The 115,343-nt window shown below is 33.1% G+C and carries 103 protein-coding genes and 3 tRNA genes (2 of these 106 cut by a window edge); 69 read left to right on the top strand and 37 right to left on the bottom strand.

Going from position 1 to position 115,343, the window contains the following annotated elements; genetic code table 11:
• Positions 1–282, top strand: the final stretch of a protein-coding gene (locus FDM27_RS12480; protein WP_140486882.1) for a DUF4349 domain-containing protein. The gene continues 609 nt to the left of window position 1, outside the view; 282 of the gene's 891 nt are visible here — the last part of the coding sequence; its start codon lies off the left edge, out of view; it ends in the stop codon at positions 280–282.
• A gap of 140 nt (positions 283–422) precedes the next feature.
• Here FDM27_RS12480 and FDM27_RS12475 read toward each other — a convergent pair whose 3' ends face one another.
• A complete protein-coding gene (locus FDM27_RS12475; protein WP_071183368.1) occupies positions 423–704 on the bottom strand; it encodes a hypothetical protein in 282 nt (93 codons plus the stop codon).
• 357 nt (positions 705–1,061) lie between these two features.
• Between FDM27_RS12475 and FDM27_RS12470 the strand changes: the two genes are divergently transcribed.
• The 5 genes from FDM27_RS12470 (at position 1,062) to FDM27_RS12450 (ending at position 6,242) form a co-directional block, all read left to right on the top strand.
• Positions 1,062–2,630 carry a S41 family peptidase gene (locus FDM27_RS12470; RefSeq protein ID WP_140486880.1) on the top strand — a complete coding sequence of 523 codons (1,569 nt, stop codon included), beginning with the start codon at positions 1,062–1,064 and terminating at the stop codon, positions 2,628–2,630.
• Positions 2,631–2,810: 180 nt separating this feature from the next.
• Entirely contained in the window at positions 2,811–3,233 is a 423-nt protein-coding gene (locus tag FDM27_RS12465) for a DoxX family protein (protein WP_071183370.1), read from the top strand.
• A gap of 490 nt (positions 3,234–3,723) precedes the next feature.
• Positions 3,724–5,001, top strand: coding sequence for an alginate export family protein (locus FDM27_RS12460; protein WP_140486878.1), 1,278 nt, complete (start codon positions 3,724–3,726; stop codon positions 4,999–5,001).
• A gap of 188 nt (positions 5,002–5,189) precedes the next feature.
• A complete protein-coding gene (locus FDM27_RS12455; RefSeq protein WP_140486876.1) occupies positions 5,190–5,540 on the top strand; it encodes a hypothetical protein in 351 nt (116 codons plus the stop codon).
• Positions 5,541–5,663: 123 nt separating this feature from the next.
• A complete protein-coding gene (locus FDM27_RS12450) occupies positions 5,664–6,242 on the top strand; it encodes a PhnA domain-containing protein (RefSeq protein WP_071183373.1) in 579 nt (192 codons plus the stop codon).
• 143 nt (positions 6,243–6,385) lie between these two features.
• Here the strand turns inward: FDM27_RS12450 and FDM27_RS12445 are convergent, their stop codons facing one another.
• Together FDM27_RS12445 and FDM27_RS12440 are read right to left on the bottom strand one after the other, a co-directional pair.
• Positions 6,386–7,735: a DEAD/DEAH box helicase gene (locus FDM27_RS12445; protein ID WP_140486874.1), complete on the bottom strand. Its 1,350-nt coding sequence runs from the start codon at positions 7,733–7,735 to the stop codon at positions 6,386–6,388.
• 136 nt (positions 7,736–7,871) lie between these two features.
• Positions 7,872–8,477 carry an NUDIX hydrolase gene (locus FDM27_RS12440; protein WP_071183376.1) on the bottom strand — a complete coding sequence of 202 codons (606 nt, stop codon included), beginning with the start codon at positions 8,475–8,477 and terminating at the stop codon, positions 7,872–7,874.
• 7 nt (positions 8,478–8,484) lie between these two features.
• Here FDM27_RS12440 and pyrE point away from each other — a divergent pair, with 7 nt between their 5' ends.
• The 18 genes from pyrE to FDM27_RS12350 all read left to right on the top strand — a co-directional run bounded on the left by pyrE (position 8,485) and on the right by FDM27_RS12350 (position 26,902).
• Positions 8,485–9,138 carry an orotate phosphoribosyltransferase gene (gene pyrE, locus FDM27_RS12435; RefSeq protein ID WP_140486872.1) on the top strand — a complete coding sequence of 218 codons (654 nt, stop codon included), beginning with the start codon at positions 8,485–8,487 and terminating at the stop codon, positions 9,136–9,138.
• Between the two features lie 10 nt (positions 9,139–9,148).
• Positions 9,149–9,541: an SRPBCC family protein gene (locus tag FDM27_RS12430; protein ID WP_140486870.1), complete on the top strand. Its 393-nt coding sequence runs from the start codon at positions 9,149–9,151 to the stop codon at positions 9,539–9,541.
• Between the two features lie 270 nt (positions 9,542–9,811).
• The gene (locus tag FDM27_RS12425) at positions 9,812–10,066 is read left to right on the top strand and encodes a heavy-metal-associated domain-containing protein (RefSeq protein WP_071183379.1); all 255 of its coding nucleotides are present in this window, start codon (positions 9,812–9,814) and stop codon (positions 10,064–10,066) included.
• 122 nt (positions 10,067–10,188) lie between these two features.
• Entirely contained in the window at positions 10,189–10,521 is a 333-nt protein-coding gene (locus tag FDM27_RS12420; protein ID WP_140486868.1) for an ArsR/SmtB family transcription factor, read from the top strand.
• Between the two features lie 18 nt (positions 10,522–10,539).
• Entirely contained in the window at positions 10,540–11,013 is a 474-nt protein-coding gene (locus FDM27_RS12415; protein WP_140486866.1) for a DUF6428 family protein, read from the top strand.
• Between the two features lie 118 nt (positions 11,014–11,131).
• The gene (locus tag FDM27_RS12410) at positions 11,132–11,764 is read left to right on the top strand and encodes a low molecular weight phosphatase family protein (RefSeq protein ID WP_140486864.1); all 633 of its coding nucleotides are present in this window, start codon (positions 11,132–11,134) and stop codon (positions 11,762–11,764) included.
• 2 nt (positions 11,765–11,766) lie between these two features.
• On the top strand, positions 11,767–12,837 hold the full coding sequence (gene arsB, locus FDM27_RS12405; RefSeq protein ID WP_140486862.1) for an ACR3 family arsenite efflux transporter: 1,071 nt from the start codon (positions 11,767–11,769) through the stop codon (positions 12,835–12,837).
• Between the two features lie 333 nt (positions 12,838–13,170).
• Complete coding sequence (gene nirB, locus FDM27_RS12400) at positions 13,171–15,678, top strand: nitrite reductase large subunit NirB (protein WP_140486860.1); 2,508 nt, start codon at positions 13,171–13,173, stop codon at positions 15,676–15,678.
• A gap of 96 nt (positions 15,679–15,774) precedes the next feature.
• A complete protein-coding gene (gene nirD, locus FDM27_RS12395) occupies positions 15,775–16,152 on the top strand; it encodes a nitrite reductase small subunit NirD (protein ID WP_140486858.1) in 378 nt (125 codons plus the stop codon).
• 33 nt (positions 16,153–16,185) lie between these two features.
• Entirely contained in the window at positions 16,186–16,773 is a 588-nt protein-coding gene (locus FDM27_RS12390; RefSeq protein WP_140486855.1) for a DUF4202 domain-containing protein, read from the top strand.
• An 11-nt stretch (positions 16,774–16,784) separates the two neighbouring features.
• Positions 16,785–18,596: an ATP-binding protein gene (locus FDM27_RS12385; protein ID WP_071183387.1), complete on the top strand. Its 1,812-nt coding sequence runs from the start codon at positions 16,785–16,787 to the stop codon at positions 18,594–18,596.
• An 86-nt stretch (positions 18,597–18,682) separates the two neighbouring features.
• Positions 18,683–19,345 (top strand): response regulator transcription factor, encoded by a 663-nt coding sequence (locus FDM27_RS12380; protein WP_071183388.1) that lies wholly within the window; start codon positions 18,683–18,685, stop codon positions 19,343–19,345.
• A 385-nt stretch (positions 19,346–19,730) separates the two neighbouring features.
• Positions 19,731–21,215 carry an MFS transporter gene (locus tag FDM27_RS12375; protein ID WP_071183389.1) on the top strand — a complete coding sequence of 495 codons (1,485 nt, stop codon included), beginning with the start codon at positions 19,731–19,733 and terminating at the stop codon, positions 21,213–21,215.
• A gap of 705 nt (positions 21,216–21,920) precedes the next feature.
• Entirely contained in the window at positions 21,921–22,973 is a 1,053-nt protein-coding gene (locus FDM27_RS12370) for a tyrosine-type recombinase/integrase (RefSeq protein ID WP_071183390.1), read from the top strand.
• Between the two features lie 194 nt (positions 22,974–23,167).
• Positions 23,168–23,869 carry an SIMPL domain-containing protein gene (locus tag FDM27_RS12365; RefSeq protein WP_140486853.1) on the top strand — a complete coding sequence of 234 codons (702 nt, stop codon included), beginning with the start codon at positions 23,168–23,170 and terminating at the stop codon, positions 23,867–23,869.
• A gap of 178 nt (positions 23,870–24,047) precedes the next feature.
• Complete coding sequence (locus FDM27_RS12360; protein ID WP_140486851.1) at positions 24,048–24,893, top strand: DUF4339 domain-containing protein; 846 nt, start codon at positions 24,048–24,050, stop codon at positions 24,891–24,893.
• Between the two features lie 151 nt (positions 24,894–25,044).
• A complete protein-coding gene (locus FDM27_RS12355) occupies positions 25,045–26,217 on the top strand; it encodes a phospholipase D-like domain-containing protein (RefSeq protein ID WP_255510529.1) in 1,173 nt (390 codons plus the stop codon).
• A gap of 148 nt (positions 26,218–26,365) precedes the next feature.
• Complete coding sequence (locus tag FDM27_RS12350; protein WP_140486847.1) at positions 26,366–26,902, top strand: hypothetical protein; 537 nt, start codon at positions 26,366–26,368, stop codon at positions 26,900–26,902.
• Between the two features lie 227 nt (positions 26,903–27,129).
• On the opposite strand, the gene FDM27_RS12345 is transcribed toward FDM27_RS12350, so the two are convergent.
• On the bottom strand, positions 27,130–28,665 hold the full coding sequence (locus FDM27_RS12345) for an IS1182 family transposase (protein ID WP_255510528.1): 1,536 nt from the start codon (positions 28,663–28,665) through the stop codon (positions 27,130–27,132).
• A 148-nt stretch (positions 28,666–28,813) separates the two neighbouring features.
• Between FDM27_RS12345 and FDM27_RS12340 the strand changes: the two genes are divergently transcribed.
• The 7 genes from FDM27_RS12340 to FDM27_RS16210 all read left to right on the top strand — a co-directional run bounded on the left by FDM27_RS12340 (position 28,814) and on the right by FDM27_RS16210 (position 36,695).
• Positions 28,814–30,463, top strand: coding sequence for an McrB family protein (locus FDM27_RS12340; RefSeq protein ID WP_140486845.1), 1,650 nt, complete (start codon positions 28,814–28,816; stop codon positions 30,461–30,463).
• Between the two features lie 104 nt (positions 30,464–30,567).
• The gene (locus tag FDM27_RS12335; RefSeq protein ID WP_219846415.1) at positions 30,568–31,836 is read left to right on the top strand and encodes an McrC family protein; all 1,269 of its coding nucleotides are present in this window, start codon (positions 30,568–30,570) and stop codon (positions 31,834–31,836) included.
• 189 nt (positions 31,837–32,025) lie between these two features.
• A complete protein-coding gene (locus FDM27_RS12330; RefSeq protein ID WP_255510527.1) occupies positions 32,026–32,886 on the top strand; it encodes a helix-turn-helix domain-containing protein in 861 nt (286 codons plus the stop codon).
• Between the two features lie 100 nt (positions 32,887–32,986).
• Positions 32,987–33,280, top strand: a complete 294-nt coding sequence (locus FDM27_RS12325; protein WP_073312232.1) for a putative quinol monooxygenase — start codon at positions 32,987–32,989, stop codon at positions 33,278–33,280.
• Between the two features lie 277 nt (positions 33,281–33,557).
• Positions 33,558–34,151 carry a hypothetical protein gene (locus FDM27_RS12320; RefSeq protein ID WP_140486841.1) on the top strand — a complete coding sequence of 198 codons (594 nt, stop codon included), beginning with the start codon at positions 33,558–33,560 and terminating at the stop codon, positions 34,149–34,151.
• A gap of 179 nt (positions 34,152–34,330) precedes the next feature.
• On the top strand, positions 34,331–35,119 hold the full coding sequence (locus FDM27_RS12315; protein ID WP_140486839.1) for a hypothetical protein: 789 nt from the start codon (positions 34,331–34,333) through the stop codon (positions 35,117–35,119).
• Between the two features lie 214 nt (positions 35,120–35,333).
• Positions 35,334–36,695, top strand: coding sequence for a transposase (locus tag FDM27_RS16210; RefSeq protein ID WP_255510526.1), 1,362 nt, complete (start codon positions 35,334–35,336; stop codon positions 36,693–36,695).
• A gap of 450 nt (positions 36,696–37,145) precedes the next feature.
• Here the strand turns inward: FDM27_RS16210 and mazG are convergent, their stop codons facing one another.
• From mazG to def, 3 genes are all read right to left on the bottom strand, one after another.
• The gene (mazG, locus tag FDM27_RS12305; protein WP_071183397.1) at positions 37,146–37,919 is read right to left on the bottom strand and encodes a nucleoside triphosphate pyrophosphohydrolase; all 774 of its coding nucleotides are present in this window, start codon (positions 37,917–37,919) and stop codon (positions 37,146–37,148) included.
• An 84-nt stretch (positions 37,920–38,003) separates the two neighbouring features.
• Positions 38,004–38,474 (bottom strand): DUF5606 domain-containing protein, encoded by a 471-nt coding sequence (locus FDM27_RS12300; RefSeq protein WP_140486837.1) that lies wholly within the window; start codon positions 38,472–38,474, stop codon positions 38,004–38,006.
• A gap of 92 nt (positions 38,475–38,566) precedes the next feature.
• Entirely contained in the window at positions 38,567–39,154 is a 588-nt protein-coding gene (gene def, locus FDM27_RS12295; RefSeq protein WP_071183399.1) for a peptide deformylase, read from the bottom strand.
• Between the two features lie 195 nt (positions 39,155–39,349).
• Here def and FDM27_RS12290 point away from each other — a divergent pair, with 195 nt between their 5' ends.
• Positions 39,350–41,581: an FUSC family protein gene (locus FDM27_RS12290; RefSeq protein WP_071183400.1), complete on the top strand. Its 2,232-nt coding sequence runs from the start codon at positions 39,350–39,352 to the stop codon at positions 41,579–41,581.
• Positions 41,582–41,619: 38 nt separating this feature from the next.
• Here the strand turns inward: FDM27_RS12290 and FDM27_RS12285 are convergent, their stop codons facing one another.
• Positions 41,620–43,113, bottom strand: coding sequence for a malate:quinone oxidoreductase (locus FDM27_RS12285; RefSeq protein ID WP_071183401.1), 1,494 nt, complete (start codon positions 43,111–43,113; stop codon positions 41,620–41,622).
• 113 nt (positions 43,114–43,226) lie between these two features.
• Positions 43,227–43,643, bottom strand: coding sequence for a Holliday junction resolvase RuvX (gene ruvX / locus FDM27_RS12280; RefSeq protein ID WP_071183402.1), 417 nt, complete (start codon positions 43,641–43,643; stop codon positions 43,227–43,229).
• 150 nt (positions 43,644–43,793) lie between these two features.
• Between ruvX and FDM27_RS12275 the strand changes: the two genes are divergently transcribed.
• From FDM27_RS12275 to FDM27_RS12255, 5 genes are all read left to right on the top strand, one after another.
• Positions 43,794–45,704 (top strand): acyltransferase family protein, encoded by a 1,911-nt coding sequence (locus tag FDM27_RS12275; RefSeq protein ID WP_140486835.1) that lies wholly within the window; start codon positions 43,794–43,796, stop codon positions 45,702–45,704.
• 22 nt (positions 45,705–45,726) lie between these two features.
• Positions 45,727–46,542, top strand: a complete 816-nt coding sequence (locus FDM27_RS12270; RefSeq protein ID WP_140486833.1) for a 2,3,4,5-tetrahydropyridine-2,6-dicarboxylate N-succinyltransferase — start codon at positions 45,727–45,729, stop codon at positions 46,540–46,542.
• Positions 46,543–46,828: 286 nt separating this feature from the next.
• Positions 46,829–47,794, top strand: coding sequence for a Stealth CR1 domain-containing protein (locus FDM27_RS12265; protein WP_140486831.1), 966 nt, complete (start codon positions 46,829–46,831; stop codon positions 47,792–47,794).
• Positions 47,795–47,904: 110 nt separating this feature from the next.
• Positions 47,905–48,585 (top strand): NTP transferase domain-containing protein, encoded by a 681-nt coding sequence (locus tag FDM27_RS12260; protein ID WP_140486829.1) that lies wholly within the window; start codon positions 47,905–47,907, stop codon positions 48,583–48,585.
• Between the two features lie 3 nt (positions 48,586–48,588).
• Complete coding sequence (locus FDM27_RS12255; RefSeq protein ID WP_140486827.1) at positions 48,589–49,623, top strand: CDP-glycerol glycerophosphotransferase family protein; 1,035 nt, start codon at positions 48,589–48,591, stop codon at positions 49,621–49,623.
• A 17-nt stretch (positions 49,624–49,640) separates the two neighbouring features.
• On the opposite strand, the gene FDM27_RS12250 is transcribed toward FDM27_RS12255, so the two are convergent.
• Together FDM27_RS12250 and FDM27_RS12245 are read right to left on the bottom strand one after the other, a co-directional pair.
• Positions 49,641–50,408 carry a lipopolysaccharide kinase InaA family protein gene (locus tag FDM27_RS12250; RefSeq protein ID WP_140486825.1) on the bottom strand — a complete coding sequence of 256 codons (768 nt, stop codon included), beginning with the start codon at positions 50,406–50,408 and terminating at the stop codon, positions 49,641–49,643.
• 103 nt (positions 50,409–50,511) lie between these two features.
• Positions 50,512–51,411, bottom strand: a complete 900-nt coding sequence (locus FDM27_RS12245; RefSeq protein WP_317133612.1) for a lysophospholipid acyltransferase family protein — start codon at positions 51,409–51,411, stop codon at positions 50,512–50,514.
• A gap of 88 nt (positions 51,412–51,499) precedes the next feature.
• Here FDM27_RS12245 and FDM27_RS12240 point away from each other — a divergent pair, with 88 nt between their 5' ends.
• The 5 genes from FDM27_RS12240 to FDM27_RS12220 are packed head-to-tail and all read left to right on the top strand — an operon-like array spanning position 51,500 to position 55,827.
• Positions 51,500–52,069 carry an L-threonylcarbamoyladenylate synthase gene (locus tag FDM27_RS12240; protein WP_071183412.1) on the top strand — a complete coding sequence of 190 codons (570 nt, stop codon included), beginning with the start codon at positions 51,500–51,502 and terminating at the stop codon, positions 52,067–52,069.
• 39 nt (positions 52,070–52,108) lie between these two features.
• The gene (locus tag FDM27_RS12235) at positions 52,109–52,492 is read left to right on the top strand and encodes a GxxExxY protein (protein ID WP_071183413.1); all 384 of its coding nucleotides are present in this window, start codon (positions 52,109–52,111) and stop codon (positions 52,490–52,492) included.
• Positions 52,493–52,521: 29 nt separating this feature from the next.
• Positions 52,522–53,943 carry a CCA tRNA nucleotidyltransferase gene (locus FDM27_RS12230; protein ID WP_071183414.1) on the top strand — a complete coding sequence of 474 codons (1,422 nt, stop codon included), beginning with the start codon at positions 52,522–52,524 and terminating at the stop codon, positions 53,941–53,943.
• A gap of 21 nt (positions 53,944–53,964) precedes the next feature.
• Positions 53,965–54,987, top strand: a complete 1,023-nt coding sequence (locus FDM27_RS12225; RefSeq protein WP_140486820.1) for a COX15/CtaA family protein — start codon at positions 53,965–53,967, stop codon at positions 54,985–54,987.
• Positions 54,988–55,047: 60 nt separating this feature from the next.
• Complete coding sequence (locus FDM27_RS12220) at positions 55,048–55,827, top strand: CDP-alcohol phosphatidyltransferase family protein (protein WP_140486818.1); 780 nt, start codon at positions 55,048–55,050, stop codon at positions 55,825–55,827.
• A 44-nt stretch (positions 55,828–55,871) separates the two neighbouring features.
• Here the strand turns inward: FDM27_RS12220 and FDM27_RS12215 are convergent, their stop codons facing one another.
• Positions 55,872–56,477, bottom strand: a complete 606-nt coding sequence (locus FDM27_RS12215) for a thioredoxin family protein (protein ID WP_140486816.1) — start codon at positions 56,475–56,477, stop codon at positions 55,872–55,874.
• Positions 56,478–56,488: 11 nt separating this feature from the next.
• Positions 56,489–56,965 (bottom strand): TlpA family protein disulfide reductase, encoded by a 477-nt coding sequence (locus FDM27_RS12210; RefSeq protein WP_140486813.1) that lies wholly within the window; start codon positions 56,963–56,965, stop codon positions 56,489–56,491.
• A 1,274-nt stretch (positions 56,966–58,239) separates the two neighbouring features.
• Between FDM27_RS12210 and FDM27_RS12205 the strand changes: the two genes are divergently transcribed.
• The 8 genes from FDM27_RS12205 (at position 58,240) to FDM27_RS12170 (ending at position 65,898) form a co-directional block, all read left to right on the top strand.
• Positions 58,240–58,800 carry a sugar O-acetyltransferase gene (locus FDM27_RS12205; RefSeq protein ID WP_071186046.1) on the top strand — a complete coding sequence of 187 codons (561 nt, stop codon included), beginning with the start codon at positions 58,240–58,242 and terminating at the stop codon, positions 58,798–58,800.
• A gap of 17 nt (positions 58,801–58,817) precedes the next feature.
• Positions 58,818–59,207, top strand: coding sequence for a VOC family protein (locus tag FDM27_RS12200; RefSeq protein ID WP_140486811.1), 390 nt, complete (start codon positions 58,818–58,820; stop codon positions 59,205–59,207).
• Between the two features lie 113 nt (positions 59,208–59,320).
• On the top strand, positions 59,321–60,595 hold the full coding sequence (locus FDM27_RS12195; protein ID WP_071183420.1) for a chloride channel protein: 1,275 nt from the start codon (positions 59,321–59,323) through the stop codon (positions 60,593–60,595).
• A 12-nt stretch (positions 60,596–60,607) separates the two neighbouring features.
• Positions 60,608–61,210, top strand: a complete 603-nt coding sequence (locus FDM27_RS12190; RefSeq protein WP_071183421.1) for an HPP family protein — start codon at positions 60,608–60,610, stop codon at positions 61,208–61,210.
• A gap of 104 nt (positions 61,211–61,314) precedes the next feature.
• Positions 61,315–61,854 carry an IS1096 element passenger TnpR family protein gene (locus tag FDM27_RS12185; RefSeq protein WP_071183422.1) on the top strand — a complete coding sequence of 180 codons (540 nt, stop codon included), beginning with the start codon at positions 61,315–61,317 and terminating at the stop codon, positions 61,852–61,854.
• A 95-nt stretch (positions 61,855–61,949) separates the two neighbouring features.
• Positions 61,950–63,008, top strand: a complete 1,059-nt coding sequence (locus tag FDM27_RS12180) for a nucleoid-associated protein (RefSeq protein ID WP_071183423.1) — start codon at positions 61,950–61,952, stop codon at positions 63,006–63,008.
• A gap of 199 nt (positions 63,009–63,207) precedes the next feature.
• On the top strand, positions 63,208–63,453 hold the full coding sequence (locus FDM27_RS12175) for a hypothetical protein (RefSeq protein ID WP_083382024.1): 246 nt from the start codon (positions 63,208–63,210) through the stop codon (positions 63,451–63,453).
• 78 nt (positions 63,454–63,531) lie between these two features.
• Positions 63,532–65,898: a GAF domain-containing protein gene (locus tag FDM27_RS12170; protein ID WP_140486809.1), complete on the top strand. Its 2,367-nt coding sequence runs from the start codon at positions 63,532–63,534 to the stop codon at positions 65,896–65,898.
• Here FDM27_RS12170 and FDM27_RS12165 read toward each other — a convergent pair.
• Positions 65,895–67,085 (bottom strand): Pycsar system effector family protein, encoded by a 1,191-nt coding sequence (locus FDM27_RS12165; protein WP_140486806.1) that lies wholly within the window; start codon positions 67,083–67,085, stop codon positions 65,895–65,897. The two genes, FDM27_RS12170 and FDM27_RS12165, sit on opposite strands and share 4 nt — an antisense overlap.
• A 25-nt stretch (positions 67,086–67,110) precedes the next feature.
• On the opposite strand from FDM27_RS12165, the gene FDM27_RS12160 reads away from it, so the two are divergent.
• Entirely contained in the window at positions 67,111–70,839 is a 3,729-nt protein-coding gene (locus FDM27_RS12160; protein ID WP_140486803.1) for a metallophosphoesterase, read from the top strand.
• Positions 70,840–70,980: 141 nt separating this feature from the next.
• Here FDM27_RS12160 and FDM27_RS12155 read toward each other — a convergent pair whose 3' ends face one another.
• Both FDM27_RS12155 and FDM27_RS12150 read right to left on the bottom strand, forming a co-directional pair.
• A complete protein-coding gene (locus FDM27_RS12155; protein ID WP_140486801.1) occupies positions 70,981–71,850 on the bottom strand; it encodes a hypothetical protein in 870 nt (289 codons plus the stop codon).
• 13 nt (positions 71,851–71,863) lie between these two features.
• Positions 71,864–72,928: a hypothetical protein gene (locus tag FDM27_RS12150; RefSeq protein WP_071183428.1), complete on the bottom strand. Its 1,065-nt coding sequence runs from the start codon at positions 72,926–72,928 to the stop codon at positions 71,864–71,866.
• A gap of 347 nt (positions 72,929–73,275) precedes the next feature.
• Here FDM27_RS12150 and FDM27_RS12145 point away from each other — a divergent pair, with 347 nt between their 5' ends.
• The 5 genes from FDM27_RS12145 to FDM27_RS12125 all read left to right on the top strand — a co-directional run bounded on the left by FDM27_RS12145 (position 73,276) and on the right by FDM27_RS12125 (position 81,976).
• On the top strand, positions 73,276–74,424 hold the full coding sequence (locus FDM27_RS12145; RefSeq protein ID WP_140486799.1) for a PAS domain-containing protein: 1,149 nt from the start codon (positions 73,276–73,278) through the stop codon (positions 74,422–74,424).
• Positions 74,391–74,768 carry an ATP-binding protein gene (locus FDM27_RS12140; RefSeq protein ID WP_140486797.1) on the top strand — a complete coding sequence of 126 codons (378 nt, stop codon included), beginning with the start codon at positions 74,391–74,393 and terminating at the stop codon, positions 74,766–74,768. Before FDM27_RS12145 ends, FDM27_RS12140 begins: the two co-directional genes overlap by 34 nt.
• Positions 74,758–75,162: a response regulator gene (locus tag FDM27_RS12135; protein ID WP_071183430.1), complete on the top strand. Its 405-nt coding sequence runs from the start codon at positions 74,758–74,760 to the stop codon at positions 75,160–75,162. The genes FDM27_RS12140 and FDM27_RS12135 overlap by 11 nt, the downstream gene beginning before the upstream one ends.
• Before the next feature lie 65 nt (positions 75,163–75,227).
• Positions 75,228–77,561: a T9SS type B sorting domain-containing protein gene (locus FDM27_RS12130; RefSeq protein ID WP_140486795.1), complete on the top strand. Its 2,334-nt coding sequence runs from the start codon at positions 75,228–75,230 to the stop codon at positions 77,559–77,561.
• A 23-nt stretch (positions 77,562–77,584) separates the two neighbouring features.
• Complete coding sequence (locus FDM27_RS12125; RefSeq protein WP_140486793.1) at positions 77,585–81,976, top strand: T9SS type B sorting domain-containing protein; 4,392 nt, start codon at positions 77,585–77,587, stop codon at positions 81,974–81,976.
• A 108-nt stretch (positions 81,977–82,084) separates the two neighbouring features.
• Here FDM27_RS12125 and typA read toward each other — a convergent pair whose 3' ends face one another.
• Positions 82,085–83,881, bottom strand: a complete 1,797-nt coding sequence (gene typA, locus FDM27_RS12120; protein ID WP_071183433.1) for a translational GTPase TypA — start codon at positions 83,879–83,881, stop codon at positions 82,085–82,087.
• Positions 83,882–84,047: 166 nt separating this feature from the next.
• On the opposite strand from typA, the gene FDM27_RS12115 reads away from it, so the two are divergent.
• Together FDM27_RS12115 and FDM27_RS12110 are read left to right on the top strand one after the other, a co-directional pair.
• Complete coding sequence (locus FDM27_RS12115; protein ID WP_140486790.1) at positions 84,048–85,760, top strand: PAS domain-containing sensor histidine kinase; 1,713 nt, start codon at positions 84,048–84,050, stop codon at positions 85,758–85,760.
• Positions 85,761–85,763: 3 nt separating this feature from the next.
• Positions 85,764–86,168: a response regulator gene (locus tag FDM27_RS12110; protein ID WP_071183435.1), complete on the top strand. Its 405-nt coding sequence runs from the start codon at positions 85,764–85,766 to the stop codon at positions 86,166–86,168.
• Positions 86,169–86,265: 97 nt separating this feature from the next.
• Here the strand turns inward: FDM27_RS12110 and rpsT are convergent, their stop codons facing one another.
• The 5 genes from rpsT to proS form a co-directional block, all read right to left on the bottom strand.
• On the bottom strand, positions 86,266–86,517 hold the full coding sequence (rpsT, locus tag FDM27_RS12105; protein ID WP_071183436.1) for a 30S ribosomal protein S20: 252 nt from the start codon (positions 86,515–86,517) through the stop codon (positions 86,266–86,268).
• 166 nt (positions 86,518–86,683) lie between these two features.
• Positions 86,684–86,755: transfer RNA gene (locus FDM27_RS12100), tRNA-Glu, on the bottom strand.
• Positions 86,756–86,801: 46 nt separating this feature from the next.
• Positions 86,802–86,873 (bottom strand) — tRNA-Glu (locus FDM27_RS12095).
• Between the two features lie 50 nt (positions 86,874–86,923).
• Positions 86,924–86,995 (bottom strand) — tRNA-Glu (locus FDM27_RS12090).
• A 97-nt stretch (positions 86,996–87,092) separates the two neighbouring features.
• Positions 87,093–88,571 carry a proline--tRNA ligase gene (gene proS, locus FDM27_RS12085; protein WP_071183437.1) on the bottom strand — a complete coding sequence of 493 codons (1,479 nt, stop codon included), beginning with the start codon at positions 88,569–88,571 and terminating at the stop codon, positions 87,093–87,095.
• Between the two features lie 101 nt (positions 88,572–88,672).
• On the opposite strand from proS, the gene FDM27_RS12080 reads away from it, so the two are divergent.
• The 5 genes from FDM27_RS12080 to FDM27_RS12060 all read left to right on the top strand — a co-directional run bounded on the left by FDM27_RS12080 (position 88,673) and on the right by FDM27_RS12060 (position 94,158).
• Positions 88,673–89,614, top strand: a complete 942-nt coding sequence (locus tag FDM27_RS12080; RefSeq protein WP_140486788.1) for a hypothetical protein — start codon at positions 88,673–88,675, stop codon at positions 89,612–89,614.
• A 33-nt stretch (positions 89,615–89,647) separates the two neighbouring features.
• Positions 89,648–91,171, top strand: a complete 1,524-nt coding sequence (locus tag FDM27_RS12075) for an OmpP1/FadL family transporter (RefSeq protein ID WP_140486786.1) — start codon at positions 89,648–89,650, stop codon at positions 91,169–91,171.
• A 220-nt stretch (positions 91,172–91,391) separates the two neighbouring features.
• Entirely contained in the window at positions 91,392–92,705 is a 1,314-nt protein-coding gene (gene rimO, locus FDM27_RS12070) for a 30S ribosomal protein S12 methylthiotransferase RimO (RefSeq protein ID WP_140486783.1), read from the top strand.
• A 32-nt stretch (positions 92,706–92,737) separates the two neighbouring features.
• Positions 92,738–93,223 (top strand): hypothetical protein, encoded by a 486-nt coding sequence (locus FDM27_RS12065; protein WP_071183441.1) that lies wholly within the window; start codon positions 92,738–92,740, stop codon positions 93,221–93,223.
• A 32-nt stretch (positions 93,224–93,255) separates the two neighbouring features.
• Positions 93,256–94,158, top strand: a complete 903-nt coding sequence (locus FDM27_RS12060; RefSeq protein WP_071183442.1) for an N-acetylmuramoyl-L-alanine amidase — start codon at positions 93,256–93,258, stop codon at positions 94,156–94,158.
• Positions 94,159–94,572: 414 nt separating this feature from the next.
• Here FDM27_RS12060 and FDM27_RS12055 read toward each other — a convergent pair whose 3' ends face one another.
• The 3 genes from FDM27_RS12055 to FDM27_RS12045 all read right to left on the bottom strand — a co-directional run bounded on the left by FDM27_RS12055 (position 94,573) and on the right by FDM27_RS12045 (position 98,689).
• Entirely contained in the window at positions 94,573–95,586 is a 1,014-nt protein-coding gene (locus tag FDM27_RS12055; protein ID WP_140486781.1) for a porin, read from the bottom strand.
• 479 nt (positions 95,587–96,065) lie between these two features.
• Positions 96,066–98,267: a B12-binding domain-containing radical SAM protein gene (locus FDM27_RS12050; RefSeq protein WP_140486779.1), complete on the bottom strand. Its 2,202-nt coding sequence runs from the start codon at positions 98,265–98,267 to the stop codon at positions 96,066–96,068.
• Positions 98,268–98,434: 167 nt separating this feature from the next.
• Entirely contained in the window at positions 98,435–98,689 is a 255-nt protein-coding gene (locus FDM27_RS12045; protein ID WP_140486777.1) for a helix-turn-helix domain-containing protein, read from the bottom strand.
• Between the two features lie 106 nt (positions 98,690–98,795).
• Between FDM27_RS12045 and FDM27_RS12040 the strand changes: the two genes are divergently transcribed.
• Positions 98,796–100,832, top strand: coding sequence for a class I SAM-dependent DNA methyltransferase (locus FDM27_RS12040; protein WP_140486775.1), 2,037 nt, complete (start codon positions 98,796–98,798; stop codon positions 100,830–100,832).
• Positions 100,833–100,960: 128 nt separating this feature from the next.
• Entirely contained in the window at positions 100,961–101,989 is a 1,029-nt protein-coding gene (locus FDM27_RS12035; RefSeq protein WP_140486773.1) for a restriction endonuclease, read from the top strand.
• A gap of 125 nt (positions 101,990–102,114) precedes the next feature.
• On the opposite strand, the gene FDM27_RS12030 is transcribed toward FDM27_RS12035, so the two are convergent.
• Positions 102,115–103,422, bottom strand: coding sequence for an MFS transporter (locus FDM27_RS12030; RefSeq protein WP_255510524.1), 1,308 nt, complete (start codon positions 103,420–103,422; stop codon positions 102,115–102,117).
• A 78-nt stretch (positions 103,423–103,500) separates the two neighbouring features.
• Here FDM27_RS12030 and bshC point away from each other — a divergent pair, with 78 nt between their 5' ends.
• Positions 103,501–105,090: a bacillithiol biosynthesis cysteine-adding enzyme BshC gene (gene bshC, locus FDM27_RS12025; protein ID WP_140486771.1), complete on the top strand. Its 1,590-nt coding sequence runs from the start codon at positions 103,501–103,503 to the stop codon at positions 105,088–105,090.
• A gap of 97 nt (positions 105,091–105,187) precedes the next feature.
• The gene (locus tag FDM27_RS12020) at positions 105,188–105,607 is read left to right on the top strand and encodes a nucleoside-diphosphate kinase (protein WP_140486769.1); all 420 of its coding nucleotides are present in this window, start codon (positions 105,188–105,190) and stop codon (positions 105,605–105,607) included.
• Between the two features lie 147 nt (positions 105,608–105,754).
• On the opposite strand, the gene FDM27_RS12015 is transcribed toward FDM27_RS12020, so the two are convergent.
• On the bottom strand, positions 105,755–106,051 hold the full coding sequence (locus tag FDM27_RS12015) for a DUF721 domain-containing protein (protein WP_140486767.1): 297 nt from the start codon (positions 106,049–106,051) through the stop codon (positions 105,755–105,757).
• On the bottom strand, positions 106,032–106,472 hold the full coding sequence (locus FDM27_RS12010) for a hypothetical protein (RefSeq protein ID WP_140486765.1): 441 nt from the start codon (positions 106,470–106,472) through the stop codon (positions 106,032–106,034). Before FDM27_RS12010 ends, FDM27_RS12015 begins: the two co-directional genes overlap by 20 nt.
• Positions 106,473–106,649: 177 nt before the next feature.
• Between FDM27_RS12010 and FDM27_RS12005 the strand changes: the two genes are divergently transcribed.
• Positions 106,650–107,720: a serine hydrolase domain-containing protein gene (locus FDM27_RS12005; protein ID WP_140486763.1), complete on the top strand. Its 1,071-nt coding sequence runs from the start codon at positions 106,650–106,652 to the stop codon at positions 107,718–107,720.
• Positions 107,721–107,898: 178 nt separating this feature from the next.
• On the opposite strand, the gene ftsY is transcribed toward FDM27_RS12005, so the two are convergent.
• The 9 genes from ftsY to FDM27_RS11960 all read right to left on the bottom strand — a co-directional run bounded on the left by ftsY (position 107,899) and on the right by FDM27_RS11960 (position 114,351).
• Entirely contained in the window at positions 107,899–108,879 is a 981-nt protein-coding gene (gene ftsY / locus FDM27_RS12000; RefSeq protein WP_071183452.1) for a signal recognition particle-docking protein FtsY, read from the bottom strand.
• Between the two features lie 127 nt (positions 108,880–109,006).
• On the bottom strand, positions 109,007–109,159 hold the full coding sequence (locus FDM27_RS11995; protein WP_081824680.1) for a DUF4295 domain-containing protein: 153 nt from the start codon (positions 109,157–109,159) through the stop codon (positions 109,007–109,009).
• Positions 109,160–109,231: 72 nt separating this feature from the next.
• Positions 109,232–109,414, bottom strand: a complete 183-nt coding sequence (gene rpmG / locus FDM27_RS11990; RefSeq protein WP_035660223.1) for a 50S ribosomal protein L33 — start codon at positions 109,412–109,414, stop codon at positions 109,232–109,234.
• Between the two features lie 30 nt (positions 109,415–109,444).
• On the bottom strand, positions 109,445–109,681 hold the full coding sequence (gene rpmB, locus FDM27_RS11985; protein ID WP_007805815.1) for a 50S ribosomal protein L28: 237 nt from the start codon (positions 109,679–109,681) through the stop codon (positions 109,445–109,447).
• A 75-nt stretch (positions 109,682–109,756) separates the two neighbouring features.
• On the bottom strand, positions 109,757–111,010 hold the full coding sequence (locus FDM27_RS11980; RefSeq protein ID WP_140486761.1) for a competence/damage-inducible protein A: 1,254 nt from the start codon (positions 111,008–111,010) through the stop codon (positions 109,757–109,759).
• A gap of 103 nt (positions 111,011–111,113) precedes the next feature.
• The gene (locus FDM27_RS11975) at positions 111,114–111,458 is read right to left on the bottom strand and encodes an Hpt domain-containing protein (protein WP_128194055.1); all 345 of its coding nucleotides are present in this window, start codon (positions 111,456–111,458) and stop codon (positions 111,114–111,116) included.
• A complete protein-coding gene (locus FDM27_RS11970) occupies positions 111,458–112,069 on the bottom strand; it encodes a fumarylacetoacetate hydrolase family protein (RefSeq protein WP_140486758.1) in 612 nt (203 codons plus the stop codon). Before FDM27_RS11970 ends, FDM27_RS11975 begins: the two co-directional genes overlap by 1 nt.
• 84 nt (positions 112,070–112,153) lie before the next feature.
• The gene (locus FDM27_RS11965) at positions 112,154–112,924 is read right to left on the bottom strand and encodes a 3'-5' exonuclease (protein WP_071183455.1); all 771 of its coding nucleotides are present in this window, start codon (positions 112,922–112,924) and stop codon (positions 112,154–112,156) included.
• 116 nt (positions 112,925–113,040) lie between these two features.
• A complete protein-coding gene (locus FDM27_RS11960; RefSeq protein ID WP_140486755.1) occupies positions 113,041–114,351 on the bottom strand; it encodes a dihydrolipoamide acetyltransferase family protein in 1,311 nt (436 codons plus the stop codon).
• Positions 114,352–114,750: 399 nt separating this feature from the next.
• Here FDM27_RS11960 and FDM27_RS11955 point away from each other — a divergent pair, with 399 nt between their 5' ends.
• Positions 114,751–115,343, top strand: partial view of a T9SS C-terminal target domain-containing protein gene (locus FDM27_RS11955; protein WP_140486753.1) — the 5' portion only. 403 nt of this gene lie beyond the right edge of the window; only the first 593 of its 996 coding nucleotides appear in the window; the start codon lies at positions 114,751–114,753; its stop codon lies beyond the right edge, outside the window.

The following is a 115,343-nucleotide window of genomic DNA, read 5'->3' as shown; positions in this document are numbered from 1 at the left end:
GATGCTGCTAAACTGGAAAACCTTTCGATACAGGATCAAATTAATTTCAGCACCTTGTCCATTCAAATATACCAACGTGAATCAGTAAAACAGGAAATGGTTGCCAATACCAAAGATTACAACTATTACAAACCTAATATTGGAATTCGCCTACTCGATTCACTAAAAACGGGATGGAATGTTTTGCTTGATATTATTGTATTTCTGTTTCAAATTTGGTGGTTGTTATTGATAGGTTTTGGAGGATACTTTACTTATAAAAAATACTTTATGAAAGAGTAATGTAAAAACGGTGATTGCAAGACAAAAAAATTGAATTACAAAATAACCAATCAAACAAGCATAAAAAACGGCGCAAACTCTATAGAGACCTGCGCCGTTTTTTATCCCAAAATACCAAAGGAATCATCAATTCTAAACAACTAAAACAACTTGTATATCCTGTGAATAGGAATCATTACTCCTTGTTTTAAAATAACATTTTTGTCCGTAACCGCCCAAACAGTAGTATCTACTATCTTTTTGGATTCGTTGTCCTCAAAAAAGATTTTAATTTTTGAATGTTCTAAATTGCCCAGAGACAAAGCCCGATTAATATCGCTTATTCTTGTTTTTATTTCATTATCATCGTCAAGAACATCGGTTGTTGGAAACTTAAGAGAAGCTATATCTTCTTTCTCAATGATTGCAAATTCTTCTGTCATAATCTTAAAATTTAATTAATTACTAAGCCTAATTATTGAGTAAAACAAAATGCTTTAAAACTATTTGCTACAACAATAATCATTACTTAAAAATAAAACCTAATCTTTACTTTAAATGCCAATTTTTTATTAATTTTTTCACTATCCAATAAAAAATAATGTAACAACTTATTTCTCTTGCCTTTAGAGTAAAAGGAACATTTATTACAACAAATCCTAAATCTTGAAAATTTAGAATTAACTTTCTTTCATTAACTAAAAAACCTACTTTTGAAACTTTCTAATATTAATTCAAAGTAGCTGATTACCAATTATCAATTGAGTTCTCTTTGTTTCAACTATTGATTTTTCTAAACAATGAAGAAAATATTCGCACTCCTTTTTATTATATTTTTCTTTGTGCAATGCAGCAGCATAAAAAAGAACAATACTCATTTGCAACAACAAATCGGAGTAAACCAACTTAAAAAAGACGTTGATTTTGCTCAAAAAAAAATTCAAAAACTCCATCCTAAACTGGATTATTACATCAGTAAAGAACGTTTGAATCATCATTTTGACAGTTTGAAATCTACTATTGATAAAGCAATGACTCCACTTGAGTTTTATAAAAAAATCAGTCCTGTAGTTGCTTACATAAAACAAGGTCATAGTTATGTATTAGCTCCCGAAAAAGCATTTTCGAAAAAAGAAACCAAAGCAATTCAAAAAAAAGGAATTGGTCCCTTTTCACAATTTGATTTTTCTTTTTACAATAATAAATTATATGTTATTAAAAACAAATCGTACAACAAATCAATAACAGCGGGAACTGAAGTCTTTTCGGTCAACGGCATAAAACCAAAAGAACTTATTGAGGAATACAATCAGTTTTACAGTTCGGATGGTTTTAATACAACTTATAAAAAACAAATTGCCACCAAACGATTTATTTCGGCTTTTACCACCGAATACGGAATAAAAGACAGTCTGAAATACGTTTTTAAATTAAATGATAGTATTCAATCCTTCACCATTAAAAGATTTAAACTCGATAGTATTGAAAAAAAAGTTCGAAAACTAACTCAAAAAATTGCTATTAAAACTCCTGCAATCAGCAGAGAGAAAAAACAGGCTTTGAGAAGAAAAAAACGAATTAACGGATACGATAAACTAAGCAATACTTTTATTAGAACACTTGATTTTTTTCAAAAAGACAGTAGCGTAGCTATTCTAAAAATTAAAGGCTTCAAAAAAGGGAATTTCAGAAAATTTTACAAAGAAAGTTTTAGCGAAATACAAAAACAAAATACGCAAACCCTAGTTATCGATTTAAGAAACAACGGTGGCGGTCGATTAAGCGAAATCATTAATCTTTATAGCTACCTCTCAGACTCTACTTTTGTATTCTTAAAAAAATCAGAAGTCGTTTCCAGAGCCAGTATGTTTGAAGGTGCTTATTTCAACAAAGGTTCTTTTCCTGTAAAAGCTGTAAAAGCCATTTTCTCTCCATTTGTTTACGGTTATTTGCTGTTTTCTGTTCATAAAGACAAAGACGGCAAGAATTATATTTCCTCCGAAACCCAACCTCAAAAAATCGATAGAAAAGCCTTTAAAGGAAAAATTTATGTATTGATAAACGGAGCTAGTTTTTCGGCTTCGAGTATTTTATCTTCCAATTTAAAAGGCAGTGAAAGAGCCACATTTGTAGGTGAAGAAACGGGTGGCGATTATAACGGTACAGTAGCCGGATTTATGCCAATTGTAACATTACCGCATTCAAAACTAAAAGTTAGAATTGGAATAATGAACATAGCTCCCTATTATCAAACTGAAATCTTTGGACATGGTATTTACCCTGATGTACCTATAATTCCTTCATTAGAAGACCAAATTCAGGGAAAAGATCCTGAACTGAACTGGATTTTAAACCAAAAACAACAATAATTTTTTTTCAATAACCAAAATGGAATTTGAATTGTCTGTAGTTTAGACTAGTATAATTGATTTTTGAAATTATCATTACTACTTATTTTTGTAATTGCAATTGATTTTTAACGCAAGCAAACATCGCTATTTCTTTAAAAATCATTAACTTAGTAGAACCAATTTTAAACATACAGCAATATGAACAACGTAAAAGAATTAAATAAATGGGCCAATGCGCACACTTATTTCAGCTTAGATTTAGTACGAATTGCACTTGGAGTGTTTTTATTCGTAAAAGGAGTCCATTTTATCACTAATATTCAATATTTAGTCGATTTGATTTCTCCTATTGACAAAATTGGAGGGGGAATGTTTATGGTTCACTACATTACTCCTGCCCACATGATTGGAGGAATAATGATTGCTTTTGGGTTACTGACCCGTTGGGCTATCATAGCACAATTACCTATTTTAATAGGTGCTGTTTTAGTAAATTTTATGGGGCAAATGCAATCTGAGAGTTTATTTCTTGCCTTAGGTACTTTGATGGTTTGTTTGTTTTTCTTAGTGTATGGAAGCGGGAAAAACTCAGCCGATTATTATTTTAAAATGTATCAATAAAATTCAATTATAAAACTGATTTGCACAATACAGCAAATCTTTATACTACTTAAAGCCCGATTTTATCGGGCTTTTTTTTGTTGTTCTATAAGCCGTTGGGTGAAATTATTAAAAACGTTAGTTTGAATGTTTTTGCTTAATCATGAAGCTTCGGAAGAAATAAAAAATACCTGATGCCACAGGCAGCTATCGAGAACAGTTTTTAATGATAACTTTTATATACCTTAATTCATCCCTTTTCTACGTATAATTTAAACATTTTTAACAATGTAAAATTTTACTTAGTACGTATGCGTGTTTTTAAAAACATAAAAAACAATACATTAATTCAATTTTATGTTTTTACACCTGTTTTTTATTGTTTTAAAACATAAACAAAGTCGGTTTAAAAAGCTGGTTTTTACTGCGCAAGACGTTAAGCGTAAGTAGAATTACGTAAGTATGTTTGCAATGTAAAACAATTTAATATAAAACTTTAAAATCAACGATTATGAAATTACTTAAAACACTTTCTTTATCAATAATTGGATTAGTAGGTACCGGGGCAATGGCTCAGGAGTTCAGTTCTGATATTCAAATCAGACCCCGATATGAATACACAAACGGTTTTGGAACATTATTAACCCCTACTACTGAACATACTTCATTTGTTGGAAATCGTGCAAGATTAAACTTAAATTACAAAGATGAAAAATTAGCTGTAAAATTGGCTTTACAAAATGTACGTACCTGGGGTGCTGTAAACCATCTTACAGGAGGTGTTTCAAATGCAACGAACAGTTTTGTGCTGTTTGAAGGATGGGCACAATACAGTTTTACTGATAAATGGAGTACTAAAGTAGGTCGTCAAGTAATATCTTATGATAACCAAAGAATCTTTGGAGGATTAGATTGGGCAAATCAGGGACGTAGCTTTGATGCAGCTTTATTCAAATATAAAGGAGCTAAAAGCCAATTGGATTTAGGATTTGCATTAAATGCAAAAGACGAAACTAAAACGACTCTAAGCTTCCCAACTTCAGTTTCATTTAAAAATGACTTAGATTTTAAAGATTTTCAATATGCCTGGTACCACACTTCTATCAAAAAATTAGGAGTAAGCTTTTTAGCCTTGAATATAGGAAGAGAATACATGAAAACGCTAACAGAAGCAGAAACAAATTACTACCAAACATTTGGTACTTATGCTAATTATGCTGGTAAAAAATTAAGTCTTGACTTTAGTTTCTACGGACAAACCGGAAAAATTGAAACAAACAAAGTTTCGGCTTGGCAAACAGCAGCTAATTTAGGATATGCTTTTTCGCCTAAATTCAAAGCTACTTTAGGATATGAGTTCTTATCAGGAAAAGACCTAGGTACCTCTCCTACAATGGTTAAATCATTCAATCCTGTTTTTGGTACAAACCACGCTTTTAATGGTTTTATGGATTATTTCTACGTAGGAAACCACGCTAACTCAGTAGGTTTACAAGATCTTACTTTAAAATTAGACTTCCCTATCAAAAAAGTGAACTTGTCTGTTGCTCCTCATTTATTTTATACTGCAAATGAATTAACTGCAACTGATGATAAATACCTGGGAACTGAGGTTGATGTAACAGCAGTTTACAAAGCAAGTAAAGACATTACACTTATTGCAGGATATTCTCAAATGTTTGGTTCTGATTCTATGGTAGCCTTAAAAGGTGGCTTGAACGACACCACTAACAACTGGGCTTATTTAATGGTGAACATCAACCCACAAATATTCTCCAGCAAAAAATAATTAAAGTAATTAGCTTTATAAAATTTCAAATAAAATAGAGTATTACAATTTCTATAAAAACAAGCCCCACAATCATAATCCTATTATTATTACAACAAAAATCGAAGCCTGAAAACTTCGATTTTTTTTATGCTCTTTACTCAGAAAATAGTATTCTTGCAGGAATTCTACAAAAAAGTAAAACAACAATGAACATCGAAGATCTGGCAGGTAACTTTCAAATTATAGGAAGCAATCAGGATGCCGAAGAAAACAATTACAAAGGAACACTTTCTTTAAGTTTAGACATTAACAAAAGAATCATAGCCAAATGGCTCATTAATAATAGTCAACTCCAAACAGGAACCGGTTTTTTTAGAGATAATATTCTTGTAATCAATTTCAATTACGAAGGAGAGGATTCCAATATTTATAAAGGCGTTGCAGTCTATCGTTGTTTATCCAAAGATCTTTTAGATGGCTTTTGGTCTGAAAAACATGGCAATCCACTGTATTTAGGCAAAGAACGTTGTTTTAGAATTAACGAAATTACAAACTAAGTTAAAAGTCAGAAGTTGAAACTAAGGACTAGGGACTAATTACTAAGAACTAAGGACTCGTTACTGAAAACAAAACTTGCAGAAAGCACTCAATAAGTGTACTTTCGCCAAAAAAAATAAACAATGAGCATAGATAGAGAATTAAATAAACGCAGCGGAGGAAAATGTGAACTTTGCGGAGCTACCGAAAACCTAAAAGTGTACGAAGTACTTCCTACAAAAAAAGGCGGAATTGACGAAGCCGTTCAGGCATGCGCTACTTGTGTCGACCAAATTGAAAATCCTGGTAACGAAGATTTAAACCACTGGAGATGCTTAAACGACAGCATGTGGAGTGAACACACTCCTGTACAAGTTGTAGCCTGGAGAATGTTGAGTCGTTTGCGTGCTGCGGGTTGGCCACAGGAATTACTGGACATGATGTATCTTGACGAAGATGTTTTAGAATGGGCAAAAGCAACCGGAGAAGGAGAAGACGACGAAAATAAAATCATCCACAGAGACAGTAACGGTGTAATTTTAGAACACGGAGATTCAGTAGTTTTGATAAAAGACTTAAAAGTAAAAGGTTCTAGTATGGTAGCAAAACAAGGAACTGCGGTAAGAAACATCCGTTTAGACCATGAAAATGCCGAATACATTGAAGGAAAAGTGGATGGTCAACAAATTGTAATTATCACTCAGTACGTGAAGAAAATCTAGAAAGCAGTCGGCAGAATACAGAACGCAATTTGTAAAAAAAGTAGATTTCAGATTAAGAATATTAAAATTCTAATTTGAAATCTGCTTTCTTGTTTTGCGGTCTGCCAACTGCATTCTGAAATCTGCCTTCTGCAGACTGAATACTACTCTTCTACTTTCTTAATTACATTTCGGGCAACCTGAATTTTATATTTCTTGCCTTTCATTTTTTCGTCCTTAATATGATGAAGCAATTCTTTTACTTTAGAGTATTTTACAGCTGCAAACGAAATAAAATCTTTTACTTCAATCAAACCTAAATCGCCTTTTTCTAATTTTCCTTTTTGGGAAAAGAAACCTACGATATCAATTTTGTTCAGCTTATTTTTTTTCCCACCACTAATATAAATGGTTTGAAATTGTGGAGGTTTAGGCAAAGATTTTCCGTTTTCTACCGAAAAAACTTCGGTATTTTCATAATCCACATAATCCATTTTTTTCTCGGATTCATGTGCAATAATATAAGCCGTTCCAGTAGCAGTCATACGCGCTGTACGTCCGTTTCTGTGGGTAAATTCATCTTCTTTTAATGGCAAATGATAATGAATTACGTGATTCATTTCGGGAATATCCAGTCCGCGGGCAGCTAAATCAGTAGTAACCAAATAACTGACACTACCATTTCTAAACTGAATCAAAGCGCGTTCACGTTCTTCCTGATCCATTCCTCCATGATAATAGGTAGAATAAATTCCTTTTTCGTTCAAAGTATCACTAATTCGTTCAGCAGCATCACGGTGATTACAAAAAATAATCGCCGATTCAGATTTTAATGAACAAATCAACTGGAACAGGGAATTCAGCTTATCTTTTTCCTTAGAAACAACCAATTTCGTAGAAAGATTTGATTCTTCTTCAGTTTCTGGAATAAAATCTAAAACCGCCGGATTTACCACTCTGGTAAATTTTGGAATCTCAATATCAGAAGTTGCCGAAACTAAAACGCGTTTATTTACCTTAGCTAATTTGCCAATAATAAAAGACATTTGTTCATGAAAACCCAATTGCAAAGACTTATCAAATTCATCTAAAATTAAGGTTTGAATTTTATCCAAACGAAAAGTTCCTCGCTCGATATGATCGGCAATTCTACCAGGAGTCCCTATTAAAACTGCTGGAGGATTACTTAAATTCTTGATTTCTGTATCGATTGAATGTCCGCCGTAACACACATTTACCTTATAGTCAGTACCCATTTTTTTCCAAACCTGTTCAATCTGCAAGCCTAATTCGCGCGATGGAACTAAAATTAAACATTGTACCGAAAGGATTTCAGGTTGCAACATTTCTAAAACTGGCAGTAAAAAAGCCAATGTTTTTCCGGAACCTGTGGGTGAAAGCAACAAAACATTGTTTTCATTCAGGATGATTTCCTGAGCTGCTTCCTGCATTTCATTTAGGCTGTCGATACCTAAATTTAATAGTATATTGTTGGAATGGTGTTTCTTATTCATGCCGCAAAGGTACTTAAAAAAAAGAAGTGGGAAGTCAGAAGTTAGAAGTGGGAAGTGAAACACTATATAAAAAAACAGATTTTAGATTAAAAGTTTACGTTCTTAATCTAAAATCTGTTTTTCTAACTCATTACTTCTAACTTCGAATAATATTTTCTTCTTCAAATAATAATTTGATGTTCTCGTAGGAGTTTTTTAGTACTTCCGGAATATCATTTGGATGAATCCAGGCTACTTTTTCAATTCCTTCTTCCAATTGTCCTTGTGGCGTTCCTTCAAAGTCAGAATACATTTCGAACCAATGCGTAATTTTCAACTTATAAACCCCATTACGCTTAAAAACATGGTAGGTTTTTTGCAACTTATTGGTGATTTTCAATTGCCCCACACCTGTTTCCTCTTCTACTTCACGCATGGCAGTTTGCTCGATTTCCTCTTTTTTTTCGACACCGCCTTTTGGCAAATCCCACTTTCCATTTCGAAAAATAAATAAAACCTCACCTTTTTTATTATAAACTAATCCACCACCTGCTTTATTTACTGGAATTTTAGCTTTTAGAGTTTTCATAATCTCCTTTTCATCGGGATGATAGAGATACGCTTTTTGAATTTTATTTTGAAAAATTTTGATAATAATTTGCTCAATATCAATACTTTCCAACAAAAAAAGCTTAAAATCTGTTTCTTTTGAGATTTTATTTGTCAAAAAAAGTGGTTTGTCGTTCACAAAAACTTTATACATTTGTACTATGATTTTTAATAAAGATACAGCCGAAAAAACAGCCGAATTGCTTTTACAAATAAATGCAATTAAATTGAATCCTGAAAATTCTTTTACATGGGCTTCAGGATGGAAATCACCTATATATTGTGATAACCGTCTAATACTTTCATTTCCAGCCATAAGAAATTATGTGAGAGATGAATTTGCAAAACACATTGAAAAACAATTTGGAAAACCAGACGTTATTGCCGGAGTAGCTACCGGAGCTATCGGAATCGGTATGCTGGTTGCCGAAAGCATGGGACTACCTTTTGTTTATGTACGTCCGGAACCTAAAAAACACGGTCGCCAAAACCAAGTGGAAGGTTTCCTTCAAAAAGGACAAAATGTAGTTGTAGTAGAAGATTTAATCAGTACAGGAAACAGTAGTTTACTTGCTGTTGAAGCCTTACGTGCTGCTGGTGCTAACATTAAAGGAATGGCTGCCATTTTTACTTATGGATTTGATATTGCCGAAGAAAATTTCAAAAACGCAAAACTGGATTTATATACTTTAAGTAATTACCAAAACCTACTGAATTTAGCTGTAGCCAAAAAATATATTACTGAAAAAGAAGAAAGTACTTTAAGAGAATGGAGCGTTACTCCTTCAACTTGGGGACAAGTAGAAAGCAAATAAAAGCAATATTATGAACTTAGAAAGTCCAAAAGTTAAGGTTGAAAAATCGGCAGAGGAATTATTTGGTTTACTGACCGATATGAAAAATTTCGAAAAATTAATGCCTGAAAACATTGCTAAGTTTGAAGTTATTGGAGATGATTCTTTTCTTTTTGGTCTAAAAGGAATGCCTGAAATCCAGCTAAAAGTAACCGAAAAAACAGCTCCAAACAAAATTGTTTTTGGTGCAGCAAATGATAAAGTTCCTTTTACATTGATTACCAATATTGATTCGGTTTCAGCAACTTCAAGCACTGTAAAACTTGATTTTGAAGGTAGTTTCAATCCTATGATGGCAATGATGGTAAAAGGTCCAATTGGGAAATTTATAGAAACCCTTGCCAACAATATCCCAAAGTTATAAACCATTTTTTAGAACAAATACTTAAACCCTTTTAGTTTTTCAAACTAAGAAAGAGGGTTTACTTTTTTATAAAATACTTCTCAAAACAAATCAAATGAAATCACACTATTGATACTTAAACTTAACCATCAGTAACAAATAAATCTTCCATTGTGTTGATACTGTGATTGAATTATAGCTATTAGTATTGCTATTGTAGAGATAAATGCTTAAATTTAATGTACAAAACCATTAAACACTAACAGCAATATTCATTTAAACACATCTATCATGAGCCTATTGACAGACAATATTATCCCGGGAGAACACGGTAAAGTTTTTGGCACAAATGCTAATGACGAAACTGAACTTATTGAAATAAAAAATAGTCTCTTAAAAGTCGATGGCATTACCAAAGTCAGTATCAACAACTCTATTTTCCCAAAAGAATTTACCGTATTTACAAACAAAGTAATTCGTGTTGAAGATATTGAAACAATGGTAAAATCTATTGGCTTTCACGCAATTCCAAAAGAACTAATCTAGGCTTTAAAACCTCACAAAAACTCCTCTTAGAAATTAATTTTTCTAAGAGGAGTTTTTTTTTAACGTTATTTTATCCAAAAAACAAAAACAATATCGTAATATTGCAATATAAATATATAACAATGGGAACAACTAAAACAGAACATTTTACCATTCAACAAAACGAACTTGCAATGCTAGCAAAAGCCATCGGTCATCCGGCACGAATTGCTATTATAGAATATCTTATAAAAGTTGACAGTTGCATTTGTGGCGATATTGTAAATGAGTTACCACTCTCACAGCCTACCATTTCGCAACACCTCAAGGAACTTAAAAATGCCGGACTCATAAAAGGTAATTTTGAAGGTAACACCATTTGCTATTGCCTTGACGAAAACGGATTCGAAAAAATAAAACTCTTTTTTAATCATGTCAACACCTATTTAGAAAACAAAAAAAATCAATGTTGCTAATTTTAAAATTACAAAATCATGAAACTATCAGAAATCAAAAATCAATTAAACACAGCACAAACCGTTGCGTTTATACTACCAAACGGAACTTATGTTCCTGAACATTTTCATGTAACTGAAGTAGGTCTTATCACAAAAAACTTTATTGACTGCGGAGGTACTGTGCGAAATGAAACGGTAATCAATTTTCAATTATGGAACGCCAACGATTTTGAACATCGCTTAAAACCTAAAAAATTATTGGATATCATTACGCTATCCGAAAAAGTATTAGGCATTGGGGATTTCGAAATAGAAGTAGAATACCAAACCGAAGAAACCATCGGTAAATACGATTTAGGTTTTAATGGAAAAGATTTTATGCTTTTGCATAAACAAACCGCTTGCCTGGCACAAGATCAATGCGGAATACCTCCTGAAAAACAAAAAATAAAATTATCTCAAATCAATACCGAATCAAGCTGTTGTACTCCCGGAGGAAGCTGTTGTTAATAACAAAAATCACCTTAGATGTAACGGATTTCTTCAAAATTTGATAAAATCCGTTACATCTATTATAAAAAAGCGACACTTCTACCAAATACTCATAAAAATTTAAAAAACATAAAAAATGACATCAATTCAAATTAACTTATTTCCGGAAATCGAAAAAACAATTAACCATTTTAATTTACAAAATATATCCGAAGAGCGCAAAACCACTCTACAACCCTTAATTGATTTTATTCAAAACAAAGTAAACAACCAACAGGAAATAAGACTCAACCTGATTTGTACCCATAATTCCCGAAGAAGTCATTTATCACAAGTATGGTCTCAAACCGCAGCCGCATATTATGACATCAAAAATGTATTTTGCTATTCAGGAGGAACAGAAGCAACAGCCTTATTCCCAATGGCAGCTCAAACATTAGCAAAACAAGGATTTCAAATCAAAACCATTGCCGAAGGCAACAATCCTGTTTACGCCATAAAATATAACGAAAACGCACATCCAATCATTGGATTCTCCAAAACCTTTGATAACGAATTCAACCCTCAGTCTGAATTTGCAGCCATATTAACCTGCTCAAGTGCCGACCAAGGCTGCCCATTTATTGCAGGAGCCGAAAAACGCATACCAATTACTTTTGAAGACCCTAAAGCTTTTGACAACACTCCACAACAAGCCGAAAAATACGAAGAAAGAAGTAACCAAATTGGAACCGAAATGTTTTATGTTTTTTCACAAATAAAAAAATAACTATGTCAGCAAATAATTGCACACCGGCTGTAGCCCGAAAAAAATTAAGTTTTCTGGACAGTTATTTAACACTTTGGATATTCTTAGCAATGGCTTTAGGAGTTGCTATTGGAAATTTCATCCCGTCCAGCATGAACTTTATTAATTCATTTTCAAGCGGAACTACTAATATTCCACTAGCTATTGGGTTAATTTTAATGATGTATCCGCCATTAGCCAAAGTAAAGTATGAACAAATGGGCGAAGTATTCAAAAACGTCAAAGTTTTAAGTGCTTCACTAATTTTAAACTGGATCATTGGTCCCATCTTAATGTTTTTTCTGGCACTTATTTTTCTAAACGGCTATCCCGAATACATGATTGGGGTTATCTTAATCGGTCTGGCAAGATGTATCGCCATGGTTGTTGTTTGGAACGATCTTGCTAATGGAAACAGAGAATATGCTGCCGGACTTATTGCCTTAAACAGTATTTTTCAGGTATTGCTTTATAGTGTGTATACCTATATTTTTATTACCATACTTCCTCCCTATTTTGGTTACAACGGATTTGAAGTAAACATTAGCATCGGCCAAATAGCCGAAAGTGTAGGTATTTATCTCGGAATTCCCTTTGCTCTGGGAATAATGAGCAGATATACTTTAATTTACCTAAAAGGAGAAGAATGGTTTCAAAACAAATACATTCCTGTTATTTCGCCAATTACACTAATTGCATTACTTTTTACTATCATACTTATGTTTAGTTTAAAAGGAGAAATGATTGTTCAAATCCCGATGGACGTGATACGCATTGCAATTCCTTTGGTCATCTATTTTACAATAATGTTCATAGTGAGTTTCTTTACCGGGAAATATTTTGGCGCCGACTATTCTAAAAGTACCGCAATTGCTTTTACAGCTACAGGAAACAACTTCGAACTGGCCATTGCTGTTGCTATTGGCGTTTTTGGCATCAACAGCGGTCAGGCTTTTGCAGGTGTAATTGGTCCATTGGTAGAAGTTCCCGCTTTAATAGCATTAGTCAATGTTGCTTTTGGGTTCCAAAAGAAATATTTTACATCAGTTAAGTAATCCTACTTAAAAACAGTTTCACACATATACTAAAAACAACAAACTAAGTATCAAAACGCATGTTTTTTTGATACTTAGTTTGTTGTTTTAGTTACAAAAATCCATTTTTATAACACTTTTTTAGACAACACCCCTAAAAAACATACCCCTAAAAACAAAAACCGACAAAGAATTGATTCGGAATTAAAAAAAACAAACCTCTTTTTTTACATTTTTAAAATTTTAGCCCTCCACTATTCATAATATCACAATTAACAACCAAAAACGATAATTAAGTATTTAGAATTAAGTATTAATACGTATATTTGCTTCGTAATACTTAATAATGATATTATGATTAAAATAATTGTAGTCGGAAACGGCATGGTGGGGTACAAGTTTTGTGAAAAATTCATTTCAAAATCTGGACAAGAAAAATATCAAATTACCGTATTTGGTGAAGAACCAAGACGTGCTTATGACCGTGTTCACTTAAGTGAATACTTTGCAGGTAAAACAGCTGAAGATTTATCATTATCAACTTCAAACTGGTATGAAGACAATAACATTATATTAAATACTTCTGAATTAATTACAGACATTAACCGAGAAGAGAAAACAATACATACACATTTAGACAAAACACATAGTTATGATTACTTAGTTTTAGCTACAGGTTCAGCTGCTTTTGTTCCGCCTATCGAAGGTGTTGACAAAGAAGGTGTTTTTGTTTACAGAACCATCGAAGATCTTGATGCAATTATGGCTTACGCCAAAAAAATCAAACAAAATGGAGCCACTGAAGCCGCGGTACTAGGAGGGGGATTGTTAGGTCTGGAAGCTGCTAAGGCAGTTCGTGACCTAGGATTAAACGCCCATGTTGTAGAATTTGCTCCTCGATTAATGCCAAGACAACTAGACAAAGGTGCCAGCGACATGCTTCAATCTAAAATTGAAGAATTAGGAATAGGCATTCATTTAAACAAATCGACTCAATTTATCGCAGGAGAAGACGCAATAACAGGAATGATGTTTGAAGGCGATGATTTATTAAAAGTAGACATGTTAGTTATATCGGCAGGTATTAAACCCCGTGACGAACTAGGTAGAGTTTGCGGACTTGAAGTAGGTGTTAGAGGCGGTATTGTTGTTGATAACAAAATGCAAACTTCAGACCCAAATATCTTCGCCATTGGAGAAGTTGCCTTATACAACCACATGATTTACGGTCTTGTAGCTCCAGGATATGAAATGGCCGATGTTGCTGCTGAACAAATCTTAAATGGCAACAAAACCATGAGAGAAGTAATCGACATGTCAACTCAATTAAAATTAATTGGTGTTGAAGTGGCAAGTTTCGGAGATCCTTTCATCGAGAATAACGAAGTTACAGCTATTGTTTACGAAAATAAATTCAGTGGCATCTACAAAAGAGTAAATGTTACTAAAGACGGAAAATCACTATTAGGAGGAATTCTTGTAGGAGATGCCAGCGATTACAACGGATTATTCCAAATTTACAGCAACGGAATGGCATTACCCCCTAACCCTGAAGACTTAATTTTAGGAGCAAGAGGAGGAGAAGCTTCTTCTTTTGGTAGCGCAGCTGATTTACCTGATACCGCTGTAATTTGTTCTTGCGAAAATGTAACTAAAGGAGCTATTTGCTGTTCAATAACTGATGGAACATGTGAAACATTCGGTGATGTAGTAAAAGCAACTAAAGCCACTTCAGGTTGTGGTGGTTGTAAACCAATGGTTTCTGATTTAGTAAAAGCTGCCCAAAAATCAATTGGTAAAGAAATCAAAGAAAGCATTTGTGAGCACTTTAATCACACCAGACAAGAGTTGTTTGACTTGGTTAAAATCAACAAATACACTAATTTTTACGAAGTTATTGATCACCATGGAAATGGAGACGGTTGTGAGGTTTGCAAACCTTTAGTAGCATCTATTTTCTCAAGTATTTATAACGATACAGCTAACAAACACGTAACTACTCAGGATACTAACGACCGTTATCTTGCTAACATTCAACGTAACGGAACCTATTCTGTTGTACCAAGAATTGCAGGTGGTGAAATCACTCCGGAAAAACTAATTGTAATTGGTGAAGTAGCTAAACAATTTGATTTATATACTAAAATAACAGGAGCACAACGCGTCGATTTATTTGGTGCCACCTTAAATGATTTACCTGAAATCTGGCGAATCCTTATCGAAAATGGTTTTGAAAGCGGACATGCTTACGGAAAATCATTACGTGCTGTAAAAAGCTGTGTAGGTAATGCCTGGTGTCGTTACGGAATGGATGACAGTACCACCTTTGCTATCGAACTTGAAAACCGTTACAGAGGTATTCGTTCTCCGCACAAATTAAAAGGAGGAGTTTCGGCTTGTATTAGAGAATGTGCCGAAGCAAGAGGAAAAGATTTTGGTGTAATTGCTGTTGAAGGAGGCTGGAACCTTTACATCTGTGGTAACGGAGGAGCCAATCCTAAACACGCTGTACTTTTAGCTGAACAAATAGACAAAGAAACAGTATTTAAATACATGGATCGTTTCCTTATGTACTACATCCGTACAGCTGGTCCGCTAATTAGAACTTCTACCTGGTTAGAAAAATTAGAAGGTGGTTTAGATTATTTAAAAGAAGTAATTATCCATGACCGCATTGGAATTTGCGAAACTCTGGAAGCTGAAATGGAACAACTTGTTGGAACATTTGAATGCGAATGGAAACAAGTACTGGAAAAACCAAGATTAATGAAACGTTTTAGTCACTTTGTTAACTCTGACGAAAAAGATGATAACATTGAATATGTATCTTTAAGAGACCAAAAAATGCCTAAAGCCTGGTAATGACACTTTAAAAACAAAACAAACACACTTTAAAATTACTTCAACTCTCAACAACAAACAGAGTTGAAGTAATAAAAAAGTCAAAACATACAAATTATGGAAAATATTTTAGACAAATACAGAACAGTTTCTTTAAATGAAGTAACTAACTGGTTTAAAGCCGGAAACATCAAAGACTTTCCCAGCAACAGAGGTGGATGTATCAAATATAAAGACAAACAAATAGCTGTTTTTAATTTCGAAAGAAGAAACGAATGGTATGCTTGTCAAAATGCCTGTCCACACAAAATGGAAATGGTACTATCAAGAGGAATGACTGGATCAGCCGACAATATTCCTAAAATTGCCTGCCCAATGCACAAAAAAACCTTTTCGCTTATAGACGGTTCGAACTTAAATGGTGATGATTTTTCTATTGCAACTTATCCTGTAAAAGTAGTAGATAACGAAGTATTCGTTGGGTTTATAGATTAAAGTACATATCTTTGAGCTATAAAACACACTCAAATGACAACTACACCATTCCAACAAGCAAGTCAATGGATCGATGCCGAAAACGCTCAGGATCCAAATATTGAAATACACGAATCCATAAGTTTCCCAAAAGAACTATTATACTCTAATAGAATGTATGAGAAACTTATGGATTTTTTTCCTAATGCTTCCGAAGAAGTACAAATTGCTGCTAAAGCACAGCATATCTGTCGCTGGAAAATCGCCCGTGAATCTTACCCAATGGATCGTGTGGGTTATTTAAAATGGCGAGAAGACCTGAAAAAATTTCACGCTAAACTTACTGCCGAAATCTTAGAAAAAGCAGGATACAACCCTGAATTTATTGCCAGAGTTTCTTTTTTAATCGAAAAAAAACTACTTAAAAAAGACCAGGAAACCCAATTACTGGAAGATGTAATCTGTTTGGTATTTTTAGAACATTATTTAGAACCTTTCGTCGAAAAACACGATACCGAAAAACTTAAAAACATCATTCTGAAAACTTGGAATAAAATGTCTGACAAAGGACATCAGGCGGCTTTAAAAATCAATTACAGCCCTGCTAATCTCCAACTAATTAAAGACGCTATCGGATTGTAATTTAACTTACTATGGCAAGAGAAACCAAGGCGTTATCTGAAAAACTCAACTTCAAAAAATTAAAGCGACTGTACATTTTCGCCTTAATTACTATTGCTATTACGGTTCTTTTAAGCCAGCTACTTATTCAGCACAACATCAAAAGTCAGCTTAATGATTCGCGATTGATTAATATTTCCGGAAAACAACGAATGCTGAGTCAAAAATTAGCCAAAGAAATATTGATTTTAAATTCTTCTTCGAACAAATTAAATTTTAATCAGGAGATTGCTGCGGTAAAAAAAACATTGGCACTTTGGAAATTCACACATCATGCTTTAGAAAAAGGAAATGACAGCCTGAAATTCCCTAAAGAAAAAAGTCCCGAAATGATTGCGCTGTATAAAGACATGCAGCCTAATGTTGCAATCATAATTAAATCAACTAAAAAGTATCTTGAGAACAGTCAAATTCTTTTAAAATCTCCTAAGGATCAGCAAGAAGTACAAACCATACTTGACAATATTGCCATCTTTCTTTCGAAGATGAACCGCATTGTAGAGCAGTACGAACACGAGGCCTTAGAAAAAGTTACCCGACAACAAAATATAGAATACCTTATTTTAAGCTTTACACTACTGGTTTTATTTTTAGAATTTCTCTTTATTTTTAAACCTACCAATAAAAAAATCGAGCTTCTAATTTCTAAACTCCTAACTTCTGAGAAAAGAGCGATAAAACTGGCACGTGACACCGAAATTATTAGTGCTATCAAAGAAAATTCAGTGAAAGAATTAAAATCACTGAATTATGCCATGGAAAACACCTTGTTGTATTGCCGAATAAGTCCTCATGGAAAAATTATCCACATGGGAGATAAATTTGCTAAATTATTGCAATACAACCCCTCTTTTGATGCCGATAAAAGTTTCTCTAAAGCCTTAACAGCAGTAGAAAAAGAACAACTGGACATCGACCGGATTATTGCCGACAAACAACGAAGCGGCTGGCAAGGAGAATTAAAAACCACGAATCGAAACGGCGAACCACTCTGGCTGGATATGTCCATGATTCCTGTTCGAATTAAAAAAGAAGAATTAGAATTACTTGTCATTTGTTTTAATATCAGTATTCGAAAAAAAGCCGAAATCGAAATCGAACGATTGAATCGGGAAAATACGCTTGAAAAAATCAATCAGCATAAAATTATTTCGAGTCGAATAGTTGAAAATCAGGAAAACGAACAAAACCGAATTGCCAGGGAGATCCACGATGGTATCGGTCAAATGCTTACCGGTTTGAAATTTAGTCTGGAAAGTATCAATTTAGAAGACAAAGAAAAATCGGCTCAAAAAATCGAATACCTCAAAAAATTATCATTAGATATTATCAAAGGGGTTCGCACGGCAACTTTTAACCTGATGCCGCCGGAATTGAGCGATCATGGAATTGTTTCTTCGATTGCCAAACTGACTCTGGAACTCACAAAACTAACCGGGAAAAACATTCAGTTTTACAACAAAACCGAATTTGATCAACGTTTGGATTCCTTAATCGAAATCAATATTTACCGACTGACTCAGGAAGCCATCAACAATGCCATAAAATATGCTGAGTCTTCGCATATTATTGTCCAACTTTCGCACAGTAATAAAATACTAAGTATTACCGTGGATGATAACGGTAAGGGTTTTGATGTATCATCTGTGGAAAAAAAGAGAAACAGCGAATCCGGAATGGGATTATTATTTATGAAAGAAAGAGTCCGATATATTAACGGAAGAGCTTTTATCAATTCGATTCCGGGAGAAGGAACCCGAATTACTTTTAATATTCCGATATAATTTTGAAAAAAAATACGTAAAAAATACGTAAATTGCGCAGAATTAGATTAAATACGTAAATTTTAGACTCTAAAAATAAGTAAGTTATGAACCAAACAATTCGAGTTGTTTTAGCAGATGATCATTTTTTTGTAAGAGATGGTATCAAATCGCTTTTAGAAAGTGAAAAAAACATAGTTGTTGTGGGAGAAGCAACCGACGGTCTGGAAGCATTAGAAGTTGTAACTACAACCAACCCTGACTTATTAATTGTAGATATTAGAATGCCTCATCATACCGGTATTGAAGTGGTTGAAAAACTGCGTAATCAAAATAATCCGGTAAAAATCATTGTGCTTTCTATGCACGAATCAGAAGAATATGTTTTAAAATCAATCAAAGCCGGTGCCGATGGTTATTTACTAAAAGGTTCTAGCAAAGAAGAATTTTTAAAAGCATTACACTCTGTAGCTAATGGTGGTAAATATTTCACCGGTGATATTTCATCAATACTTATCAATCAATTAACCAGTAACACTACTACAACCTTAGAACCAAAACCGGCTCTTACCGAAGATTTAACTATCACCAAAAGAGAAAAAGAAATTCTTACTCTTTTATTATCCGGAAAAGGAAATAAAGAAATTGCCGAAGCACTTGAAATTAGTAAACGTACTGCCGAAGTGCATCGTTTTAATCTAATGAAGAAACTAAAAGTAAAAAACCTTATGGAGCTTTCTAACAAGGCTACCGAATATTCGTTAATATAACGACAATCTATTATAAAGAAGTATTTATCCTTTTAATAAACTGCATCGGGGCAGAGCCCACGAGGTATTAGAAAAACAACCGCAGATTCGCAGATTTTCATATTATAATCTGCGAATCTGCGGTAAAAAACGAAGCAGAACTTCGAGGAATTAAACCTAAAGAGATTCAAAATCCTATTTTATGGTACTTACTGTAAAATAGGATTTTTTTATACACAAATACTAAGTCGAAAGCTGAATTCATCTCTAATACTTCAGCCGCATACCAATAGAACAAAATACTTATAAAAAATACGTACAAATACTTAATTATTTTCAAAAACCTGCGTTTTCGCAACTTTTAAACCGATTTAACCACGTAAATTTGTTGAAAAATATAAGTATTATGGAAAGCACAAACTCATTATCAAAATCGCACCGAATGTTATTTCTCAATACATTAGCCTTTACAGTATGCTTTGCCTGCTGGACATTAAATGGTGTATTAGTTACTTATTTAGTGGATAAAGGAATCTACAACTGGAGCGTGGTACAAGTAGGATGGTTATTAGGAATTCCTATTTTAACCGGATCTGTAATGCGTTTACCTATTGGAATATTAACTGATAAATATGGTGGTAAATACGTATTTGCCTCTTTATTATTACTATGTTCAATCCCTTTATTTCTTCTTCCATTTGCTGATAGTTTTGCAATGTTTGCTTTCTTAAGCTTTCTATTTGGAATGATTGGAACAGGTTTTGCCGTAGGTATCGGATACACATCGATATTTTATCCTAAAGAATGGCAAGGTAGAGCCTTGGGGATTTTTGGTATGGGAAATGCCGGAGCCGCAGTTACCACTTTTATTGCTCCTACTCTATTGAATCAATTTTCTGTTGACGATCCTGAAAACGGATGGAAATTATTACCTGTTATCTACGGAATTGCGTTATTAATCATTGGACTTATCTTCTTATTATTTGCTGAAAACAAAAAATTAGAACAATCGACCAAAACAATTCCGCAAATGCTTTCTACTCTAAAAAATGTTCGTGTATGGCGTTTTGGAACTTATTATTTTTTAGTATTTGGTTGTTTTGTGGCATATTCCCAATGGTTGTTACCTAACTTTATGAATGTATATCAAACAAGCTTAGTTATGGGCGGAATGTTTGCCACTATGTTCAGCCTGCCTTCAGGAGTGATACGTGCCTTTGGAGGTTATTTATCTGATAAATATGGTGCCAGACTGGTTATGTACTGGGTACTGGGAACTTCAGTATTTTTTAGTGCCTTATTAATGGTGCCAAAAATGGAAATTACAACAGCCGGATCCGGAATTATGGCAAAAAAAGCAGGAGTTGTTACTGAAATTTCAGCAACCAACATCAAAATAGGTGATACCGACATTCCTGTAATTGCAAAAAAAGAAATCACTACCGATGGTTCTAATATTTTCCCAACCAAAACATCCTGGCAAGAAGTAATAGTAAGCGAAAACCAAGATGTAGCAAAAAAAGAATTATTAGCTAAAGGGATTACCAAAATTAATTTTGATGCCAATATGTGGGTTTATCTGGTTTTAGTAATCTTAATTGGAATTTCATGGGGAATTGGAAAAGCTGCCGTTTACAAACACATTCCTGAATATTTTCCTAACGAAGTAGGTATTGTAGGCGGGATGGTAGGATTACTGGGAGGTTTAGGAGGATTCTTTGGCCCTATTATCTTCAGTTACCTGCTTACATCTACCGGTTTATGGTCTAGTTCATGGATATTTATCCTGATTTTCTCTATTATCTGTTTGGTTTGGATGCACATCACCATTACCAATATGATGAACAAAAACCAACCTGAACTAGCTAAAGAAATAGATACTAAAAACTAAATTGAGCAACTCAATACTTAAAACCTCCCTTTCGTTTGGATTTCAAATGGAAGGGAGATTTTTCTTTTTGAAGCTATTCCAATAGCTATCGCAACCTATCACATCCGCACTATCTTTGTCTTGTTTAAATCTGGACTACGCATTGGAACACAGAATAAACTGCCTCGGGGCAGAGCCCAAGAGGTATTAGAAAAACAACCGCAGATTCGCAGATTTTCATATTATAATCTGCGGTAAAAAACGAAGCAGAGCTTCGAGGAATTAAACCTAAAGAGATTAAACGGATTTTTTTAATTATTTTTTAAGCATAAAATCTGTGATAATCTGCGGAACCAAAAAACAAAAAAATCCTAATGCGGATTCTGGACTAAATAACGAGACAAGCTACTACCCGGGCTAGAGTAACTGCTAACAATTTAACTTATTTCCTAACAGAAAAAATTGATAAACCTACAACAACTAGAAGTAATTAGCTACTTTAGTATAATCAAAGTCAGGGCAAACGTATCAGTTTCAGAGTTAAAAAATCAGCTACGAATTACACGAAATAACACAAATTGAGATGTCATTAATTACACGAATCAGGCAAAGGCGGATAAAATAAATTAGTGTAATTTTTTTTGAGTTATTAAAATTGGTGTTATTTAGTGTAATTCGTGGCAAAAATAAAACTCATGCGTTTGCCTTGCAATCAAAGCAGTAGTTATGAAATGGGAAGCCAAAATAATCACGCACCGAGGCATCAAAAGAATAGCCGTTTATTTCGAAAAAAATACCGAATTAATAGCTCGAATCAAACTAGTCGAAGGCTCTCGCTGGAGTCAAACCATGGGGGTTTGGCATCTACCGGATACAGAAGAAAACAGAATTCGATTTAAAATACCTATTTCCGAAGGAAAATCGGCATTATCACAAATCCAAGAGAACAATCAATTGGTTTTGAAACGGTTTATTGAAGAAATACAATTAAAAGGTTACAGCCATTCAACGCTAAAAACCTATCGCAATGAATTTGGTATTTATTTAAATTATCTAAAAGGAATTCCTGCCGAAAATTCTTCTGTAGAAGATATTCGCAACTACATCTTGTATTGCATCAATGAACTACAACTATCCGAAGCCACCATTCACAGCCGTATTAATGCCATCAAATTTTACTATGAGCAGGTTTTAAGAAGAGAACGATTTTTACTCGAAATTCCACGACCAAAAAAACCATTAAAATTACCCAAAGCTATTGCTCCTCCCGATATAAAAAAAATATTTCAAGTCACTCCAAATCTAAAACACAACACCATGCTGAAGCTTTGTTATGGTTTAGGATTGAGAGTTTCTGAAATTGTAAATCTTAAAATCAAGGACATCGACAGTAAATCGATGCAAGTTTTTATTGAACGTGCCAAGGGTAAAAAAGACCGCTATGTTAATTTACCGGAAAGTATATTACCACAACTTCGCAATTATTTTATTGAATACAAACCTAAAATCTATTTGTTTGAAGGACAAAATGGCGGTCAGTACAGTTGCCGAAGTGCACAACAAGTATTTAGAAACGCCCTATTGAAAGCAAAAATCAATAAATCAGTAAGCATTCATAGTTTGCGACACAGTTTTGCAACCCATTTATTAGAACAAGGAACCGATATTCGTTTCATACAAGAACTCCTGGGGCATAACGACATTAAAACCACTTTAATTTACACCGAAGTAACTGACAAAAATATTCGCAAGATAATTAGTCCACTGGATAATTTGTAATATTATTTTTCTTATTTTTGGGATGCTTAAAAAAAAACAAGTAGCGACAACACAAAAAAACGCAATACGTTTTTTTGTGTTGTTAAAAACATAAAACACTAACAATAAGACTTTTAAATACAATCACAATCTTTAGAGTTGCGTATATTTATGAGTTGGGCAACATATTAACCGAAAAGAACTAAACCGAAAAAATGAAAAAAATTATAGTATTAAGTTTGATTTTATTGTCAGCTAAAAGTTTCGCCCAGACAAAAAATTTTATCGATTTGCCATATATTGAAACTTCTGGTAAAGTTGATACTTTAGTAGTTCCAGATAAAATTTATCTGAATATTATGATTACGGAAAAGGACACAAAAGGCAAAATATCTGTTGAAGAACAGGAAATCAAAATGAATGAGAAATTAAAATCTCTCGGAATTGCAACGGAAAAACAACTGACTTTAAATGATTTATCTAGTAACTACAAAAAATACTTTTTAAAACAGCAAGATATTCAGAAAAGCAAAAACTATACTCTGATAGTTTATAATGCAAAAACTGCGGGTAAAGTAATAATCGGATTAGAAGAAATTGAAATTTCAAATGTTATTTTAGAAAAAACAGAATTCTCAAAAGCTGAAGAAATGATTTTGACTTTAAAAAGCAAAGCAATTTTGAAAGCTAAAAACCAAGCAATTGCAATGACAAAACCGCTAAATCAAAAAGTTGGAAATGCAATTTACATATCAGATTATAATAATATATCAAATATGTTAAGCGGACGAGTTGCGGGAATTCAAATTCGTGGAATGGCTAGCCTAAAAGAAAAAGACAATTTTGAACCGATTAACATTGAATTCGAAAAAATAAAAATTGAAACCGAAGTTAAAGCGACATTTAAACTAGAATAAAAATACGATTGCCCAACAGCTGTTTTGAGCTAGCTGGAATTTAGTGGAAATTACCGTTTCGCATCAAGTTTTCGCTAAGCCGAAAATTGAAGGGTTACGAACTTCCAGCCATCTCAAAGCAGCAAAACGTTAGCAGTAATAATCAGAAAACTACATAAATAAAGACATTTAACAGAATATGAGAAAATATTTTATTCACAATGGAGATACAGAAAATGGTCCATTTGACATTGAACAACTTAAATCAATGCAAATCAAAAATGAAACTCCAATTTGGTATGAAGGAATTCAGAATTGGACAATTGCAGGTAATGTTGAAGAGTTAAAATCAATAATTATCTCTACTTCTACTCCACCGAAATTTGAAAATTTTTCTCAACAAAATACAAATATAAATCCACCAAAATTTAATCAAACGCAACAAAAAGAAATTGAAAAAGAACCTAAAAAGAAAAACATTTTAGGAAATATACTTTTTGGTATTGGTGTTGTTGGTGCAATATTTATTGTAGGCATTTTAATATTTGGCTCATCAAATTCAGAAAATAATTATGACGAAAATGGACAAATTATTGGAATTGATAGTTCTGCAATTTCTGTTGATGAAGAAAAAGATAGAATTAATGAAGAACTAACTATTAAAAATAGAAATTTCAGAAATAACTTTGAAAAGTATATTAAAGTCTCAACAAATAATTACTCATATAATGAACTTGGTGGAATATCAAATTTAGACGTAATCGTAACAAATCAAACAGATTATATGCTTGACGAAGTAAACGTAAATGTTGACTATATAAAAGACAATGGAGAAATTTTCAAAAGTGAAATCGTAACAATAAATAATATTCCAGCACATCAAGATAAATCTGCATCAGCACCAGAAAGTAATCGAGGAACATCTGTTGAAGTAAGAATGGACGCAATTACTTCTAAAAAAATGCACTTTTGTTTTTATGCGACTAACGGAATTGGAACTTACGCTGTACCTGATAATGCAAACGATCCGTATTTTTGTAAATAACAATTATTACTACTGCTAACAGGCGTTTTGCACAATTGCGAATTTTGTAGTAAATACACATTTACATTTCGCAATAAATTTTATCTTTAACAGAAAATAGTCAGTTCCGAAGTTCGCAACTGCGCAAAGCGCCGGAACGTTAGCTACAATTTTGACAAATACCCAAATGGAAATAAAAGAACATTTTGAAAATATTAGACAGGTTGTTTTAGATAACCTCAAAGAATCTAAGAAAGAGATTCTCATTGCAATGGCGTGGTTTACAAATCACGACATTTTTGAATTATTAGTCGAAAAAGCAAAAGTTATTCCCATTCAGTTAATTGTTATCAACGATGACATAAATAACAGATTGGATGGTTTAGATTTTCAAAAATTCATAAATAATGGTGGGAAATTTTACTTTGGAATGCAAGAAAATCCGATGCACAACAAATTCTGCATCATTGATGAAAAGGTCTTAATCACAGGTTCTTACAATTATACATATTTAGCAGAAACAATTAACAGTGAAAATATTCTTGTTTTTAAAGGTGCTTCAGACATAATTGAAAATTATAAAAAAGAATTTTTTAAAATAACTTCAAATCTTAACCCAATTGAATCTGTGGAAGAGTATTTAAAAATTTGCCCATATCAGAAAGACACATTTTCCTATAAGAATTATGGAATAAGAGATATTTATGCTCATACCCAGTTACTCAAAGCTTCTGGTTTTGTTGAAGAAGCAAATGTTATCCTTAAAGAAGTTGAAGAAAAATCAGAATTTTCAACAGAAAAGAACTTTCAAATAAAAGACGTTATTTATAGACAATGGAAACAAGACTATTACACTGACAAAATACAAGTTCTAAATAATAAGCTAATTTTATTTTATAGAACATTCTCAGATTCTGGTGGATGCTGGGTACACGGACCTAAAACTAATCACGCTTGGACACTTAGAAGTGCAAATGATAAAAATCTGACAAGAAAGGCTGTACGTATAACTAATGTTAAAATAGACGGTCAAAAAATAATTACTTCAACAGACGCTGAAGAGATATTTTATTTTTCAAAAGAAGGAAAATATGAAGGCACAACTGATTTAGGTTATAAACTAAACGAGCAAAAGCAGCCAATTAAAGATGATGGACAAATTGTGCCTATGAAGTTCTTCAAAGTTTCTAATGATAAATTTGAGCTAACCTGTGAAATACATTTTGAAGTTGAAGGTTTCCCTTTAGAAACTGTTGATTTAATAGAAGGGTTAGGCACTGATGAAATGGACAATCATTGGCATTGTTTTGATATGAACCTAAAATTAAATAGAGAAAAACTGTAGCTAACAGGCGTTTGGCTCAATGGCGGGTGACGTGGTTAATTGAACATTCTACCTCGCATCAACTTTTGTGGTGTATTGACAGTTTTGAGCTCCGAAATCCGCCACTGCGCCAAGCGCCAAAACGTTGGCAGTAATTTTAAAAATCCGAATGAAAAAGACATTTATCTTATTATTTACATTTTTTATACTCTCTTGTAGTTCAGAATTTAAAGTAATTGAAAAACCAACAGAATACTCCGAAATAATACAACGAAGACAAATAGTTGGTGCTAAATTTTCTGAAAATGGAGATTGTTTTATGTGTTTACAAAACGTAAAAAGATTTACTCCAAACCTTGAGGAAATTAAAAATGCCGAAAATATTTTGCGGAAAAATATTCGAAAAACTAATTCCAAAAAAATCAATCAAGGAAACGGTTGTCCAATAATACATAAAAACTTAAATATTTATAGAAGACAATATTTTGGTTATTTTAATGACAAGAATGAAAAAGTGATTTACGTAACTTTTAATAAAAACAAGCTCAAACTTATAGAAAAGATTAAAGGTTTTCAAAGAGATGAAAGTGATAATTGGAAAAAAGAAAAAGAAAATTGGTTTGACGGTTGTAGTAATCATTGGGAAATTAAAATTAACTTAACAACAAAGGAATTATTTGAGTATGGAATTAACGGAATTGGATAAAAAAACTACTGCCAACAGCCACTACAACGGATTTGGGCATTTGGCTTAATGGGAAAATGGTTTTGTATTTGGAATATTTGGCTAATCCGAAAATAGGGCTTAATTTAGTCCCAAACCCGCTGTAGTGCCAGAACGTCAGGCTGTGAAAAAACCTCCTTTTTTCTTTAAAATTTTCAAATTTTCCTACTGCTACAATCCAAATAAAGCCTTTTAAGAAGGCTATTTTTTTAGGCTAAAAATTTAGTTTGACCGAAAATGAAGTCTAATTTCAGCTTTAAACATCTCGTTTTTAGCAAAAACAAGACTTTTATCTTGTAGGGTGAGTTCCATTTTTTGAGTTTGGCAATCAGCTCTGGAACGCCTAGTATATTGATACTCCGTTTGATGTTGTAAACTAGCATAATCAAACTGTGTTCGCCGTTTACTTTTTCCAATCCCTTTAAATTGGTGTGATTGTAGCCCCACTGCCGTTTGATAGTACCAAAAATATGTTCGTTGATTTCCTGCCGCTTACGATAGAGCTGTGCATTTGCGTGATAGCGTTTGTTGTTTTCTTCCACGGCGTCCGCATATTGACTGCGGTCTATATCCCGACCAGTCATCCTACTAGTGCATAAATGTTTTACGGGACATTCTCTGCATTTTGGGGTTCGGTATCTCTTAAACTTATAGCTGTCTCTGTCCGTGGTTTTCTTGTGCCAGCTGCCTGTAGTTTTAAGCGTTTCTCCCTGTGGACAAGTGTAGGTATCGGTGGTGTGGTCATATTGAAACTTAGAAATCAAATAATCCTCGGTTATCCTTTCTTTATTTTTTCCTTGTTCGGGCTGTGCCACAATTGTTACGATATTGGCTTGTTTGCAAGCTTCTATTTGTTTGCCATTATGGTAGCCTTTGTCTACCAAGGCAGTGTAAGTCTCTATTCCCAAATTCTCCTTGGCTTCGATGGCAATGGCTGATAAGGCGTTTCGGTCGTTGCGATTGATAGTGTGCGTGGCCACCACGAGATTGTGTTTGGCATCTACAGCCGCCTGTATATTGAATGAAATTTCAACCACTTGTCCTTGCACCAATAAGGCTCTGGCATCACTATCAGTAGTACTTATTTGTGGTTCGCCACTTGTTTTTAGTTTTTCTTCCAGCAAATCATAGCGAAGTTTGTTTTGTTGTAAGCGTTCTATCTTTTGCAGGATATTTTGGATTTTAGACTGATTTTCTTTGGTGTCATTTTCCTCCAAAGCATAAAGATATTCTTGGGTTTTAGTTTCAATATATTCCAGATGTTGGTCTATTTTCTTTTGATTGAAATTGGCTTTCTTACTATTGTGCGCTCGGCTTTTGGTACCGTCAATGGCAATGGTTTCCCCTGCTATTAAATCGGCATCTTTCAAGAAGCTAACAAAGAGTTTGAATAAGTTCTTCAAAGCAACGGGGTTGTTTTTTCTAAAATCGGAGATGCTGTGGTAGTTGGGACGGATATCTTCTAACAGCCACTGCATTTCAATGTTTCTAAAACATTCTTTTTCCAGTTTGCGGCTACTTCTTAATCCGTTGAGATAACCGTATAAATAGATTTTTAGAAAAACTTTGGCATCGTAACCAGGACGACCTTCTACCTTCGGGGTACGAACCCTAAAACCAAGTTTAATAAGATCTACATAACCTGCAAAAGCATCTATAAAACGAACCTGATTATCGGGAGAAATAGCATCTTCTAAATTAGAAAAACGCATCTGATGGCGTGAAATTCCTTGAATATGTTGCATTATCAAAAATACGAAAAATCCTGTTTTTAAAGCAATACTTTGCTATATTTGTTCACAACTAAACTGAAGTTTTTTCACAGACTGACGTTGTGCGTCAGTGTAAAAAAACCGAACGAACATAAAACTAACGACTAATAATATAAATTGAATGACTGAATACGAGAAATTTAAGAAGCTACTAGAATATTTTGTTGCACATCTTGAATTCTGTGTTTCTGACCAAAAATATGGTGAGGGCTATGAAACATATATTAAAGAGATTAAAAATTTTAAACGCGGTGGTCAAGGACATAAAGAGCAACAAATTCAAAATCAGGTAAAAGATTGGGAGTCATACGACAATGGGAGGATATGCATTAACGTAAATCCAACTACTTATCAAAGCGGAGGAACTTATTTGAATTGGAAACATACAGCTATTAATGTCAACGCAGAATGGGAAGATAAAAAGATTATCAATTTAAAAATAATGAAAGATTCTTATCCTTTAAACAATGCTAAACACGTAATTACAAAAAGTGTTAGCGACCTTGGTTTATTCGATAAGCAAGAACCAAATGAACAGCTAATAACATTTTTTAATCAATTTAATGAACTAATCATTCAATGGAATGAAAAACAAATAAGTATACAAGAAATGAAGCAAATACAACCATATATAGATTTACTGAAATCTACCAAAAACATTATCCTTACTGGTGCTCCAGGAACAGGTAAAACATTTTTAGCGAAACAAGTTGCAAAACAACTTATTGGGGCGAAAACCGATGAAGAATTAGAAGAAAGCGGACAATTTAATTTTGTACAATTCCACCCATCTTATGATTACACAGACTTTGTTGAAGGGCTCAGACCGACACCACCTGATGAAAACGGAATAATTGGGTTTGAATTAAAAAATGGAGTATTTAAAGAGTTCTGTAAAAAGGCTTTGGACGTTGAGGCGGTTAACATCCAAAAAATAGACGATTTTTCAATTAGTGGTTATGAACAATACTTAAATGCGTTAGGATTAAACTCAAAGACAATAAATAACTATAGACTAAGAATCGAACAATTACTTGGAACAAAAGAGATAACATCAAAAAGTAAAATAGTTGAACTTGAAATATACAAATCATTAGATGAGATATGTGACAACTTAGACTCCATTAAAGATTTTGATGATAGCAATAAAATGCATCGCCAATTTACTTCATCTGTCTCCAACTTAATAAATTTCAGAAATTCATTATTGACAAATAAAAAAAGTGCATCCAAAGCAAAACTAGACTTCGTATTTGTAATTGACGAAATAAACAGGGGTGAAATTTCAAAAATATTTGGAGAGTTATTCTTTTCCATTGACCCAAGTTACAGAGGTAAAAAAGGTGCAGTCAAAACTCAATATTCAAACTTACACAACGATGAGAAAGAGGTTTTCTATGTACCTGAAAACGTCTACATAATCGGTTCAATGAACGACATTGACCGAAGTGTAGAAAGTTTTGATTTTGCAATGCGAAGACGTTTCACTTGGATTGAGATAACAGCAGAACAAAGTGCTGAAAATATGAATTTACCAAATGACATTAAAGAAAGAATGCTTAATCTAAACAAGCAAATTTCTAATACAGATGGACTTAATTCTTCTTACCACATTGGGGCGGCTTACTTCTTAGATTCAAATGGTAATGCAAGACAAGACATTGACAACATTTGGAATTTACGAATCGAGCCACTTCTGAAAGAATATTTGAGAGGAATGCCTGACAACATTGATAAAATTGAACTTTTGAAAAATGCCTTTACAGCCTAATGAGAACAACCGACAATAATGGCGGAACAAGCATTGATAAATTCGACAATTTAAACATTGCCGATTTATCAGCAATAGCAAATAGAAACCTTTTGGATTTACAAATGGAAAATCCTGATTTGCTTGTTTTTCCTCATTCATTTAGTAAACATCAAGACGATATTGAAAAACCCCATATTTTCTCACTAGATAATAAAAACCTAACAACATATAATCTAATGGGTTTTATTGGCCGAAATTCAACACAACTTACAATATCATCTCGTTTTGCAAAAGATGAAAACAACGACTATTTTTTGCATTATATGTTGCAAAAAGTCTTTTCGATTAACCTTTTAAAATTTGACCAAACACCCAATAAAGAGAACATTTGGGATTTTCTTCTTTACCTTTTTCCTTACTATCTCAAAAAAGCCTATTCTCAAGGAATCTACAAAGCATACAAAAAGGAAGAATACAATGATACTAATGTTAAGGGAAGTATTGATGTTAAACGCCATATCCTTAGAAACATTCCGTTTACAGGAAAAATAGCATATACTACAAGAGAGCACAGCTATAATAATAATCTAACACAACTAATTAGGCATACAATTGAGTTCATCGGAACCCACCCTTATGGCAATGGAGTACTAACGGGTGACAGTGAACTAAGAGACATTGTGAGTAAATTTATTTTTGTAACTAACAAAACTTACAATGGTAATTCGAGACAAAAGATTATTACAGCCAATTTAAAACCAGTTACTCATCCTTATTTTACTGAGTATTCTGCATTGCAAAAAATCTGCTTAAAAATTCTTCGACACGAGAAAATTACTTTTGGAAAAGAAAAAGATAAAGTTTACGGTTTGTTATTTGATGGTGCTTGGCTTTGGGAAGAGTATCTTAATACCATTCTGAAAGAAAACTTCATACATCCAGAAAACAAAACAAGTAAACATCGACATTACCTATTTGAAAACAATATACAATCAATATTTCCTGATTTTATAAGCAAAGTTGAACCAAAATCTGTTGGGGATGCAAAGTATATTCCACTTGACAGACAACAATCGTATTCCGAAAATTCCGAAAAAGCAACAAGCATTTACTACAAGACAATTGCTTATATGTACAGGTTTAGTTCAAAAAATGGTTTTTTAATCTTCCCAAGACAAGACTCAAGCTTTTTTGAAACATACCGCATAAAAGAGACAGAAGGAACACTAAAGAAAATTGGTCTTGCAATTCCACAAACGACAGAAAATTTTAAAGAATATATAAAAACAATGAACGGAAATGAAGAAGAGTTGAGACAACATTTAATGACGAACAAAACACCGAACGCACAACAGGCGTTTGGCTCAATGGCGGGTGAAGTGGTTAATTGAACATTCTACCACGCATCAACTTTTGTGGTGTATTGACAGTTTTGTGCTCCCAAATCCCCCACTGCGGCAAGCGGCAAAACGTTGTGTGCAAGGCTAAACGACCTCTTCATCCAAACTTGAGCAAACGATTTTTGAAATAGAAATTTAATATATTTACAATGCCAAAATGTTTTTTAAAACAACACTATTATGGACATTACAAATCTTCCCGAACATTTATTTGAAAGTAACTACACGGAGACACCAGACCTGCAAATTGCTAACTACGAGGTGTATAAACATGTTTCCAAAAATAAGATTAACCTAAACAAAAATGTATTCAGTTTTTTGTTAGACGGACAAAAGGACATTCACTTTTCTAATGACATCGTTTCAATAGATCATACACAATCCTTGCTCCTTGCGTCGGGGAATTTTTTAACAACAGAAATTGTTGGGGCAAATAGTTATAGTTGCCTACTCTTTTTCTTTTCTCAAAAAAACATTAATGATTTTTTATTGAAATATGGGCATTTATTTAACCCAAATGACTTTAACAAAGCAGCTACCAGTAGTCCTTATTTCCTTATGGAAAAAGACAATTTTATTATCCATTTTATTAATTCTATTCAACAAATTTATGGCTTGAATCAAACAATCTCTCAAAAGATTCTGGAATTGAAATTTGAAGAAATTATGCTGTATCTGGCTGATAAGTATGGGCAAAGTTTTTTTGTTTATCTACATTCTTTGTTAATCAACGAAAGAGAATTTTCTTTTAAAATGGTTATTGAAAAAAATCTGTACACGAGTTTGAATATTGATGAGGTCGCTTTTCTATGCAATATGAGCCTGTCTACTTTTAAGCGAAAATTCATACAATTACATCAAGGGTCTCCAGGAAAATGGTTTCAACTAAAACGGCTCAACAAAGCCAAAAAGTTATTGCTTAATAATGAAGCGACACCATCAGAAATCTATATGGACTTTGGTTATGATAGCTTATCAAATTTTAGCACAGCCTTTAAAAATGAATTTGGTTACAGTCCAAAAAACATTATGAAAACTTGACCTTTTTTCATAAGTTTTTGAACTAAATACAAAAGCCTCACAAGCTTAAATGAGCTAAATTTGTTAAAACAAAATTGGTTTAATTAAAAAATAAAAAGACATGAAAAAATTAGGATTATTAGTTCGACTAGAAGCAAAAGCTGGAAAAGAAAAAAATGTTGAAGAGTTTATTACAAGTGCATTGCCACTTGCTAATGAAGAAGCGGGTACTATTACATGGTATGCGTTCCGTATTGACGCTTCTACATTTGGCATTTTTGACACTTTTTCAGATGAAGAAGGCAGAGAAGCACATCTTGGTGGTAAGATTGCAAAGGCGTTAATGGAAAATGCACCTGAATTGTTGGCTACTGCACCATCTATAGAGAAAATAGACGTTTTAGCGGCTAAATAAACATACCACAATTATTATAAAATGGCAGCCTGTCAAAGTTCTGTAAATGAATTTGGACAGGTTGCCTTTGTTTACAAAACAGCTTGATAATAAATTAAGCTTAGACTGACGAAGAAACCCAGCACACAACAGCCGGTAAGCAAAATTGCCGGGTTTTCGGTAGCCGGAAGTTGTGGTTTCACGAATAATATTTATCTTCGGCAGAGAGAACTCGGATCGCTTTGGTCGGCAACTTCGCTTACCGGCGGCACGTTAGCGGTAATGCAAAAAAAAAGACGTGAAAAAATTTGACATTTATAAAAAGCACAAAGGAATTTATTGGAATAAAACTTTAATTATTTATTGCATTTTATGTATTTGCGGTTCATCACTTTACTTAAAAAAATCTTTTGGTTTTGAGAATAATTTTATTGACGATTTCTTATTTTATTCTATAATTTTAGTTTTAGTTTATGGAGTAATAATAAAATTTTATGGATTAGTAAGTTATGAAGCTTTAAAGGGAAAACTAGAAGGACAATTAGTTTTAGAAATGGACAGAATATCTATAGAGAATCAAATTTATAATTTAGATGATATTCAAAAAATTGAAATTTTCAATTCTGATTATGATGGACAATTTAAGTATACTTCAAGAGGTAGTTTCGAAGCGAATCTTTCTCAAGGTATCGGAAATATTATTTTAATAAAGCTTACAAATAATGAAGTAAAAGACTGCCGATTTCGACAAGTTTATAGCGACGAAATGTACGCTGCAAAGAAAGAATTGGTCAATTATCATAAAAATGGCAAAATTCATTTTTTACATTTAATTGACATACTGAAGATAACCGATTATGACGAAATCCAACAGTTTAAAAAAGAAATTTAATAAGCACTAACCGCCAACACACGCTACAAGCAAGCTGGGCAATTGGCTTAATGGAAAGTTGGTTTTGTATCTGAGAGATTTGGCAAATCCGAAGAATGGTCTTAATTTAACCCCAAACCCGCTATAGTGCCAGAACGTTATGCGAAAATTTTAGAAACCACGTAAAATAATAACCTTTAATGAAACAATTCATATTTATTCTTTTATTCTTATTTTCAATAATTAGTTGTTCGGATAAAGAAAAATCTGAAACAGAAAAAATTATATTTTATTCCTCACCTTCATTTTATAGTGGCTTTAAAATAGAATTAGACAATAAAACGAAGAGAATTATTGCTTCAATTCCATACGAATACTCTTTAGCAGATTCAGTATCACAAAAAACTTGGAAATTTATGGATTCTACTGATTTGGCAAGTATTAGAAAATTTTTGCCAAAAGAGATTAAATTTGAAGTTAAACCTGAAAACATACAATTTAAGGAACTTAAAAATATTCTACAAAAACTATCTCAACTAAAGGCTGATGGACTTCCTCCAGAAGATGGAATCAACATTTGCATAGAAAGTAAAACTTCAGAAAAGAAAATATCTAAAAAGATTTTTTATTCTCCAAATAGAAATTCAGAAGAAGGAAAATTGATTGTGAAAACGTATGAAGTTATTGCGTTATTATTTAAAGACGAAACTAAACTTGAGGATGCAATTGAAAACTCTCAAAGGTATTTCAATGATGATATTTACATTGTTAAATCTACAGCACCCTTGTATGTAAAATTTTTAGATACTCATTGTGATGATATAGAAAATGAAATTGGTAAACTCCCATATTCAAAAACAATATTTGTTGACTTAACCAATTACAATAAAGATAAAAACGAATGCTTAGAAAAGATTCTTCGGAAAAAATATTCTAAGATTAAATGGATATTAAAAACAACAGAAAATTACGGTTTTGCTGAAGAATAAATCTTCGCATAACAGCTACTACAACAGATTTGGGCAATTGGCTTAATTGAAAAATGGTCTTGTATTTCGGATGATTTGGCAAATCCGAAAATAGGGCGGCACATTCATAATAAAATAAACTATTGTTTTTCAGCACAATACCTCTTATATTAGAAGAAACAAACCCCGAAATTACTCAAAAAGAGTCAAAAACGGGGTTTTTCTTTAATATGCTATGCCAAAAATAACACGTTTAAGCGAATTTCAATACGAAATTCCCATTTTTACCCTCAATAAAGATTTTGATGGTTTTTACGCCAATTTTTTAAAAACCGATTTGGGTAAAATTCACCTTTCCACACCTTTTTCCCAGCTTAGTCAGACTTTCAAATTGAAAGATTCTAAAAAAGGAACTCATTGCTATTTTAGTCCTAAGGGAAAAATTGCCCTGATGATGCTCAAAAACTACTACGGTTGCTCGGATAAGAAACTAATCGAGCTTTTAAACGGAAATATTTTCATGCAGTTTTTTTGCGATATTCTCATTCCAATCGACAGACTATTGACCAACTTTAAAATCGTTAGCCAAATCAGAATGGAACTTTCTAAATCATTAAACATTAGAAAATCTCAGGAAATATTGGCCAAGAGTTGGATTCCTTACATGAAAGATTTGGACAAAATCTTTACCGATGCCACTTTCTATGAAAGCGAAGTGCGTTTTCCGACCAATCAAAAATTACTGTGGGAATGTGTGCAATGGAATTATAAACAGATGGAATCATTGTGCCATTTGCTCAAAATCAAATTGCCAAGAACCAAATATCTGGATTGGTGCAGACGCTACAATGAGTATTCCAAAAAGAGGAAAAAACAGTTTAAATACCGTGTAAAAGTAACCCGAGGGTTACTCAAATTATTGTATAAATTAAATGGCGAACTTAGCCGAATTGAGAACCAAAATCCCTTTGAGGCAACGGCAAAATATAAACAGCAACGCGCCATAATTGCCAAAGTTTATAGTCAACAGGTACAAATATTTAAAACTGGAAAAAGTGTTCCCGATAGGATTGTGAGCATCAGCAAAAGTTACATCCGCCCGATAGTTCGAGGGAAAGAGGTTAAGCAGGTGGAGTTTGGAGCCAAAGTCAACAAAATCCAAATTGACGGTATCAACTTTATTGAACATATTCAATACCGTGCTTTTAACGAAGGAACTCGTTTGCAAAGCAGCGTATTTTGCGCACAAAACCTAACCAAAACCAAAGTGAAAATGTTAGGAGCCGATGCTATTTATGCCACAAATAAAAACCGAACATTTACCTCGAACCATAAAATCCAAACCGATTTTGTTAGAAAAGGAAAAGCAGGCAAAGACGAAGAGCAACGTAAAATTTTAGCCAAAGAAATCAAGAAAGAACGCGCCACTCGCCTAGAAGGAAGTTTTGGTAAAGAAAAGGAACATTACAACCTAAAGAAAATCAAGGCCAAAACCCAAAAAAGTGAGATGTTGTGGATTTTCTTCGGAATCCATACTGCAAACGCTTTGGAAATAGGTAGAAGGATTTTTCAGAAGCAACAAACTTTAGCGGCTTAAAAAAAACAAAAAAATACCTCATTGGGGAACGTGCCTCTAGTCAACACCGAAAAAATACTTTTTGCCACACCAAAATCCATGAAAAACAAAAATGACCAATTTTGAATTTCAAAATTGGTCATTTTTGACATCTTTTACTCAAAAGTGCGTTTACTTCTGAATGTGCCTAGGGCTTTATTTAATCCCAAACCCGCTGTAGTGCCAAGACGTTCAGCACTCTCCTGACACCACACAAACAAAATAATCAAATCTCTACAAAATAGTATGCACTTTATCGAGCTAATTGATGAGATTTGTCCTTCGTTGAAAAGACAAGTTTGTGAGTAACTTCTAACTCATAACATTGCCTATGCCTTCTGAATACTGCCTTCTGAATACTGCTTTCTCCCCACTTCTAACTTTTAACTTCTAACTTCTAACTTTTAACTTCTAACTTTTAACTTCTAACTTTTAACTTCTTTTCGCTTCTTCCCAAAAAACATCCATTTCAGCCAAAGACATATCCATTAGGGATTTTCCTAAATCATTGGCTTTGCTTTCTAAATACTGAAAACGTTTAATAAATTTTTTATTAGTTCGTTCTAAGGCATCTTCGGGATTAACATTCAGAAAACGGGCATAATTAATCATCGAAAACAAAACATCGCCAAATTCAGCTTCAATGGCATCCTGATTGCCTGCTTGTACCTCATCTTGCAATTCCTGTAATTCTTCCTGAACCTTATCCCAAACCTGATGCGATTCTTCCCAATCAAAGCCAACTCCTTTTACCTTGTCCTGAATTCGGCTGGCTTTTACTAATGCCGGTAAACTTCTTGGAACACCTTCTAAAACTGATTTTTTTCCTTCTTTGAGTTTTAACTTCTCCCAGTTTTGCTTGACTTCCTCTTCGTCTTTTACCTCAACATCACCATAAATATGAGGGTGACGATGAATGAGTTTTTCGCAAATTTCGTTGCAAACATCGGCTATGTCAAAATTATTGGTTTCGCTTCCTATTTTGGCATAAAAAACAATATGCAGTAACAAATCGCCCAATTCTTTTTTGACTTCATTCAAATCATTATCCAAAATAGCATCGCCTAATTCATAGGTCTCCTCGATGGTAAGATGTCTGAGGGTTTGTATGGTTTGCTTTTTATCCCAAGGGCATTTTTCACGTAAATCGTCCATAATATCTAACAATCGTTCAAAAGCCTGTAATTGGATTTGTCTTGTATTCATTGCATTTGGTTTTGAGTAAAAATAAGAAATCCTGTGTTTCAAACTAAGTAAAACACAGGATTATTATAAAAATTCAGAAAGTATTTATTCTGTTACTTTTTTTGCTTTTTTTGGTTTTTCAGCAGCAGCAGCTTCAACAACAGCAGCCTCAACCACCTCTTCAACCGGAGTTTCTTCAACAACTAAACCCTTAGCCTGCAAAGTGTTGTACCAGTTTAAAATTTTCTTAATATCAGAAGCATATACTCTTTCTTCATCATAAGTAGGTAAAATTTCTTTGAAATAAGCCGCAAGAGTAGCATTATCTTCTTTGTGTGAGATAGCAGCTCCATTATTTTCTTTAGCAGCAATAGCATCCATTACTTCTTTCAATGGTTTCTCACCTTCATAAGTGTAAACTGAAATTTCAGATAATAAACTCACATTACTTTTTAAGTTTACTGTGATTTTTTTTCCATCAGTTAATGATTCTGCCACAAAACCTGTACGTGTTTGTACTTTTAAAACATATAAACCTGGCTTGCCGGAAATCGCTAATATTTTTTCTAAATTCATGCTTTTAAAATTATTATTAAGAATTCAATTTTATTTTTTTTCACTGCTGTTGTTGGTCAAAAACAATACCAAAAACAGGATTTTCAAAAGTTTTATCTTCCTTTTTTACCAAAGAAACGCATTCTGTACTCCTGGAATGTTTTTCCTTCCATGATGTTTTTCAATTTTCCTTTGATTAATCGCTTTTTCAAAGATGAAATTTTATCGGTAAACAAAATTCCCTCAATATGATCGTATTCGTGCTGAATAACTCTGGCAATCAATCCGTCAAAAACTTCGGTTTTCATCACAAAATCTTCTTCGCAGTATTCAACTGTAATTTTTTCTTTGCGATACACATCTTCGCGAACATCAGGAATACTCAAACAACCTTCGTTAAAAGCCCAGTCATTTCCTTCTTCCTTAATAATTTTTGCATTAATAAAAGTACGTTTAAAACCTTTTAACTGTTTTTGCTGATCGGCTGCTAAATCTTCGTCATCACTAAAAGGAGTTGCATCTACTAAAAATAAACGAATTGCTAATCCTACTTGTGGTGCTGCCAGTCCTACTCCCGATGCGTTATACATTGTTTCATACATATTGGCAATTGTTTCTTTCAAATCTGGATACTCAGGTGTAATTTCTTCACACACTTTTCTCAAAACCGGATCACCATATCCTACAATTGGTAAAATCATTGTTGTTGTATTAAATATTATTCACCTCAAAAAGGTTCTTTATCCTGAATTAGGATTGCCAAAAATAATAAAATTTTAGACAAAGCTAAGTAGAGATACCGATAAATAGTAGTTTTAAATTTATCCTAAAAAACAATTTCATTTATTCTATTGATAAATCGCACAATTCATACCTTTGTAAATAATCCCTAATTTATGATTTCTAAAATTCAGAAGTTTATTTCCGGTACTGATTTCAGTAATGCTTTAAAAATAACCATCGCCGCCGTTTCGCCTGTTCTATTTTTTTCATATTTAGGTTATTTCCATATTGGTTTCACGATTGCTTTGGGAGCATTCTTTACTTTTCCCAGTGATATTCCCAGTAATTTAAAACATAAAATCAACGGATTACTGGTTACTTCGCTTATCATTGCCGGAGTTAATTTGATTATCAATCTTTGCTATCCTTATCCCTGGCTTTTTTACCCTGTTCTAATTTTATTGATTTTTAATGTTTCAATGATTTTAGTGTACGGACAACGTGCCACGATGGTATCTTTCTCGGCTTTATTATCCCTGTCACTGGCTTTTGCACATTTGAATACAGGATGGGAAATCCTCCACTATTCAGGACTTTTATTTGCCGGAGGTTTATTTTACACCCTTATTTCTGTTATTTTTTTTCATATAAAACCCAATCGCTATGTCGAATTACAAATGGCAGAATGCATCCGACTTACGGCAAAATACCTGAAATTGCGCGGCGATCTTTGGGAATTAAATTCGAATAGAAAAGCCATCACCAAGAAACAATTGCATTTACAGGTAGAACTGAATGTTCTACACGAAAATATCCGGGAAGTTTTAATTAGCAGCCGAACCAAATCAGGTTCTTCAGGTCAAAACCGAAAATTACTGTTGAGTTTTATCTCTTTAGTTGAAATACTCGAACTTGCCATTTCCACTTCATTTGACCACAACAAACTGCATCAAAAATTTGATGGTTATCCAAGAGCTCTGGAAACCTATCAAAACCTTGCTTATAATTTAGGTAAAAGCCTAAAGCTGTTATCTAAAAGTATTCAGGAGAGTAAAGCTTACGAATCGGAACATAATCTCATGGAAGACTTACATTTATTTGAAGACACTATTAGCGATTACAAAAAAGATTTAAAAACCGATTCTTCATCAGAAGAGGTTTTAATGCTGATTACTATGCTGCATTATGCCGAAAAACAAGTGGAAAAAATCATCACTTTAGAACGAGCTTTTACCGCTAATATTAACGCCAAAGATTTAAAAGGAAGGGACAAGGACATTGAAAAATTCATTAAGCCACAGTATTATCCGCTGAGTACTTTTGTAGAAAATTTCAGCTTTTCCTCAACCGTTTTCAGACATTCGCTCAGAATAACCATTACTATTCTATTAGGCTACATGATTGGTAAAGTACTTCCTTTAGAAAATGTCTATTGGATTATCCTAACCATTGTAGTTATTATGAAACAGGGGTTTGGGCTCACAAACGAACGTACTTATCACCGCATTTTCGGAACTGTAGCAGGCGGCTTTATTGCTTTTGGAATTTTATACATCATTCACGATTCTTATATTATCAGTACAATTGCTATTATTGCGATGCTCTTAGGTTTTTCATTCAATCCCAGTAATTACAAAATTGGCGCAACTTTTATTACCATTTATGTTGTTCTGATTTATGGTGTTTTATCTCCTGACAATGGCAATGTTATCGAATACCGTATTCTGGATACCATTGTTGGTGCTGCTTTATGCCTCCTTGCCAATTATTTTCTATGGCCTTCCTGGGAATTTTTAAGCCTTCCTGTTTACATTCAGGATGCTATAGAAGCCAACCGAAATTATTTGAAACAAATTTCTATTTTGTACAATGAAAAAGGAGAAGTTCCTACCGAATACCGATTAGCCAGAAAACAGGCTTTTATAGAAATTGGAAATTTAATGGCTTCTTTCCAGCGAATGTTGCAAGAACCAAAATCCAAACAAAGTAAATTGCCTCAGGTTTACAAACTCACCGTACTAAACCATTCCTTATTATCATCTATTGCTTCGTTGGGAACTTATATTCAGTCGCACAAAACCACCGAAGCCTCTAAAGCATTTAATGTTGTAGTGGATAAAGTAATTGAAAATCTGGAGTATTCTATCAACTTACTAAGTAAATCAAATTATGATGCAATTGCTGCTGCTTCAAATGAAGATTTTAATCAAAGATTAACCGAATTGAAAAACATTCGGGCCAAGGAATTAAAACAAATCAAACTGATTGACGAAGAAGCTTATCAAATTAAAATGCAGGAAGCACAATTGGTTATTGAACAATTAATATGGATGACCAGTTTGTCTGAAAACATTGTAAAAACAACTCAGTTGTTAATGGCTACAAAACAAGAAACCCAACAATAAGTTGGGTTTCTTGTTTATAAATTAAAATAAATACAGTGCTATTTTATTTTTAAAACCTTAGCAGTATTTGATCTCACTTCTTTTAATAATTCCGGATTTTCATTTAATTTTTGTCCATAAGAAGGAATCATCAGTTTTAATTTTTCCTGCCATTCAGGAGTATCAATTTTATCTTTAAAGCATTTTGCTACTAATTCAACCATAATTGAAACAGCAGTGGAAGCTCCGGGAGAAGCCCCCAGTAAAACAGATAAAGATCCATCGGCAGTAGTAATCATTTCGGTACCAAATTCAAGTACTCCACCTTCTTTTTCGTGTTTCTTAATCACCTGTACTCTTTGTCCGGCACGTTCTAATTTCCAGTCTTTACTTCTGGCACTTGGCACATATTCACGTAAAGCTTTAATTCTGTCCTGTGGGGATTGACGCACCTGCTCAATAAGATATTTTGTTAACGGAATATTTTTATAACCTGCAATAAGCATTGGCATTACATTGCTTGGTTTTAAAGACAAAGGCAAATCAGAATATTTACCATTTTTTAGGAAACGTGTAGAAAAACCGGCAAAAGGTCCAAAAAGAAGTTCTTTTTTACCATTAATCATTCGGGAATCAATATGTGGTACCGACATAGGTGGTGCACCTACACTGGCTTTACCATATACTTTAGCCTCATGTTTTGCAATTACCTCAGGATTGGTACATTTTAACCATTGTCCGCTTACCGGAAAACCGCCATAACCATCGCCTTCGGGAACATTTGCTTTATTCAACAACGGAAGCGAACCTCCTCCTGCTCCAATAAAAACAAAATTAGTATATACTCTTTTGCGCTCACCGGTTGCCAAATCAGTTATTTTCAAACGCCACTTACCACTCTCTCTTTTTTTGATTTTTCTAACTTCATGTCCAAAATGAATGCTAACCCCTTCTAATCCTGACAAATAAGCAAACATATTTCGGGTCAATTCACCAAAATTAACATCAGTTCCTATTTCCATAGTAGTTGCTGCAATTTTGTCATCCACTTTTCTGTCTTCCATTACCAAAGGCATCCAGTCTTTTATCTGATTGTAATCAGTACTGAAAGCCATTTCCTGAAACAAAGGATTTGCTTGTAAAACTTCGAATCTCTTTTTTAAGAAATCTACATTTTTATCCCCCCAAACAAAACTCATGTGTGGAATACTTTTGATAAATTGCTCTGGCGATGCAACTTTGTTTTGTTCTACTAAATAAGCCCAAAACTGACGTGAAACCTCAAAAGATTCCGCAATACTAATGGCTTTTTTAGGATCAATACTTCCATCTTCTTTTTGTGGTGTGTAATTCAATTCACAAAAAGCCGAATGTCCTGTACCTGCATTATTCCAAGCATCAGAACTCTCTGCTGCTGCATTATCTAATCTTTCAAAAATTTGAATTGTAATATCAGGCTGTAATTCTTTTAAAATTACTCCTAAAGTAGCACTCATAATCCCAGCACCAATAAGGACTACATCAGAATTTGAACGTATGGTTGTATCAGACATAACTATTTTTTTAGAAAGCGCAAAGTTACTTTATTATTATCACAATAAAAACACTATTTAAAGTGTAAATAGTTACATTTATCACTAAGTTTAATCGCTTTAACAAAGAATTATCAAAACATTTTGCGCGAAAGGTAGTCTTGCAGCATAATTGTTGCCGAAATCTCATCGATCAAGGCTTTATTTTGACGTTGTTTTTTCTTCAAACCACTATCAATCATGGTTTGAAAAGCCATTTTTGAAGTAAATCGCTCGTCAACCCTCAGCATTTTCATATCCGGGAAATGATTGGTAAAATGCGTCACAAATCCTTTTATAATAGAAGCACTCTCCGAAGGTTGTCCATTCATTTGTTTCGGTTCTCCAATCAATACCAATTCTACTTTTTCTTTAGCAAAATAGTCTTTCAAAAAAGCGATTGCTGTGGAAGAGGGAATTGTGGTTAATCCCGAAGCTATAATTTGCATCTCATCGGTAACAGCAATTCCGGTACGTTTTTGACCGTAGTCTATGGCGAGAATTCTGGGCATTTTATTTTTTCAACAAAGGTATGGAATAAAATTACCAAATTAATTAAGTCTAAAAAAGAAGCACAAGAAAAGTTTCACTATTAACATCTATTTTAAAAACATATATTTGCCGAAATTTCTTAATTAAAAAAACTTAACTATTAAACTTTAATGAGTCTAAAAAACACTTACAGACCCGATATTGATGGTCTAAGAGCTATTGCTATATTACTCGTAATTATTTTCCATGCAGGATTTTCTCTATTCCCAGGAGGCTTTATTGGTGTTGATGTTTTCTTTGTTATTTCGGGCTTTTTAATTACTTCAATAATTGAGAAAGAGATACAAAAAAACACTTTTTCATTTAAAAATTTCTATTTGCGTCGCATCAGACGAATAATTCCTGTTTTAGTTTTTATCATGCTGATAATTACTATTCCGGCTTATTTCATTTTGTTTTCTAACAATTTAGAAGCCTATTCCAGAACCCTATTATACACTTTTCTTTGCTCTAACAACTTTCATCTGTATTTTAATTCCGGTGATTATTTTGCCGAAAGTTCTGACTTGATTCCTTTTTTACACACTTGGTCGCTTTCAGTCGAGGAACAATTTTATTTTCTACTTCCTCCTTTATTACTTTTTTTCCACAAAAGAATAAATGCTCAAAAACGTTTTTTTATCATTTTTATACTTTGCATAGTTGGACTTATATTCTCGATATACCAAAGCTACAGCAATCCAAGAATGGCTTATTTTCTATTGCCTGCCAGATTATTCGAACTCCTTATAGGATCTTGTCTTGCTCTGTATTGGGAAAAACTGCCTAACTTAAGTCAGCTCAAGAACAATATCCTTTCCGTTATTGGACTTTTATTAATACTTATACCTGCATTTGTATTAACGAACAGTAGTTTATTCCCCGGATTAAATGCTTTTTGGCCTTGTCTAGGAACAGCACTTCTTTTATTTACAGGCAAAACAAACTCAAACAAAGGAATTGTAAACAAACTGATTGAAAACAAAATAATGATAGGAATCGGTTTGATTTCTTATTCATTGTATTTATGGCATTGGCCCATTTTTGTATTAATAAAATACTCCGGAATCCAGCTTCAGGGAACTATTAGAATTACTGCTTTAATCGTCACTTTCCTTCTTTCATACCTTACATGGAAATTTATTGAACAACCATTTAGAACCACTCTAAAATTTGATTTCAAAAAAACAGTATTAGTTGTTTTTATCCCTTCTTTAATTGTAGTTGCTGTAATTTATGGTATTTTAGATGCTAAAGATGGTTTTCCGGAAAGAGAACCTGAATTAGCCGAATTTGTCCCTAAAAAAAACTATCCCAACAAATTAAGAGGTCAGTGTTTTGATAAATTTAAAGTAGGAAATTGCGATGATTGCTTTATTGGAGTTAAAAAAGACACTTTAGACGGAATGCTCATTGGGGATTCTTTTGCTAACCACACCGCAGCTTTTCTGGATGTATTAGCCAAAGACGCCGGTTTATACATTCACGACAGTGCTGCCGGAGGCTATCCGCTTATGAATAATATTGACAATAATGGCGGTATAAAATCCTATCCTGAAAAATATGCTATAGAACGTTTGAATTATGCTAAAAAATTCAAAAATATCTATATAGCAGCTAACTGGGAAAATATATCTCACCCAAAAAATAAAAAAACATACAATGCAACTCTAAAGACTTTAGGAGAATTAGTAAAAAGTGGAAAAAAAATATTTATTTTTGACCCGTTAAGAAAAATGACTGACTTAAATTTGCACCGAGCTAAGTTAGTAAAAGCAAAAAGAAGCGTCTATTTTGCCGAAAAAGATTTTTCCATAACAGCATATAAAAGACCAAAGCATTATATTATTGATAAAATAAAACAACAATTCCCTTCAATAGTTATAATTGATTTGAACAAAGTAATGTGTGAGAATGGAAAATGTAAAATCGAATTAAACAATACAATCGTTTATAGAAATGCTGACCATCTCAATACAAGTGGTGCTCAATTATTGGGCGAAAGCTATTTAAAAACATACGGTAATCCTTTAAAAAAATAAAATTAAAATCAATATTAATACAATGAGCAATCTACAAACAATTATAGAACAAGCCTGGGAAAACAGAGCTTTGTTGCAGGAAGAAACAACAACTAACGCGATTAGAGAAGTTATCGAATTATTAGATTCCGGTAAACTACGTGTTGCTGAACCAAAAGGAGACGGATGGCAAGTAAACGAATGGGTAAAAAAAGCGGTAGTAATGTACTTCCCTATTCAAAAAATGGAAACCTTAGAAGCAGGAATTTTTGAATACCATGACAAAATGGAATTAAAAAGAGACTATGCTGAAAAAGGAGTTCGTGTAGTTCCTGGTGCTTCTGCACGTTATGGTTCATTTATTTCCAGCGGAGTAATCATGATGCCAAGCTATGTAAACATTGGTGCTTATGTTGATGCCGGAACAATGGTAGATACCTGGGCAACTGTAGGTAGCTGTGCTCAAATAGGTAAAGATGTTCACTTGAGTGGTGGTGTTGGTATTGGTGGTGTTTTAGAGCCATTACAAGCAGCTCCGGTTATTATTGAAGACGGTGCTTTTGTAGGTTCTCGTTGTATCGTTGTTGAAGGAGTTCACGTAGGCAAAGAAGCCGTTTTGGGTGCTAACGTATGTTTGACAGCATCTACTAAAATTATTGATGTAACTGGTGATGAGCCTGTTGAAATGAAAGGTTTTGTTCCTGCCCGTTCAGTAGTTATTCCAGGAAGTTATACTAAAAAGTTCCCAGGTGGAGAATATCAGGTTCCTTGTGCCTTAATCATTGGAACCCGTAAACCATCTACTGATTTAAAAACATCTCTAAACAATGCGTTAAGAGAATATGATGTAGCGGTTTAAAATTCAAACTTTCAATGTTTTAAATTCCAAATTCCAATTATAATGATTGGAATTTGGAATTTTTCATTATTGACAACTACTTAATCCTATTACCCTTACAAGATACATCATTCAATAAAATTAAACAATCATGGCTTTAGAATAACATTAATTATTAAATTATTTTTTACAAAATAAAAAAAGAATCACAATAATTCAAAAGTTTCACCTTACTTTTAGATCTTAATTTACTCCTGAAATCCTTCATGGTAAATAATTAAATTTAAAAAATTAATACAAATACAATATGCAAGTTGACGCTGTTATTACATGGGTAAATGGAAATGATAAAAATTGGCAAGAAAAACTCAACATTTATACCGAAACTAAAATAGATTTTAACAAAAAGAAAGAAAGTGTACGCTATAATTCCATTGGCGAAATAAATATCGCTATTAAGTCAATTATAAAATACGCTTCTTTTGTAAAAAACATATTTTTGGTAACAGACAACCAAGTACCCGACTTTTTTGATGAACTAAAACTATTAGCTCTAAAAAACAAAATAAATTTAGAAATAATAGATCATCGAGTTATATTCAAAGGTTATGAAAAATTTCTACCCTGTTTTAACTCCTGCACAATTGGCTGTATGCTCTACAGAATCCCTAATTTATCTAATCATTTTATAATTTTTAATGATGATACTTTTATAATGAGGGAAACTAAAATAAGTGACTTTTTTAAAAATGACATTCCAATCATAAGAGGTAAATGGAAAAAATACCACGAAAACCAATCTATTAGAAAAACTTATTATAAAATTCTTTCAACTTTAGGTCTAAATAAAAAACAGAAAACTCTTGGCTTTAAAAAATTTCAACAAAATAGCGCCAAACTAGCTGGAACAAAAAATTACTTACGAAGATTTCACACTCCAGTTGCTGTTCGAAAAAGCACGTTACAATTCTATTTTGACAATAATCATAAAATACTTGAAACTAATATAAAACATAAATTTAGAAATAAAGACCAATTCATTGTATCGTCGTTATCCGAACATTTAGAAATAAAAAATAATTCATTTTATCATAAAAAAGATGCTCAATTAATTCATTTTAGATCATATAAAAGACATCATATAGTAAAACTAAAACTTTTTTTGTTCACAATAAATAAAAACAAATTATTTACAACCTTTCAAAGTTTGGAATTAGCAAATATGAGTTCTCAAAATTACATACTAAATTGGATTGAAAATAGGTTAAAATAATTCCACGTTATTACAGTACTTAAATTTTAATCTGCATTTTTGTGTCCGTTCTAATTTTTTTGTTCTAAAATAAAAATAAACCTACCTTTGAAACTTCAAAAAAACAAATCATGAAAATAATTATTCTTGCTGCCGGCATGGGTTCAAGGCTTGGAAACCCTTTCCCTAAGCCTTTAACTCCATTAAAAAATGGAAAAAGCATCATGGAAACGCAAATTGAAAATATAACTTCTAAATTCAATATTGATAACATTAATGTAGTAGTAGGTTTTAAAAAAGATTTAATCATGGAACGTTTCCCTGAATTAACTTATATCTACAACCCTTTTTTTGACAGAACAAACACTTCTAAAAGTTTATTAAAAGCCTTGAAAAAAAATGCTGACAAATCTATTTTATGGATGAATGGCGATGTTGTTTTTGACCCTTTAATTTTAAATCTTTTAGAACCATATATAAAAGCTAAAGAGTCATTTGTTGCAGTAAACACTAGTAAAGTTGCTGAAGAAGAAGTAAAATACACTTTGAAAAACGGCTATATTGATGAATTATCAAAAACAGTTAAAAACGGATTAGGAGAAGCTGTTGGAATTAATTTCATATCATCAAATGATATTAAAAAGTTCATTAACAGACTTGAAGAATGTGATGATAATGATTATTTTGAAAGAGGATTAGAGTTAGCTATCGAAAAAGACGATATAAAAGTAAAAGCAGTAGATATATCACAATATACTTGTATGGAAATTGATTTTGTAGAAGATTTAGAAAATGTGAATAAAATGCTTTAATCCATGAAATGTATCCTTTTTTGTCAAGACAATTATGCTTTTGGTATTCTCGAACCCTTAAAAAACCATTTGGAGAACAATGGCCATAAATATTTATGGTACGTTCGTGAATCTATATTAGCTGATTTTCCATACAAATCAGAAAATCACACAACTTCAATAAGCGACTTAGAAAGTTACAAAAGCGATGCTATTTTTGTTCCTGGCAACGAAGTTCCTCATTATCTGAGAGGTTTGAAAGTTCAGATATTTCATGGATTAGCCGGTGAAAAAAAAGGGCATTTTAGAATACGTCATTATTTTGACCTCTACTTAACTCAAGGTCCTTATTTTACTTCTAAATTCAATTCTTTAAGAAAAAAATACAAGGATTTTGATGTAATTGAAACGGGATGGCCTAAATTAGATATTTATGGCACCAATAAAGATTTGTATAAAACCGAAAAAGAAAATTTACTTAAAAGCTTCAATGCTAAGAAAATAATTCTTTACGCACCCACTTTTTCACCAAAACTCACCTCCGCTCCTTTTTTAACAGAGGAAATTAAAAAATTAGCAAGCAATAAAGAATATGTCATTTTACTAAAATTTCATCCATTAATGGATCAATCTTGGTTAAATATATACAAAGAAATTGCATCTGAGATAGATAATATCATTTTTCAAACCGATAAAAACATAATAAAACAGCTACTTATAGCTGACTTACTTATTAGCGATACCTCTTCAGTAATTTATGAATTTCTTTTATTAGACAAAGCCGTCATTACTTTCAACAACATATCTGAAACTATACTCTGGGAAAACAGTTCAAATTATTCAGAATTAACAACTTTAGTCGAAAAAAACTTCACTATTGATACTTTTGCTAAAGATCGTAAGTTTATTTTTGACCAGTACCATCCTTATTCTGATGGAAAATCAGCTCAACGCATGGTTGAAACTGTAGAGAATTATATCAAAAAAAATGGTGTACCTGAAAAAAGAAAACTTTCATTATTGAGAAGACTCAAAATCAACTCAATGTTCAAAAAATAGTTGTGACAAAAAAGAGCTTAAGATTTCCAAAATTTCAAGCTCTTTTTTAAACGTTTTTTTCTTTCAAAACCTTCCCTGAAACGACACGTTTCTTCCCACATTGTATCAAATATTTCCTGATGAGTTTTAGTTCTATAGTATTTAGCATACTCATCACTCATAATTGCAATCATCTCTTTTTTCCTTGTAAGCCGTCTTAAATTTTTCATACGTTGCTCAAAAGTCATTTGCTGATGAAAATTCATTCTATTCAAATCAACTAAATAAAACTGATACTGATTTTCAGAAACCTTTTTTATTAAAGTATTCCCAGGTGAATGATCTAAGAATTCAATTCCTTTTTCATGTAAATCAAAGGAAAAACGCGTAAATTGACGTAAAATATTCTCATGATCCGGATAATCTGGAATTGTAATCAACTCTCTGAATGTTAATTCGGTCACTAAATGTTCACTTACATAATAACTATCTTTCAGTCCCAGCCAATTTGTATTTTCAAAATAAGCTATAGGTTGGGGTGTACCAATTCCTTTTTCCAATAAAGTAGTTGCATACTCATAAGACCTTTTAGCTTTTGATTCTCTAAAATACTTATAGACTATGCGATTAAAAAGATGAGGAACTTTAAATGACTTTATGTTAATTGTTTGATTTTCTAACTCAAATAATTTTATCGTATTACGTTTACCATTCCCAAAAACAACTCCGGATGTCCTAAAATCTTTTATTATACTCAACAAATTTGAAGTGTATTTTAGAAAATTTGGATTAACTTCTATAATCATTTATATATTTTTTTTTGAGAAACAAAAGTAACTTATGCTTCTAATTATTCCTATTCAGAAAAGAACAAACGGCTAACAATTAATAGTAACCAATAACTAACAACTACACACGCTTCTTATCCTGATGCTTCCATCTTTTATGTGTCCACAAATAATATTCCGGAGCTTCTATTATTTGACTTTCTACCTTTTTCAGAAACAGGTCTGTAATTTGATAATCAGGAACGTTTTTTACATCTTCGGCAAGAATTTCAATTTCGGCTTCATAAAAACCTCTTTTTACTTTTGTTACTTTTAGATAAATTACATTCATATCAAATCTTTTGGCAAGCATTTCGGCACCGGTAAAAACAGGCACTTCAATTCCCATAAAAAGCCCTAAGTGCCTCTTACCTCTGGATCTTGGCGACTGATCGCTTATAAATCCATAAAGTCCTTTATTTTTTTGAATTTCATTTCGCTCAATAACACCAACACTTTCCCTTGTATGAATCAATCTTGTTTTAAAATTAGAGCGAATTTTACGTATTAATTTATCAAAATAAGGATTACTCAAACGCTTATAAATAGCAAATGCTCCAAAACTAATTTTAGTATTCATCAATATCGCCCATTCATAGCTGGCATAATGCGCCATCATCATAGCGATACTTTTTCCTTTTTTTTCTAAATCTAAATAAACATCTAAGTTTTTAAAAACAAAACGTTCTTCCATTTCTTGCTGCGAAATAGACATGGTTTTCATCATTTCTAAAAACATATCACACATGTGTTTGTAGAATTTAATCTCAATTTCTTTACGCCTACCATCAGTATAATCAGGAAATGCCAATAATAAATTAGCCTGAACTACTTTCTTGCGGTATCCAAAAACATAATATACAAATACAAAAACAATGTCTGATAAAACATAGAGCAATCTAAACGGTAAAAACGAAATTAATATCAGTAAGGGATAGCTTAGTAAATAAACAAGAAATTGCATGGATAAAATTTTGCTCAAAAATACAAATTTTATTTTCTGTGAAAACAGAAAACATATTTCTTAAAACAACTTGTATTGAATACCTTTGCTTTTATTTAAAATTCTTATGCAAGATATCAATACCGAAGTCCACAAAGCCTACGAAATAATCAAAGAAGGCGGTATCATCCTCTATCCTACCGATACGGTTTGGGGAATTGGTTGTGATGCTACCAATCCTGAAGCTGTAGCCAAAATATACGCATTAAAACAGCGCGAGGAAACAAAAAGCATGATTGTTTTGATGAATGGCGAAAAAATGCTGTACAATGTTTTCAAGGAAATTCCTGAAGTTGCCTGGCAAATCATTGATTTATCTGAAAAACCAACAACTCTAATCCTGGACCAACCCCGAAATGTAGCTAAAAATGTAATTGCCGCTGATAATACTTTGGCAGTTCGATTAGTAAAAGAGCCTTTTTGTTACAAATTATTAGAGCGAATGAAAAAACCATTGGTATCTACTTCGGCAAATATCTCAGGCCAGCCCACTCCTATTGCCTTCAAAGATATTAGCCCGGAAATTATAAAAGGTGTGGACTATGTTGTAAATTTGCACCGCGATAAAATTGCCGGAAAACCATCTACAATCATCAAATTAACGAATGATTGTCAGGTGAAAGTGATACGTAAATAGTGTATTTACCGCAGATTCGCAGATTTTAATTTTTAAAATATGGAAGAATACTTATCCGCAGATGAAACCTATAAAATCATTGGAATTTTATTTGAAGTACATAAAAATCTAGGAAAAGGTTTCTCTGAAATTGTATATAAAGATGCTTTGGAATTTGAATTCAATGAAAATAGCATTCCATACGAAAGAGAAAAAGAATATTCAGTTAACTACAAAAACACAATTTTAAAACATAAGTTTTATGCCGATTTTGTACTTTATAATTCAATTATTTTAGAAATTAAAACTGTAGATTGTTTTAACAATAGTCATTACAATCAATGCTTAAATTATTTAAAAGTATCTGATAATGAACTAGCATTATTAGTAAATTTTAATTCTGTTTCTTTAGAATACAAACGAATTGTTCGCACAAAAAAATAAAAAAATCTGCGAATCTGCGGTAAATCATTATGAACTACAAAGACTCCTTACATAATCCTATTTTTAAAATTATCTCTCAAGCCTCTCAAGAACTTCAGGTTGACAGCTATGTCATTGGAGGTTTTGTCAGAGATTTAATCTTAGGACGTGATTTTAAAAAAGACATCGACATTGTTGCCGTAGGCAGCGGAATCGAATTAGCCTTAAAAGTATCTGAATTACTACCAAAGAAACCAAAAGTCCAGGTTTTTAAAACCTATGGCACAGCTATGCTGCGTTTTGAAGATACCGAAATCGAATTTGTGGGAGCCAGAAAAGAATCATATACCCACGACAGTCGCAATCCTATTGTCGAAAACGGCACATTAGAAGATGATCAAAACCGTCGTGATTTCACCATCAATGCCTTGGCATTATCATTAAACGAAAATAATTTTGGTGATTTGCTAGATCCTTTTGGAGGTCTGATTGACATGGAAAATAAAATTCTAAAAACGCCATTAGATCCCGACATCACCTATTCAGATGATCCATTGCGAATGATGCGTGCCATCCGATTTGCTACACAACTGAACTTTGAAATTGAAGAAAACTCACTACAATCCATCTCTAACAATGCTGAACGAATTAAAATCATTTCGGGAGAACGAATTGTTGATGAATTGAATAAGATTCTTTCGACACCAAAACCATCTGTTGGATTTCTTTTATTATACAAAACAGGACTTTTAGATATTTTATTACCCGAATTAACCGCTTTAAATCAGGTAGAAGAAATTGAAGGACAAACCCATAAAAACAACTTTTATCACACCCTTGAAGTAGTCGATAATATTTGCCCAAACACAGATGACGTTTGGTTGCGCTGGGCCGCTTTATTGCACGACATTGGTAAAGCACCAACTAAGAAATTTAATAAAAAACAAGGCTGGACTTTCCACGGACACGAATTTTTGGGTGGCAAAATGGTTAAAAAACTATTTGAACGCCTGCACATGCCATTGAACCAAAAAATGAAATTTGTTCAAAAAATGGTAATTATGAGTTCGCGACCAATTGTACTTTCACAGGACATTGTAACCGATTCAGCTGTACGTCGTTTGGTTTTTGATGCTGGTGAAGATGTTGAAGATTTAATGACCCTTTGCGAAGCCGACATCACGACCAAAAACCCGGCTAAGTTCAAAAAATACCATAAAAATTTTGAAATAGTTCGTAAAAAAATTGTAGAAGTCGAAGAAAAAGACTCCATTCGTAATTTTCAACCGCCTATTTCAGGTGAAGAAATTATGGCAATTTTTGATTTAAAACCTTCCAGAGAAATTGGCGTTCTCAAAGAAGCGGTAAAAGAAGCTATTTTAGAGGGTGAAATTCCAAACGAATACGAGGCAGCATATCAATTTGTTCTAAAACGCGCCGAAAAATTAGGATTAAAAAAAGTGACGAAATAACAGATTAACAATATACTAAAAATGAAAAAAGAAGACAAATCAGTCATCATTTGGTTACTATCAGGATGTTTCCTTTTATTTTTAATGGTTACCGTAGGCGGAATCACAAGATTAACCAATTCCGGTTTATCCATGACCGATTGGCATTTAATAACAGACACCTTTCCGCCATTGACCGAAGCAAAATGGAATGCGGCTTTTGAAGAATACAAGAAATTCCCCGAATACCAAAAAATCAACGTTCATAATGATTTTCAACTGGATGATTATAAGTTTATCTATTTTTGGGAATGGTTTCATCGTTTTATTGGACGAATCATCGGAATGGTTTTTATTATTCCATTTGTATATTTCCTAATCAAAAAAAGACTTTCAGGCGAAACCATCAAAAAATGTATTGTCCTTTTAGCCATGGGAGGTTTTCAGGGTTTTTTAGGTTGGTTTATGGTTCGAAGCGGCTTAATTGACAATCCGGATGTAAGTCATTTTAGACTTTCACTCCACTTAACTTTTGCCTTCATTACCTTTGCTTACACACTTTGGGTTGCTTTGGATTTATTATATCCAAACAAAGCAGAAGTTATAATTCCACTCAGAAAACTGGCAAGTATTACACTTGTTTTTTTATTGATACAAATCATCTACGGTGGCTTTGTTGCTGGTTTAAATGCTGGTTTGATTCACAATCACTGGCCTTTAATGAGTGACGGACAATTGATTCATGATAGTGTTTTTATCGAACAGAAAACAGTTTTTCTCAATCTTGTTGAAGGAAAAAGCGGTGTTCAGTTTATACACCGAACCATGGCTTATGTAGTGGTGGGACTTATTCTGGCTTTGTATTTTAAAAGCAAAAAATACAGTCTTTCGGCAATTCAGCAAAAAGGAATCAACAGCTTAGTAATTATTGTATTCATACAATTTGGTTTAGGTGTTTTCACTTTACTGTTCAGCGTGCCTTTATGGTTAGGATTAGCCCACCAAATCACGGCTTTCTTTTTACTTACAGCAATGACTTTCAGCTTACATCGATTGTCTAAGTAGTATTTTTTAGCTATATTTACTATAGACTATATTGTCGCATTTCCTTATACATTTCTATAAATGTCTAAACTTGCTGTACAAAACCAATTTCTTGATTTTTCTGATTATGGGAGATCGGCAGGGAAATGGATTGCCAATACGCTAAAAAACACCTCATTTACACCTATTCATGTTACATTGCTTTTTGGAGTATCAGGAATCATCGCCATATATTGTATCTTAAAAGATCATTATTATTTGGCTTGCTTTTTTATCATTCTAAAATCAGTAATCGATGCTGCTGACGGAGAATTGGCCAGAATAAAAAAAACACCTTCCTATACCGGAAGATACTTGGACAGCTTGTTTGACATTGTGCTTAACTTTTTATTTCTGGCAGCAATTTGCAATGTTTCCGACAGTTCTTTTCAAACCACTTTAATTGCTTTTTTTTGCATCCAGTTACAAGGCACTTTATACAATTACTATTATGTGATTTTAAGAAACAAATCCGTTGGCGGAGACAAAACCAGTAAAATTTTCGAAAACAAAACCCCTAAAGCATTCAAGGGAGAAAGTCAAAAATGGGTTAGTTTTTTATTCCGAATTTACATTGTTGCCTACGGTGGTTTTGACAAAATTATCTACAAACTGGATTATGGTGCTTCTCAGTTAAAAAGCTTTCCTAACTGGTTTATGAGCCTGGTTTCACTCTATGGATTAGGATTTCAATTACTGCTAATCGCCGTTATGCTTGCGCTGAACTGGATTGAATTCATCATTCCGTTTTTTATTGTTTATTCCTTATTAATCCCTGTTTTGATAGTAATTAGAAAAACATATATAAAAGAAAAAGAGTAAAAACCTGATGGTCTTTACTCTTTTAAAAATGAGATCTATACTAATTATTTTTTCGCCTTAATTGAACAGCCAATTGCCTTTGTTGTCTCAGGCGAAGGTGTTTTTCCGCTTTCTAAAGCTGCAATAGCATTTTCAAGGTATTTTTCTTTCACCTCTTTTGCGCTATCCACATTATCATCTATTGCACCAATGTATTTTACCACACGGTTTTTATCTAACAAAAACACATGTGGTGTTTTAGTAGCTCCATATTGCGGATAAATCTTTTGTCCTTCATCAAACAAATAAGGAAAAGCAAATGCTTTTTCTTTGGCTCTTACTTTCATCAATTCATAGCTATCTTCAGGCTGTACTTCAGGATCATTTGGATTTATTGCTAATAAAATATAACCTTTAGATTTGTATTTTTTAGCCAAATCATTAATTCTGTCTTCATACTTTACAGCAAAAGGACAGTGATTACAGGTAAAAACCACTATAAAACCTTTTGCGCTTTTGTAATCAGACATAGCATACATTTTCCCGTCAACCGATTTTAATTTAAAATCAGTAGCCGTATCACCAATTTTGTACGGTGTTGGCACATTTGAAGTAAAAGCAGTCGTAATAATGACAGCGGTAAACAATAAGAGAGCAGCTAATTTTTTCATAGTTGAATTTGTTAATTGATAGTTGAATTTACATATTGATTTAATTCCTCGTAGCTGGAAAACATCTTTTCTACAAATACTTTTTTACCATTTTTTATGATTAAAGTTGCCGGAATGGAGCCTGACCAATCTTTATCTACAGCAGGAAGCCAGGTGTTATAATCCTTATCTGTTAGCAAAACTACTTCTGATCTTATGTCCTTCTTTTTCAAAAAAGGCAGCAATTTAGCCTCGTATTGATTCTGAAAATCCAAACTTACAAGGACTACTTTAACCTTTTTATTTTCGGAATTTAGCTGTTCAAAATGAGGTAATTCTTTCACACAAGGAGCGCACCAGGTAGCCCAAAAATTCACTACATAAGTGGTATTAACATCACTCAAAACTGCTTTTTCTAAAGCAGTATAATTATCGTAAACCGCTACTTTTTGAGCCTGAATTTGTAAAGAGAAAAGAACTGTAAAAGCGAACAACGCAAAATATTTCATATGTGTTTTTTATTTTTTTTTCAATCAGACGAATTTACAATCTTTAAGTTGTTTTCTACACTGCATTAACAAAAAATTATTACAGTCATTATATCAAAAACTACTCCAAAAAACACTCCAAAAATCTCCTAAACAATACATTAAAAAATTCAAAAATAACCTAAAAAAAGCAACTCTTTTTCAGTCTAAAAAGCACTCTTTTTTTCTTCAAAAAACCCTCAAATATCTCAGTCACTTTCATACAAAAAACGATGACAAATTCGCTTCAAAAAATCATCAAAAAAGAGCATAAAAAAACACTCTTTCACACAACATAAATTGCTTTCTTTTTTCTCAACAAAACCTCAATACTAAATAATAGAATTTCAAAATAACCATTAAAAAGATGAATCCAAAAGCAACAGGACAATTTGCTTTTCGAAAAACTAAATCAAAACTAAAACATTTTATCATCTAAAAATCGTATTCAAAAAACACTCATTTTATTAAAATAAAAAGTGATAAAAATGTTCAAAAATCAGACACAAAAAAGCCTTTTAAAAACACGCATAAATCAAAAATTAAAATTACTTTTACAAATGTTAATTCAAAAAACAAGAATTAGAAATCCTTTTCTAAAAAAGAATATTTTTATTCAAAACACTCTCACAAAAGACTGTAAATCCTCAAAAAACAGTCAAAAACCAATCATAGAAATAATCTATTACAAATAGTTAAAAAATTAAATTCCAGTATTTTAAAATATTTTACATAAACCATAAGATTAAGCATTCGATTTTCAAGGATTAAACTCTAATCCAGCAACATTTAAATTTGAATTTATAAAAACATTCGAAATTAAAATAAAATTAAATACATTTACATAAAGTATAACTTTAAATAAAAAATCTTCTGAAAACCAACATTATTTCTTCAAAAAAACAAGGATTAAACACCTGTACCCCTTCCCGATTTCAACAAAATAAACCATCAAAAACAACACAACAAAACACCTCTTCAAACTCAGCTGATTCTATTTCAATCCAAAATAGTTCTATCGAAAAACCAACAAGCTTTACATTTTTAAATTATATTTACACAAATCAAAACCCAAAAAATCCGAATCAGTTTTCCTTGAATTAGCCAATAAAAAAACAATAAAAAGAGAGCTATTTTTTAGCTCGGTTTTGACTATAAAAAAACTCAAAAAAACAAGCTGTTTTTCACACAAAAAACAGCCTCAAAAAACCATTAAAAAAGACAACAAAAAACACCCCAATAAAACACTCGAAAAAATGAAAACCGAAAAAGAAAAAATGATCGATGGCGAGTACTATTTAGCAGGAGATTCCACTCTTATAAAAGACCGAAGAAAAGCTAAAAATTTATTGCATCGCCTAAACGTAACCGAATACCGATTGACCAAAAAAGCAAAAGAGATTTTAAAAGAATTAATTCCGAATGCAGGTCCTAATTTATACATCGAACCTCCTTTTCATTGTGATTACGGTTACAATATTTCTTGTGGAGAAAACGTCTATTTCAACGTCAATTGTGTTGTTTTAGATTGCGCAAAAGTTACCATTGGCTCCAATGTGTTTTTTGCTCCCGGCGTACAACTTTATACCGCCACTCACCCACTCGATGCCGAACTCAGAAAAACACTTGAAAATGCCTTGCCGATAACTATTGGTGATGATTGTTGGATAGGTGGTAATTCAGTAATCTGTCCGGGAATAACTATTGGCAAAGGATGCGTAATTGGAGCCGGTTCGGTTGTTACAAAAAATATTCCCGACAACTCACTTGCTGTTGGTAATCCCGCCAAAGTAATTCGAAAACTAAATCAAGAATAATCTAGCCATTCCAAAAAATGATTCACCTAAAACACATTCATCATATCGCCATTATTTGTTCTGATTACGAAAAATCAAAACAGTTTTACACTGAAATTCTGGGATTACAAATTGTTCGTGAAGTATATCGTGAAGAACGAAAATCATACAAACTCGATTTAGCACTGAATGGTAATTATTGCATTGAATTATTCTCTTTCCCCAATCCTCCTGCAAGACCTTCAACTCCAGAAGCTCAAGGATTACGCCATTTAGCCTTTGCTGTTGAAAACTTGGATCAAACAGTCGCTTTCCTAGAATCCAAAAACATTTATGTAGAACCCATTCGCATAGATGAATTCACTCAAAAGCGATTTACCTTCATAGCCGATCCTGACCGCTTACCAATTGAATTCTATGAAGTTTAATTTTTTTAACTAAATTTTATTATAACAAAACACGGCTTGTTTTTTAAATTTCATTTGTTTTTACCTAAATTTGCAGTCCTTTTTAACAATATGTTATACAAATTTAATTTCTGATGAATAAAACGGCGCAAATCAAAAAAAATCATCAATTCATTAAACTTCGAAAATTAATAATCGTTTCTATCCTAATTGGTTTTCTTTCAGCTTTTTTAGGGATTAGTTTAAAAAAAATAACCGAATACTACGAAGAGATATTTTTTCATCAAGCCAGCACCAACCCTTTTTTCTATATTTTATTTCCGGTTTTTGGCTTATCAGTTATTTATTTCCTGAGACTTTATATGTTCAAGAAAAAGGAAAACAAAGGCATTAAAGAAGTTTTTGAAAGCACAAATTCAAAAACCAAAAACCTACCTTCTTATAAAATTCCATCACATACCATAAACGGATTATTAACCGTTATTTTTGGTGGTTCAACCGGAATCGAAGTTTCTACCGTTGTGGCAACTGCAACCATAGGATCGGTAGCACAACAAAAAGAAAATGTTTTTCGCCAATACAAAACCGAACTTATTTGCGCCGGAGTTGCAGCCGGAATTACTGCTTTATTCAGCAGCCCTATCGCCGGAATCTTATTTGCTCTGGAAGTAATTTCGCGAAAAGTAACCCGTGCTTTTGTAATCTCAAATCTAATTGCTGTATCTATAGCCTTTGGACTGCTAACACTTTTAAAAGAAGAACCTTTATTTACTGTATCAATAAACACCTGGCATTTAAGAGCAATTCCCTACTTTATTTTATTGGGAATTTTGGCTGGAATCAATTCGGTTTATCTTACCAAATGCGTATTGTTTTTCAAATCGCAATTTGCAAAAATCGAAACGCATTATTACAAAATCATCATTGGATCGGTAATTTTAAGCGTTTCGCTTTTTATATTTCCTCAATTGTATGGCGAAGGTTATCATGCCATCAAAACTATTACTACTGCCAATAACGAAATTCCCTTAACATTTACTTTGGCTTTAACTTTTATAGGCGTTTTGCTTTTAAAACCTATTGTCACTTCAATCACACTGGCTTCCGGTGGCGATGGTGGAGTTTTTGCTCCCAGCCTGTTTATTGGAGCATTTCTGGGAATATTAGTTGCTTCGGTACTTAATACTTTTTTCGACACACAAATCATCCCTGTAAACTTTATGGTAATTGGTATGGCGGCTGTATTGAGTGCGAGTATTCACGCTCCTTTTACCGCCATCTTCCTTGTATGTGGACTAACAAATAATTACACCTTATTTTTTCCAATATTAGCTGCTTGCTTAATTTCTAAATATACCGCAAAAATGATTTACCCTAACACGGTTTACACCTTTGTTCCCAGTATTTAAATTTTAAAAATCATGCCAACTTCTAAAATTAAACGCGGTTATCGCAAAACCCGTTACATCCTTTACAAGGAAACATTAATTGATTACAAAGAACATTTTTGGTCATTCATAGGATCATTTATCGGAATAGGTCTTATTGCATATTCGCAAAGTCAACAATTTTCACATCAGGATGTGGTGTATCTTATTGGTTCTTTCGGAGCTTCAAGTGTACTGGTTTATGGAATTATCGAAAGTCCCTTTTCTCAGCCTCGCAATCTTATTGGCGGACATTTAATTTCTGCCTTTATTGGTGTCACTGTTCATTATTTATTCCCTGAAACCGTTTACATAGCCGCACCTTTAGCTGTTTCCTTATCGATTGTTTTAATGCAAATAACTAAAACCCTACATCCACCCGGAGGAGCAACAGCTCTGATTGCTATTATTGGTACACAAAAAATCAAAGATTTAGGTTATTGGTATGTACTTTCTCCTGTATTAACCGGGGTACTAATTCTATTTTTTACGGCTTTAATTTTCAACAATATGACACCAAGCCGTAAGTACCCTACACACAGCACTTATCACAAACGTTACCATAAAATCATCAAACGCCTTAGACGCAACAACTAATTATATATCAAATACTTCATTGTTTTTTTAATAAAAATTAACGAATCGCATTGGGATTAAAAAGGATTAAATGTACCTTTGGCTTTTTATAAAAAACAACGATTATGGTTTATAAATTTAGAGTAATCTTAGACGCAGAAGAAGATATTTTTAGAGATATCGCGATACTTGATGATGATACTTTAGAAGATTTACACAACGCTATCTTCAACTCTTTTGGATTTGATGGTATGGAAGTCGCTTCTTTTTACACTTGCGATGAAACCTGGAATCAGGAAGATGAAATTTCACTTTTTGACACCGGTGATGTTCCCGGCGAACAACGTATCATGAGTGATTATAAACTTTCAGACATTCTGGACGAGGAAAATACTAAAATTATTTATGTTTATGATTTTATCAATATGTGGACTTTCTTAGTAGAATTGGCCGCAATTGAAGAACAAACTGCGGGAGCAATCTATCCAGAAACCTTGTTTTCTCATGGCGAAATGCCTGATGAAGCTTTAGAAAAAAACTTTGAAGCAGATAATGCTGATGATTTTTATGACGAATTTGAAGACGGCCTTGACGACGACGACATGGATATGTTTGAAGGAGATGACAGTTACGAAGATTACGGCTTTGAAGAAAATTGGAACTAAAATATAACCAATAGCATAAATCAAGAGCCAAGATGAAAGACCTCAAAAAAACTGTCTTTTTTCTTGGCTCTTGCATCTAAAAACAAAACAACTACATGATCAACCTATTCAACACACACATCGAAACGCTTTCTATTCACAGAGTAGGAAATAAAAGCCGAAATGAGGCTATCTTTTTATCGGAGCAACCTTTCAACCTACAAGATGAAATTGTGCCTCTTATAAAAGAATTCTTTTTTAAACCTTTTAGAGAAAAAGAAGAAAACTATTATCAATTTGCCCATGAAGTCGATTTGGATTACAATGACATGTACAAATATGCCTGTGAAATTTTTGACAACCCAAGTACTTTGCATGAGACTTCTAAAAAAATCACGCAGCACTTATTTGAACAATCCAATCATCCACACATTAAAAACGGAGAAGTTTATGTTACTTACCTAACAAACATCAACATCGATAACAATGTGGTTGACGCTATCGGAATTTTCAAAAGTGAGTTACAAAGCGACTTTTTACAATTTGAAGAAAAAGAATCTAATTTAGAAATGATTCTACAACAAGGAATCAATTTAAATAAGCTAGACAAAGGTTGTTTGATCTTTAATCATAAAAAAGAAGAAGGTTTTAAAATCTTAACAGTTGACAGCAACCGCTATGATGCACGTTATTGGTTAGAACATTTCCTTTCGGTTGATGCTTTTGAAGACGAAAATTTCATCACTAAGAAATATTTGAAATTTTGTCAAAACTTTGCCAAAGATGTCGTTTTTCCAGCCGAAGACAAAAAAGAAGAAGTAATGTTCATGAACCGTTCGGTAAATTATTTTGCCAAAAACGATCAGTTTGAAGAACAAAATTTCTTAAACGAAGTTTTAGACAATCCTGATTTGATCCCTGAGTTTAAAAACTACAAAGTTGATAAAGGCGAAAAATACAGCATCGAAGATGTAACCTCATTCCCAATTGCAAATGCAGCTGTAAGTGATGCCCGAAAATCAATCAAAAACGTTATTAATCTGGATACAAACATTCAGATAAAAATGGATTTCATTAATCCTGAAAGTGCAGAGAAATTTGTGGAAAAAGGATGGGACGAAGAAAAACAAATGTATTACTACTTAGTTTATTTTAATAAAGAACAAAAATCTTAATTCATTTCAGAATTTGATTTTACAATTCATTCTATCTCCAATTGCTCAGGCAGTTGGAGATTTTTTTTAAAACAAATCAAAAAAAATAAGTTAAAACTTAATAAATTTAACAAAAAGTGCTTTTAATCGATTTTATACGTATTTTTATCTATAATCTTCTACTTTTATATCTCCCAAACTAAATTAACCTGCTTTTATTATGGAATTATTTGAAATGAAAAAGCTTATTGTTAGCAAGAAAATAATATGCGCTCTATTTGGGCACAAAATAATTACTTCAAGAAACATTACCAACCATTTAAAAGAATACAAATGCACCGTTTGCAAAATGGAATTAACTAATACCGAAGAAGGCAATCTCACTTTTCTGACACCTGAACTAAAAGAAGTAAACGAAGCTCTGGTCAATTTTTATCAAAAAAAACTAATTGCTAAACAACATTAGTAGCCAAAACAAATTAGCATTTGCAACAGCAATCAAAAGGCATAATTCACTATTTTTGTATAGTTAACAAAAGTAGAAATGAATCGTCATTTATTTAAAGAGAGTCCTTTTAAAACCTTAATTTCTTTTCATAAACTCATTGAGTCACTGGAAGAAATTGCACTATCAGATGTTGATTATCGCTCTAATTATGCTAAGTCACTACTAAAAGAAATTGAACATATTCCGGAATTCAGAACCGGAATAGAAGATTTTTCGATTATTACTGATAACAAAAAGCTCATTAAAAACTTATTAGCCGATTTATTTCCTACCGCACTGACTCATAATGAAATTAAAGCTGTTACAATTCCGTTTCAGAATATCACTTTCAATTACAGCAAACGATTTAAAAAAATAGTAAAAAACGCCGGGGATTTTGACCTAAACATCCGCGATTTTAGCGACGATCAGTTTTATGTACTCAGCTGCATTTTAATTTTAAACGCTTACTACAATCAAAATTTTGATTACAGCAAACCCCTTTTCTATGATATTCCGGATACTGATGGTGTTTTACATCATTATCGCATTCTTTACAATGCCGATTTTATCGAAATTTATCCTTCGGAAAATGCCAAAAGTCTAAGTCAGGAAGAAATCGACGAATTAATGGACAACTTTGACAACATAGCCTTATGGAAGGAAAAATTCCCATTAGAAAGTTGGGTTTTAAAAGGATTTGGAATCGTTAGTTTGTTTGATGCAACCAAGGAAAGTGCTATTTCCAATCTAAAAAGTAATCTTTTAAAAAGAGACAAAGAAGGCAGTGAAAAAAACAAAAATTCAGAAAGCATTTTCAGATCCATTTTTAAAATTCCCGATTTACGAATCGGAATCAGCCTCTATAATGATGATGAAAAAAAGTTCACCAAATTACCTTTAGACAAAAACAGCATAGAAAGTTTCATTCTTCAAAATAAAGACGAAATAGAATGCTGCAATGCTTTTTTAGGTTGTTCTCTAAATAGCCTTTTAGAAGCTAAAGAAACAATTTCTATTTCCAATGTCGAGGCTTTTGCCGGTATTCCCGGAAATGAACGATTTGCTCAAATATTACTGGATCAAAACATCAAAAGTTGCATTTTTACTCCTGTTGTAAAAGATAATAAATTATTAGGGATTATCGAACTGGTTTCGGCGACACCAAGGAGTTTAAACAGTATTAATGCTAACAATCTTCAACTGATTATTCCTAATATTGTTGACACACTCGAACGTCATGACAGCGATCTAAAAAACCAGATTGAAGCTATAATCCAGCGCGAATATACTGCCATTCACTCAAGTGTATATTGGAAATTTAAAGCCGAAGCGCAAAAATATTTACAAACTAATAACTCAAAAAAAGAACACACTTTTAAGGAAATTGTTTTTAAAGAAGTCTATCCGCTTTATGGTCAAATAGATATTAATGGTTCATCAGAACATCGAAATAATACGGTAAAAGAAGATTTAAAAAATCAATTGAATCATTTAATTTCTATTTTCGAAAATTCGAAATCCATACAAAAACTGCCTTTATCAGAGCAACTCAAATTTGAATTACAGTCGTATCAGGAAGACTTAGGAAAAGAATTAAAAGCAGATACCGAGCAACAAATTCAAAATTATATCGAAAAAGAAATCCATCCTTTTTTGACTAATGCCATTATTGATACTAATGACAAATTACTGCTCAATTCTTATTTCGAAAACTTAGATCCAAAAACAAAACTTTTCTATGATGCCCGAAAAAAGTTTGATGAAGCCATGTCGATCATCAATAAAGAAATGGCAGCGGTTTTAGACAATGAACAAACTGAAGCACAGACTATTTTTCCGCATTATTTTGAACGTTTTAAAACCGATGGTGTAGAACACAATTTATACATTGGTGCTTCGATAACACCATCGCAAACTTTTGATTTGATGTATTTAAACAATCTCAGATTGTGGCAATTACAAACCTTATGCAAGATGGAACTAGCGCATCATCGTTTGAAAAAAGTCCTGCCTTACGGTCAGTTAGAGGTGAGTTCGTTAATCTTGGTTTTTAGTTCTCCAATATCCATTCGATTCCGAATGGACGAAAAACGTTTTGATGTGGATGGTACCTACAATGCCCGTTATGAAGTGGTAAAAAAACGCATTGACAAAGCACATATAAAAGGTACAAAAGAACGTATTACTCAAAAAGAGAAAATTACAATCGTGTATTCGCATTCATTTGAGGAAACCGAATACCTGAAATACATCAAGTTTTTACAATTCAAAAAAGTCCTTGAACCTCAAATCGAACAATTTGAAGTAGAAGATTTACAAGGAGTTTATGGATTAAAAGCCATTCGAATTAAAGTAATCAATACGGACGAAAATATCGACGCTCAATATACTTACAAAGAATTACTTGACACCTTGCATTAGGCTCTGATACCGTTGAATGCCAGGAAAAAAGCCAAAAATGAAACGATAATTCCAATCATAAAAACATTGTAGGTTATGCGCAAAAGCTTGTATTTTCGTTCTAAAACAATACCTAAAAAATACAAATCCTTAATCATCGAATTGTATAAATAACTATTGTCTTTCATCATTTCGTTAACCGCCCATTCGTATTCTTCCAAAGGCATTTTGTAAAAATTACCAAAGAACAACAAATTCACTTTTTGGTCTTCAATATCTTGTCTTGTAAAAGTTCCTGTAGTAACCTTAGGTCGGGTAGAAAGAATAGCAAAAACAATAGAAACAACACTAAATGTAAGCAAAATAAAAGTTGGAATCACCAAATGCGCATTGCTGGGACTATCAAGTTTAGGAACAATGGTAGATAAAGCAATAGAAATAATAATAGCATTTACCGATAATAAAATATTGGCTTTACTATCGGCTATTCCGCTCAAACGGGTATGATTGTTCAAAGTAACCCTAAACATCGTATCAATTCCGCGATCGGGTTTAGCGGTTTTAGGTTCTTTTTTGGATTTATCTTTTTTCTCTTTTTTTACTTCTTGCTCTTCTTCCATTTTTTTAATTTTCTGCTGAATCAGACTTACATTTTTATCCTTCAAAACCTTCCAATTCGCAATTGCATAATCGGTGTAATACTCATGGCATTCCGTCAGCATTTTTAAATTTTCCCGAGCCCATTCTAAGTCGGTAGCTTCTTTTTGTTTGACAATCTTCCATTCGGCTCTTAAACATTCACAGCGATCGCAGTAATTTTCCTTTGTAAAATGATAAAAATCGGCATCTTTGATTATTTTTTCAAGAATAGTTTGAGGTTCATAAGAGTATAAAGTTGCCCTGATTAAAGCACTTAGCTGTTCAATATAAGTGGATGTTTTTCCTTTATCTGCCAAAAACTGCGCAGCAATTTTCACACTGGTTTCTTCATGATTTTCAAAACCTTCAACATAACCTGTATCATGAAACCAGGCCGCAACCACAAGCATTTCAAACTCTTCTTCAGTTAAATTCTCTTGTGCTGCAAGTATTTTTACAGCCTCAACCACATCAGAAGTATGGCTGAAATTGTGATAAATAAATGAACCAGAAAGTTTATCTTTGAGTAATTTATAAACAAAATCTTTCGCTTGCTCTATAAGATTCATAGGTAAATTTTTATACTACTAAATTATGAAATTGTTTTCGGATATGCGATTCAGCAAAATTAAAATATTTTCTCTCTCTCTTTTCGCCTCATTAATAGTTAGCTCCTGTGCCAGCTATCATACTCAATGGGGAAGCAATTCGAAAGAAAATACGCTTATTAACGAAAAGGATTCGGCAAAAATTGCACACCGCTTTTTTTTAATTGGCGATGCAGGAAATGCTGATGAAGATAACGCTAAAAAATTGCTTCACTCTTTACAGGAACAACTTCAACAATCCGATAAAAATGCTACTCTATTGTTTTTAGGTGATAATATCTATCCAAAAGGAATGCCGGATGAAAAAGACAAAGCTGCATACGATATCGCTCTTAAAAAAATAACTACCCAATTAGCACTTTCTAAAAATTTTAAAGGAAAAACCATCTTTATCCCTGGAAATCACGATTGGTATTCAGGCATCAACGGATTAAAACGTCAGGAAATAATAGTAAACAATTATCTGGGCGATAAAAAAGCTTTTCTTCCTGCAAATGGCTGTCCTATTGATGATAAAAAAATAAATGACCAACTTTGTTTAGTCACCATTGATAGCCAATGGTTTCTGGAAGATTGGGACAAAACCCCTACTATCAATGACGATTGCAGCATAAAAACCCGTGAAAACTTTTTTGAAGAATTTGAATCAGTTTTAAACAAAAACAAAGACAAAATCGTAGTGGTTGCCATACATCATCCGTTAATGAGTAATGGAACTCACGGAGGGCAATTTTCGCTTGAAAAACAACTATTTCCATTGGAACAAAAAATCCCTTTGCCTGTAATCGGTTCATTTGTCAACTTCTTAAGAAAAACATCAGGAATTAGTCCGCAGGACATTCAAAACAAGCAATACCAAGACCTAATAAAACGCCTGAAAACACTTTTACAACATCAGGATAATGTGGTTGTGATTTCGGGACACGACCATAATTTACAGTACATTGAGAATGAAAACATCAAACAAATAATTAGTGGTGCAGGCTCAAAATCGGAAGCAGCAAGAGCTATTCATCCAAATGATTTCTCTTATGGCAAAAACGGATTTGCAACTTTAACAAGCTATACTAACGGAAAAAGCATTGTAAAATATTTTGGTATTGAAAACGACAAAGCCAAAGTTCTTTTCGAAAAAACAATCTTTGAACCGAAAAAAACAGCAATTAACAACTATCCAGAAACTTTTTCTCCAACTACAAAAGCCAGTATTTATAGTTCGGAAATGACTTCAAAAAGTGCTTTTCATAATTTCCTTTTAGGCACACATTACCGAAAATATTACAGTCAATTAATCGAAGTTCCTAATGCTTCCTTAAATACTCTTTTTAATGGTGTCACTCCTTCAAGAGCGGGCGGCGGACATCAATCGAAATCGTTGCGATTGGTAAATACTGATGGAAAAGAATATGTTATGCGTGCTTTAAAGAAAAGTCCTAGTCGCTTTTTACAAAGTGTCGCTTTCAAAGATCAATATGTAGAAAATGAATTTGAAAACACCTATGCTGAGAATTTTCTATATGATTTTTATACTACTTCCCATCCTTACACACCATTGGCAGTAGGAAACATGGCAGACAAAATTGGCGTTTTTCACAGTAATCCAGCCCTTTATTATATCCCAAAACAAAAAGCATTGGGCGAATTCAACACCGATTTTGGAGATGAATTATATCTGGTTGAAGAAAGACCTACAGATAGCCAAAAAGAACTTCCAAATTTTGGAAAATCAGAAGCCATTATTGGAACCGATGAGTTACTCGAAAACTTACAAAAGGACGAAAAATACGCTGTTGACGAAAACGAATACATCAAAGCGCGTTTGTTTGACATGCTCATAGGCGACTGGGACAGGCATTATGACCAATGGCGTTGGGCTGAATACAAAATAGGTAATAAAATCATTTACAAACCCATTCCCCGCGATCGCGATCAGGCTTTTTCGAAATACGATGGTGCTTTGTTATCACTTTTGATGAACATTCCCGCACTTCGTCACATGCAAAGCTTTAAAAATAACATTGATAATGTAAAATGGTTTAATCGCGAAGCTTATCCGTTAGACGTTGCTTTTCTAAAAAATGCTACTGAAAAAGACTGGATTGCCCAAGCCAAATATATTCAGGAAAATCTAAGCGATGCATCTATTGATAGTGCTTTTGACAATTTACCTGCAGAAGTTCAAGATGAAACGATAGCTTCAATTAAACAAAAATTAAAACTTCGAAAAGCCGAATTAACTAATTACGCGAGTCAATACAACAAGGTTTTACAAAAAACAGTAATTCTTGTTGGCACCAATAAAAAAGACCTGTTCAACATCAGACCTGTTTCTAAAAACAAAGTCGAAATCACTGTATCGCGAATCAAAAAAGAGAGAAAAGAACTGGTTTACAGTAAAACATTCGATTGGCATTCGACAAAAAACATTTGGATTTACGGACTGGACGACGAAGATGTTTTTGATTTTCAGGGCACTCAAAAATCAGCGATAAAAATAAAATTAATTGGAGGTCAAAATAATGACAGCTATGTTATTGCGAATGGAAAAAACATTACAATCCTTGACTTCAAATCAAAAAAGAACAGTTTTGACATTGATTCCAGAACAAAAACCATCTTAACCGATGATTATGAAACCAACTTGTACAACTATCAAAAACCTAAATACAATGCGTTTTCTGGCTTGCCTACTATAGGTTTTAATCCCGATGATGGGGTGAAATTAGGAATCATAGCTAATTATACCATCAATCATTTCAAACAAAACCCTTATACTTTAAAGCATACTCTTAAAGCCAATTACTATTTTGCGACCGATGGTTTTGAATTAGGTTATCATTTAGATGTTCCTAAACTTATAGGGAAATGGAATTTTGGGTTTGACTCACAATTTACCAGCCCGAACTTTGCCATAAATTATTTTGGTTATGGAAATAACACTGCCAATGTGGACGAAATAAACGGCATGGATTACAACAGAGTACATATCAGAATGTTGAAATTTGCTCCTAAAATTGAAAAAATAGGACGATTAGGAAGCCGTATTAGTTTCCAGCTTGCTTATGAGAATTTTGATGTAGAAAATACAGCCGGTCGATTTATTTCGATTCCAAATATTGTAAATCCTGAAATTTTCAATCATCAGCAATTTGCGGGAGCCACTGTTGAATATGGCTATGAAAACTACGACAGTCCTTCGCTGCCGACAATGGGAATGGGATTTTTAATTGCTGCCAATTGGAAAATGAATCTGGAAAACAACAAGCAAAATTTCCCAACATTAGAATCTAAAATCAATTTTAATCACAAAATAGATCATCAGGGGAAAATTGTATTTGCTACTTTATTAAAAGGAAAAATGATTTTGAACAATAATTTTGAATTTTATCAGGCAGCTGCTTTAGGCGGCGACTATGATTTAAGAGGTTTTAGAAACCAACGTTTTATAGGCAATCAGTCTTTTTTCCAAAGCAGTGATCTTCGTTTTTCTATTGGAAAAATAAAAAACAGTCTTATTCCAATGTCTTATGGCTTTTTTGGAGGATACGATTATGGAAGAGTCTGGCTTGATGGAGAAGCCTCTAACAAATGGCATCAATCTGTGGGCGGTGGTTTATGGCTTAACGGAATCAATACCGTAACGGCGCGTTTAAGCTATTTTAAAAGCGCTGATGAAGAAGCCCGAATTAGTTTTGGTATTGGATTTGGTTTCTAATATTATATCACTATTTTCTTAAAATGGCACGCAGATTAAGCTGATTTTAGCAGATTATCACAGATTGTATTTTTAAAAATCCGTGTTTATCAATTTAGTCCGCGTTACTCTGTGGGTCATGTCCGCTAGCGGACAATCATCTTAATTTAAAGCACTTAAGTCCAATTGATAGACTAATCCACCTATTTTTTTAGTCTTTTCGTCGGCTATTAAAAGCGTTGTATTGTCTTTAAAACAAATAGCTTCTTTTTGAGAAAAATGATGTAAATCGACTTTGTTTACTGAAGCAGAGAAAAAATTATCGGAGGTAAAATTTTGGAAAATCCATATTTTGCTATGACTCAACAAAACTACTTTTTTGCCGTCGGGACTAATGGTTGCGCTGGTTATTGCCGCATTTTGGTAATTGCCTTCGGCTTTAAATTCTCCTAATAATTCAGCCTGATGAAATCCAGCTTTGTTGGGTACTTTATAAAGCAATGTCGTTCCGTCAAATCCTTTACTTCTATTTTTGGTAAACAAATAAAAATTATTTTGATATTCTACAAAAGCTTCAACATCATAAAAAAGTTTTGTTTTCTTAGGTGGAAATTCCGTTTGTTCCGGGTAAGCAAAGCTTATTTTATACGAAGGGATTACACTTTCGTTTTGCAGAGAATCTTTGGCAATTTTATAAATCGCCAAATCTTTTCTTGTATTTTCATTATTACCAAAATCGCCTATATACAAATTTCCCTGGCCGTCTTTAGTAATATCTTCCCAATCTATATTTTGCGTTTGGGCAATTGTCAGCGTTTTTTGGATTTCCCCTTGATTATCAACTGCATAAATTTCATTTGCATTTCCGCTATCTTCCAGAGTCCATAATAACTTAGAACTTTCGGTAAAAACAATTCCCGAAACTTCTTTTAATTGTTTGGGTAAAGTGTAAAGCTCTGAAATAACAGAAGATTCTCTTTGGCAAAAGCTAAATAAAGAAGATAATAAAACGATAGGAAAAATATTTTTCATTACAATAATAGTTTTAAAAACCAGGTTTAAAGATATCAGGATGTTTGAAATTTCGGGTGACAAACTTAAAAGCTGCACTGAGAACATAGCCCATAGAAGTAGCGTTTTTAAAGTTCATATCGTTTGTATAACGATACAACTCCAGCTTTAATTGTTTAATATGCTCCTCGGGAGCTATGGTATCATTAGACATGATTCGCAATATTTTTTGGATTCGGGTTTCGGCCGAAAGAATTCTCTTGGCTAAAGCCGCTCGTTCTTCATGTTTATATTGTTCAATCGAACTGTCCTGCAATTTTTCCTTGATTAGTTGTATCATCGGAAAATTTTCTTTGAAAAATTGTGGACGGTAAATTTTAAAATTCCCTTCGTAACATTGCTGATCAAAATCGATAGCCCTGATTTTATAAACCACCTGATCAAAATCGTGAATAGGAACAATCACATAATTATAAGCACGCATATCACCTAAAAGCCTAATCATACAGCGCTCGTTGAATTTAACAAACTCTTTGGCTATTTGGGATTTTTCGGTTTCTGAACAACTTTCGAGTAAAGTTTCCATAAAAACATCGCCGGGAATACCTATAATATGTTCTTCAATTAATGTATCCTGATAAACCAGAAAATTGATTTTATCGGGAGACAGAATATGTTCTAATTCTAATCCGTAAATACGGGAAGCATCGGCTTTCTTAATGTAAAAATGAACGTAGTTATCGTTCAACACATTACGCACTTTTATTCTGAAAGGTTTTGAATTTCCGAAAGTACAGTAGTCAATTGCATCTACATTTAGGAACTTAATAATATCTGAATTTCCATCGGAATGCAGCAAAGAGTAGATTTTCTTTAAATTCAAATCAATTTCACTTCTTTCATATTCGCTGTAAAAAACCCTAACCCATAAGGTATCCTGATCAAATTTATCATACACATTAATTGAACCTGAAAAACGCAGCAAATCTTCATAAGAAATCGCCACTTTAGAAACTCTGTCAAAGCGTTCTAAATAATCCAAAAGAGAATGATTTACAGGATAGGTTGGTTTTTTAAACAAAGGGGAAATATCGCTCATGCAACTGTTTATTTATACAAATTTACATTAATTATTTCAAAGCAAATTTTGAAAAGACTTTACAAAACGAACGAAAAGCAAAAAAATCCTTTAAATCCTAAAAAATCACTTAATTACTGATTACCAGCCGCTAGGAATAAATGATTTTAATACACCTATAAAACCTTAAAAAAAACAATGTTGTTCATCGATTTTATTTGTGTGCTGCGGGTTTGTTCGGTATTTTTATTTTCTTATAATGATTTTCTCATCATTAAAACATTTTAAACAAGCTTTTTAAATTTACTGATTTGGAATTTTCCCCCTAACCTAAAATCATTTTTTTTGGCTTTATTACAACATTTATAATGGATAAACAGGAAATTTACAATCAAACAATTGATACTTTTGAAATTGGAATTTGGGATATTAACCTAAAAAACAATCGTATTTTTTTTGATGCAAATACAAAATCTTTCTTTGAAGTTTCGGAAGATTTTATGCCTGACTTTAAAAATACTTTAGTTTTTTTTAATCGAAAAAATCTAATCCAGTTCAAATCTTTACTACAAAAAGCGATTGAGAATCAAATTCCTGTTTGCGGAAAATTCCAAATAATTACAGCTCAAAAAACAATCAAACACTTAGAATGTATCTGTCAGGTTGAATTTATGGCTAATCAACTCCATCGTATTCACGGCACTTTTAAAGATATTACTACAGAACAAGAACGGACAATTGCAATAGAATTAGCTATCAAAAAATTCTCTTCTGTATTTTCTAATGCTAATGATGTTATTGAAAATTTGAGCCTGTTATCGCTTGTTGCTTCTGAAACTACTGACAGTATCATTATTACAAATGCTGAAGGAAAAGCCATCTGGGCGAATCAGGCCTACATGAATTTAACCGATTTAACATTAGAACAAATTATTGGAAAAAAACCTAATTATATTTCTATTGGAATAGAAACTAATTTTGAAAAGATAAAAAAAATCCAACAGGCACTGGAAAAGAAGCAAGAAACCAAGGTAGTTTTTCAAAATTATAACAAGTATAAAAAGAAATACTGGCTCGAATTAAACATTACTCCAATATTTGATTCTAAAGGTAATTGTACCAAATTTATTGGTATTGGAAGGGATATTACCGCTACAAAAGAAAAAGAAATTGAGCTCAAAAACATATTAGAGGTGAGCAATCAGCAAAACAATAAACTTTTAAATTTTGCACATATTGTTTCGCATAACATCCGATCGCATACCTGTAATTTACAAATGGTTTTAAACGTTATTGATGAAACCGACACAATCGATGAAAAACTAAGTTTTATCGAAATGTTCAAAGAAGGCACCGAAAAACTATCCAAGACCATTGAAAATTTAAACGAAGTAATTACTATTCAAAAAAATAGCAAAACCAAGAAAACAATAGTCAATTTAAAATCAGAAATAGAGAAAATTACCCATTCTTTCAAAGATAAATTAGTATTACACACCATATTCCTGCTAATTTAAACATCAATGTTATCCCTGATTATCTGGAAAACATTGTCTATAATTTATTAACCAACGCTGTAAAATACCAATCTCCTGAGAGACTTCCTTTGTTAGATATCAGTTGCAAAACAGAGGACGGATTCCATATTGTTTCTTTCAAAGACAACGGATTAGGAATCAATCTTCAAAAATACAAGCATAAAATATTTGGCATGTACAAAACTTTTCATGAAAATGAAGATGCCAAAGGTTTTGGATTATTCATCGTAAAAAACCAAATGGAAGCCATGAAAGGTAAAATTGAAGTAGAAAGTACAGCAGGATTAGGCAGCAATTTTAAATTGTATTTTAATGAAAAATAAAACGACTTACCTTATTGATGATGACAAATTGTCCATAAAACTAATGAGTATGCTTATCTCCAAAAATAATTTTTGCGAAGAAATCATCTCATTTTACAATCCGCAAACAGCGTTAAACGAACTTAAAAACAATAGTAACAATCCTGCTCAACTTCCTGATGTGATTTTATTGGATTTGAATATGCCTGTACTGGATGGCTGGCAATTTTTAGACGAGTTTGAACGAATTACTTTTGCAAAAAAAATAATTGTTTTTATTGTGTCCTCTTCTATCGATCCTTCTGATTTAGAAATGACCAAAAACTACCCGATAATAAAAGATTACATTATAAAACCACTGAGTTCCGAAAAACTAAAACAAGCTACATTACTAATTGAAAATGAGCTTGATTAAAACAAAATGCTAATCCAAAAACCCCATAACTAAAAAACAGAGAATTGTAGTAACTTTGTAAGACTATGAAAGTCCTGCAAACCATTTTACTCAGTTTATCACTCTACTGCTCCGGCATAAAATTGCAGGCACAAGCCATTGCTGTTGACGACACTAAAAATGCTTTAGAACTGGTAAATCTATTGACTAATAACAGTTCCTGTTTGCAAATAACAAACCCAAAAGTGCAAGGCGACGCATTTGTTCTCGGGAAAAACAGCTACGGAGTTTTTACAAATAATTCTGCTAATTTTCCTTTTCAATCCGGAATTGTTTTAAGTACCTGGAGTAGTACTGAATCGGTAGGTCCATTTGTTAAAAATCTTGGTGGAGGCAGTAATTCCTGGTTAGGCGACCCCGATTTAGATCAGGCTTTAAACATTAAATCTATCAATGCTACTTATCTGGAATTTGATTTTATTCCGTTAACCAATAGCATTAGCTTTAATTATTTATTTGCTTCAAATGAATATCAGGAAGATTTCCCTTGTAGGTATTCGGATGGTTTTGCTTTTTTAATAAAAGAAAAAGGAAGTACGGCCGCTTATCAGAACTTAGCCGTAATTCCGAATACTACAATACCTATTTCGTCCACCAATATTCATCCGGCTATTACTTTTGTGGATTTAAATGGAATACAAAAATCATGTCCGGCAAGCAACGAATCCTACTTTGGACAATTTAATACCAGCCCCACAAATAACAGTCCTATTAATTATGCCGGACAAACCAAAGTTTTTAACGCAAGTACTAATGTAATAGCTGGAAACACCTATCATATAAAATTAGTCATTGGTGATGATGCTGTGAATTATTTTGATTCGGCTATTTTTATTGAATCAGCAAGTTTTAATTCCATCATCAACCTGGGAACCGACAAATTATTAGCCACAAATAATGCTATTTGTTTTGGTGAGGATTATATTATTGACACTAAATTACCAGCTAATTACACTTACAAATGGTACAAAGACAATGTCCTTTTACCCACCGAAACCAGTCCGGCTTATACTGTAAAAACCACCGGAACTTACAAGCTTGAAGTTACTCTGAATCCATCCGGTTGTACTGTTTCAAACCAAATTAAAGTTGAATACACACCTGAAATTGTTTTAAACAACACTACTCTGATACAATGTGATACTAATGGAGATAGTAAAGCCGTTTTTGACTTAACAAAAACCGATAACCAAATTAAAAACAACAATTCCAACTTAAGTGCTGTAAGTTATTTTGAAAATCTAACAGATGCTAAAGCAGGTACTAACGCCATTCTTAACACCACAAATTACACCAACAAATCGGCTAATCAGGTGCTAATTGCCAAAGTTTCCAACAACTTTAATTGCTCTAATTATGCCGAATTGACATTGCAATTATCTAATGCTATAATACCTAATCAATCTCCTATAATTACTTGTGATGACAATGCCATTCAGGATGGATTTCGCGAATTTAACTTAAATAATGAAGTTTCTCCTCAAATAGTAAATGGTTTACCCAATGGATTGAATGTTGTTTACTATCCAAGTATGGCAGCAGCCGACACACAAAGCAATCCCCTTCCGAATGTATATACAAACAACATTCCGAATCAGCAAACCATTTATGCCCGCATTATCAATGGAACCGACTGTTACGGTATAATCCCTGTCACACTTGAGGTCAAAACCTTTGCTCCGGCTAACTTTCAAGAGGAGAATATCGCTTTATGCAGTAGTACCAGTATGGATCTAGCTGTCAACACCGGTTTTTCCAGCTATTTATGGAATACGGGAGCAACTACCAATAGTATTACCATAACTACTCCTGGCGATTATTTTGTAACAGTAACCAATGCCAACAACTGCGAAGCGACTAAAAAATTCCATGTTGTAAAATCTGAAATTGCTGCAATAACAATGGTAGAAACAACTAATTTTTCAGGAAATAAAAATACCGCCATTATTAATTATACCGGTTCCGGAAATTATGAATTTTCAATTGACGGAAATTATTATCAAGACAGTCCTGAATTTTTAAACATTGCCGCAGGAAGCTATTTTGCCTATGCCCGTGATAAAAACGGATGCGGTATTTCTGCTCCTTTCCGCTTTTATATTTTAGATTATCCCCATTATTTTACACCAAACGGAGATGGTTTCAATGATTTTTGGACAATTAAAAACTTATCACAACTTCCTCAGGCTACAATATCCATCTTTAACCGTTACGGAAAATTATTAAAAGAATTTAACTCTTCAAATTTGAGTTGGAATGGCACTTTTAACAATTATGCGCTTCCTGCTGATGATTATTGGTTCCATCTTATTTTTGAAGACGGCAAAAACATAAAAGGTCATTTTTCATTAAAAAGATAAAAATTATTTAATATTTTTATCAAATGATAAAAATAATCGCAATATTATTAACGATAATAGCTACAAATGGCTTTGCGCAATTTAGCAAAACGCATTATATCCCGCCATTAAGCAGCCAAGACTCACAAACAATAACAGGAGACCATTATTTATATATATCTACTCCAAGCTCAAAAAATGTTACGCTGAGAATAATCAGTATCGGCGGGCAAATTACGAATGCTGTGGTCAACAACACCAATCCATACATCTATGCAATTGGATCCGGCAACAACACACAACTAATGGTACCAAAAGCAGCTATTGGAAAAACAATAAACAAAGGATTCATTATTGAAGCCGATGATTTAATATACTGTAGTGTAAGAATTAATTCAGGTTACAACCCCGATAATCAAAGGTTCAATCATGCAGGCGGTTTAGTATCTAAAGGAAACAGTGCTCTGGGAACTACATTTAGACTAGGCGCTATGCTCAACCCTTCAAATAGTGACAAAACACTACTCAATTTTGCTTCCCTGCTTGCAACCGAAAACAATACAACAATTACAATATCCAACATAGCAAACGGGACAATTCTAGCTGATGGAAGAACTGTAAATGGCCCCGTAACCATCAATCTAAATAAAAACGAAAGTTATATTTTTGCCATAGAAAACTCTGAAGACACTGTTTCAAATAGTGCTAAAATGATTGGCGCATTAGTTCAGTCAGACAAAGCGATTGTTATCAATTCAGGGTCTTTTTGCGGAAGTAATAGTACCGAAAACGGAAGAGATCTTGGGTTTGACCAAATTGTTTCTTTCGAAAAAACTGGCAAAGAATATATTTTTGTAAAGGGAATTGGAACAAATGAACTGGAACGTGTTTTATTGATTGCTCATAATCCTAATACGATTGTCTATCTTAACGGCAGTTCAACCCCATACACAACAATTATCAATGCCGGCGACTATATAACTATTGACGGAAGCCAGTTTATCAATAATAATTTATATGTCAGCACTTCCGAAAAAACATTTGCTTATCAAAGTATTGGCGGATTAGCTCCTGCTTTTGATCCTAAAACTAATGAACAAATCAACTTACCTTCGGCTAATCAAAATATGTTTTTTGTTCCTCCGTTGAATTGCTCAACTCCTAATATTGTGGACAACATTCCTTTTATCGAATCGATAGGTAATATTTCATTTAGTGGCGGAATCAATATTATCACCGAAACCGGAGCCAATGTTTTAATAAATAATAATCCTATAGGCACCCCTCCTATTAGCATTACAGGAAATTCAAATTATGTTCGCTACACAATCAACGACCTTGATGGTAATGTTAGCATAAAATCTAACAAACAGGTTTATGTATCCTATTTTGGAACCAATGGATCTGCCACTTACGGTGGTTACTATTCCGGTTTTGACACTAAACCTGAAATTACTTCGGATGCCATTATTACTGGAAATTCTTCCTGCATCCCTAATCTTAACCTAACTGTAAATAGTATTTTAAATTACGATACTTTCGAATGGTACTTTAACAATACGCTAATTAGCAATTCAAATTCCAACACCTATACTCCTACCCAACCCGGATTTTATCAGGTAAAAGGAAGTATTTCTAATTGTGACACTTCAATATTGTCTGACATTATTCCGGTAAGCAATTGTCCTACCGATATTGACAATGATACCGTAAACGACAACATAGACCTTGATAACGACAATGACGGAATTCCAAATTGTACCGAATCTTACGGAAACCAAAATATCAATATCTCTAATTTAAGTTTGGGAAATATCACAATTGGCAATTATTCGAATACATATACAGGAACTCTAAACACATCTTCGATTGCAAGTGGAATTCCATTTTCCGGAAATACAGATGGCAGTTTTATATCCGAAATCCCCGCTGGAAAAGGAAATTTTACCAAATATACATTAACATTCTCTAAACCAATAAGCACTGGAATAGAATATGTATCTGCTGCAAATCCAACCGATTTATTAAATGCAAATGCAGAATATATTATTGCTACCGACGTTAACAAAACCATTACGGTTCTCAACCCAAATAATCAATTATTGATTGATACTAACTACGATGGCATATATGAAAGTGGTGTTACCGAATATTCCTCATTTGAAATTCGCTTTCAATTAAACGGAATTGTTTCATTAGCAGCCGGAACGGGCTCTTTTAAATTTTTAGCTCATTTGGTTAATTCGATTAGTTTTACCCATAAAAATCTCTCCGATACTGATGCAAACAAAAGCACATTAAAGTTTTTTGCTGTTTGCGTACCAAAAGACACCGATGGTGATGGAATTCCTGACCAATTAGATACTGATAGTGACAATGACGAAATTCCTGACCTAACTGAAAGCCAAAGCAACGACTTTGCATTAAATACTACCGATTTAAATAGAAATGGTCTGTTTGACATTTTCGAATCGAAATCAATTATAGATACTGACAATGATGGCGTTTCTGATTATCTGGATTTAGACAGCGATAATGACGGAATTTACGACAGCACAGAAACAGGCAACTCCAACACTGATACCGATAATGACGGAATAAAAAATTACAGAGATCCTGATAGCGATGGGGATTCTTGCCCTGATGTGATTGAAGCAGGATTTACAAGTGTCAACAACACTATATTAGGAAATGTATTCCCTCCAACTGTAAATACCAGCGGGGTTGTTACAAGCCGTACAAATGGTTATACTACTCCAAATTCCAATTATAATATTGCAGCTCCAATAATTATTACAAACCAGCCTATTGTACCTCCAACTTGTTTAAATCAAAACACCTCAGTTACAATTAGCGACAACGGCGGCAATAGTTATCAATGGCAAATATCTACAAATGGTACTGTCTGGAATAACTTGACAAACAATGGTAGCTTCTCTGGTGTAACATCGAATAAGCTGAACATTAATACGGTAAGTCAAACAATGAATGGCTACAAATACCGCGTTATACTAAACAAAACAGGGAATTCTTGTGGATTGATTTCTAACGAAACCACCTTAACTATTCTAGCCCTACCTGTAGTTAACAATATAAGTATCATACAATGTGACGATGATTTAGATGCTAAATCAGCTTTTAATCTAACAGTAAAAAACAATGAGATTTCAAGCAATTATCAAAACGAAATCTTTAATTATTTTACCACTTTAGCAGGAGCTAACACTAACGATTCAACTAAAAAAATTGCAAATCCATTAACTTATATTGCCAATAACGGAACGATCATTTGGTCCAGAATCGAAAATGCAAACAACTGTTTTTCGGTAGCACAAATTAACTTAATCGTTTCGGCAACTCAAATTCCGGCAAATTTCAATGTTCCATTCGAAAATTGCGATGATTATATTGATACTACCCATGATGATTATGATGGAATTTCAGCATTTGATTTTAGTAGTGCCAAAACGGCAATTCTGGCTTTACTTCCTGATCCAAAAAACAATTATATAATCAAATATTACGAAACCGAAACAGATGCTTTAGCAGAAATAAACGAAATAACAAACACTACAACTTATCGAAACATTCTTTCTCCTAAAGAACAAAAAATATGGGTTAGAGTTGACAGTAATTTAGACAACAGTTGTTACGGCATAGGACCTCATATTACTCTTAAAGTAAATCCAAAACCTGATATTGACATCAACACCAGCCGCCTGTCAGATGTTTACGTTTGTCAAAATCTGCCTAATTTCTTTGTAACACTAACCTCAGGAATAATAGATGGCAGTCCGACAAGCAATTATACTTATGTTTGGACAAAAGACAATCAAATATTAATAGGCAAAACAAACCCCACCTTAGATGTCAATACAGCCGGTATTTACAGTGTTAAAGTCACTTCGCTTTCCGATTGTAGCCGGACAAGAATAATTACAGTAACTTCTTCAGATGTTGCCCATATCAGCAATATCGAAATTAGCGAATTGAGCGATAACAACTCCGTTTTAGTTTTAGTGAATGGAGCCGGAAATTACGAATACAGTCTGGATGACAGCAATAATTTTTATCAGGATGCTAACCTTTTCGAATATGTAGCCGCCGGAATTCATGAAGTTTACATTAGAGACAAAAATGGCTGTGGTATTACCAATGAAACTATTGCCATTTTAGGTATCCCAAGATTTTTCACACCTAACAATGATGGTTTTAACGATCACTGGAATATCAAAGGAATCAATTCTGAATTCAATTCAAAAACAGTGATTCATATTTTTGATCGCTTTGGAAAATTAATAAAAGACATTAATCCACAAAGTCAGGGCTGGGATGGCACTTTTAACAGTCTTCCTCTACCTGCAGATGATTATTGGTACACCGCTAAACTCGAAAATGGTAAAGAAATAAAAGGACATTTTAGTTTGAAAAGATAATTATAACGAAATTCCAAAACACAAAAAACAAATTCCAAAGCAAAACAATCATAAAAAAAAATCCCAAACTCATTTAAATTTGGGATTTTTATATTGGAATTTAAAAAATTAGATTTTAAATCTTTTTCTATCAGTTTCAGATAAGTAAATCTTTCTTAAACGAAGTGATTTTGGAGTAACTTCAACATACTCATCTTTTTGAATATATTCTAAAGCTTCTTCTAAAGAGAATTTGATAGCAGGAATAATTCTTGCTTTATCATCAGCTCCTGAAGAACGAACGTTAGACAGTTTTTTCGTTTTAGTAACGTTAACAGTCATATCATCACTACGAGTGTTTTCACCAATTACTTGTCCTTCGTAAATATCTTCGTTAGGATCAACAAAGAATTTACCACGATCTTGTAATTTATCGATAGAATAAGGAATTGCTTTTCCATTTTCCATAGAGATTAATGAACCATTGTTACGTCCAGGAATTTCTCCTTTGTATGGTTCGTATCCAATGAAACGGTGTGCCATAATAGCTTCACCAGCAGTAGCAGTAAGCAATTGATTTCTCAATCCAATAATTCCACGAGATGGAATGTTGAATTTAACAATCATACGCTCTCCTTTACCTTCCATAGAAAGCATTTCTCCTTTACGGATAGAAACAAATTCTACTGCTCTACCTGAAAGATTTTCCGGTAAATCGATAGTTAATTCCTCAATTGGCTCACATTTTACACCATCAACTTCTTTGATAATAACTTGTGGCTGACCAATTTGTAACTCATAGCCTTCTCTTCTCATTGTTTCAATAAGAACAGACAAGTGCAATACACCACGACCAAAAACCATGAATTTATCAGCAGAATCAGTTTCAGCAACTCTCATCGCTAAGTTTTTCTCTAATTCTTTTGTCAAACGCTCACGAATATGTCTGGAAGTAACAAATTTACCTTCTTTACCAAAGAAAGGTGAATCGTTAATAGTAAACAACATGCTCATTGTAGGCTCATCAATAGCGATAGTTTGTAAAGCTTCCGGATTTTCAAAATCAGCAATAGTATCACCAATTTCAAAACCTTCAACACCTACAACCGCACAAATATCACCAGCTATAACTTCTTCTACTTTTTTACGTCCAAGGCCTTCAAAAGTATGTAATTCTTTAATTCTTGATTTGATGATTTTTCCATCTCTTTTTACCAAAGAAATTGGCATACCTTCTTTTAAAACACCTCTTTCCAAACGACCGATAGCGATACGACCCGTAAAAGAAGAAAAGTCTAAAGAAGTAATCAACATTTGTGGCGTTCCTTCAGAAACCTTAGGAGCTGGTACATTAGCAATTACCATGTCCAATAATGGCTCAATGTTTTCTGTTTGATTTCTCCAATCATCAGACATCCAGTTGTTTTTAGCCGAACCGTAAACAGCAGGGAAATCTAATTGTTCTTCAGTAGCACCTAATTCAAACATTAAGTCGAAAACTTTTTCGTGTACTTCTTCCGGAGTACAGTTTTCTTTATCTACTTTATTGATAACAACACAAGGTTTTAATCCTAAATCAATCGCTTTTTGTAATACAAAACGCGTTTGTGGCATTGGTCCTTCAAAGGCATCAACCAAAAGACACACTCCGTCAGCCATGTTCAAAACACGCTCTACCTCTCCACCAAAATCGGCGTGACCAGGAGTATCAATAATATTAATTTTTGTTCCTTTATAAGAAACCGATACGTTTTTAGAAGTAATGGTAATACCTCTTTCTCGCTCTAAGTCGTTGTTATCAAGGATCAAATCTCCAGTATTTTCGTTGTCACGAAATAACTGACAATGATACATAATTTTATCAACCAAAGTGGTTTTACCGTGATCGACGTGGGCAATAATTGCAATGTTTCTAATAGCTTCCATCTGTGATTTTTAATGGCTGCAAAGGTACACTTTATTTTGATATAAAAAATATTTCTCAAACACTTTACAATTTACTTACATTTAACAGCATGACTGGATCATTTTCGAATAAAAATAAGTTTTCATAGATATTTTGCTATTAACAATTATTAATTATATTTGATTAATGAAAAATAAAACCACCCAAATAACAACAATATATATCCTTATTGCCTCAATTTTGGCGGTTTTTCTTTATAAAATTACCTCTTTATACCTCAACCAGGAAGATTACCTCATTTTCAACCTTTTCAAAGATTTCTTTTTGATCCTCTTAACCGGATTTGCTTTTAAATATGTATTATCTAAAAACGAAAGCAAAAACAAAACAATTTTTGAACAATTAGAAAACACCAACAATGAAATAAAAGAATCAAATGAGAAGTATGACATTGTTGCCAAAGCTACAAGTGATACCATTTGGGACTGGAAAATTCAGGAAGACAAAATGATTTGGAGCAAAGGAATAAAAGCTATTTTTGGATACGAAGAAGATCAGGTTGGAGACAGTTCGAGTTGGTGGTTTGGAAACATCCATCCGGAAGACAGTATAAAAATGTCAATAAGACTCTATTCGTTTATAGAACAAAAAACCGAAAAATGGCAAGATGAATACCGGTTTAAATGCGCAGACAACACCTATAAATACGTATTAGACCGAGGTTTCCTTTTAAAAGATGAAAATGGAAAAGCCGTCAGAATGATAGGAGCACTCCAAGATGTTACCAAACAAAAAGAAGAAGAACTCAGACTAAAATTACTGGAAACCGTAATTTTACAAACCAAAGAATCCATAGTAATTACCGAAGCTACTTTTAACGAAAAATTACTACCAAAAATAATCTACACCAACCCCGCATTTACCCAAATGACAGGATATCAACCAGAAGAAATAATCAACAATTCTCTTGATATCCTTAAAGGTCCCAACACCGAATTGAGTGTTATTAAGAAAATAATACAAATAATTCAAAACAAGGAAGAAGGTTTACTTGAAATAAGATGCTATAAAAAAGACAAAACCGAATTCTGGTTACGTTTTACAATGATTCCTATTTACAATTCTGAAAACGAATTATCTCACTGGGTATCCATTCAAAGAGATGTAACCGAAGAAAAAAATCAGGAAAAAGAAAAAGAACAACTCATTAAAGAACTTACACAAAACAATAAGGACCTAAAACAATTCTCTTATATCACCTCTCACAATCTGAGAGCACCAATGTCTAACTTAACCGGATTACTAAATCTAATTGAAGACATTGAAATTGAAGACCCTGAACTAAACGAGATTGTCAACGGTTTTAGCAAATCAACCCATTTATTAAACGAAACTATCGAAGACTTAACAAAAGTCATGATAATTAAAGACAACACCTCTATTGAAAAAGAAAACATTTCACTCAAAGAGGTTTTCGAAAATGTTTTCAGCCAATTATCCAATCAAATTGAAATAATTAAGCCATACTTAAAATTAGACATTGAAAACGTAAGTGTTCTTAACAGCAACAAAGCATACATGGAAAGCATTTTGCTAAACTTACTCACAAACTCTCTAAAATACAGAGCCACCGACAGAACTTTAAAAATCACCATAATAGCACAACAAAGCGGAAATACCGTAGAACTCATTTTCAAAGATAACGGAATAGGTATTGATTTAAATAGAAACAAAGACAAAATTTTTGGCTTATACCAGAGATTCCACGATTACCCTGACAGCAAAGGACTAGGACTCTACTTAGTAAAATCGCAAGTTGAAGCCATGAAAGGAACCATCAATATCGAAAGCCAGGTAAACAAAGGAACCACATTTACATTAACATTTAAAAGCAAATAAAACATGTTAGATTTAATTCTATGTGTCGATGACGACCCAATAACACTTATGTTATGTAAAAAAGTAATCAGCAAAGCCTCTTTTTCGAATACTATTATTACTGCTAAAAACGGCGAAGAAGCACTGGAATACTTCAACTCAATTATCAATAAAGAAGCAACAAAAGAATTACCTCAATTAATATTTCTAGACCTAAACATGCCTATTATGGATGGCTGGGAATTTCTGGACAATTTCAGCACCGATAAATACGCAGAAGTAAACTCAACCAAGATCGTGGTTTTATCTTCTACAATAGACCCTGAAGACCACGAAAAGTCTAAAAAATACCCAATGGTTATTGATTTCCTTTCAAAACCAATAACCACAAATATGCTAACGTATTTAGAATCTAAAATACAACTCTAAGCAGCAGAATAATAAATAAAAAAAAAAAAAAAAAAAAATAACCCATAAAAAAACCTCGAATTTCTTCGAGGTTTCTTTATATCTTAAAATTGTAAAATTACAATTTAGCAACAAATTTAGTTAATTTTGATTTTAAGTTAGAAGCTTTATTATCATGAATAACATTCTTTTTAGCTAACTTATCAATCATTGAAATTACACTTGATAATTTAGCAGTAGCATCCGCTTTATCAGTAGCTAAACGCAAAGCTTTAATGGCGTTACGTGTAGTTTTGTGTTGGTATCTGTTTAATACTCTTTTTTTCTCGTTGCTTCTAATTCTTTTTAAAGCTGACTTATGATTTGCCATTTTGACTTTTTTTTTAATTGTAATAATTATTTTAACTATTAGCTAAAAAAGAAAAACCTCCCACAATTACATTAAACACAATGAAATCACTTTGGTTTTAACTAATAAAATAAACACCAGAGACACTTGCTATTTATTTCATAAAACTATTTCACAACTAATTCTGTAGTCCGTAGGGGAATCGAACCCCTGTTACCAGGATGAAAACCTGGCGTCCTAACCCCTAGACGAACGGACCAATTATTCCTCTAAGTTAGTTAAGTTTTCTACCTTCTAGAAACTTGTAGTCCGTGGGGGAATCGAACCCCCCTTACCAGGATGAAAACCTGGCGTCCTAACCGATAGACGAACGGACCATTTTTCCTTTTAAAAAAGTTTAGGAAAGATATTTTCAATATTTCATTTGTAGTCCGTGGGGGAATCGAACCCCCCTTACCAGGATGAAAACCTGGCGTCCTAACCGATAGACGAACGGACCATTGCGCTACATTATGCTGTGCATTTCTGTATTGCGGTTGCAAAGATACAACTGTTTTTTAATTGCACAATAGCTAACTCAAAAAAAATATATTTTTTTAATATGCCTTTGCAAAAAACACTCTTCTTCCGGAAGGATTCCCAGTAAACACACAGCTTCCCGACTCCTCAACTCCATCCAAAGGAATACATCTTATCGTTGCCTTAGTCAACTCTTTAATCTTCTCTTCTGTAGCCGCAGTTCCATCCCAATGTGCTGATACAAAACCTCCTTTATTCTCCAAAACATCTTTAAACTCTTCAAAACTATTTACTTCGGTAATATGAGTTTCTCTGTAATTAAATGCCTTGTTAAATAAATCTGCCTGGATTTGATCCAATAAATCACTTATAAAAGTCGCAATTCCTTCTTTAGACTTCACTTCTTTTGTCAAAGTATCCCTTCTTGCTACTTCATAAGTTCCATTTTCAAGATCTTTTGGACCAACAGCTATCCTAACAGGAACCCCTTTCAATTCCCATTCAGCAAATTTAAAACCTGGCTTTTGCGTAGTCCTATCATCAAACTTAACCGAAATACGAAGTTTTCGCAAATCTGCCATCAATTTCTCTACTTCCTCTGTAATTTGAGCTAATTGCTCATCTGTCTTATATATAGGAACAATAACTACTTGTATTGGTGCTAAATTAGGAGGCAATACTAATCCCTGATCATCAGAATGCGTCATCACCAAAGCCCCCATCAATCGGGTAGAAACTCCCCAGGAAGTTCCCCATACATATTCCTGTTTTCCTTCGGCATTAGCAAACTTCACATCAAATGCTTCAGCGAAATTTTGTCCCAAAAAGTGCGAAGTTCCTGCCTGAAGAGCTTTTCCATCCTGCATCAAAGCCTCAATACAATAAGTTTCTTCAGCACCGGCAAAACGCTCTGTTTCGGTTTTCAATCCTTTAACAACCGGAATCGCCATGAAATTTTGAACAAAATCAGCATAAACATTCATCATCTTCTCTGATTCCTCAATCGCTTCCTTTCTTGTTGCATGAGCCGTATGTCCCTCCTGCCATAAAAATTCGGCTGTCCTTAAAAACAAACGAGTACGCATTTCCCATCGAACCACATTAGCCCATTGATTAATCAACAAAGGTAAATCTCTATAGGATTGCACCCACCCTTTATAAGTTGACCAAATAATTGCCTCACTTGTAGGACGAACAATAAGTTCCTCTTCCAGCTTAGCATTTGGGTCAACCATTAATTTTCCTGGTCTGTCAGGATCATTTTTCAATCTATAATGTGTAACCACGGCACATTCTTTAGCAAAACCTTCGGCATTTTTCTCCTCGGCTTCAAACATGCTTTTAGGAACAAACAGAGGAAAATAAGCATTTTGATGTCCTGTTTCCTTAAACATTCTATCTAACTCGGCTTGCATTTTTTCCCAAATCGCATAACCATAAGGTTTAATAACCATACAGCCTCTAACTCCTGAATTTTCGGCTAAATCAGCCTTTACAACCAGCTCATTATACCATTTTGAATAATCTTCTGATCGTGTAGTAAGGTTCTTACTCATATTGAATAGTTTGGCACAAATTTTGTTTTGTTTTATTTAACTAAATAGTTTGGCAAAACTAACTATTTTTGTAATGTGCAACAATAAAAAACCTAACAGATATGAAAACTAATATTTTTTCATCCAAAGAAGTGCAAAATTATCTCTACATTGGATTACTAAGCCTTTTTATGGTTTCTTGTGGTTCTTATCAAAATAGTTCCTATTACGAAACCGATGGTATATACGGCGCTTCAAACAACAGAAATACAGAAACAAACACTGCCTCAGGCAATTATTATAAAGATTATTTCAACTCACTACAAACAGAAAGTGAAACTCCTGAAGTTTTTACCGATATTGACAAATACAGTGATTTCGATTCAGCTGACAATAATTTACCTTCAAGTTATGCAGGTTGGGGCAACAACCAAACCGGAACTATAATTAATGTTTATCCTGATTATTGGGGAATGAATTCTGGTTTTGGCTGGAATAATTGGGGTTGGAATAACTACTGGGGCATGAATTACGGATTTGGATGGAATAATTGGGGATGGAACAACTGGGGTTGGAATAATTGGGGTATGAATTATGGATTTGGCTGGAATAATTGGGGATGGAATTATCCATATTACGGCTATAACAATAATTACTACTACTATAATCGTCCATATAGAAGCAGCTATTCCTCATACGCACCAAGCAGAAGAGGGTCTACTGCAGTAAATTCATCTAGAAGCTATTCTACAGACAGAACGTATTCCACAAATAGAACATACTCTACAAGCAGAACAGGAACTAGCAGGACTCCTACATTTACAAATCCTAGAACATACAACAGCCCAAATAGAACCGAAAGTACTACAACGAGAAGGAGCTCCACTCCAACTCAAAACAACAATTCTAGACAACAACAAAACAGTAATTATTCAAGAAACGAAAGTTACAACACCCCTTCAAGATCATACAGTACTCCTTCCTACGGCGGAGACAGCGGCAGCAGATCTTATGGCGGAGGCAGCAGTAGCGGTAGATCATCAGGAGGAGGAAGTAGAAGATAAGCAACAGTAGTTTACAACATAAAAATCATTAAAATGAAAAAATATCTATTTTTAATACTATCTGGACTTTCTATTAGCACCGTACAATCTCAAGAAATTAGTGACGCAGTTCGATACAGTCTAGAAAACCTAAACGGAACAGCTCGTTTCAGGGCAATGAGTGGAGCTTTTGGTGCTTTGGGTGGTGACTTATCTTCATTAAATGTAAATCCCGCTGGTTCAGCTATATTTGCAAACAACCAAATGGGAATAACTGCAAGCAACACTAATACTAAAAATAATTCTAATTATTTTGGCTCTACAAATACAGAGAAAGAAAATTCTTTCGACTTTAATCAAGCTGGATTAGTATTTGTTTTTAATAATAACAACAACAGAAACAATGAAGGGTGGAACAAGTTTTCTTTAGCCATAAATTATGATAACAAAAACAACTTTGACAATACTATTGGTTCTTTTGGAATCAACCCAACAAATTCAATTGGGAATTATTTTTTAAACTATGCAAATGGTATTCCTTTAAACAGCTTTCAAAATTCAAATTACGAAAATTTAGACTACGCAGCTCAACAGGCTTTATTAGCCTATGATACCTTTATTATCGACCCAGCAAATAACGACCCTAATCCCAACGAATACATTTCAAATGTTACTGAAGGAGGTAATTATTATCAAGAAAACACAGTTATTACTAATGGTTACAACGGAAAACTATCTTTTAACGCAGCAGCTTCTTGCAATGATAAATTTTTCATAGGGATTAACTTGAACTCTCATTTTGTAGATTACACTCAATCATCTGTTTTTTATGAAGACAATGATAACCCCCTAGAACCTACAAGTTATAGAGTAAACAAAGTTCAATTCAACAATGATTTATATACTTATGGTTCTGGTTTTTCATTCCAACTTGGAATCATTGGAAAAATAACTAATGAAGCACGAGTAGGTTTATCTTATGAATCACCAACATGGTACAAATTGAATGATAAATTAACCCAAACTTTAATCGCAGTAAGTGCTAATTTATCTGGTTCGTTAGAACCCGATGTTGCTGATCCAAGACCTAATGTTTATGCACCTTATAAATTACAAACTCCAGGAAAATTAACAGCAAGTTTTGCCTATGTATTTGGAAAAACAGGACTCATAAGCATTGATTATAGTTATAAAAATTATGGTAACACGAAGTTCAAACCTGAATATGACAGTCACTACCAAGTTTTAAATAACGCAATGGACAGAGCTCTCTCCAAGACTAACGAAGTTAGAATAGGAGGAGAATACAAAATTGAAAAACTTAGTCTTAGAGCCGGTTATCGTTTTGAAGAAAGTCCTTATGAAAATAAAATAACTATTGGTGACTTAAATGGCTATTCAGCTGGTTTGGGGTATAATTTTGGAGGAACCAGAGCAGATTTATCTTACGCTTATGCAAAAAGAAATTCATACCAGTTTATTAACCAAGGGCAAACACCTAACCAAGGCTTAACTGACGTAACCAAAATAAACTCAATCAACAACACGGTTTCCTTAACACTGTTATTTGAATTATAATTACTAGAAAAACAATCTAAAAATAACCGTCTTGTCTTTTCACAAACAAGACGGTTATTTTTTAGCTGTAAAAAACAATTTCTTTTAAAAAATTACAATTCCAAATTTTAATGCAACTACAAAAAAACAGCTAAATCGAAACAATCCCGATAGCTATCGGGACAATTTGAATAAAAAAACGTAATTTTGCACTCCTCCCGAACAATCGGGACACAATGATATGAGAACCAAGTCTTTAAAAAAGAACAAAATAAACGTAATTACCTTAGGGTGTTCAAAAAACATATACGATAGTGAGGTATTAATGGGACAACTTCGCGCCAACGGAAAAGAAGTAGAACACGAAGCACCAGTTGATCAGGAAGGAAATATTATCGTAATCAATACTTGCGGATTTATTGATAATGCAAAAGCAGAATCGGTAAATATGATTTTAGAATATGCCGACAAGAAAGAAAAAGGCCTGGTTGACAAAGTTTTCGTAACCGGATGTTTGTCAGAGCGATACCGACCTGATTTAGAAAAAGAAATCCCAAATGTGGATCAGTTTTTTGGAACTACCGAATTGCCCCAATTATTAAAAGCTTTGGGAGCAGATTACAAACATGAATTATTAGGTGAGCGTTTAACAACAACCCCTAAAAATTATGCTTATTTAAAAATTGCCGAAGGTTGTGACAGACCTTGTAGTTTTTGCGCTATTCCAATTATGCGTGGTGCACACGTTTCGCAACCTATTGAAAAATTAGTAAAAGAAGCCGAAGGTTTAGCCCGAGATGGGGTAAAAGAATTGATTTTGATTGCTCAGGACTTAACTTACTATGGTCTTGATATTTATAAAAAACGCAACCTTGCCGAATTATTAGAGGCATTGGCAAAAGTAGAAGGAATCGAATGGATTCGTTTGCATTATGCCTTCCCTACCGGTTTCCCAATGGATGTATTGGACTTAATGAAACGCGAACCTAAAATTTGCAATTATATTGACATTCCGCTACAACATATTTCTGATTCTATTTTGAAATCGATGCGTCGTGGAACCACACAGGCTAAAACAACTCAATTATTAAAAGACTTTAGAGCAGCAGTTCCGGGAATGGCCATCAGAACAACATTAATAGTTGGTTATCCGGGAGAAACTCAGGAAGATTTCGAAATTTTGAAAGATTTTGTTCAGGAAATGAAATTTGACCGCATGGGATGTTTTGCCTATTCTCACGAAGAAAACACACATGCTTATTTATTAGAAGATGATGTTCCGGATGATGTCAAACAAGATCGTGCCAATGAAATCATGGAATTACAATCGCAGATTTCATGGGATTTGAATCAGGAAAAAATTGGACAAACATTCAAATGTATCATTGACAGAAAAGAAGGCGGACACTTTGTTGGTCGCACCGAATTTGACAGCCCGGATGTTGACAATGAAGTACTAATTGACGCTTCAAAATATTATTTAAAAACAGGCGATTTTGCTATGATTAAAATTATAGATGCAACAGAATTTGACCTTTATGGAGAACCCGCATAAAAAATAATTTTAGTTATCTAAAAAAAACAATTATGAACAAGACACAATTTTTCTTTGTATTAGCGTTTATAACTATATCCTTTAATACAGCTTTTGCACAATATGGTTACGGAAACGGATACGGTAACGGATATGGTGGTTATGGAATGGGTAGAAATAGCATGAGCCAAATGAATCAAGCCGATATGAAACCAAAAGAAATTCCGGTTGAAGTAACGGTTGCTAAGATAATGGAAAAACTAAAACCTCAATTAAACCTTGACGAATTGCAAACTATTGCTATTGGAAATGTTTATACCGACATTATAAAGTCGCAAACAGCAATAATGAAAGACGAAAAATTGAGTCAACAAGAAAAGTCTAACGAAATAAAAGCTCTTTTTGAAATAAACGAAAGAAAAGTAAACGAATACTTAAACGAAGAGCAAAGACAAAAATACAAAGCTCTAAAAGAAGAAGGCGGAAATAACAAAAAAGAGAAAGAGAAAAAGAAAAAATCAAAAAAGGAAGACGAATAGTTTTCCTTTTTTTTAATAAAAATAGATTCAAAATGAACAAACATCTTAGCTATTTAATTTTTGCATTAATCATTGCATCATGCTCGACTAATCCTTATAAAAAAAGCGAGAAAGAATACGATACAAAACTAAAATCTTTCAAAGATCAAATTTCAGCTAAAGACCCCGAACCTTTACCTGTAGTTAACAAAACAATTATAAGTATCGATAGCGTTTACAGCAAACAATTATATACTTTTAAAGATAGTATCTTCAAAGTGGGCTCAACACAATTAAGTAATAACATATACACAGAATGGATAAGTACCGTCAATTTCAATCTTAGAAAACCTAATTTTATTATTATCCACCACACTGCACAGGACTCACTTCAGCAAACAATTAAAACCTTTACTAAAACCAGCACCCAGGTAAGTGCACATTATGTAATTGCCGATGACGGACATGTAGTTCACATGCTAAACGATTATTTACGCGCCTGGCACGCCGGAGTAAGTTCGTGGGGAAAAAACACTGATATTAATTCTTCTTCCATAGGAATTGAATTAGACAACAATGGTAGCGAACCTTTTTCTGAAGCTCAAATTACCAGCTTGATGGCTCTTTTGAGCAAATTGAAGAAAGACTACAATATTCCTGCTCAAAACATAATTGGTCATTCTGATATTGCTCCTAGTCGAAAAAAAGACCCAAGCGGCTTATTCCCTTGGAAAACCTTGGCCGAAAACGGATTCGGAGTATGGAAAGACGACGAACTTCCCTTAGCCCCTTTTGATTTTAATGCCGAATTGGCACTGCAAATTATTGGCTACAACACAAAAAACTTAAGTGCAGCAATCACAGCGTTCAAACTACACTATATACCAGAAGAAGCCAATGCTGTTTTAGATCAAAACACTATCAACACCATTTATTCTATTTATTTAAAACAATAAACAAATCTTAGTTGAAGCCAAAAAAAGTTCTTTGAGAAATTTCTCAAAGAACTTTTTTTATTCCTAAATCGCACCAAATCAATTATAACGATTATGTATTCAATATAGTCCAATAAAAATTGGACTATATTTATATTATATCAGCATTATACCAAAAAAATCTGACTATTTGGTAATTATAAATTGGTATTATGAAGCTTTACAATACCAATTTCTTGTCCCAAAGCAAATGTATGCGTTTTATTTTTTGCCATTAATTAAACTAATCTTTCCTTTGGCAGATTAACACAGCAAAACCAAACAACTTTTAGCTACACAATAAATCGACAATAAAAAACTGCCAAGATTCATTAAATGAACCTTGGCAGCAAAAAAAAAAATTATCATTTATTGTATTTCGAATTTTGACAATTCTTAGAAGCCATAAACTAAAGCGATAGAAGCTTGAGAAAATGATTTAGTTGGAGCAAAATCAGAGTCAACAAACAAATCATCTTTACCAGAATCCAATCTGAATTCAGGAATAACTGTTAACCCACCTGCTTTTAAATTAGCTGATAATGTGAAAGCTGTTACAGAAGTATCTCCTGAATTTTCTTTGAATTTAAAATATTCACCACGTAATCCTAATCCAAAGTTATCCGTTACTGCTATCGATGGATATAAAGCTATACCTGTATAACCAACATCGCTTCCATTAGAAAAATCAGCAGAGTTTAAACCTAATTTGAATTTTTCAGACAATTGGAAAGTAGCTGTTAAGTCCACAATAGTACCACTTTCAGAACCATCCATAAAGTTCAGATAAGCACTTACACCTTCTGTTGGTGCAAAAGACAATTGAGCTCCAATAGCATTTAACCCTTTCATTGGGTCAGATGAATAAAAATTCCAAGAACTATTAAAACCTCCTACCATTAAGCCAACTTTATCTGAGATTGCATAATTCGCTTTAATCCCCGCATTTTGGAATGGTCCATTAGTAAACAGATAAGAAGTTGAATAATGGAAATTTGCCACTGGAGAAATCACCTCATATCCTATAAAAGTTCCCATGTAACCCGCTGTAAAACTTAACTTATCTGTAGCAGCATAAGTAACATATAAGTTTTGAATATTGAATGATTGTCCACTTACATCCGGAATTGATTGATTTTGTCCTCTTGGTCCAAAAGAAACTTCACCCACGAAAGAAGTTTTACCCGTTGTTTTTTTCAAAGCAATGTCAATCATCCCCAAAGACACTGAATTCTGATCTGTTCCAAAACTTGTAATTGGTCCACCTCCTGCACCGTTAGAATTAGAGAATTTAGAAAAATCATATTTGTAGTAAACATCAGCAGAACCTGAAATTTCTAATGGGGTGTCTTGTGCAAATGTCATGCTTCCTGTCAGCGCTAAAGCTAAAATAAAAATTACTTTTTTCATGTTTTAATTTGTTTTGGTTATTTAAATTATTTTTACTCAAAAAGGAATATTAACATATTATTCTCAATATTTAACAAGTTTTATTCCTTTTTGTTGAAGCAAATTTATCAACTTTTATTTTTACAAAAATAAAATAATATAACTTTTTGCCGTTTTTAGCGTCGAATTATCAAAAATCGGGATTCAATTAAAAAAAAATACATTTTCCTTATTTTTCGATAGCAAAAAAATGATTATTCTCATGATAAAAAACACAAACACCCTCAAAAAACAGACTAAAAAACAAAAACAAGCTAAAAAAACACCAAAAACTCAATATAAAACCAAGTAAAAACAAAACTACCCCCTAAAAAAATAGGGGGTTAATCAATACAAACATAAAAATACTGCTTGATAATTCCGCAACAAAAACATTAAAAAACAACAAAACCTCCCAAAAGGAGGTTTTTCATTATAAAAAGATGTTAGCAACTCATCTATCATAAAATTAAAAGCCCAAATTCCCGTAGTGAATTTATAGGCTTAGAATACCAAAACAATTCAAAATCTTCTAAATTTAACTCAAAATCGGCTTTTAACTCTTGAAAGGAATATATTTTAGTGTTAAAAACTGTAATCTTTTCCAATATTGTTACTAACCATTCCCCTTCCCCTCTATTGGTTTGAATTGTAAAACTTTCTTTTTTATCATGAAAAGTCAAACTCATCATTTCCCAGGAATTCCCTTTCTTAGTCTTCATAAAATGCTCAACTGATGGTTTCCCCCCGATCCAAACTACTTTTGCATTTGGTTTTATATTAAAATCAACATCAGACTCTAAAGCATTAAAAATAAAATCGGGATGAATTTTTGTTTTCGGAATTTTAAAATCAAACCATTCCTGCAATTCATAGTCAAAACAGATTCCGTGCATATAATTAAACAATGATTTCTTTAAACCGAAACTGAATTTATCATGGTCAATCCCTGTTAAATCCTTATAATTAATATCATTATTGGCAAAAGTCCCAATAGTTTCGGTTTCTTTTACCACGCCAAATTTCTCCGGATACATACCTACCGGACTATGCGCTGTCATGGCAAATTGATGCCAAAATCCTGATTGCAAAATTCCCGCTTCAAATAATTGACGCACCATTTCGAGACTATCTACTGTTTCCTGAACGGTTTGCGTAGGATAACCATACATCAAATAAGCATGAACCATAATTCCGGCTTCGGTAAAATTACGGGTTACACGTGCCACCTGTTCCACCGTTACACCTTTGTCAATCAATTTTAACAAACGATCCGAGGCCACTTCAAGTCCGCCCGAAACAGCAATACAACCCGAAGCCTTCAATAATAAGGCTAAATCCTGAGTAAAACTTTTTTCGAATCGAATGTTCGTCCACCAAGTGACTGACAATTTTCTTCGAAGAATTTCAAGAGCCAAAGCACGCATCAAAGCTGGTGGTGCCGCTTCATCTACAAAATGAAATCCATTTTCACCCGTTTGAGTAATCATCTCTTCCATTCTATCACAAAGCAAACTGGCAGCTACGGGTTCGTACACCTTAATATAATCTAACGAAATATCACAAAAAGTACATTTCCCCCAATAACATCCATGCGCCATAGTAAGTTTATTCCAGCGCCCATCGCTCCACATACGGTGCATGGGATTCACAATTTCGATTACCGAAATGTATTTATCTAATAATAAATCGGAATAATCCGGAGTACCTACCTGCGACTGTTTGTAATCTGATTTCGTAGAATTATTTTTATAAACAACTTCTCCATTCTCTAATAAAAAAGTCCTTTTATATTGCTTCTCTACTCCACTCGAAGTGACAGTATTTATAATTTCTTCAATTGGAACTTCACCATCATCCAAAGTAATAAAATCAAAAAACTCAAAAACGCGGGCATCCGAAAGCGAACGTAATTCGGTATTTGGGAAACCGCCTCCCATCGAGATCTTGATTTCGGGATGATGTTCTTTCACCCATTGTGCACATCGAAAAGCCGAATATAAATTCCCGGGAAACGGAACTGAAATCAAAAAAAATGTTGGTTTAACAGTTTCAATACGTTCTTTCAGAATCGAAAAAAGAATGTTATCTATATAGGTAGGTTCTTGCTGTATGGCTTGGTACAACTCATCAAATGAATTCGCACTTCGCCCCAAACGTTCAGCATAACGGCTGAAACCAAAATTAGCATCCACACATTCGACAATAAAATCGGAGATATCTTCGAGATATAATGTCGCCAAATGCTTTGCCTTATCCTGAGTCCCCATCGTTCCGAAAGCCCAATCCAATTCTTCCAACTGAGCAAAACGAGAGGCTTCAGGCAAATAACTGTCCTGACAAATTTGCAAAGCCAAAGTTGGATTTTTTCCTTGCAAAAAAGCAATAACCGAATCAATCGTTTTAATGTATTCGTCTTGTAAAGCTATAATTCTTTTGGAATTATCTGAAACATCTCCAACCTTAAACTTGAAACCTCCAACTTTAAACAAATCCTGAAGTCCTTCTTTTGAAAAAATCTTCAAAATCACCTCAATCCCCAAATCTGCCTGTACTGATTCTATATTTTTAGTATTCAAAAAGCCCTTTATATAAGCCGTTGCCGGATACGGCGTATTCAGTTGGGTAAAAGGCGGTGTAATGAGGAAGAGTTTGGTTTTCAAAGAAAATAATTTTATACAAAAGTAAAACTAAATCTTGGTTTTGAGAATTTTGAAGTAACTAACTAATAAATGATTTATTGATTTAAAAAAACACTCCAATAGCAAGGAGTTTAAATCATTCATATTTGCAGATTTTTGTAAAGAATAACAGGAGTTTTAAGAAAGCTCTATTTTTCAAAATCGATTTTTAAACCTTTTATTAATTCTGATGGTTCAACTTCAAGAGCCGATGCTATTTTCAACATTGTGGAAATCTTCATTTCTTGGATTCCCTTAATGTATTTTCTCAAATTTTCCACATCTAGTCCTGCATCATATGCCACGTTTTTAGATACAAGATTTTTCTCTTTAATAATATCTTTTATCCTATTACCCAGTTCAATAACAGCTTGTGGAATTTCTGTTTTTCTTATCCTTTTCATAAGATAAATTTATGATGCCAAGATTGCTTTTAACAGATTGCATTCAATCGATTGTTTACAACCGTTTTTATTTTTACATTTGAAGAAATTCGGTATAATAAAAAAAATGACACAATCAGTAGAACCCAATATTGCAGATTTAGCTAATGGATGGCTAAAAAAATATAAGTTACCATATAAACTAGAGCAAGAATCAGTAAATACTGAAATTGACAAAGCACTTTCTGATTATTATTCTAAAAATGGTGGTGTAGGTGGAAATCGTGTAGATGCAAAAATTCTGTTGCAAGACAAAAAATTAAACTACTATCCTATCCTTATTGAGTACAAGGGTTACAAAAATAGTTTGGTAAAACTGGATGCAAACCATCAAGTAGAAAACAAAACCGCTAAGAACGAACCAAATTTTAAAAACATCAATTCATTTGCAGTAAACGGAGCGGTGCATTATGCGAATGCAATTTTACATCATACAAGTTATACCGACATTATAGCAATCGGAATGACAGGTTATAAGGACGAAACTGGAAATATCAAACATCAAATTGGAGTGTACTTTGTTTCAAAAACCAATTTTGGTATTGGTCAGAAAGTAGGTGAATTTTCAGATTTTTCTTTTTTAGCATCTGCTAATTTTGATGTTTTTATCGAAAAAGTAAAAACATTAAAATTATCACAAGAAGAAATTGATAAATTAAAAGAAAAACGAGAAAAAGAAATTGATACCAGCTTACGAAAACTTAATCACGACATTTATGACAACGAAAAAGGATTAGGAGAAAATGACCGAGTATATCTTGTTGCTGCTTCAATTATTGCAACACTAGGTATTCCAGGTAAAGTGGCACCCCTCGAAAAAACCGATTTTAAATCTTCTGTTGAAATTGGCAATACAGATGGCGATATTATAGTACGGAAAATAAAAGCATTTTTAGATGCAAAAGAAATTCCCGAAGAAAAGAAAAATCTAATACTTCGCACTTTACAAAATACGCTTACTACAGAAAACATAAATAAAATTCAAAATGGTGAAAGCCAACTAAAAAGAGTATTTACAAAAATAGTAGACGATTTAGGCATATACTACAAAATAGGTTTAACAACTGATTTTACAGGAAAGCTATTTAACGAAATGTATGGCTGGTTAGGTTTTTCGCAAGACAAACTAAACGATGTCGTACTTACACCATCTTATGTTTCCAATCTTTTAGTAAAACTGGCTCGTGTTAATAAAGATTCCTATGTTTGGGATTTTGCCACAGGTTCAGCTGGTTTACTGGTTTCAGCAATGAACGAAATGCTAAACGATGCCAAAAACACCATAACATCGCCAGAAGAATTAACTCAAAAAGAAATAAAAATCAAAGCCGAGCAATTACTTGGTTTAGAGTTGCTTTCTAGCGTTTATATGTTAGCAATTCTTAATATGATTTTAATGGGTGACGGAAGTTCAAACATTTTAAATAAAGATTCATTGCTAGATTTCGACGGAAATTACGGTTTTGGTAAAACAAACAGTAAATTTCCTGCTGATGCTTTTATACTTAATCCACCATATTCATCAGACGGAAATGGAATGAATTTCGTCGAAAAAGCATTAAATATGATGAATAAAGGATACGCTGCTATTATTATTCAAAACTCCGCAGGTTCAGGTAGAGCCAAAGAGTATACCAAACGAATTTTAGAAAAACACACACTTTTAGCAAGTATCAAGATGCCAGTAGATATTTTTATAGGCAAAGCAAGCGTACAAACCAACATATATGTTTTCAAAGTAAATGAAAAACACCATAAAGACGAAATGGTAAAATTTATAGATTTTTCAAATGACGGCTACACAAGAACCAACCGCAAAAAAACCAGTAATAACCTTAAAGATACCAACCAAGCAAAACAACGCTATGAAGAATTAGTAAACTTGGTTCGTTTTGGCAAAAGCAAACTTAATATTTTTACCAATAAAGAATACCACGAAGCCACCATAGACCCAAAAAACGGAGCAGATTGGAACCAATTAGCACCACAAGATGAAAAACCAACACTACAAGATTTCAAAAAAACCGTTTCCGATTACTTAGCGTGGGAAGTTTCAACAATTTTAAAACAACAAAATATTGAAAATAGAGACTTGGGAAAGTAGATTCCCTACTTAACGAAAAACTACAAAAAGTTGAGTGGGGCGAATTCAAAATTGAAGATGTTTTAAATTGGCAACAACAAAAAGAAATTGACCCTTTAAAATTAGATGAATTAAAAGATGAAACAGAATTGAGTTATCCGTTTTATGGTCAAGCCACAACTAACAACGGAATAATTTCATACAATCAGCTCACAAACAATGTTTTAAATAACATAAACGGAAAGCCAACTATATTAATACATTCAAACAATCAAAATATTGTTTATGTAGAATCACCTTTTTATTTAAAAGATGGGCACGGTGCAACAAGTGTTTTGCAATGCGAAAAATTAAATAAAACAAATCAAATGTTTATAATTGCCTCAATTGACAATGTAATAAAAAGCAAATATTCCTATAATAATAAAGCAACTAAAATTGAATTAAAAAACACAATTATAAAGCTACCAACCAAAAACAAAGAAATAGATTTTGACTTTATGGACAGTTTTATAACACAACTTGAAAAAGAACATTTAAAAATACTAGATACTTATTTATTAGCTTCACAATTAAAAGATTATACTTTAACAGAAAAGGAATTACAAGCATTAAATGATTTTGAAAAAGGAAAAATTGAATGGTTTGAGTACAAACTAGGCGACTTGTTTACAATAAATCCCACAAAATATTATCGTTTGAAAAATCATCAAATAATATCTGAATATGGTAAAACACCACTAATTTCAAACTCATCTACTGATAATGGAGTTATGGGATTTTCAAAATTAGAGCCAATTAACAATGGTAATACTATTACTTGTTCTGATACAACACTAGGAGCAGACACAATGTTTTATCAAAAAAATGCTTTCATTGGTTATTCTCATATTCAACATTTAACTCCGAAATTTACAAATTTTAATGACCAAATTGCAAGTGCTATAATTACTGCTTGCAGGGTTGCAACATCAAATCAATATGATTATGGTACAAAATTTAACAGAGTTGCAATGAATAAAACTAAAATACAACTTCCTTCTCAAAATAACCAACCTAACTTTACATTAATGGAAACATTAATCTCCGCAATTCAAAAATCAGTAATAAAAGATGTCGTTTTATATACGGATAGAAAAATAGCGGATTCACAAATTGTAGTAAATCAAAAAGTTTAGAAAATTACAAGAAGAACAAACATAGCAAATAGCGTTGAAGTACATTGATAATAACACAATATTTTAAAAACAAAAGGTCTTCTGAAATTTTACAGAAGACCTTTTGGTTATGAATTAAAACCATTTTAAAACTTATGTTCCTCTTTACTAATCACCAATAATGAAATCAATGAAATACAAGCTGCAATAGTGAGATACAAACCTACATAAGTCAAACTATAAGTAGATGCTAACCAAATAGCGACCATAGGGGCAAAAGCTGCTCCAAGGATTCCTGCCATATTAAAAGTTAATGATGCTCCTGAATAACGAACGGTTGTAGGAAACAATTCAGACAAGAAAGTTCCCAGTGGTCCATAAGTGAATCCCATCAAAGACATTCCCATACAAACAAAAGCAGTCACTAAAACCGTACTTCCTGAATTAAGAAAATAAGAGAAGAAAAATCCAAAAATAGCAATCGCAATTGTGGTGTAAATCAACATTTTCCTTCTTCCGATTTTATCTGCTACCAAAGCAGAAATTGGAATAAAAAGAGCAAAAAACAACACCGAAAACAACTGAATTAACAAAGCATCTCTTTTAGTAAATCCCAAATCGGAAGTTGCCCAACTCAACGTAAATACGGTCATTAAATAAAATACTAAGAATGTTGTAATTGCAGCAAATGTTCCAAAAATCAACTGATTCTTATACGATTTTATCAAAGTTAAAAAAGGAACTTTTACCTCTTTTTGTTCTTCTTTCGAATTCTCAAATGCCGGAGTTTCGGTAATTTTTAATCGAATATAAAAACCTACGATTACTAAAAGTGAACTGGCAATAAATGGAATTCTCCAACCATAATCCATAAAATCAGCACTACTCATGTTATCGGTTAGCAATAAAAACGTACCTCCCGAAAGTAGCAAACCTATCGGTGCTCCTAATTGTGGAAACATTCCGTACCAAGCACGTTTGTTAGGTGGTGCATTTTCGATTGCCAATAAAACAGCTCCGCCCCATTCGCCTCCTAATCCAACACCTTGTCCAAATCGGCACAACATCAATAACAAAGGAGCAGCGATACCAATACTGGCATAACTTGGTAAAAAACCAATACTCACTGTCGAAATCCCCATAGTTAACAAAGCAACAACCAAAGTAACTTTTCGTCCTACCTTATCTCCATAATGCCCAAAAACAGCTGAACCTAAAGGTCTGGATAAAAAAGCAATAGAAAAAGTCGCCAAAGATTCTAAAGTAGAAGTAGTACTATCGGTTCCCGGGAAAAACAATTGCGGAAAAACCAAAACAGCTGCGTTGGCAAAAATATAGAAGTCAAAAAACTCTATGGTTGTTCCAATCAAACTACCAAAAAGTACGTGTTTTAAAGAATTTATTTTAGTTGACTGTTCGTTCATCATCAAGAAATTAGGTTTAAAATCTTGCAAAAGTCCTCCTTATTTTTGAATGCCACAAATATTTAGTTCCAATATTTTTTGGTAATTTTACTCAAAACAAATTCAAACATGCCCAACGACTGTATCAGCTATCAAAAATCAGGATATTTCTCTCCTTTGATGAATGATTATTTAGACCAAAATCCAAAGTTACAATCCTTATATAATCGGTTTCCAACATTTGAAAACTTCGAAGCACAAATAGTCGAAAAACAGAATAATTTTAATAATAGCCATAGAGCGAGCTTAGTTTCTGTTCTGCAAAAACAATATGCCGGAATTGAAATTTCGCATCTAACCCAGCAAAATATAGAATCTTTAAAAGTCAACAACACTTTTACAGTAACTACCGGACATCAATTAAATTTGTTTTCCGGTCCTTTGTATTTTCTATACAAAATTATCTCTGTAATCAATTTAACAACCGAATTAAAAGTAAAATACCCTGCTTATAATTTTGTACCCGTTTATTGGATGGCAACCGAAGACCACGATTTTGAAGAAATCAATTACTTTAATTTTAAAGGACGAAAATTTCGTTGGAACGCAGCTAGTTCAGGACCTGTAGGACGATTATCTACCAAAGGTTTAGATGATTTTTTCGAAATTTTCGAACAGGAATTAGGACACAGCACCAATGCCGAAACCTTAAAAAAATTATTCGAAGGAGCTTATTTAAATCATTCTAATTTGGCTGACGCAACCCGTTATTTAGCTAATGCTTTGTTTGGTACACATGGATTAGTTATCATAGATGCCGATGATGCTGATTTGAAAAAGAATTTCGCACCTTATATTAAAGAGGAATTATTGAATCAAACCGCTCACAAGAAAGTACTGGAAACTATCGAAAATTTAAAGGAATATTCGGTTCAGGTAAATCCAAGAGAAATCAATTTGTTCTACATCGAAGATAATTTGCGAGAACGAATTATTTTCGAAAATGGAAATTTCAAAGTAAACAATACTAAAATTGAGTTTTCTGAAATTGAAATTCTAAAACTTTTGGAAAGCAATCCTGAAAAATTCAGCCCTAATGTAATTATGCGTCCTTTGTATCAGGAAGTAATCCTGCCTAATCTTTGCTACATTGGCGGAGGCGGAGAAATCGCTTATTGGCTTGAATTAAAATCTTTTTTTGATGCGGTAAAAGTGAGCTTTCCAATACTTTTAGTTCGTAATTCGGTTCTTTTGGCCAGTGAAAAACAAATTAAAAAAGCAAATAAATTAAATCTTAGTTGGAACGACTTATTCACCAAACAAGCTGATTTAGTAAACAACAAAGCCCAGATATTATCAGAAATAGATATCGATTTGTCACACCTAAAAGAACAGTTAAAAACACAATTCGATATCCTGAACGAGATTACAACAAAAACAGATCCTTCTTTTGCCGGAGCAGTAAAAGCACAGGAGGTAAAACAACTGAAAGGTCTTGAAAAACTGGAAAAACGTTTGCTTAAAGCCGAAAAAATAAAGCTAAAAGATACCTTGACACGCATCATCGATTTGCAAAACGAATTATTTCCAAATCAAAGCTTACAGGAACGACAAGCCAATTTTTCTGAATTCTATATAGAAAGTGGCGAACATTTGATTAGCAAACTATTCGAACAGCTTAAGCCTCTGGAACAACATTTTAACATCATTGTATTTTAAAATTTAACAAAAAAAGCAGTATTTATGACGCATTTATTGCAAAATCAAAGTGCTTTACATTTTAAAAAAACTACTTTTATAAAAAAAGAAATTTACAATGATAACCAACAGAACCTTTACCATGATTAAACCCGATGCTGTCGCTAACGGACACATTGGAAACATACTTGCAATGATTACAAATGCAGGATTTAGAATTGTATCTCTAAAATTAACCCAACTTACAGTAACTGATGCACAAGCTTTTTATGCTGTTCACGCAGCAAGACCTTTCTATGGAGAACTGGTAGAATTCATGTCTAGCGGCCCAATTGTTGCTGCTATATTAGAAAAAGAAAATGCTGTTGTAGATTTCAGAACACTTATTGGTGCTACAAATCCGGCAGATGCAGCCGAAGGAACTATTCGCAAATTATATGCTACTTCAATGGGAGAAAATGCAGTTCACGGTTCTGATAGTGATGAAAATGCTGCTATCGAAAGTGCTTTTCATTTTGCTACTAGAGAAGAATTTTAGTGTTTAGAACGCAAATTTCAGTTTGCAAAAAGCAGATTAAAAAATCTATAAAATAATAAATCCAGTCTCGTTCTAAAAAACGAGACTGGATTTATTATTTTATCCAACATCTTAAATCAAAAATCGTTAATCAACAATCTAAAATCATTATCTCAAAACTACCTCTTTCACCACATCACGACGCAATTCTTCATTAATCATCGCAACAATTTTGGATTTTCCGTGGCTTAATTCTTCCCGCAATACTGATGATGTTAACTCCACATACAAAGTACTGCCTTTTAAAACCACATTACGGGTGTAACTGTTTACGCCGTTTCCCATCAAATTTTGCCAGGCCTCTTTTACGTTAATTCCGTCCATTCCTGACTGTAGTTTATTGGTCTGAATAATTTGCTTCAAAACATCACCTATCGTACTTTCGTTATTTAGTCTTTTCGCCATCTTCCAGTAAATTTATTGGTCCTGCTTTTTTATATTGATATTCTTTATTTTGATTATTCTTAATCAGCATTTCATCATCTGAAATACTCACTAATTCTTCGCTCCATTTAGCATAAGCTGTTGTATAATCTAAATAAACATGATTTTCGGTAAATCGTACATTCACTTTTTCATAATCGTCATTAAATAAAAAAGTACCGTCAAATTGCGGTCTTACTTTTCTTCGAATCCCTTGATTTCCATCTATTTTAAAAAAATCAAAATTCTCATTCATCTTGTATTCCTTATCCTCTCCTTCCTTAAAACTCACCTTCTCAATTTCCCAATATCCATTCAATTTACCAATATCTTCAGGAGTAATTTTTTGTTGGCATGACACAAAAAGCAAGCATACAAAAAGAATTTTCAGAGCATTTTTCATCTTAAATTATTTAATTATAACCTTTACAAAACGAAGCGAAAGTAATATAAAAACTGATTTTATTTCGACAACAAAGTTAGCTTTATTAAAGTTAACTTTGATAAAAAAATCAAAACCAACTTAAACTATTTTCTATATTTTTAGTCTTAAAGTAGTTAGAACCAATACCCTAAAATCATGTCTAAAATCATACTTAGCATCCTAGGTCTTTTCTTGCTTGTAAATTGCAGTCCTGAAAATTCTTCTTCAAATACTACAGAAAACCTCTACTTCCCTCCACTGGCAGGAACTAATTGGGAAACCAAATCTATTGCTAATTTAGGATGGAAACAGGAAGCAGTCCAGCCCTTATTAGATTATTTAGAGCTTAAACATTCTAAATCTTTTATGATCTTAGTCAACGGACGCATTGTCATGGAAAATTATTTCAATGGACATTCAGCAACCACTAATTGGTATTGGGCTAGTGCCGGAAAAACCCTGACTTCAACAGTTACAGGTATTGCCGAACAGGAGGGTTTCATCAATATTAACAACAAAGTTTCTGATTATATTGGCACTGGATGGACATCTGAAACTTTAGCAAAAGAAAACCTGATTACTTGCAAAAACTTACTCAGTATGACTTCAGGAATTGAAGATATTGCCAATGGCGATGATGTTTCTCCGTCGAGCCTAACCTACAAAGCTGATGCAGGAACACGCTGGGCGTATCATAATGTATATGTAAAATTGCAAGATGTTATTGCTCAGGCTACAGGACAAACCTGGGCGAATTATTTTAATACAAAATTGAGAGATAAAATTGGAATGAATGGAAGTTGGTTAACTCTAGACAACAATATTGTTTATTTCAGTACCACCAGAAGTATGGCTCGCTTTGGTTTACTGATGTTAAACAAAGGTAAATGGAAAAATAACACTATTTTAAATGAAGCTTTTTTCAATGCAGCTACCACAACTTCCCAAAACATTAATCTTGGATACGGTTATTTATGGTGGTTGAACGGAAAAAGTTCTTACCATTTACCACAAACTCAATTGCAATTTCCAGGAAGTATCATTCCAAATGGACCAAACGACATGTTTATGGCTTTAGGAAAAAACGATCAGAAAATCTATGTCATTCCAAGTAAAAAAATGGTAGTTGTACGAATGGGAGAAGCAGCAAACACAGACAATCCTTCATTTGCTTTATCTGGATTTGACAATGAATTATGGCAAAAAATTAATGCCTTGTATCAGTAAGAATTAAGATTTATTTTGAATTCTATTTTTAAAACCCAAAATACATAATACAACACCTATTACTAATAGAATATAATACAGCGTCAATAATTGATCTCTAACCATATTAGCTATCACAAAACAAACCACACTTATCATATACAGATAAATCGGAGCTATATTCTTAATCATATCTTTGTTATTTAAAGAAAGAATCTACAAATTCATATTTATTAAAGACTTGTAAATCTTCAATACCTTCACCAACACCAATGTATTTTACAGGAATTTGGAATTGATCCGAAATACCAATAACAACACCACCTTTAGCAGTACCGTCTAATTTAGTCACAGCTAATGAAGTTACTTCGGTTGCTGCTGTAAATTGTTTGGCTTGTTCAAAAGCATTTTGACCAGTTGAACCATCAAGAACCAATAATACATCATGAGGTGCATCGGCAACTACTTTTTGCATTACGCGTTTTACTTTAGATAATTCATTCATCAAATTAACTTTGTTATGCAAACGTCCTGCAGTGTCAATAATTACAATATCAGCATCTTGAGCCACTGCTGATTGTAGCGTATCAAAAGCCACAGAAGCCGGATCAGAACCCATATTCTGTCTTACTATTGGCACATCAACTCTATCAGCCCAAATTTGCAATTGGTCGATAGCAGCAGCTCTAAAAGTATCGGCTGCCCCAAGAACTACTTTGTAACCTTGTTTTTTAAATTGGTAAGCCAATTTTCCAATAGTAGTTGTTTTTCCAACTCCGTTAACACCAACAACCATTAAAACATAAGGTTTTACATTAACAGGAATCACAAATTCAGTTGCTTCACCAGTATTAGTTTCTGATAGCAAAGCTGCAATTTCTTCTTGTAGAATTTGATTCAGTTCTGAAGTTCCTAAATATTTGTCTTCAGAAACGCGTTTTTCTATACGGGTTATTATTTTTAAAGTAGTATCAACACCTACATCAGAAGAAACCAGAATTTCTTCCAGGTTATCCAAAACATCATCATCAACCTTAGACTTCCCTACTATTGCTTTACTTAATTTAGAAAAGAAAGTAGTTTTTGTTTTTTCCAAACCTTTATCTAAGGTTTGCTTCGCCTGTTCGCTTATGCTCGGGTCCTTTTTCTCTGTAGAAAATATTCTTTTAAAAAAACTCATCGTATATACAGTATTAATAACAAGAGTATTAGCAAATAAATACCAATACCACTTTCAAAGAGTAAATATAGAAAATAAAAAAGCTACTTCCTGAAGAAAGTAGCTTTTCTATATATGCTTTTATGAATTATTTCTTTTTCAAGAATTCATCAACTAATTCAGGTGCAACGATAGTTTCTACGAAAGTATATGCGCCGGTTTTTGGAGATTTAACCATTTTAATGGCTTTTGATAATCTCTTTGAAGAAGTTTGTAACGATGCTACGGTTTTCTTTGCCATGATTCAAATGTTATTTTAATTTTAATAAACCCCTTATGAAATCAATTGAGATTCTATCAAAATTTCTAATTATTACTTAATTTCTTTGTGAACAGTTACTTTTTTCAAAACAGGGTTGAATTTTTTAATTTCCAATCTGTCTGGAGTATTCTTTTTGTTCTTAGTTGTAATGTATCTTGAAGTACCTGCAACACCTGAAGCTTTATGCTCAGTACATTCTAAAATTACCTGGATTCTATTACCTTTCTTTGCCATCTTGCTATATATTTATTTAGGAAAAAAGAATTATTTAATAAATCCTTCTGACTGTGCTTTTTTCAAAACAGCAGAAATTCCATTTTTATTAATTGTTTTTATCGTAGATGCTGCTACTCTAAGAGTAATCCATCTATCTTCTTCTGGAAGATAAAAACGCTTTTTAACTAAGTTCACAGAAAACTTTCTCTTAGTTTTGTTCATAGCGTGAGAAACGTTATTTCCTACCATCGCTCTTTTACCTGTAAGGTCACAAACTCTTGACATTATACTTATATTTTATATTCGTTATTCAAAATCAGGGTGCAAAGAAAAGAAAAATAAACGGTTCCAACAAAAAAATTACAAGACATTTTTAAAAATTTCTTTCTTTAGTATTTCTAAGCTTTTAATCAACGCTCTATCTATCACTTTTTCACGTGGTTGACCAAAATTAAACTCTTCCACAATTACCTCATTTGGAGTAGCCAAAGCGATAAAAACACTTCCTAATTCGGCTTGTTCATCTCCTTTTGTCGGTCCGGCATTTCCAGTTGTAGCAAGTGCATAATCGGTATTCATCAGCTTCTTAACATTTACAGCCATTGCCGTAGCCACCTCAGCACTTACAACCGAGTGTTTTTCTATAAAATCAGCAGAAATCCCCAATACATTTATCTTAGTTTCAGTTGCATAAGAAACCACACTTCCTTTAAAATAACTGGAAGCACCCGCTACCGATGACAAACTCGCGGCTATCTGACCTCCCGTACAACTCTCTGCTGTTGCAATGGTTTTTTGCTGTTTTTTCAGCATTTTACCCACTAAAACCTCAATTGTTTCATCTTCTTCAAAACCAACAATAATATCATTGATGATTTCACTCAAAGAATCCACATAAGAATCAATTGTTTTCTCCAATGCTTCTTTATCTTTTCCTCTAGCTGAAAGACGCAAACGCACTCTTCCCGGAGCAGGCAAATAAGCCAACTTGATAAATTCAGGCAAGCTGTTTTCCCAATCTTCAATTCGTTCCGCCACCATACTTTCGCCTTGTCCATACGTAAGAATGGTTTTATGAATAATATAAGGACGATTGTATTCTTTAACCACTTTGGGGATTATTTCATTTTCTACCAGATATTTCATTTCGAATGGCACTCCCGGTAACGAAACAAAAACCGTATTTTCTTTTTTCATCCACATTCCCGGAGCTGTCCCCACCTGATTATGAAGCACTGTGCAACGGGATGGAACTAACGCCTGATCTTTATTGATTTGTGTAATGGTTCGTTTATAAAAACCTTCAATTAATTGTGTCACATGCTTTAAAACCGCCTGATCCACAATTAATTCATCTTCAAAATAATCGCAAAATGTTTTTTTAGTCACATCATCTTTAGTAGGCCCTAAACCTCCTGTAATAATTACCAAATCGACTTTGTTTTGCAATTTTTCAAAAGTATCCAGAATATGTTGTTTATCATCACTAATAGAAATCATCTCATGAATTTCTACCCCTATTTTATCCAGGGATTTTGCAATAAACCCCGAATTGGTATCTATAATTTGACCTATTAAAATTTCATCTCCTATAGTAACAATGGTTGCTTTCATTATATCATTTTGAAAATTTGAGTTCCTTATAAAATAAAATCAACACCCAAAAAATTGAATGTTGATTCCTATGTGTTTTTTTTGAATAAAAATTAAGATTTAATTACAAATCGAAGTCTTTCTTAATCTCCTTAATTGCCTCTTTAACCTGAGTTTTTATACTATCAAAAGTATGCTCAATATCTTTTCTTTTCCCTTCTTCTTTAGTCCAGGCTTCAACTTGAAGAATTTCCTCAAAAGCTACCGTCATACCCAACAAATCTAATGTTGGCTTGATTTTATGTGCATAAGCATAGGCATGCTTGTGATCTTTCTTTTTTATTCCTTCCTTAATTTGCGCCAAATCTTCCGGCACATCATTTACAAACAAGGTTAGAATTTCGTTTACAAACTCTTGATCATTATCTGAGATTGCATATACTTTTGCTAAGTTGTAGTTTAAAGCCATTATTTTATTTGTATTCTAAATAGTTTTTGTCCTTCTAAATATCCTTCCAAAACGTCGTTGGGATCTACCTTTGCAACCCCTTTAGGCGTTCCCGTAAAAATAATATCTCCTATTTTTAATGTAAAATATTGTGAAACATAAGCAATTAACTCATCTATTTTCCACAACATCATATTAACATTACCTTCCTGAACAGTTTGATTATTATTTTTCAATTCAAAAGTAAGATTTTCTAACGAACTAAATTGCTCTTTAGGTAAAAAATCACCAATCACAGCCGAACCATCAAAAGCTTTTGCTTTTTCCCAAGGCAAACCTTTTGCCTTTAAGGTGTTTTGCAAATCCCGGGCAGTAAAATCAATCCCCACACTTATTTCATCATAATATTTATGAGCAAATTTAGCGTCGATATACTTCCCTACCTTATTAATCTTAACAATAACCTCAACTTCATGCTGCACATCTTCTGAAAATTCAGGAATCACAAAAGGATGTTGTTTTAGCAATATAGCCGAATCCGGCTTGATAAAAATCACCGGTTCAGTTGGACGCTCATTTTGTAATTCTTCAATATGACTGGCATAATTGCGACCAATACAAATTATCTTCATTCTTGCAAGTTTATTGTTTTTAGTTTATGGTTCCCTGTTGAGTTACTAAAAAGAACTACAAACTATAAACCACAAACTACAAACTTATTTCGTATTTAACTTTCTTAATTTTATTGCTGTCAATACCTTTTTAGTGTACAAAGGAAAATCAGCATTTTGAACCCAACTAAAATAGCCCGGTTCTTTCTCTAAAACGACATCTACTTTTACTCCTTTATGTTTCCCAAAAGTAAAAATCTCATCTCCATCTTTATCAAAAGAAATCATCCCCGCAAAATCGGCTATTTTTTTTCTGGTTGTGAATTCAGACAAGGATTTCATATCGTTTTCCAAATCAGGATAACGGTCTAACTGTGCTTTCAATATTTCGTAAGTAGCTATTGTATCCGCTTCTGCCGAATGGGCATTTTCTAAACTTTTACCACAATAAAACTTTAAAGCAGCACTTAAAGTACGCTCTTCCATTTTATGAAAAATAGTTTGAACATCAACAGAAACTCTGTTTTTCATATCAAAATCTACTCCCGCACGAAGTAATTCTTCTGCCAAAAGCGGAATATCAAATCGATCGGAATTAAATCCAGCCAAATCACTGTCTTTAATCATATTATAAACCTGAGAAGCCAGTTCAGAAAATGTAGGTTCATTAGCTACTTTTTCATCAGTAATTCCATGTACGGCGGTAGTTTGCGGTGGAATCGGAATCGTAGGATTCACCAGCCAGGTTTTGCTTTCTTTATTTCCGTTTGGAAAAACTTTAAATATTGAGATTTCCACAATTCTGTCTTTTCCAATATCAATTCCTGTAGTTTCAAGATCAAAAAAGCAGATAGGTCTATTGAGTTTTAATTCCATTTTTATAATATATAGCTACAAATATAAAGTTTTGAGTTTGATTTAAACAAGAGTTCAAAAAAGAAAACCCGTCTTGTTTTTAAAACGAGACGGGTTTGCTGATATAAATTTCAAAACTAAATAGTTCTTGTAATATCAAAATTCTCTAAATATTCGGCAACTCGTTTCACAAACATTCCACCTAAAGCGCCATCAATAATACGATGATCATAACCATGAGTTAAAAACATTTTCTGACGAATTCCAATAAAATCACCTTCCGGAGTTTCAATTACCGCCGGTACTTTTCGAATAGCACCCAAAGCTAAAATCCCCACTTCCGGCTGATTGAGAATTGGCGTTCCAAAAATACTTCCAAAAGAACCAACATTGGTTACGGTATAAGTCCCTCCTTTAGTCTCGTCCGGTTTTAGTTTTCCTAATTTTGCTCGATTTCCTAAATCGTTTACAGCTTTTGCCATACCTACCAAATTCAGTTGATCTGCATTTTTAATTACAGGAACAATCAAATTACCGTTTGGCAAAGCAGCTGCCATACCTAAATTAATATTTTTCTTTTTAATAATATAATCACCATCAACTGAAATATTCATTCCTGGATAATCTTTCAATGCCTTAGCAACAGCTTCCATAAAAATTGGAGTAAAAGTCAGCTTTTCACCTTCTCTTTTCTCAAATTCATTTTTATGCTTTTCACGCCATTTTACAATATTGGTCATATCCACTTCTATAAAAGAATAAACATGAGCAGATGTTTGTTGGGAAGAAATCATATAACCCGCAATCAACTTGCGCATTCTGTCCATTTCGATAATTTCGTCTCCACCGCTCACAGAAACCGGTGCAACTGATTTTGAAGAAACTGCCTCAACAACCTCAACAACTTCTTTTGCAGCTTCAACCTGAGGCGCATTCGTTCTGTTTTTCAGATATTCTAAAATATCATTCTTAGTCACTCTGCCTTCACTTCCTGTTCCCGGAATTTTTTCTAATTCTTCCATTCCAATACCTTCGGCAGCAGCAATATTTTTTACTAACGGAGAAAAGAATTTCTCAGAACCGGAATTAGTTATTGTTACAGGAGTAGCAACTGTTTCTTTTGCTATTTCTATCGTTTTTGTTACTTCTTCAATTATTTCCGGAGCTATTGTTTCTTCAATTTCAACTTCCACTACCGCTTCTTCTCCTTCTGTCTCAATGATCGCAATAGTTTGTCCTACCTCAACCAAATCATCTTTTGAAAACAATTGCTCTACTAAAACACCCGAAACTTCGCTAGGTACTTCACTATCTACTTTATCGGTAGCAACTTCCAGCACTGCCTCATCGGCTTCAATTTTATCGCCTACTTGTTTCAACCAGTTTGTAATGGTTGCTTCTGCGACACTTTCTCCCATTCTCGGAAGCTTTAATTCGAATCTTGCCATATTGTTAACCTAAAAGGTAGTTTTTTAATTTCTGCTTGCGAAATTACTAAATTCTTAAAACATAAATTATATTAAATGTAGCTTTCCTATATTAATTATAACAAGCAACTCATTTTCAAAATAATAATCTACTTATTAATAAAAATCAAATCCTAAACACATCGTTTTTTACCAATTCGACAAAAAAATAAGTTCTCTAACAGAGTCTTTTTTACAATAAATTAACTTTACTTAACATAACCGCCTTCGCAAAAGTGTTATTTTTAATTTTTTCACTTCTAAAAACAGTCATTTTTTAAAAACATGAAAGCCTCAATTGAGATGATTAAATAGTCAATCCACAAAAATCGCTACTTTTGATGTATTATAAAGAACCAATTCCTAAATTATTGCATCACATTGAAAAAAGTATTCTTATTACTATTTCTGTTTTCAATTAACCAAATTCAATCACAAATTTCAGGTTGTACCGATCCTCTTTCTAAAAACTACAACCCGCTGGCCACCATTAATGACGGAAGTTGCCTGTATCCAAAAACCAAAATCAAACCTGAATTCACTCTGAAATTAAGTGATACTTTAATAGAAACCTCTGGCTTGATTACTTTCGACAATTTATTATGGACACAGAATGATGATACTGACACCTACATTTACGGAATAGACACCAACGGGAAAATTCAAAAGAAAATCAAACTCGAAAAAGTAACCAATACCGATTGGGAGGAGATTTCACAGGACAACAGTTATATTTATGTGGGTGATTTTGGCAACAATTATCAAGGCAATCGAACTGATTTACATATTTTAAGAATTGAGAAAAAATCTTTCTTACTGAATGCTCCCATAATTGATACAATTTCATTTTATTATTCAGATCAAACTAATTTTTCTCAAGCAAAACCTAATAAAACCAACTTTGATTGTGAAGCTTTTATAGTTTCTAAAGACAGTATTTATTTGTTTAGCAAGCAATGGAAGGAAAAGAAAAC

Source organism: Flavobacterium sp. GSA192 (genome assembly GCF_006386525.1).
Taxonomy (GTDB): Bacteria; Bacteroidota; Bacteroidia; order Flavobacteriales; family Flavobacteriaceae; genus Flavobacterium; species Flavobacterium commune.
This window is presented reverse-complemented; position numbering and strand designations above follow the sequence as displayed.

Bases quoted from the DNA above. Each gene is read 5' to 3' on its own strand.
- FDM27_RS12475 (WP_071183368.1), bottom strand. From the start codon at position 704: ATGACAGAAGAATTTGCAATCATTGAGAAAGAAGATATAGCTTCTCTT.
- FDM27_RS12470 (WP_140486880.1), top strand. From the start codon at position 1,062: ATGAAGAAAATATTCGCACTCCTTTTTATTATATTTTTCTTTGTGCAA.
- FDM27_RS12465 (WP_071183370.1), top strand. From the start codon at position 2,811: ATGAACAACGTAAAAGAATTAAATAAATGGGCCAATGCGCACACTTAT.
- FDM27_RS12460 (WP_140486878.1), top strand. From the start codon at position 3,724: ATGAAATTACTTAAAACACTTTCTTTATCAATAATTGGATTAGTAGGT.
- FDM27_RS12455 (WP_140486876.1), top strand. From the start codon at position 5,190: ATGAACATCGAAGATCTGGCAGGTAACTTTCAAATTATAGGAAGCAAT.
- FDM27_RS12450 (WP_071183373.1), top strand. From the start codon at position 5,664: ATGAGCATAGATAGAGAATTAAATAAACGCAGCGGAGGAAAATGTGAA.
- FDM27_RS12445 (WP_140486874.1), bottom strand. From the start codon at position 7,735: ATGAATAAGAAACACCATTCCAACAATATACTATTAAATTTAGGTATC.
- FDM27_RS12440 (WP_071183376.1), bottom strand. From the start codon at position 8,477: ATGTATAAAGTTTTTGTGAACGACAAACCACTTTTTTTGACAAATAAA.
- pyrE (WP_140486872.1), top strand. From the start codon at position 8,485: ATGATTTTTAATAAAGATACAGCCGAAAAAACAGCCGAATTGCTTTTA.
- FDM27_RS12430 (WP_140486870.1), top strand. From the start codon at position 9,149: ATGAACTTAGAAAGTCCAAAAGTTAAGGTTGAAAAATCGGCAGAGGAA.
- FDM27_RS12425 (WP_071183379.1), top strand. From the start codon at position 9,812: ATGAGCCTATTGACAGACAATATTATCCCGGGAGAACACGGTAAAGTT.
- FDM27_RS12420 (WP_140486868.1), top strand. From the start codon at position 10,189: ATGGGAACAACTAAAACAGAACATTTTACCATTCAACAAAACGAACTT.
- FDM27_RS12415 (WP_140486866.1), top strand. From the start codon at position 10,540: ATGAAACTATCAGAAATCAAAAATCAATTAAACACAGCACAAACCGTT.
- FDM27_RS12410 (WP_140486864.1), top strand. From the start codon at position 11,132: ATGACATCAATTCAAATTAACTTATTTCCGGAAATCGAAAAAACAATT.
- arsB (WP_140486862.1), top strand. From the start codon at position 11,767: ATGTCAGCAAATAATTGCACACCGGCTGTAGCCCGAAAAAAATTAAGT.
- nirB (WP_140486860.1), top strand. From the start codon at position 13,171: ATGATTAAAATAATTGTAGTCGGAAACGGCATGGTGGGGTACAAGTTT.
- nirD (WP_140486858.1), top strand. From the start codon at position 15,775: ATGGAAAATATTTTAGACAAATACAGAACAGTTTCTTTAAATGAAGTA.
- FDM27_RS12390 (WP_140486855.1), top strand. From the start codon at position 16,186: ATGACAACTACACCATTCCAACAAGCAAGTCAATGGATCGATGCCGAA.
- FDM27_RS12385 (WP_071183387.1), top strand. From the start codon at position 16,785: ATGGCAAGAGAAACCAAGGCGTTATCTGAAAAACTCAACTTCAAAAAA.
- FDM27_RS12380 (WP_071183388.1), top strand. From the start codon at position 18,683: ATGAACCAAACAATTCGAGTTGTTTTAGCAGATGATCATTTTTTTGTA.
- FDM27_RS12375 (WP_071183389.1), top strand. From the start codon at position 19,731: ATGGAAAGCACAAACTCATTATCAAAATCGCACCGAATGTTATTTCTC.
- FDM27_RS12370 (WP_071183390.1), top strand. From the start codon at position 21,921: ATGAAATGGGAAGCCAAAATAATCACGCACCGAGGCATCAAAAGAATA.
- FDM27_RS12365 (WP_140486853.1), top strand. From the start codon at position 23,168: ATGAAAAAAATTATAGTATTAAGTTTGATTTTATTGTCAGCTAAAAGT.
- FDM27_RS12360 (WP_140486851.1), top strand. From the start codon at position 24,048: ATGAGAAAATATTTTATTCACAATGGAGATACAGAAAATGGTCCATTT.
- FDM27_RS12350 (WP_140486847.1), top strand. From the start codon at position 26,366: ATGAAAAAGACATTTATCTTATTATTTACATTTTTTATACTCTCTTGT.
- FDM27_RS12345 (WP_255510528.1), bottom strand. From the start codon at position 28,665: ATGCAACATATTCAAGGAATTTCACGCCATCAGATGCGTTTTTCTAAT.
- FDM27_RS12340 (WP_140486845.1), top strand. From the start codon at position 28,814: ATGACTGAATACGAGAAATTTAAGAAGCTACTAGAATATTTTGTTGCA.
- FDM27_RS12335 (WP_219846415.1), top strand. From the start codon at position 30,568: ATGGAAAATCCTGATTTGCTTGTTTTTCCTCATTCATTTAGTAAACAT.
- FDM27_RS12330 (WP_255510527.1), top strand. From the start codon at position 32,026: ATGGACATTACAAATCTTCCCGAACATTTATTTGAAAGTAACTACACG.
- FDM27_RS12325 (WP_073312232.1), top strand. From the start codon at position 32,987: ATGAAAAAATTAGGATTATTAGTTCGACTAGAAGCAAAAGCTGGAAAA.
- FDM27_RS12315 (WP_140486839.1), top strand. From the start codon at position 34,331: ATGAAACAATTCATATTTATTCTTTTATTCTTATTTTCAATAATTAGT.
- FDM27_RS16210 (WP_255510526.1), top strand. From the start codon at position 35,334: ATGCCAAAAATAACACGTTTAAGCGAATTTCAATACGAAATTCCCATT.
- mazG (WP_071183397.1), bottom strand. From the start codon at position 37,919: ATGAATACAAGACAAATCCAATTACAGGCTTTTGAACGATTGTTAGAT.
- FDM27_RS12300 (WP_140486837.1), bottom strand. From the start codon at position 38,474: ATGAATTTAGAAAAAATATTAGCGATTTCCGGCAAGCCAGGTTTATAT.
- def (WP_071183399.1), bottom strand. From the start codon at position 39,154: ATGATTTTACCAATTGTAGGATATGGTGATCCGGTTTTGAGAAAAGTG.
- FDM27_RS12290 (WP_071183400.1), top strand. From the start codon at position 39,350: ATGATTTCTAAAATTCAGAAGTTTATTTCCGGTACTGATTTCAGTAAT.
- FDM27_RS12285 (WP_071183401.1), bottom strand. From the start codon at position 43,113: ATGTCTGATACAACCATACGTTCAAATTCTGATGTAGTCCTTATTGGT.
- ruvX (WP_071183402.1), bottom strand. From the start codon at position 43,643: ATGCCCAGAATTCTCGCCATAGACTACGGTCAAAAACGTACCGGAATT.
- FDM27_RS12275 (WP_140486835.1), top strand. From the start codon at position 43,794: ATGAGTCTAAAAAACACTTACAGACCCGATATTGATGGTCTAAGAGCT.
- FDM27_RS12270 (WP_140486833.1), top strand. From the start codon at position 45,727: ATGAGCAATCTACAAACAATTATAGAACAAGCCTGGGAAAACAGAGCT.
- FDM27_RS12265 (WP_140486831.1), top strand. From the start codon at position 46,829: ATGCAAGTTGACGCTGTTATTACATGGGTAAATGGAAATGATAAAAAT.
- FDM27_RS12260 (WP_140486829.1), top strand. From the start codon at position 47,905: ATGAAAATAATTATTCTTGCTGCCGGCATGGGTTCAAGGCTTGGAAAC.
- FDM27_RS12255 (WP_140486827.1), top strand. From the start codon at position 48,589: ATGAAATGTATCCTTTTTTGTCAAGACAATTATGCTTTTGGTATTCTC.
- FDM27_RS12250 (WP_140486825.1), bottom strand. From the start codon at position 50,408: ATGATTATAGAAGTTAATCCAAATTTTCTAAAATACACTTCAAATTTG.
- FDM27_RS12240 (WP_071183412.1), top strand. From the start codon at position 51,500: ATGCAAGATATCAATACCGAAGTCCACAAAGCCTACGAAATAATCAAA.
- FDM27_RS12235 (WP_071183413.1), top strand. From the start codon at position 52,109: ATGGAAGAATACTTATCCGCAGATGAAACCTATAAAATCATTGGAATT.
- FDM27_RS12230 (WP_071183414.1), top strand. From the start codon at position 52,522: ATGAACTACAAAGACTCCTTACATAATCCTATTTTTAAAATTATCTCT.
- FDM27_RS12225 (WP_140486820.1), top strand. From the start codon at position 53,965: ATGAAAAAAGAAGACAAATCAGTCATCATTTGGTTACTATCAGGATGT.
- FDM27_RS12220 (WP_140486818.1), top strand. From the start codon at position 55,048: ATGTCTAAACTTGCTGTACAAAACCAATTTCTTGATTTTTCTGATTAT.
- FDM27_RS12215 (WP_140486816.1), bottom strand. From the start codon at position 56,477: ATGAAAAAATTAGCTGCTCTCTTATTGTTTACCGCTGTCATTATTACG.
- FDM27_RS12210 (WP_140486813.1), bottom strand. From the start codon at position 56,965: ATGAAATATTTTGCGTTGTTCGCTTTTACAGTTCTTTTCTCTTTACAA.
- FDM27_RS12205 (WP_071186046.1), top strand. From the start codon at position 58,240: ATGAAAACCGAAAAAGAAAAAATGATCGATGGCGAGTACTATTTAGCA.
- FDM27_RS12200 (WP_140486811.1), top strand. From the start codon at position 58,818: ATGATTCACCTAAAACACATTCATCATATCGCCATTATTTGTTCTGAT.
- FDM27_RS12195 (WP_071183420.1), top strand. From the start codon at position 59,321: ATGAATAAAACGGCGCAAATCAAAAAAAATCATCAATTCATTAAACTT.
- FDM27_RS12190 (WP_071183421.1), top strand. From the start codon at position 60,608: ATGCCAACTTCTAAAATTAAACGCGGTTATCGCAAAACCCGTTACATC.
- FDM27_RS12185 (WP_071183422.1), top strand. From the start codon at position 61,315: ATGGTTTATAAATTTAGAGTAATCTTAGACGCAGAAGAAGATATTTTT.
- FDM27_RS12180 (WP_071183423.1), top strand. From the start codon at position 61,950: ATGATCAACCTATTCAACACACACATCGAAACGCTTTCTATTCACAGA.
- FDM27_RS12175 (WP_083382024.1), top strand. From the start codon at position 63,208: ATGGAATTATTTGAAATGAAAAAGCTTATTGTTAGCAAGAAAATAATA.
- FDM27_RS12170 (WP_140486809.1), top strand. From the start codon at position 63,532: ATGAATCGTCATTTATTTAAAGAGAGTCCTTTTAAAACCTTAATTTCT.
- FDM27_RS12165 (WP_140486806.1), bottom strand. From the start codon at position 67,085: ATGAATCTTATAGAGCAAGCGAAAGATTTTGTTTATAAATTACTCAAA.
- FDM27_RS12160 (WP_140486803.1), top strand. From the start codon at position 67,111: ATGAAATTGTTTTCGGATATGCGATTCAGCAAAATTAAAATATTTTCT.
- FDM27_RS12155 (WP_140486801.1), bottom strand. From the start codon at position 71,850: ATGAAAAATATTTTTCCTATCGTTTTATTATCTTCTTTATTTAGCTTT.
- FDM27_RS12150 (WP_071183428.1), bottom strand. From the start codon at position 72,928: ATGAGCGATATTTCCCCTTTGTTTAAAAAACCAACCTATCCTGTAAAT.
- FDM27_RS12145 (WP_140486799.1), top strand. From the start codon at position 73,276: ATGGATAAACAGGAAATTTACAATCAAACAATTGATACTTTTGAAATT.
- FDM27_RS12135 (WP_071183430.1), top strand. From the start codon at position 74,758: ATGAAAAATAAAACGACTTACCTTATTGATGATGACAAATTGTCCATA.
- FDM27_RS12130 (WP_140486795.1), top strand. From the start codon at position 75,228: ATGAAAGTCCTGCAAACCATTTTACTCAGTTTATCACTCTACTGCTCC.
- FDM27_RS12125 (WP_140486793.1), top strand. From the start codon at position 77,585: ATGATAAAAATAATCGCAATATTATTAACGATAATAGCTACAAATGGC.
- typA (WP_071183433.1), bottom strand. From the start codon at position 83,881: ATGGAAGCTATTAGAAACATTGCAATTATTGCCCACGTCGATCACGGT.
- FDM27_RS12115 (WP_140486790.1), top strand. From the start codon at position 84,048: ATGAAAAATAAAACCACCCAAATAACAACAATATATATCCTTATTGCC.
- FDM27_RS12110 (WP_071183435.1), top strand. From the start codon at position 85,764: ATGTTAGATTTAATTCTATGTGTCGATGACGACCCAATAACACTTATG.
- rpsT (WP_071183436.1), bottom strand. From the start codon at position 86,517: ATGGCAAATCATAAGTCAGCTTTAAAAAGAATTAGAAGCAACGAGAAA.
- proS (WP_071183437.1), bottom strand. From the start codon at position 88,571: ATGAGTAAGAACCTTACTACACGATCAGAAGATTATTCAAAATGGTAT.
- FDM27_RS12080 (WP_140486788.1), top strand. From the start codon at position 88,673: ATGAAAACTAATATTTTTTCATCCAAAGAAGTGCAAAATTATCTCTAC.
- FDM27_RS12075 (WP_140486786.1), top strand. From the start codon at position 89,648: ATGAAAAAATATCTATTTTTAATACTATCTGGACTTTCTATTAGCACC.
- rimO (WP_140486783.1), top strand. From the start codon at position 91,392: ATGAGAACCAAGTCTTTAAAAAAGAACAAAATAAACGTAATTACCTTA.
- FDM27_RS12065 (WP_071183441.1), top strand. From the start codon at position 92,738: ATGAACAAGACACAATTTTTCTTTGTATTAGCGTTTATAACTATATCC.
- FDM27_RS12060 (WP_071183442.1), top strand. From the start codon at position 93,256: ATGAACAAACATCTTAGCTATTTAATTTTTGCATTAATCATTGCATCA.
- FDM27_RS12055 (WP_140486781.1), bottom strand. From the start codon at position 95,586: ATGAAAAAAGTAATTTTTATTTTAGCTTTAGCGCTGACAGGAAGCATG.
- FDM27_RS12045 (WP_140486777.1), bottom strand. From the start codon at position 98,689: ATGAAAAGGATAAGAAAAACAGAAATTCCACAAGCTGTTATTGAACTG.
- FDM27_RS12040 (WP_140486775.1), top strand. From the start codon at position 98,796: ATGACACAATCAGTAGAACCCAATATTGCAGATTTAGCTAATGGATGG.
- bshC (WP_140486771.1), top strand. From the start codon at position 103,501: ATGCCCAACGACTGTATCAGCTATCAAAAATCAGGATATTTCTCTCCT.
- FDM27_RS12020 (WP_140486769.1), top strand. From the start codon at position 105,188: ATGATAACCAACAGAACCTTTACCATGATTAAACCCGATGCTGTCGCT.
- FDM27_RS12015 (WP_140486767.1), bottom strand. From the start codon at position 106,051: ATGGCGAAAAGACTAAATAACGAAAGTACGATAGGTGATGTTTTGAAG.
- FDM27_RS12010 (WP_140486765.1), bottom strand. From the start codon at position 106,472: ATGAAAAATGCTCTGAAAATTCTTTTTGTATGCTTGCTTTTTGTGTCA.
- FDM27_RS12005 (WP_140486763.1), top strand. From the start codon at position 106,650: ATGTCTAAAATCATACTTAGCATCCTAGGTCTTTTCTTGCTTGTAAAT.
- ftsY (WP_071183452.1), bottom strand. From the start codon at position 108,879: ATGAGTTTTTTTAAAAGAATATTTTCTACAGAGAAAAAGGACCCGAGC.
- FDM27_RS11995 (WP_081824680.1), bottom strand. From the start codon at position 109,159: ATGGCAAAGAAAACCGTAGCATCGTTACAAACTTCTTCAAAGAGATTA.
- rpmG (WP_035660223.1), bottom strand. From the start codon at position 109,414: ATGGCAAAGAAAGGTAATAGAATCCAGGTAATTTTAGAATGTACTGAG.
- rpmB (WP_007805815.1), bottom strand. From the start codon at position 109,681: ATGTCAAGAGTTTGTGACCTTACAGGTAAAAGAGCGATGGTAGGAAAT.
- FDM27_RS11980 (WP_140486761.1), bottom strand. From the start codon at position 111,010: ATGAAAGCAACCATTGTTACTATAGGAGATGAAATTTTAATAGGTCAA.
- FDM27_RS11975 (WP_128194055.1), bottom strand. From the start codon at position 111,458: ATGGCTTTAAACTACAACTTAGCAAAAGTATATGCAATCTCAGATAAT.
- FDM27_RS11970 (WP_140486758.1), bottom strand. From the start codon at position 112,069: ATGAAGATAATTTGTATTGGTCGCAATTATGCCAGTCATATTGAAGAA.
- FDM27_RS11965 (WP_071183455.1), bottom strand. From the start codon at position 112,924: ATGGAATTAAAACTCAATAGACCTATCTGCTTTTTTGATCTTGAAACT.
- FDM27_RS11960 (WP_140486755.1), bottom strand. From the start codon at position 114,351: ATGGCAAGATTCGAATTAAAGCTTCCGAGAATGGGAGAAAGTGTCGCA.